The following is a 115,343-nucleotide window of genomic DNA, read 5'->3' on the forward strand; positions in this document are numbered from 1 at the left end:
ACTATAAAGCTGAAGTAGCGTTAGGTGAATCAGCCAATTATGCAATTATCAATTACTTCACTCCCATAAACCTTGAAGGATTCATTACAGAAGAACTTCAATTATGGAAGCCATGGTTTGAAAGTAACATGAAAAACAAAAGTTTTAAGCAGAAAAATTGGGCTGTTGGAACCAAGATATATCCGAGTGGTAATCATTCTGGAAGTTCTGCTATTACAAGAGACGGATTCGATAATTTGTCTGATGCAATGGAAGCCTTAAGCTACCAACCGATGAGCAATAGTATCTACAACTCAATTATACAGAAATCAAAAATGAATGAATATGTTCCCAATGGATTCGATAAAAGGGTAATCTATGAACTCATTAAAAGAGTTGATTAAAAAACTATTAATTAAAAAAAACAGACATAAATGGAAAAAAATATTTCTAAAGTAAGAGCTCATGATGCTATTGTTGGTATACTTTATTTAGTAAGCGTTGGGTTAACATTGTATACTGCTAATATGGAATTTTTATGGATAGCGGTATCTGTTGGTGGGCTTCAGCTCATCAGTCCAATAACAAAGTTCTGCCCAGTTTATTTTGTTTTAAACAAAATTATGCCCAACACAGACCCTATTCAGAATGGTAAGTAAAACTTAATTTACTAAAAGATTTAGTTGTGCTGCATCTTTGAATAATAGGGGAGCAACTTATAATGATAAAACCGTTATACTGTTATAGTGTAGCGGTTTTTTTATTTAAATCGATTGAACTAAGGGATGATACATTTAATTGTTTCCATTAATTCATCTTAATTTTTATTTGGCCCTTAAATAATATTAATTTTGCAGGATAATAGAAAAAGTATAAGTTCAAAATTACTTCACGCCATTAGCAAAACCTTTGATTACTTCCTTATGGTTCAATGAAGGTTATTTTAAGAGGAATCATTTAGAATTATTTATGGAATTAAGATCAAACTGCCCTGTAAATATTTTTTTAGATCTGGTTGGAGATAAATGGTCTTTGTTGATTGTCCGAGACATTTTTATGGGAGCAAATACCTATTCTCAATTTCTGAGATCTCCCGAGAAAATAGCATCAAACTTACTTGTTGATCGACTTAAAAAGCTTCAATCATATGGTATTCTAAATGTTATTGTAGACAAGCAAGATTCTAAAATAAAACACTACTATCTTACTGAAAAGGGTATTGACCTGTACCCTATTTTGGCTGAAATGATGAATTGGACCCAAAAGTATGTCAAGGTTAAATTTCATTCTTTATCTGAGGAAATGCTGAATGAGATAAAGCAGTTGGAGGCCACCAAACATTCAGAAAATTATCGAAAAAAATATCGTGTTAAATTGGAAAAATTACTGACCGAAAATCAATAACTGAGCTATTCTAATCCTTCTCAGATTTAACTTTCTAATTTCCAAAACATATTCTATAAAATTTTGATAGGTCAATTATGGTAAATAGGTTTGCTTTACGCAATTGTATTGCATATTTAAATATTAAATGTTATTTTACCATACATTATATAATAAATCACTTTCATATGAATAATTTACCCTTTTCAAGTATTGGTCCCTACTCCGATTCTTACACCTCTACTACTGTATTATCCCGAATGATTGAAGGTATAGGTTTTAGATTTTACTGGGCAACTGAAGGCCTTCGCCAAATTGATTTGGATTACAGGCCTTGTGAAGATGGGAGATCCTGTTATGAAAACATTGAACATATATCTATGTTAACCGATGCTATTTCAGATGCATTCGCCGGAAGAATTTATGATTTTTCGAATAAGAGGTCAGGGTTTGAAGATTACCGTAAAGGAGCTCTAAATAACCTTTACGCAATTTTAAAAGCACTTGAGAGCAATCCTGATTATTCAAAAATTAGTGTACGCTTAAACTACAATGGCCAGGAAGTACTTACTCCTTTTTGGAATTTAATTAACGGGCCATTCTCGGATATAATTTATCATACCGGGCAAATAGTTGCCTTTCGCAGAATTACTGGTAATCCGATAAATCAAAGTGTAAATGTCTTCGTAGGGCAGGTTATGTCGCAGGATATTTAATAATTACTAACCAAAAATAAAAATATGAGTATTAAAAGAGGAAGTCTTGGTTTTCATGTTTCATTTGTAGTGCCTAACAAAGCTACAGAAAGAATGGATCGTTTTATAGAAACCCATGAACAATTTATGCGGGAGACTCATCACCTATCTGGTGATCAAGAACCTGTTGTTTTATCTTATTCTGTGTTTAAATCTCCCGAATTCAAAAATCCTTTCGATCCAAATAGTGGTGAAACAGGAAACACCCTTTATGGTTTGACTGAAATTTATAATGGGCCTGAAGGTGTTCAGGCCCATATGACTTTAGGTCAACAACGTGAAGCTATGTTTGCTGAATTGGTAAGTCTTACAAATACCTATTGTGTTGCAGGACTTTTAGGGGCGCCAGTTATTGCGGCAATGGAATAATAAAAATTATATTAAAGATGAAGATTCACAATATTTAGAAAGAATACGATTTGAAGTAAACATCTTCGAACTTTTTAATTCTAAATGAATGGCAATGAACTTATTAATAAAAGGAAAATGTACTTCAAGTTATGCTGCAGTGTATAAAGACTTTATGAAACTCTCAGAAACAAGAGCTCAATGTTGTGATGAATCGAAAACTACAATAAGTAAAATAGATGACCACAATTTCATTGTTATAATGTTTGATGTCGACATGATTAAGTTGAAAGAATTATTATCTACTCCTGAAAGAGGTGAAGTAATAAAACTGAATGGGATCTCGAATGAAATGTTTCAATTTTCACCTTTAAGTTAGTTACTAAAGAATTCACTTCAAACCTTAAAAATCCATTTAATTTAAAACCTAACCATATGAAAAATTTCAAACAACTGATTTTATTTTTTACAGGGATGCTTCTTGTGTCATGCGCAGATAATCCCAATTTCGACAAAAATTTAGCAACAGCACAAAAGTTATTTGCCCTTCATGGTGAAGAAAAGCTTGATGAACAACTTACTCTTGTAAGTAAGGACATCCAAATAGAGGTCCCAATGTATGGATCTAATGAGTTTTTAGGATATGATGCCTATGCTTCTATGTTAAAAGCATACCACGATAACTTTGAGGATGTTCAATATAATGCGGAGGTCTGGCTTCCTGGGGTCGACACAGTTTCGCTTAAACCAGATGGAAGTGTAAGAACCTATGGGACTTGGACCGGAAAAAATTCTATTACTGGTAAAGACATCAATCTCAAGGGTTATTGGTATTTCAATTTTAATGCTGAAGGTGAAATTATTGCCCAAGGTGACTTTTTTGACTACGGAGGTATGATGCAAGCTGTTGGTCCAAAAAATCCCGTATTAGTAACTCTCAAGGTTTTACCTGGTAAAAAACAGGCAATGATTGATCTGCTTAATACACCTGATGGCTTACAAACCACAAGAGAGTATGATGGATGTTTATCCCTTGAAGCCTTCTTTAATGATAGCAATAATACATATTACGTCTACGGTAATTGGGCCTCATATGAGCATTATCAAAGATATCTTGATTGGAGATTTAATGAAGATGAGAGTAAAATGGCATTTAAAGTAATGGAGTTGTGTGAAGGTGGTGAAGCCGGATTAATCCCTATTTTCCCTAACACAGATTATTCATCATTCAGTAACTGATAGGGTCTAATTAATTATTGATTGCGCTCTTGAATTACAGAAATGCTAAGTGATAATGATATAACCGTTATACTGTTATAGTGTAGCGGTTTTTTTATTTTTGTCTAATGAGAATATTATTAGTCCTATCATTAACTCTGTTATTCGTTTCATGCGATAATTTCCGTAACTCGCCGTCTATTGAGGTTGTTGGTCAGATGCGTGATGTGATGTGGAAAGGGGATTTGTCAGGTAAAATTTCAACAGATTCTTTGAGCCGTCCCAATGCCTATGGATTAGGGCCGATTGAATATCTAAAAGGTGAGGTTTTATTATTTGAAGGTCAGACATTTATTTCAAAAGTCATCGACAGTGCAGTCCACCGGGTAGCCCCCGTCTCCGCAGTTAAGGCACCATTTTTTGTCTATTCAAAAGAGAGTAATTTAAATTCCATCTCTTTAGCTCCTTCAGAACTTTCGTTGAAATCTATCGAGGAATTAATTGACTCCCTTTATTTTGATTATGACAAGCCATTATTGATTAGGATTGATGGAGTTTTTAAAGATATTTCGGTCCATAGTGTTAATCTACCCGAAGGCAGATCTGTTTCTTCACCCGATCAGGCACATGAGGGCCTAACACAATTCAGCTATAAAAATATAAGTGGTTCAATTGTTGGATTCTTCTCACGAAAACACAAGGCGATTTTTACCCATCATGATAGTTTTTTTCACGCGCACTTCATCTCTGATGACCGTAGCGTAATGGGTCATGTTGATTCCGTTTTATTTAATTCAGACAATACTAATTTCAAGGTTTCGAAATAATCCTTTGTGCTGCAACTTTGAATAATAGGGGGAGCCATATTGGACTTCCCGCCAGAAATGGCGGGATTTTTTATTTCCAAAAATTGAAACCCACTGTGTTTACTTAGGATTGCAGCGATGAGTTCATCCGGGAAAGCGGTTCGATAACTGTTTTCCAAAAAAGTCAGATTTTCAGGAAATATCGAACCGGTTATTTTTCGCTTAATTTCAGCGTTAGAATTTTTATAGAGTTTGTCTACACCGTGAAGGAAGGAAATGCCTAGTTTCAGGTACTCTTCGATATCCTTTTTCATGTTTAGAATTTCCTTGCGCTCTGCTTTAAGTTCGGCAATTTCGGCTTCGATGTTTTGTTTCATTTTGTGGTAGGCGTTGGCGTCTACCTGATCATCTAAAAACTTTGCCTCTAAGGAACTCATTCGTCCGGCTTGGGGCTCTAGTTCTTTTTTGATGCGTTTCACGCGCAATTTGCGGCTTTTAGCCTCTCTACGTAAAGGTGCGGCAGCATTTTTGTGAACGCCGTGGCAAAGTCCAAGTACTGTTCCTCCTTTCTCCAAGCCCCTTTGAGGCTTTAATTTGTGAGGAACTGGATGCAGTTAGTTTTAAACAAGATCCATGTCAACTCAATTGATCAAATTTCAATGGTGAGCCTATCTATTTAAGACTTTTTCTTCCCAAATCCGTAGAGATTCTGCCCTACAAAATCCTGCGGGAACTTATCGTCGCCTTTAAAGCCAATGGTTATGGTTCCGCTGTCTTCTGGGATATAATTGGTTTTAAAGATATAGTCCCAAAGGCTCAAGCTAATACCATAGTTCACACCATTTTTACCTTCCGGAAGTGTATATGCATGGTGGTAAAGGTGCATGACCGGATTATTGAAGATATACTTGAGTGGCCCCCAAGTGATCTTGATGTTGGAGTGGTTAAAGTGACCTATCGCAATGGCGATAAAATGCACAATATATGCCTGCTCTGGTTCAAAGCCACCTAAGATCATTACCCCGAAGGTCTTTAGAGGTTTGTACAGTACATTTTCCATCCAGTGGTAGCGTAAATGCGCGGCAAAGCCCATTTCTTTTACACTGTGGTGTACCTTGTGAAAGTTCCAGAGGAATTTATAGCGATGCAAGAGTACGTGTGTAAACCACTGTACAAAATCCAAGATGATGAAAAAGATTAAAAGTTGCATCCAAGGAGCCCATCCGGAGAAATCAATAAGAGCCAAACTGCTGGCCGTGATATTCACCTCGGCAAATAACAAACTCAATACCTGATAGAACCCGGCGATCACTATAGAGAAAACAAAGAAGTTGAAATACATATAAAAGGCATCCAACCAGAAATCACGTCTAAAGATCTTTTGCTGTTTTCGCCAAGGAAAGGCGATCTCCAATAGCCAAACCACTAAAGAAATAGCGGTAAGTCCCCAAAAGAAATTCGTGTACCAAGGCACTTCAAAAATGATTGATTTCCAAGTCCAATCCGCAGTGCCAACTAAGGCGTTCCAAAAGGCTTCTAAATACTTTTCCATATCAATTTTGCAAAGTTATTAAACTGTCTTGAGTTATCGGTAAATGCGCTGCTGCACTCCAATCGATCCAAGACCCATCGAAATTTTTCACATTGGTATAACCCATAAGCTCTGTGAGCACAAAGGTCATATGCGCTGAGCGAACACCGCTGTGACAATAGACCACTATGGGGCTGTCTTTGTTTGTGTCGATCTGTTGAAACAAAGTTTGCAGCTCCTCCAGAGATTTGAATTTGTGATCTCCATCCAGATTCACGGTGATCACCCAATCCATATTAATGCTTTTTGGGATCCGCCCAGCTCGGGCAGCTCCTTTTTTAAGGCGTTTGCCACTAAATTCATCCGGAGATCTCGCATCTATGACCACGACCTCTTGCTCCAAGAGCTCAAAAAGTGTGTTGTGGTCCAAATACCGCTCTGGTTTTGGGTTTTTATAGGGCAATTTAAAGCTAGATTCTTGCAGATTTACTGCCGTGTTGCTCAAGCCTGCTTGCCAAGACTTCAGGCCACCGTTTAAAAGATATACTTTGTTGTATCCATACTGCTTCATCACCCACCAAAATCGGCTGGCATCGCAGTTGCCGTTATTGTCATAAACCACCAAGAACTTATCATTACCTATTCCAAGTTTAGACAGTCGGTCTTCTAACTGCGCTGCTGTGGCCATCATGCCTGCAGTTTGATGCTCGGAATTTTCTATATCCGAACGCCAAAGGTTAACCGCCCCGGGAATATGACCGCTTAAAAAAGCGTCTTTCTTTCTAAAATCTACAAGCTGAACTTGGCCCATTTCCAATAAGTCTGTAAGCTGCTCTACCTCAATAAGCTTGCGCTCTGGCAGAGAAATTTCTTCCACCAGCTGCTCCGATTTACAAGCGGTAAGCGCCAACAAAAACAACAAATATTTAGTCTTGGTCCAGTTCATACCATTCAATATCGGTTAGTGCCATCCGACGTCCTTTGGCTTTTGGCGGGTAGTTGGTCACCAAGTAATTCACAATGATCTCTTGTTGGTCTCCCAGATCCCAAAGGTTTTGGGTTTCTTGCATCCAGGCAATGGTGGTGTTCCACCGTTCTGCATTCATGCGGTTTTGTATGATGAGTTTGGCAGAATGGCAAGGGGTACAATTACTTATCACTGTATTAAGGCCTTCGGCATCAATTAGTCCGGTGCGTTGGTGGATTCCGTCTACGATGAGGTCCGGATCATCTTCTTCTACGGGAACTGCAACCCAGCCTTCCTCCTTGGATTCAAAGAGCCCCGGATTGTTCACATAGGCCACTACCAAGACCATGAATACTACGAATCCGGCCAAAAGGGCGGTAAGCGCTTTGTAAAGCTGCCCAACCTGTTCTCTAAATTCTTCCGGACTGTTCATCTAGGCTACTTTGATTGCTATTCGGTGGCAAGCATTGTTTAAATATCCCTTCGGATTCCAACCGGGCAAGACCATGGGTTGTGATACCCCTTGACTGTCAGTTGCACGGGCCCATACTTCGTAATATCCAACTTCTGGAAAGTCAATATTTGCGCTAAAATGTTGCCAGGCTAAGCGGTTGGCAGGTCGCTCTAGCGAACAGCTTTTCCAAGTACTCCCAAAGTCTATGGAGTATTCCATTTTGGTCACAGCGAGTTCTCCTGCCCAGGCATGACCTCTAATTTCTAGACTGTGGCCTTTTTGTATCACTGCTCCGGATTTTGGATAGGTAATTAGCGACTTTACAGGCATGGATTCTATGATACACATATCCTCGTCTGCCACTTTGGCTCCGGGAGCTACAGGTTTACAGGGAACCCGATAAGCCGTACCCGTCATCTTAGCGCCGTCGTGTACTTTATTTCTTATGCTGATGCGATTGACCCACTTACCAGAAACTGAGGCTGGCCAACCTCCCGCAACCAAGCGCAGAGGATATCCGTGCGCCAGGGGAATGTCTTCTCCGTTGAGCTTAAAGGCCAATAAGGTTTCGTCTTGCAATGCTTTGGCCATAGGGCAACCTCTAGAAATAGGTTCTTTTTTGGTGTCCCCGCTCAAGTGAATATCCGCAGCGTGATAGCCTATGTATACCGCATCACTAGCAATTCCAGCATCTTCTAGCACATCGCGCAAACGAACCCCCGTCCATTCCGCACAATGAACAGCGCCTACTGTCCATTGGTTTCCTTTTGCCGGCGGATCGAACTCACTGCGACCATTACCACCGCACTCTAAGGTGAGTTGATAGGTGTATTGCTTGAACTTAGATTTCAAGTCTGCTAGGGTATAGGTCTTCTGCGTTTTTACAGCTTCTCCATCTATGGTCAAGATCCAAGTTGAAGCATCGATATTCTGAGGAATTAGCCCGTTATTTCTAATGAACATGCTCGGGTTGGTCGTTACCTTTTCGTCTAAAAGATGGGCACGTGCCTCTATATTCCAAGGCTTGTCGTTGAGTACGACCATGTCCTTGTTCTTATTAAACATTTTAAAAGGGTCCGGGTCCTGTAAACCCAAAGGAGTATAGCCTTTAAGCATATTTGCTCCAAAGACGATCTCTGTTCCCAAGGCGGCTCCAAAGGCGCTCAAGGTTGCTTTTTGTATGAATGCTCTGCGTTTCAAACTCTTGTTTTGAATTACTTTAAGGAAATCAAATTACAACATTTGTGTTGATAGTTAAAGTAACCTAGGTTACTTAAGGCAAAGATGCGGGCCAAAAGTGGTACTATTTTAAATGGATGTATATTTGTTTGATTCGATTTGCGAGACAAATAGGGATGTGGAGCGAGTGGCAAATCGGACGCACTCATCAACAAAACTAAACACATTATGACCCGAGAAGAACTTGTGGCTGCCATTGTTGCCAAGTACGAGGCAGTAGGTCAAAATCCGGATGTACATTTGTCTGGCTTGCTTCATGCCGAATCTATCAATTATTGGGATTATATCCAGCTAGACGCGCTATTGGGTTTACAAATCAAGCGCACTCAGCAACCCGATGAGATGGTCTTTATCATGTATCATCAGATCAACGAATTACTTTTTAAGATGATCCTTTGGGAGGCCGATCAGATCTCCTTTACAGAAAACATAGACCCAGGAAAATTCACTATGCACCTGATGCGCATTAGTCGTTATTTCGATATGCTTTCTAACTCCTTCCATATTATGAGTGAGGGCATGGAATTAGAGCAATACATGAAATTTAGAGACACGCTCACGCCGGCAAGTGGATTTCAATCGGTACAGTATCGAAAAATTGAGATAGCCTCAACAGAGCTCATCAACCTAATTGATCACCGCCACCGCGAGACCATAGATAGAGAAACTCCTTATGAGCACGCCTTTAATCATATGTATTGGCAGGTTGCTGCTAAAGATCACAAGACCGGTAAGCCAACCATGCTGATGAAGAATTTTGAGGCGCGTTACAAGGACGAACTCATCGCTTGGATGCAGCGTTACAATGAAGTAAATCTCTGGACTAAATTCAAAAGCCTACCAGAGTCCCATCAGCAAGATATTGACCTTATAAATGCCATGCGTCATTACGATCACACGGTCAACATCAAATGGGTGATGCATCATTACAACACTGCCGCCCAGTATTTGGATTCTGGTAAAGGTAGCTCAGAAGCCACCGGAGGTAGCGATTGGCACAAGTATATGCACCCAAAATACCAAAGGCGAATCTTCTTCCCAGAGCTGTGGAGTCAAGAAGAGTTAGACCTTTGGGGGGTAACCAATTTGGAGGGTTATACCAGACTGAATTAGGCCTTTCCCGCATCATATCTACATCATTAACACCAATTTTCTTCAAGGTGTAAGAAGCTGTTTGTTAAGTTTTTATATTTAAGAAATTAGCAGGAGCAACTTGCCGTATTGTCAGAAAAATTCGGCGTTTTAAAAGAGGCGGTGCCGTCTGCAACCCCTAAGAGCAGTACCTTGAAGTTTAGAATTGCTCGCGCGCATAGTTTGGGAGGTCCGGCTTACACTGTCAACGCTTCAAGTGGACGCTATTTCAACCGACATTTATTGCGCAATCAATGTATTACCGGAGGAATTGATTTTGACAACGAAATTAGTTCTTTTAGGGTGTATCAAGGTGGGACGGTTGAATTCCACGAAGATCCAGATTACCTAGGCAAGCGCATCCGTGTACAAGCTGTAACTCAAGATGTCTACGTAGCAGATTTGGCCGATCTGAAAAAGAAATCCTTTACCATTTATGACGGAAGTTTTGATCCATTCTATATCTATAATCGTTGGGCGCTTTGTTTATTTGTCTTGCAACAGAGATTTAAATTTCCCTTTCGATTTTCTGATCCGTACGGCGACCACTTTGTATTCCGGGCACATGGCTTCAGAATCGTGCACGTCTCCGGTAATGTTGTTGATCATGATATCTGGAAAGTGAAAGGTGGTACTTAAGATTCCCGGTTTTACCTCGTCGGTAATGCGAGCCTTGACATCTACCCTACCTCTTGGAGATTCTATACAGACAAAATCGCCATCGTTAATCAAATGACTTTCGGCATCCGCAGGATTGATCATTAAATAATCGCTCTTTAATATCTGCTCGTTAGCTGTTCGCCTGGTCATCGCACCACAATTGTAGTGTTCCAATTCACGATTGGTGGTCAAAATATAGGGGAAGTCTTTCCCGTGCTGGGTGATCTCTTGGGTTTCTTCCCACGGATGGAATTCAAAATAGCCCAATCCGCGTTTAAACTCCTGTTCGTGTAAGATCTTGGTGTCCGTGCCATCTGGAGCAACAGGCCACTGCAGGCCGTTCTGACCCAAGCGTTCCCATTTGATCCCGGCAAAGAAAGGCACGATCTGCGAGATCTCTTCCAGCATGCCATCTGGCGTGTAATCGGGTTGGCTATATCCCATGCGGTTCATAATATCTACTATGATCTGCCCGTCTGGTTTGGTGCCCTCAATGGGTTTTACCACTTGACGCACCGCTTGCACACGACGTTCTCCGTTGGTAAAGGTTCCGCTCTTTTCTAAGAAAGAGGAGCCCGGCAAGATCACATCTGCTTGTTTGGCTGTTTCGGTCATAAAGAGTTCTTGCACAATGACAAGATCTGTTGCATTCAGCGCTTTGATCACCTTCTGTGTATTCGGATCGGTCTGTACCACATCTTCTCCAATGATCCAAATAGCTTTGAGTTTGCCTTCTATAGCAGCATCGAACATCTCTGGTATCTTATACCCAATATGTAGCGGCAGTTCTGAGCCGTAAAATTCGTTGTAGCGTTTGTTGATCTCCGGATTGGTCACGTCCAAATAACCGGCACCTTGGTGGGGTTGTACGCCCATGTCCGCACTTCCCTGTACGTTGTTTTGCCCGCGGAGCGGATTAACACCTACGCCTCGACGCCCGATATTTCCGGTAAGCATGGCCAGATCGGCAATTTGCATCACCGTAAAAGTCCCTTGCGAATGTTCGGTAACTCCTAGGCCGTGAAAAGACATGGCGTTGGGCGCAGTCGCATATGCAATTGCAGCCGCTTTTACCTGCTCTCTTGGCACCCCAGAAACGGCTTCTAGTTTGTCAATATCGATAGCCATAAGCTCTTTGATAAAGTCTTCATAGCCTTCGGTTCGGTTCTTAATAAAGCTTTCATCGACCAAGCCTTCATCAATGATATAGTACATCATCATATTAAGCACGGCTACGTTGGTTCCTGGCCTCAGCGCCAAGTGGTGGTCGGCATAACGCGCTATCTCTGTTCTACGCGGATCTATCACTATGGTCACATTATCTTGCTTCATGGCAAACTGCTTGAGCTTGGCTCCAGTTACCGGGTGGGCATCTGTCGGGTTGGCCCCAATAACCATAATGCAATTGGTGTATTTCAGATCTTCAATGGAATTGGTGGCAGCTCCGGTTCCAAAGGTGCGTTGCATTCCCAAAGCGGTAGGCGAGTGGCACACGCGGGCACAACCGTCAATATTGTTAGTTTGCAGCACTGCTCTAAAGAACTTCTGCATCAAGTAATTCTCCTCGTTGGTACAACGAGAAGAAGAAATCCCGGCCATACTGTCTGGCCCATAAGTGTTTTTATAGTGATTGAACTTATCGGTAATATAGGTGTAGGCTTCGTCCCAGCTTACTTTTTCAAATTCCCCATTGCGCTTGATCATCGGGGAGTCTAATCGCTCCGGATGGTCATAGAACTTAAAGGCAAATCGCCCTTTTAGACAGGTGTGTCCTTGATTTACCTCCGCATCATAAGGCGCAGTAATGCTTAAGATCTCTCCAGAGTTGGTAGCCACATCTAAATTACATCCCACCCCGCAATAGGTACAAACGGTACGGGTGGTTTCTGTGGCTTGTATTGCTTTAGATTGGAACACGTCCGAGATCGCTGAAGTAGGGCAGGCCTGCGAACAAGCACCGCAACTCACACAATCAGAATCCATAAAACTCTGATCTAAACCTTTAATGATATGAGCATCAAAACCACGCCCTGCCATGCTTAAAACAAACTCTCCCTGAACCTCGTCGCAGGCACGAACACAGCGGTAGCAGTTGATACACTTGCTAAAATCCGAAGTCATATACGGATGACTCAGATCCTTGGTCTTATGCAGATGATTGTCTCCAGCCGGATAACGCACATCGCGTATTCCAACTTGGGCAGCCACAGTTTGCAGCTCGCAATTCCCGTTAACCTCACAGGTCAAACAGTCCAAAGGATGATCGGTCAATACCAACTCAATGATATTCTTTCTCAGTTTCTGGACACTTGGGGTTGAGGTGTAAATGTATTGCCCTTCACTTACTGGGGTATGACAAGACGCCATGGTCTTTACCGGGCCACCTTCTTCTAAAGCGACCTCTACCGAGCAAACACGGCAGGCACCAAAAGGATCTAAATTCGGCGCATCGCAAAGTGTGGGGACCAGGTTATCGTCCTTATGCCTACGTACAAATGAAAGCATAGTTTCTCCAGGCTCAAAAGTGTAGGCGATATCGTTTATATAGGCTGTCTTCATAGCTTAACTGAAGTAATTTTTTAGTTCGTCATCAAAGTAGTGCACAATGTTGCGGATGGGCAGCGGGATACCACCCCCATGGGCACAAAGCGACCCTTGTTCCAAAGTGGTCAATAGGTCTTGAAAAAGTTCGCGGTCTATGGTCTCTCTGCCTTGAATGGCTTTGGAGGCTAATTCGTGGCCGCGTTTGGTACCCAAACGGCAAGGGAAGCACTTCCCGCAACTCTCGTAAGAGGCAAAATCGAAAAGATGCTCAATGTATTTGATCATGGGGTAGTCTTCTGGTATACTCACCACAGAAGCATGCCCCAATAGGAAACCATTTTCTTTAAAAGATTCGAAATCTAGGGTGAGCTCGCTGAGTTTTTCCACCGGAACAACACCACCCAAAGGCCCACCGATCTGCACAGCTTTCACTGCTTCTTTAAAACCGCCGCCTAAGTCTTCTATTACAGTTTTCATGGGTGTTCCCATAACAACCTCGTACATGCCAGGTTTGTTGAAGTAACTGTCTAGGCAAACCAGTTTGGTACCGGAAGAGTTTTCGGTTCCAATGGCTTTCCAAGCTTCGCCACCTTCAGAAATGATGTAGTGTAACGCCGCTAAGGTCTCCACATTGTTCACCACTGTTGGGCGGTTAAATAATCCGCGTTGGGCAGGATAGGGTGGACGCACGCGTACTTCTGGGCGTTGTCCTTCTATAGAATTGATCAGGGCTGTTTCCTCTCCACAGATATAAGAACCCTGCGCCTGAATGATCTTAAATTCAAAGTCGAATCCGGAGTTACCAATATTACTACCCACAAGGCCTCGATCTTTTAGAGCGTCGATGGCTTGTTGAACTATCTCTACAGCTTCCGGATATTCCGCACGGATGTAAAGAATACCGTGATTGGCTCCGGTCACATAACCGCTCACCAACATGCCAAAGAGCACCGAATGCGGCTGCTCTTCTAAAAGGTATCGGTCCGAGTAAGCCCCAGGATCGCCTTCATCTGCGTTGCAGATAATGAACTTTACCGAGCCTTCTGCATTGCGGCAAAACTCTAATTTGAGCCCCATAGGGAATCCGGCTCCACCTCGTCCGCGTACATTTGAGGTCTTTATTTCTTCTAACACATCCGCAGAATCTTGTCCTAAAACCGCTAACCAAGGCTCGTAATAGCTGTCTACATCCGTAAATGCTGCGGTCAATATTGGCTCGTGACTCGCCGCCACATTATAGCGGTCACTGTGATGTTCGTCCTCGCCTTTAATTATCTGTTCCAAGGCATCAATGGCTCCTCCGGAGTAATTATGACCCTTGTAATGAAAGGCAGCATTCTCATGACAACGACCCAAGCAGCACATATGCCCAATTTGGTCGTCGGTAAATTGCTTTTTAAGTTCTTTAATAACTCCAGGCTGAGTTCCCGCGCATTCGCAAGCCGTACCATTACAGACATAGACTTGTTTGCCCTTGTTTTCGGGTTTCAGAAAATCGTAAAAGGTGGCGGTGCCGTAGGTATTGGCTTTACCGATCAGGAATTCGTCGGCCAAAAGGGCCAAGGCCTCTTTGTCTGGAGTTCCGGCAGGCTGCGCCAAATTTCCCAGTTTGTCAAAGAGGTTGTCCTGCAGGCCTTTTCGACCTAAAAGTTCACTTAAATTTTCTGACATGAGTTAACTCGCTTTAATGTTGTTTTGTGGGTTGTTTTTTATACGCTGCGGATGCGAATAACAAGTTGCACGCCCGTCGCGGCAGAATCCCATAAGGGTTATGCCCAGCTCCTTTGCGTAGTCTACCGCCAAAGAAGAGGGTGCCGAAACGGCTGCCAAAAAAGGGATTCCGGCTTTAAATGCTTTTATACTGATCTCGTAAGAGATACGGCCGCTCACCGTCATGGCCTTGGCCGCTTTGAGCTGGCCTAGCTGCAATAAGTGTCCAACGACCTTATCTACGGCATTGTGCCGCCCGATATCCTCCGCAGCAACCAAAAGGTCCCCAGAAGCATCAAAGGCTGCGGCAGCATGGGTACCTCCGGATTGTTTAAAGTCAAACTGCTGCTGATTCATTTTAGAGAACATAGCGCTAAAGGCAGGGCCATCAAAAGTGATGGGTTCATCTAAGGTCTTGCCCAAAAAGCCTTGTTCTGAAAGCTCGGTCTTGCCGCAAATACCGCAAGAAGAAACAGACAAGAGCGAACGCGAATTCGAATAGCCGGCGCCCAACTTATCTTCTGGAATTTCCAGATCTACCACCGTTACTATTCCGTCCTCGTTTTCCTTGTGCAAAACGAGCTTTGGGTGAAAACCTGTATCGTTTATCACAGCCTCGCTGTGCAGCATGCCGCGTACAAGAGCTTTGTCATCACCAGGCGTGCGCATAGACAGGGTAAAAGGCTTGCCATTGATGTTGATCTGCAAAGCTTCTTCTACCGTCAATGCATCGACCACGCGCTCGGAGCGCTGGCTGTCAAATTTTTTGCCTTGATAGTTACGGGTTGCCATTTTTAATTATCTACTAAAACACAGTGAATCAAACCTTTACTAAATATACGTGTTTTTCGAAATTTGCTCGGGTGTATTACTTTCAATGGGATGTTAAAACAACCCGCTGATATTGCCTTCGTTGTCTATGTCTATATGCTCTGAGGCCGGATGCGCCGGTAGCCCAGGCATACGCATCATGTCTCCGGTAATAGGCACTAAGAATCCAGCGCCAGCGGCGATCTCGATCTCACGAACCGTTAGCGTGAAGCCACTTGGGCGTCCAATTTGTTTCGGATCGTCAGAGAGTGACTTTTGCGTTTTGGCAATACAGACCGGTAAGCCTTCTATGCCTAGATCGGCTATAGTACGCAGGTCCTTTTTGGCCTTGGCGGCGTATTCTACATCCGCAGCACCGTAGATCTTGGTAGCAATGGCTTTGATCTTATCCATAACCGGCATGTCCCAGCTGTACATAGGTGTAAAATTGGCCTCGTTCTCTTCTATGATATCTACCACTTGTTGGGCCAGATCCATAGCACCTTTACCGCCTTTGGCCCAAACTTCCGCCAGAGAAACACGGACATTCTTATTGGCCGCAAATTCTTTGATGCAAGCAATCTCTGCCTCGCTATCGGACACAAAACGGTTTATGGAGATAATGGGTGTAATGCCAAACTGCATTACGTTCTCCAAGTGTTTTTCTAGGTTGGGCAGCCCGTTTTTAAGGGCGTCAACGTTCTCTTCGGTCAGGTTTTTCAGATCGGCTCCGCCGTGATACTTCAGCGCGCGAATAGTCGTAGTAATTACCACAGCCTTAGGCGAAATTCCTGCGCTTTGACATTTGATGTCCAAGAACTTTTCCGCACCCAGATCGGCACCAAACCCAGCTTCTGTCACCGTATAATCTGCCAATGACATTCCCATTTTAGTGGCCAGTACCGAATTGGTTCCTTGTGCGATATTGGCAAAAGGTCCGCCGTGAATAATTGCCGGATTCCCTTCTATGGTTTGCACCAAATTAGGTTTTACTGCTTCTTTGAGCAGGGCCGCCATGGCACCTTGCACTTTTAAATCGCGAGCGTAGATGGGCTCCTTGGCAAAAGTGTAGCCCACAAAGATATTTCCCAAACGACGCTTGAGGTCTTCCATATCGTTGGCCAAACACAAGATCGCCATGATCTCTGATGCCGCTGTAATATCAAAACCGGTCTCGCGCGGAACACCAGAGGTAGGTCCGCCTAAACCGATCACTATGTTGCGCAGGGAACGGTCGTTCATGTCCATAACTCGCTTCCAAACCACAGTTCGGGCATCGATACCCAAAGAGTTGGTCTTGCTTTGAATATTGTTGTCTATCACCGCTGCCAAAAGGTTGTGCGCCTTTTCTATGGCGGCAAAATCGCCCGTAAAATGCAGGTTGATGTCTTCCATAGGGAGCACTTGCGAATATCCACCTCCGGTGGCTCCACCTTTGATCCCAAATACAGGGCCTAAACTCGGTTCGCGCAGCACTACTATGGCTTTTTTGCCAATTTGGTGCAGGCCTTCTGAAAGTCCAATAGACATGGTGGTCTTACCTTCTCCTGCTGGCGTAGGCGAGATAGCGGTCACCAAGATCAGCTTGCTTTGCGCTGCTTTGTCGGGGTTTATAATGCTGTGTGGCAGTTTGGCTTTGTGCTTGCCGTAGAGTTCAATGTCGTCGGGACTCAGGCCCAACTTTCCAGCAATGTCGCTAATGTGTTGTAGCGTACATTGCTTGGCAATGTCAAGATCGGTCATGTGCTGTTTAGTTAGTTCAGATACTACAAGTTTGGGGAACGATTCCACCCTTGTAGATTATGAAGATAGCAAATTTTTATATGCAAATACCTCAACTTCCGCTAGGAGTAAAGCTTCAGTAGTGCTTGGTAGTCTTCTGGGGTATTGATATTGAGGAGTTTTTTAGCCTGCGGCGGATGGAATTCTACCTGTTTGGGCTTGCAGTTTTGCACGGCAGGTTGCAGCTTTAAATGTCCGCTATCTATGGCTTTTTTAAAACTTTCTGCACAGTCTTTGTGGTAACAACCTATCAATGGATGGGCGTCTTTTTCGGTTATGGCATGCACCACTTTTTGCTGTGGATCTAAGGCTTCAATAAGCGTTTCAATAATAGCTGCATCTACCAACGGAGCATCACAACTTAGCACCAGATTCCAGTTGGTGCTGGTATGAATCAGCCCAGAATACAAGCCCCCTAAAGCTCCAGAATCTGGAACAATATCGGCAATTACGTCTAGGCCAAGTTCGGTATAGGCCGGTTTGCTTCCGCAGAGAAAAATCTTATCGCAAAAAGGCGACATGCTTTGGGCCAAATGCTCAATAAAGCTGTGCTCTCCGAGTTTAAGCAGGCCCTTGTCTGCCCCCATGCGTTTGCTGTGTCCGCCACAGAGTATTATGCCATTCAGGTTTTTCATTTAGTGCTGCGGAAGTTTGGTGGCGAGCTTCTCAAAGAGTGCCTCGCATTGGCTGCGGATCTCGTTAAAGGCTGTTATCATTTGCTGGCCAGCGTCTGTAAGCTGAGCGCCCCCACCGTCTTTTCCACCTACGGCGGTTATGACCAATGGCGTGCTTGCTGCGGAGTTCATCTCGTCCAATAAACGCCAGGCCTTTTTATAAGACATGGAGATGCTTTTAGCTGCCGCAGAAAGCGACCCTTTTTCTGCTATAGCGGTTAAGAGTTGCACTCGGCCTTGCCCCAAAAGGGTTTGCCCGTCTTTTTCTATCCAAATGCGGGATTTAATTTCTAAGCTCATGTTTTAAAGGTCGGGAATTCTGCTCATTTGGAGTAAAGATTTGTAAAAAGTATAATACGGACATCGAGTGATGACATATAATTGGCTTGCTGCTTCGCAGGTGCTTCACTCAAACATCCACTGGATGTTTGGTTTCTTTGAAACATCGTTCTGCAAAGTATCGAGATGTCATTTAAGAGATTGCCTTCCGCTTACGCGGCTGCTTCGTTCAAAAGCCCACTGGGCTTTTGGTTTTTTCAAAACATCACTTCGCAATTTGTCAAGCAAAAAGTGGCAAGAAAAAGGGCAATGGTAAAAAGGACATATAAAAAGGCAAGAAAAAGGACAATGCTAAAAAGGACATATAGAAAAAGTCAAGAAAAAAGTATCAAGAAAAAAAGAAATAAAGAAAAGGTCAAAGGTCCATACCGTGAAAACCGAATACACTTTGTGAGCAGACCAAATGTGGTTTATATCTTTACCTGGCGTAATCAAACTAAGCATCAAAGAATAATGAGAAAATTATTTTCAGAATTCAAAGAATTCGCTGTAAAAGGCAATATGATAGACATCGCCATAGGGGTGATCATAGGAACAGCCTTTAACAAAGTAGTAGACGTATTGGTTAAAGAAGTCTTTCTACCGCCACTTTCTTTTTTAACCGACGGAGTCAACTGGACCAACAAAAAATGGGTGATCCGCGAGGCGGTCACCGCAGACGGCGTGACCTATCCAGAGGAGATCGCTATTGGCTACGGCAAATTCATAGAAGCTTCGGTAGATTTCCTGATCATAGGCTTTACAGTCTTTTTGGTGGTGAAGGTGATGAACCGCATCCGCAATAAATCCGAAGACCCAAAGGATCAAACAGAAGTGACGCCAAAAGACATTCAGCTCTTAGATGCCATGGTTCAGAAAATGGACAAGCAGATCAGCCTGCTAGAAAAGATGGCCAAAAAAGATTAAGCCTTATTGGGCTTAAGCAGTTTGGTGCTCAGCAGCGCTACTGTCAAAGCCACTACAAAGGTCATGATGCGTGAAGAGATCACTGCATCCAAGCCGGAACCTATCCAAAACAAGGTGAAAAATAGGCCAGCAATCATAGTAGCCAAGGCAGCTTTGCCGTGATAGGATTTGTAGAACAGGGTGAGTAGGATCACCACCGAAAAGGTAGACCCAATTCCCGCCCAAACATAGCCGACTATACTGTAAATAAGGTCGCTGGGTGTCACAAAAGCGATCAATAAAGCAATTACAGAAAGCGCTGCGGTAATGGCTCTGGATTGCAGTAGCGATTTTGCTTCGGATTTATTTTTAGAAAGCGGTTTGATGAGGTTCTCTGAGAGTTCTGTGGCAGAGAGGATCAACAGCGAGTTGGCCGTGGAGATGATAGCTGCTAAGACACCAGTAATGAGAATTCCCGATACCACTGGCGGGAATATGGTAGTTAACACCCGAGGCATAACCGTCTCTTGATCTGCCAAACCTTCGGGGCCAAAAATGGCAATGCCCAACCAACCGATATAAAGGGCTCCTGTGTAAGCGATAACCGTCCAAATAACGCCTATGTTGCGGGCAATTTTAGCTTCTTTTTCAGAACGGATCGCCATAAAACGCATGCTCAGTTGCGGTTGTCCGCCCAAGTAGCCAAAGAACCAGCTAAAGGCCACAGCGATCATAATACCGCTGCCTAAACCGGCTACCATGTCTGGGGCGTTGGGGAACCAATCCATTAAGACCTTGCCCAAAGCACTATCTGGATTCGCCACGGCGCCGCCCATCATGGTGCTGTATTCGGCGCCGGCTTTTTCTAAAGCCTCGCCTACGGAATGTGCATAGTTCACATCCGCAGTAAAACCCTTTAAATACAAATAACCAGCTATTGGGGTTATGATCAGGGTCACGATCATGAGTACAGATTGGATCACATCGGTATAGGTCACCGAACGGAATCCGCCGTAAATAGTATAAGGAACTACCAGCAAGACCACCAAAAGCATGGCCCAACTGCGGTCTATTTCAAAAAGGGTATTGAGCGTTTTTCCACCGCCTAAGAACTGCGCGCCTACGTAGAAAAAGAAAAAGAAAACTATGGTCGCACTTCCCACCAAACGGATCCATTTGGCGGCATCGCCATGGCGTTTAGCAATGTAACCCGTAAAGGTGTCTGCCTGGTATTTATCTGCCTCTTTTTGCAAGCGTTTGGCAATGACCACCCAGGCCACTATGATCCCAACCACACAACCAATGGCCGTCCATACTTCCATAAGTCCAGTGGCATAAGCAGCTCCTGGCAAGCCCAATAGTGCCCAAGAGGATTCTCCCGTAGCTCTTTCTGACAAGGCAGCCACCCAACCCGGTAGTTTTCTGCCCGCAATTGCAAAGTCACTGGCCGTTTTAACCTTTCGACCTTGATACAAGCCCCAGCCAATTAGCAGGAGCATATACACGATCATGACTACAAGAATAATGGTGGTGTTTTCCATAAGGGTGGTTTGCTCTGGATGAAGTTAGACAATTTAAAATTACTTGTAAAGCGCTCATAATTAAGGAAAATCTTACTTGATCATTCGATTTTAAGAAGTCCCCTCCCTTTTTTAAGCATTGAAGCGATTAGAAAGATACCCCAAGTAAAAGAAGCTTTCTTTTTCGCTACCTTTAGGTAAATCAACAATATTTAAAAAAGATCAATGAAAAAATTCTACCTATCGCTGTTTGCGGTGCTTGTAGCCTGTGCTACTGTATTGGCAACAGATTCGTCAGCCCCAATTGATGAGAACTGTGCTCCAGATGAGATTAATCTGGGAGGTACGGTCATTTCAGCACACAGTTTATATGCGGTTGCCGCTTTCGACGGTACAGACAATGTAGCTCGTTTCAGCTATTTCCCAGAGACAGATATGCTGAATTACGATGCTTCTACGCTCGTTACAACAGGATTTGGAACCAACTATGGTTTAGACTACAATCCGGCGGATGGCTTGGTGTATTACTTTGCAAACGATGCAGGAAATCGCAACATGTATTCCTTAGACGTAGGTTCAGGTGCAACCAGTTTTATCGCTACGGTAACTTCTTCAACAGGAGCTACAAACGCAAATGCAATGGCTTTCGATTCTGATGGAACACTTTATGTGGCTTTTGGATCTGGTGAGATCAATACTGTAGATCTTGGCAGTGGAGTTGGGACCGCTCTAGGAACATTACCCGGTGGTGGCGGTGCTGGTATGACCTATGATTTTGATAACGATCGATTAATTTATGCCAACGGTACTGGCCCGATCGATGTATACGAAATAGACAAGAATACCGGAGTAAGTACTTTGCTTTTTCAGTTTGCTGGTGTTCCGGGAGCATCAGGTAGCTGTACTGCTCAAGCCATAGAGTATGTAGGTAATGGCAAATGTATTTCATCTTCAACCTTTGGATGTGGGATTATTTACACCATTGACCTAAACACAGAGGCCGTAGAAAGTCTTGCCGACCCTAACCCATTCAATACTTCTATAAAAGACTTGATGTATGTGAATGTGTCTACCGCTTCAGGTCCTGAATGTAATGACGCTACCGTTGAGGTGCAATCAGATCTTTCTATTCCTTTCAATGGCGGTACTGTGACCAACGCGATAAACAATCTTTACGCCATCGATCTGAACGCCACTGGCGGGATAAATGACGTACACCTATACAACTACGATCCGCTTACGGACGATATCAGTGTTAAGACCCCAGTGGTTACTAGTACAGGTACAGACCAATTCTTTGCCATGGATTATCATCCGATAGAGAATCAGGTCTATATTTTACAGAACAACGCAGGCGCTCGCTCGCTCTTCACCTTTGATCTGGACACCGGCGCTACAACATTAATTGACGCTATGGTTTCGCCACTTGGAGATGTTCAGGCGCAAGACATGACCTTTGGAAGTGATGGGGCGCTTTATGTGACTTTCCAATCTGGAGAGATCGGCTTGTACGACTTAAGCACAGGAACTATGAATGCCTTTGCCGATGTGGGTACAGCTGGAACTGCCGGAGGTGTTGGTTTAACCTACGATTTTGAGAACAGCAGGCTACTGCACGCTAGCGGAACAGCCAATATAGACGTAAATGCCATTTCTCTGGCCGATGGATCTGTGAGTTTTGTGGTTTCCTTTACAGTACCAGATGGTGGCTGTGGCGGAACTTCTCAAGGGATCGAATATGTAGGAGATAATAAAGTAGTTAGCTCCACTACTTTTGGCTGTGATACGGTCTATACTGTAGACTTAGACACGGGTGTTGCTGTAGCAATTCGAAACCCTGCTGCAGACGATGGTTTCGACGTTCGTATCAAAGACCTTATGTACATTGGAATGGATGTGAGTTTATCTCCGGCTGCCTTTGTTTGCGATGATATTGGAGTGAACACTGTAGATGTTACCATCACCGATTACGCCGGTAATGTTTACAACTGTACTGCTACAGTGACCATTGAAGATCCTAACAATTTCTGCGGACTTTCTGTAGACGAGTTCGATTCTGCTCAGGTAGTAATGTATCCAAACCCGGCAGGAGACCAGCTGCAGATCCAATGGAATGCAAATGAGCCTCTAGAAGCTATAACCATCTTTGATATTACAGGAAAACAAGTCCTTAACCTTGAGCTAAGCCAACAAACTGGTTTAAGTGTGGACGTTTCTGAACTGGCTACTGGTCTTTACTTGGTGAAATTCCAAAGCAGTGCAGGTACTGCTGTACAGCGTTTGATAAAGCAATAGATTCAATAGCCATAGATACAGATAAGGCTCCATTATTTGGAGCCTTTTTTTATTCTTCGGAATCTAAATATTCGTAGATAAATTCTCCGCGCAGGTATTGCACATTACGTATACTGTCTGTGCGGTAACTCATGCGTTTGGCGTTTAAAGATAGGCCGGTCTTTTCTTCGTAAACATCATTGCGGATGTAGCTATAACTGCCATTATGTAAAACCAAAGCAGCTTCTAAACGATAGTTGTCTTGGTTAAAGTAGTATTTCCACTTGGTCCCCTCGGAGCCATCTTCTTCTGTATAGGACAACCCTATCACATAAACCGCCTGACCGTCTTCTAAAACCTCGTCCGGATGCCTTTTAAGCAGCTCAGCGTCTGCCAAAAGCTTATATGGCTGGCAGAGGGTATAGGGAGCAGTGCGTAAACTCTCCTTATAACGGATACTATCTGCAGCAGTAAGGTCAAAGTTGGCTTTGATACCTCCGGTGGAATCCAACTTAAAGGCTTTTAATTGGGCGCCATCTAACCAGCGCATACTGGCTGGCAAGTCCTTGTATAAAGGATGGGTGTAAACAATATTCGATTCAGATTCCAGATTGCCATCTGCTCCGTAAAGTCTAGTAGTTTTAAGATAGCTTAGTTTATCTGTGGCTTCCCAGGCCGCTATGCCGCCGTGGTATTCCATACTCTTTAAGACTATGTTTTCTGCGGATTCATCAGCGCAGGAGATGCAGCCTACTAGTAAAACCAAAATCCATCCAAAAACCTTCATGAGTATTATTTAGCGTAGACCGGCCCCAGTTCGCGCAGCATGATCTCTGTGATTTCTTCTATCCCGAATTTGTGTTCCCAGCCCCAATCGTTGCGCGCATCTGAATCGTCTATGGAGTTTGGCCAAGAATCGGCGATCTCTTGTCTAAAATCGGGATCGTAAGAGATCTGGAAATCTGGGCGGTGTTTTTTTATCTCGGCTGCTAATTGCTCCGGAGTAAAACTAAGCGCAGCTAAATTATAAGAACTGTGAACTTTGATCTGTGACCTCGGCACATTCATAATGGCAATTGTTGCACGAATGGCATCTTCTATATACATCATAGGTAGTTCGGACTGTGCATTCAAGAACGAAACATAGCAGTCGTGTTTGAGCGCCTTGTGAAATATGTCTACCGCATAATCGGTGGTTCCGCCTCCGGGAGCCGTTTTATAACTAATAAGCCCCGGATAACGGATACTGCGTACATCAACTCCGAATTTGCGGTGGTAATACTCGCACCATCGCTCGCCGGCAAGCTTGCTAATTCCATAGACCGTGCTGGGTTCCATCACAGTTTGTTGCGGGGTGTTGTCTTTGGGTGTTGATTCCCCAAAAACCGCAATACTAGAAGGCCAAAACACTTTTTCGATCTTACCGTCTTTGGCCAGATCCAAAACATTGAATAGGGAGGTCATGTTGAGTTGCCAGGCCTTTTCTGGGAACTTTTCGCCAGTGGCAGATAGCATGGCTGCCAAAAGATAGATCTCGGTGATCTCGTATTGGATCACTACGTCTTCTATCTGGCTGTAATCGGTAGCGTCTATTACCTCAAAAGGCCCTTGGGCCATCATCTCATCGTCCGCTTCTTTAATATCGCTAACTATGACTTTTTTTGCGCCGTATTGCGCGCGTAGATGGGCAACGAGTTCGGTTCCCAATTGTCCGCAGCCACCCAGGACAAGGATACGTGATTTTAACATACTCGGTTTAAACTAAGGAAGTATTTATTTGGTTGTACAACCCCAAATAAGGAAGCTGCAAAGCAAATATAAGCAGAATAATACTCTCCCATCGTTGAGAGGCATTTATGTTTTTTTCAACATATTTGGGCGGACTAATTGGTTATATTTGCGGGGAATATGCAGCGCAATCTCTACATTTTGGTCGGTTTGATGGGTTTTACCCTGCTCTGGGCGTGCGATTCTCAAAAAGGACAACAACAAGAAGAAGACACGACCAAACAAGACAGTACTTACTTTTATGGCACGGCTAGTGTGAAATTGCCGCGGATCAACTCCGCAGCAATTGCGATTGTAAACGACTGGTCTATTTTCGATGACTTTGAAAACGAACTTGTGGCCATGAACACACTTTCTTTATCGGAGATCAGATCGCGTTCCGAGCGTTTGGTGAGTTTTTCTGATTCGCTGGCCAATACGGTACCCGATACCTTGTCTGAGCAGAGTGTGATCTCTCGGATCAACGTTTTGCAAACGCGTGTAAAACTGCTGGATCAAGCAATCAATAGCGAAAGGCCAAAATCCGAAGCAATTAGTACCTGCTTTGACGAACTCAATACCTCATTGGCCAATTTGAAAGTGCGTATTAACGAGAAACTGCTAAAAGATCGCATTGATCTAGACAGAAAGGAAAGTGAAGAAGAGGAGCGCAAAAAACAAAAAGCGATCCTTGATTCTATCATTGCGGCCGAAAACCAGTGATAAACGTTAAAGCGTGTAACGTTTTGCGCTGAAAACGGTCTTATATCCACAAACTAAGAACAAATCAATAAATCAACTTCTATGAAGCGTATGTATTTGCTAGCCACTGTAGGTGCTTTTGCGAGCATTCTCTTGGTTAGTTCGTGTAAAAACGAAAACGATATGGCTCAAAAGGATGATGGCCCACACGGGATCATTCTGGCCAATATGGACACCACGGTGTCTCCTAAAAATGACTTTTACAATTATGTGAATGGAACTTGGCTCAAAGAGACCGAGATTCCAGGAGACCGCTCTACTTGGGGCGGATTCAGCGTATTGCGTAAATCTACTGATGCCGATGTATTGGAACTTATTGCAGCGGCAAAAGAAAGTGGAAAATACAGCCCAGAGACCGATCAGGCAAAAGCGATCTTTCTCTTTGAATCCAAGCTGGACACTGTAGCTCGTGACGCTGCCGGGATAACTCCGCTGCAACCTGCCTTAGACGAGATAAGCAGCATTACCAACTTAGACGAATTACAAACTGTATTGGCAACTAATCCTGCAGTAAGTGCTCCTTTCTTGGCCATGCAGGCCTTTGGAGATTTCAACGATTCTTCTATGAACACTTTCTACGTGAGTCCAGCAGGAACAGGATTGCCAGACCGCGATTACTACCTTTTACAAGATGAGAAATCTAAAGAGATCCGAGAAGAGTACAAGAAGTTCATCACTAAAATGCTCCAGTATGTAGGAGATGATGAAGCTACTGCTGCAGCCGCTGCAGAGAAGATCTTGGCCATGGAGACTCAATTGGAGGAGCCTCGTTTAGACAAAGTAGAAAGCCGCGATGTTCGCAAGTTGAACAACCCGCGCACTTTTGCCGAGCTACAAGCCATGTTGCCGTCTGTAAATATGGACAAGCTTATGGCAGACATGGAAGTGCCTGTTAAGATCGAAGAACTAATTGTTCTAGATCTTGATTATATGACTGCTTTAGAAGATTTCATGAAGAACACACCAATTGAAGACATCAAGACTTTAGTTAAGTGGACTACCTTGAACAACGCAGCCAATATGCTTACTACCCAGATCGAATACACCAACTGGGAGTTCTATTCCAAGTATTTGAGAGATACCAAAAAACAGCGCGATCCTAAAGAACGTGCTTTGGCTACCGTAAACAACAATGTTGGAGAGGCGCTGGGTAAACTTTATGTAGACGCTAAGTTCCCGCCAGAGGCTAAAGCTAAGGCAGAAGAGATGATCGCCAATGTGATCGCTGCTTACAAGCAACGTGTGAACAATCTGGAATGGATGAGCGACAGCACTAAGATCAAAGCGATAGAAAAACTAGATAAGTTTACCGTGAAGATCGGTTACCCAGACGAGTGGGAAGACTATTCTGAATTGGAGATCAAAGAAGACAACGGATATTTTGCCAATATGCTCGCTGTTAGCGACTGGGCGGCTAAAAAGAACCTGGCCGATATTTACCAACCGGTAGATCGCAGTGAGTGGGGGATGGCGCCGCAGATCGTGAACGCTTATTTTAATCCGCTGAACAACGAGATCGTATTCCCGGCTGCAATTTTGCAACCGCCTTTCTACGACTATTTGGCCGATGATGCCGTAAACTACGGAGGTATCGGAGCGGTTATCGGACATGAGATATCTCACGCCTTTGACGATTCTGGAGCGCGTTTTGACGGAGACGGTAACGCAGTCAACTGGTGGACCGAAGCCGACTTGGAACAATTTACTGCTCGCGGAAAGGCCTTGGCAGATCAGTACAGCAAGATCGAGGTGGTAGATTCCGTATATATCAACGGAGCCTTCACACTTGGAGAAAACATCGGTGACCTTGGCGGTGTACTTGGCGCTTATGACGGCCTGCAAATGTATTTTGAGAAGAACGGACGTCCGGAGAACATCGATGGATTCACTCCGGAACAACGCTTCTTTATGTCATGGGCTACTGTATGGCGCACTTTGGCAAAGGACGAAGCTTTGCGTACTCAGGTGCTAACAGACCCACATTCTCCTGGGCGTTACAGAGCTACTCAACCACTATTGAATATTGATGCTTTCTATGAGGCTTTTGATATCAAAGAAGGTGACGGCATGTGGCTTGCACCAGAAGATCGCGTGCGCATCTGGTAATTGCCAAACGACTTAAAACAAGAAGGCCTTCCGTTTTGGGAAGGCCTTTTTTTTACTGCGGAGCTATACTGTCTTGTACACTAGGAAGCATCTCTGCTGTATTAAAGCGGTCTTTGGTAACAACCGCATCCTTTACTACAAAGGGCGAGGGGATCATAGCTGCACTGCGCTCTGGGATTTCAAATTCAGGCCGATCTAGCAGATCATAAGAATAAGATAAGAACTGAAATTCTGGCATTTGGGCGTCTGCTAATTCAAAATCTATGGTCAGTGGGTCGCCGTCGGTTATCAGATATACGCCCATAAAATTAGAGCGTCGTTTGGGCCAAATTAGACCGCTACTGTCGGCGGCAATGGTTTGGCCATTGTAAGCTAAAGCTTTGAAGTGATAACTGGTATCTGCATAAATGCTAATGCGCTGTAAGTCTCGCTTTGGCTCTAGGGTAAGTGTAAAACGGTTGGCATTGAGAGTGTCTGCTGTTAACCTGCCCTCTAGGCTTGCTATGTTTGCGCTTGTAACGAGCTTGCCGTAAGAGTATCCGGTATTGTATTTGCTCCCTGCCACAGAGCTAACCAGAGAATCTGCAGCCACGGGTTCATCACCTAGAACAGCCCTAGTCCACTCATCAAGAATGCCGTCGTAAGTGAGCATATAAGCTTCTTGCTCTGGATTATCCTGATAATAGACCAATGAGTTTGGTTTGGGCCGCTCTTCTGACCAACTGCTCTGGGTATGAGCGGTGATCAAAAAGATCAGCAGGAAAAACAAGCTGACCTTCCAGAGGTATTTATTAAACGGAAAGGCTCCGGTCACAGCAGCGATAAGGCCGAACAACAGTGCGGTGAACACAACACTGGCTACCAACATCTCTAGCCCTAAACCCACTGGGAAAAACTGAACCAAGGGGCTAAAGATAAGCACCGCAGGTGCCGAAAGTAAGGTGATAAGTAGCGGATTGGCTTCCGGATATTTTATTAGATATGCCAGTATAAAGAATCCGAAGAAAACAGGAATGATAAAATAGGCGGCCCCTGGCAGATAGATTGCTATGGCCGTATTGATGATCATCCACAATACTAGTGGAACGATCATGAGATTCGCTCTTGAGATTCCCTGACAAAAACGACTGTAAAGCCCAAAGCAAACGGCCAAGGTAAGCATGACAAAGGCCACAATATAATAATGCCCATTGTAGGTAAAACCGTGTTGAATTTCGCCGTATTGCGGATAAACTTTATACAAGAGCCATAGGAGCCCTTGTGTCAAAAGTCCGGCAACGATCAAGGTGAGCAAAAACACCCCGCCAGCCTTGGCCCAAGCCTTGCCTTGGAGCGCTCTTTTTTTGGTACCCCAAAGCAACAGGCCTAATAGAATGAACCACCCCAATAATACCATGGGTAGTATCCAAGAGAAGGGATAATTTATAAATTTCACCAGGGGCAGATTCACATAGACATGATCTTCTTCCGCTTTGAGACCTCCCAGATCCGCATCGGCAAAATAGCTTAGAAGGGGCATCAAATATGATCCTTGATGTTCTAAAGAATTTCTGTCCAGATTCTCGTAGTTGTCGTTAACGGTATGGTAATCGTAATGATCGTCTATAAAGGCAAAAAAGAAGCTGTCAATGTCACCATCTTCTCTAAAAACAGTACTATCTGTATCATTAGGCAACATTTTGTAAATGCTATACATGAGTGAACTGGCCACCGGATAATCTGGATTGGCTTCTGCAAAGGCTTGGATGAGGTTTTTGTTGCCGCCATTGGTCTCCACAATCATATTAGACGGGCCTCCGCTTCCGCGAGCTTCGAAGTTTAAAACTAAGCCCACATCTTTGGCCCAAGGGTGTTGATTCACGAAGGTGGAAGCTCCATTTAGACCCAATTCTTCAGAATCTGTGATACAAATGATAATATCGTTTTTGGGAGTTGTTCCGCTGGCCAAAAATGCGCGTACGCTTTCTAATATGGTCACTACCCCAGAACCGGCATCGCTGGCACCGTGGCTGTAACTTTGAGCGCTGTCGTAGTGAGAAAGCAGTACAAGTGATTTACCATCTCCGCTACCTGCAATGCGGGCCAATATGTTCTTTGGTTTAACCAGTTGCCCCCAATTCTGATTCAGATCGTAGGCTTCTTGTACACTGGCCTCTAAGCCTAACGCCTCGAGTTGAGAGACGATATAGTCTCGGACTTTTGCGTGTGCGGGAGAACCTAAATAATGCGGCTCCGCAGCGATCTCCTCTAAATGAACTAAGGCTCTAGCGGTCGAGAATTCGGTTTCGGCTGCAGATTCATCAGAGATTTTTGTGGGCATTAAGCTGTAAAAACTGTACCAAACCAAGCCAATGAGCAGTAGTAAGGACAGCAGGTGGGAAGTGCGTTTCATCCAATGTGTTTAAGTGGTCATACTGCGGAATCTAACCGCATTGCTTAAAATTAAGATAAATAATTGGTTTCCTCCCTTTGCTGCTTTCCCGTAACCGACTTTAGCTAAATAATTGTATATTAGGATAAAACAGTAAGATCATGGCCATTAAAAGTTACATTGCAAGACGCTCCAAACCTGTCAAAGGGTCGGCCGAAAACATTCGTGTTTCGGACTATATGACTCGCAACTTGATCACTTTTCGGCCCGATCAACCGGTGCTAGAGGTAATGAACACCCTTATCAAACACAAGATCTCTGGAGGTCCTGTTGTCAATGATAAAGGAGAGCTTGTGGGGATCATCTCGGAGGGCGATTGTATGAAACAGATCAGTGAGAGTCGCTACTACAATCAACCTATGGATAATATCACGGTAGAAAAGCATATGGCTACGGACGTAGAAACCATAGACGGCGATTTGAATGTATTCGATGCCGCTCAGCGTTTCATCAATTCTAAACGCCGCCGATTTCCTATCGTCGAAGATGGAAAATTGGTAGGGCAGATCAGTCAGAAAGATGTGCTTAAGGCAGCCTTACAGCTCAAAGGGCGAAGTTGGTAGGCTTATCGCTTCGGTAATACTTTTAAAGCTTTAGGCAGATCTGTGACAATAAGACGCTGCCTAAAGTTTCCACTAAGCTCTAGCAATCGGGAATAATTATAACCGGCTATGGGTTGTTCTAGCCGTTTCCAACGTCCAATACCCTTTACCACAACTTGTTCTCCAGGTTCCAGAACGGCTTCCTTGTAGCGCAAAGTCTTGTTGGTATTAAAAAGCCAGGTCTTACCATCGTATCCTTTAGATTTTAAATAGGAGGTCATGGCCGCGCTTGGTTCTGTGGACCAACCACTGCGTTTGTTGTGGTCCACAACCAAATGAAACATTAATGCGCGCTTGTCGTGAGCTCTGATACGGGCTTTTTCTCCACCTGATGCCAGATAGAAGTCGCTGTATTTTAGGTCGTTTATTACCGTATGCCAGCTTTTATCTCCTTTGCGTTCTACAATGATGTGATAGTATACGCATGGTCTTTTGCTCAAAGGGGCGATTATACACTCATCCACGGGTTCCACTACGCCATGTAGCCTGACATATTCTTTCTCTTTTACGGTATTTATGGGTTTGGATGGACTTTTTTTGAGCTCGCGTAAAATCTTGTTCTTCTTGCTATAAATGTACCCTAAGCCTACACTGGTCAGCACGATTGCTAAGAATATCAAAGGGATAGCTAAATCTTCGTTCATGAGTGGACTATTGGCGTTTTACCAATGCAAAATAATCGTTTTCTAACGGTAAATAGCCTTGGTCGTAGACAAAATAGTAAACGCGCCCTGCCTTGGTGGTATAGATTCTGGTGTAGAGGTTGAAATTGAATCCCAACTCTTGCAATTTAGATCTAGAGGTTTTGCTTTTTTGCTTCGGATTGAGACTATTCAGTATGCGCCAATTGCGCATCAAGGAATTATTAGTGTTGCGAATGGTCTTGGTATTCGCCCTATTGATCCGATTATTGTGGTTATTTCTACAACCGTCATCACAGAATTTCTTGTCTGAGCGGCCAACCAAGACAGCTCCACATTCCAGACATTCTCTTTCCATTATTATAATTATTAATGGGGGAGCTATGTGAAAAATAAGGAATTATGAATTCGCTCACAGCTTGTTTTCTGGCAGACTTGCGTCAATTTATAAATGCACACCATTAGCCGACAACAAATAATTAGAAACAACAACAATTAAGTGTAAACGAAAGTCAACCGACTTGGTGCTTTTTGGGGCTCTATGTTTGCCCTGTCGGATCATGGTGGTTCGATAGACTTAACTGTTAACCTTTAAATTAAATTATTATGAATGCACTTAGAAACAAAGTACAGTTGATCGGAAGACTTGGGCAAGAACCAGAAGTTTTAACCTTTGACGACGGCGGTAAGATTGCCAAGTTCTCAATGGCTACAGACGACAGCTACAAAGACAAACAAGGCCAAAAAGTGGAGCGTACCCAATGGCATAACGTCATTGTTCGCGGAAGCTTGGTCAATATAGTAGAGAACTACGTGACCAAGGGGCAGGAGATCGCTATAGAAGGAAAGCTCACTAGCCGTTCTTGGGACGACAAAGATGGGAACAAACGATATGTCACCGAAGTCATGGTGAACGAACTACTGCTTTTGGGCAAAGCCTAAATCGGCTCCCCAAGCGCTGAGGGGCGGTCTTCGGACTGCCCTACATTTTAAAGCGTTCTCTCATTTCGCGCTCCAAAGCTTCTCGATGTGAAGGGTGAGCAATAGAGATCAATGCGCTTGCGCGTTGTTTTAAGCTTTTACCGAATAAGTTCACCACGCCATACTCGGTTGCCACATAATGAACATGGGCACGAGTTGTGGTGATTCCGGCACCGGGCATTAATTGTGCTGTTATTTTTGAATCGCCTTTCTTGGTGGTAGAGGGCATGGCAAAAATGGGTTTGCCTCCTTCTGATAGAGCGGCTGCACGAATAAAGTCCATTTGACCTCCCACGCCAGAATATTGGTAGGTTCCTATAGTATCGGCACATACTTGACCAGTAAGGTCTATCTCTATAGCGCTGTTTATCGCGGTAACTTTTGGATTCATCATTATTAAAGCGTTGTTGTTGGTGTAAGCAGCTTCTTTAAAATGAACAGCCGGGTTGTCGTCAACATAATCATAAAGCGCTTCAGAACCCACAGCAAAAGTGGTTACTATCTTACCGCGTTTGAGTTTTTTGTGTTTGCCATTAATCACGCCATTTTCAATCAATGGTAAGATTCCGTCGGAGAACATCTCTGTATGAATTCCAAGATCTTTATGCCCTTGTAGATTGTGCAAAACTGCGTTTGGAATACTTCCAATGCCCATTTGAAGGGTAGCGCCATCTTCTATCAAGGCGGCGACATGCTCACCTATCTTTTGCTCTACCACGGTAAATGCAGGAGCCTGCGCAGTGTGAATTGGACGATCTACAGCTACGGCAACATCAATTTGGCTAACATGAATAATTCCATCGCCATGTGTTCTTGGTACCTGCGGATTAACTTGGGCGACTACTTTTTTGGCGTACTGTATAGCTGGGTAGGCAACATCAACCGAAACCCCAAGAGAACAATAACCGTGTCTATCTGGAGGTGAAACTTGGATAAAGGCTACATCCAAAGGCAGTAAACCTCTTCTAAAAAGTAAGTGAATCTCGCTCAAGAAAATAGGTATGTAGTCACCTTTGTTGGAATTCACACCTTTGCGAACATTAGCGCCCACAAAACAGCTAAATAAATTAAAGGCTTCATTACACGGCGCCTCCATATAGCGAGCAGGGCCATCGGTATGTATTTGAACAATATCGACATCTCGAAGTTGTGCATGTCTTGCACAAAGGGCATCGATAAGTTCATTTGGGGTCATGGCTGCACCTTGAAAAAATATACGGTCGCCAGAATTAACAACAGAAACTGCTTGGTGAAGGTCAACAAACTTTAGAGAAGATCTCATCGGCTGTATTTTTAATTACAGCTGCAAAGTTGCAGGCTTTTGAGGCATTGAGTTATGATAAGTGTCATATCTGTGCAATCCATTTATAAAAAAAACCCCGACCAGAGAGCCGGGGTTTTCCATCAACTAACTAAACACACCTACTTTACAGTTAGGGTATACTGTGGTGTTTTGTTAAGCGGGCAAAAGTACACGTACTCGCCAGCTTCTAAATGCACAACATTGGACTTTTCGGTAGCTCCTTCTGCCACTACTTGCGTTACATAAGCCGCTTTGATGTGGTTGTCAGGGTTTGAGGCATCGGCACCTTTTGGAACTAGTACAAAGCCAACATCCACTCCGGCCTTGTTATTGCTAATGGCAAAAACATAATCTCCGGCTTTTAGTTCCACTTGCTGTTGGGTGAATTGCCCTTTTGTTTGCTCTAGGGCAACAATTTGTGTCTTGTCGTTCATGGTTTTCTTCATGCTGTCTTGCGCTTGGGCAGTAAGTCCAGCACCAAATACAAAGGCTATTGCAATTAATAAAGTTCTCATAGTTTCTATTATTTTTTAGGATTGGGTGTTGGCTGGGGTATGGCTATTCCAGACGAGGTAGAAGCTAAAATGTATTTTTATCTAAGTTGCTACAAAGACGGGCAATCCTTTTTGCCAGAAGATGTTCCGGATTTAAACCAAGGCCACTGGCATAGAGACGGTTTTACAGGAGGTGTTTTGGCCGTAGCAGATGCCCAGACCGACGGCTTTTCCTTTTTTAAGGAAGCCTTTGAGTTAATTAGAGGCAACTAACTCTTCTGGAGAAAGTTTCACAAAACCTTGACAGTTATTGCTCCTTATTTCGACTCATATGTTTTAACTTCATAGATTCATTGAAAAACAAGCTATGTTAAATTGGAACGACATTATTAGATTTTCGGTAAAAGGGAATCCTGAGCCCGATAAGCGCGTAGAGAAAACGCAAGCTGAGTGGCGTGATTTATTGAGCCCAGAACAATATCGGATAACAAGAGAACACGGAACAGAGCGACCTTTTTCTGGGGAGCTTTGCAGTGTTTATGAAGCTGGGGAATACAATTGTGTATGTTGCAACACACCGCTGTTTGATTCCACAATAAAATTCGATTCCAGCAGTGGTTGGCCAAGTTTTACCCAACCTATCAAAGAAAATGCGATAAAATATATCAAAGACACTTCTTTCGGGATGGTGCGCGTGGAAATACAATGTAATACGTGCGATGCGCATTTGGGGCATGTGTTTCCAGATGGGCCGGCGCCAAGCGGATTGCGCTATTGTGTGAATTCCCTATCGATCGATTTAAAAAAAGAAGCAGCTCATGAGTAATACGCTATCAGTAGCAACAATAGGTGGAGGCTGTTTTTGGTGTGTAGATGCGGTCTTTAGAGAAGTAAACGGCATACATTCCGCAGTGTCTGGATACAGCGGAGGCCAGGTTCCCGGGCATCCTACTTACAGGGAGGTATGTAGTGGACTAACTGGGCATGCAGAAGTGGTACAATTGGAGTTTGATCCATCAGTGATCTCTTATGCTGATGTGCTACGGATTTTTATGACCACCCACGACCCAACCACCCTGAACAGGCAAGGGGCAGATGTAGGCACTCAATATAGATCTGTGATCTATTATCACGACGAGCAGCAGCGAGAAACAGCTGCTAAGGTATTGGAAGAGATGCAGGCCTATTACGATGAGCCTATAGTAACAGAATTGAGTCCGGCAGTAGCTTTTTATGCAGCCACAGAAGATCATCAGAACTATTATAACAAACAGCCCAATCAAGGCTATTGCAGTTATGTGATTACCCCAAAATTGCAAAAGCTACGCCGTTTACACAGCGAAAAATTGCGAACAACTAAAGCATGAAAACCAAAAATATAGAGATCGCTAACTCCAATGGCAGTCTATTTGCACGTTTGGAAGTCCCTGCCAATGGCAAGGTGAGGCACTACGCAATCTTTGCCCATTGTTTTACCTGCAACAGTAACCTGAGTGTGGTTAGGTATATCAGTAGAACGCTTACCAATCACGGGTTTGGAGTTGTGCGTTTTGACTTTACAGGTCTTGGGCGTAGCAGTGGAGAATTCGCCGATTCGAATTTCTCTGGCAATGTGGAGGATCTGATCACGGTTGCTAATTATTTGGAAAAGGAGTATCAGGCTCCGGCCATGCTCATTGGACATTCATTAGGAGGAGCTGCGGTCTTGGCGGCGGCAGCCCATTTGGATTCTGTAAAGGCCATGGTGACCATTGGAGCTCCGGCAGAGGTAGATCACGTAACACATTTATTTGCAGATGGTCTTGAAGAAATTCAGGAGACAGGTTCTGCGGAAGTCAATATCGGAGGACGCCCTTTCCGAATCAAGAAACAATTTGTAGAAGATCTTCGTTCTAGAAATCTTCTGGAAACCATTAATGGTCTAAAGGTGCCTTACCTAATCATGCATTCTCCACAAGACACCACAGTGGGCATAGAGAATGCGGCTAAATTGTATCATGCTGCTTTTCACCCAAAGAGTTTTATTTCTTTAGATGGAGCAGATCATTTATTGACCAATAAGGTCGACGCCGTTTATGTCGCGGATATGATAGGAACCTGGGCAGGAAAGTACTTCCCGGAATTGGACCAAGAACTTATCTCGACCAAAGGAGAGCAGGTAGTGGTGCATTTGGATCTGGAGAACAATTTCACCTCCGAAGTATTTACGCCGCACCATACCCTTATTGCAGACGAACCCAATGCTGTAGGGGGAGACGATCTTGGCCCTTCGCCATACGAATTGCTCAATGCCGCTTTAGGGGCTTGTACCGTAATGACCTTAAAGATGTATGCCCAGCATAAAGGATGGGATCTACGCGAAGTGTTCTGTTACGTGACCTATTCCAAAAAGCATGCCGACGACTTACCACAAGGTCAAGACTCAGATGCCGTGGGTCGAATTGATCACATTCAAAAGACGCTAGAGTTTGTCGGAGACTTAGACGATAAACAGCGCGAACGCCTAGTACAAATTGCCAGTAAATGCCCTGTTCATAAAACTCTGACCTCTACAACCATCATCGATACTAAACTCCTATAGCATGTTAAGAGATCGTTTTCTCAAAACTCGAAACCGCACTCAAGAGATCTGTAGTCCTTTAAAGACAGAAGATTATTCGGTTCAACCTATGGCCGACGCCTCGCCGCCCAAATGGCATTTGGCCCATACCACTTGGTTCTTTGAACAATTCGTTTTAGTACCACACAAACCCAATTACGCGATCTATCATGCAGACTTCGCCTATTTGTTTAACAGCTACTACAACAATTTAGGAGACAGAGTGTTGCGCCCGAATCGCGGTTTAATGACACGCCCATTAGTTACTGAGGTTATGGATTATCGCAGGCATGTTACTGATAATGTCGCCGAGCTATTAGGCCGTGAGGATTGCCCAGTAGAGGTGTTTGAGCTTGTTGAATTGGGCATCAACCACGAAGAGCAACACCAAGAACTATTGGCTTACGATATCAAGTGTCTTTTCGGGAATCAGCCCACTTTTCCGCTTTACGGACGAGTTTATAATTTGCCCAATGAAACTCATGAGCAAGAATTTATTCCTGTAAAAGAAGGACTTTATGAGGTTGGTTATGATGGCGACGGCTTCCATTTCGATATAGAAAAGGGTAGGCACAAGGTTTACTTAGAGGCTTTTGAAATCTCTAACCGACTGGTGACCAATCAGGAATATATAGAATTTATACAGGCCGGAGGGTACCAGAATTTTAATTTATGGCATGCAGAAGGTTGGGAGTTCATCAATGAGAACGATATCAAAGCGCCTATGTATTGGCACGAGATAGAAGGTGAGTGGTTCCGCTATTGTATGGAAGGGCTAGTTGCCGTGAATCCTGTCGAGCCTGTGATGCATTTAAGTTATTACGAAGCGGCGGCCTTTGCCGAGTGGAAAGATCTAAGACTGCCTACCGAGTTCGAATGGGAAGTTGCCTCCGATAACTTTTCATGGGGGAAACTCTGGGAATGGACTAGCAGCGCTTTTTTACCATACCCGCGTTTTGAAAAGAAGGCCGGAGCAGTTGGCGAATACAATGGCAAGTTTATGGTCAATCAGAAAGTATTGCGTGGAGCATCTGTTTCTACTCCCGAAGGGCACAGTAGACCTACCTATAGAAACTTTTTCCATCCACATATGCGTTGGCAATTTGCCGGCTTAAGACTTGTGCGCTCATGAGTCCAACAGCAGTGAACGAAATATTGCAAGGTCTTTCAGCTCCTGAAAAATACATCTCTTCCAAGTATTTTTATGACGATAAGGGCAGTGCGATCTTTCAACAGATCATGGAAATGCCAGAATACTATCTCACCAATGCTGAGCAGGAGATCTTAGCCCAGCAGGCCGCAGAAATCATAACGGAAACAGGTTTTGACGGACCTTTCAATGTGGTTGAACTCGGCGCCGGCGATGGTAGTAAGACCTTTGAACTACTCAGCTATTTGGACAGCGCTAATCGCGAGGTGACCTATGTGCCAGTAGATATTTCCAAAGCCGCTATTGATGGTTTAGCTGCGGATTTTACTAAGCGCTTACCCAGATTAAAGCTCAATCCAAAAGTCGGTGATTATTTCGAAGTACTAAAAGACCGATTGCAAAGTGAATCCAATCCCAGCTTATTATTGTTTCTAGGCAGTAATATCGGTAATTATATGCCAGCCGATGCCTTGAATTTGTTGCGGCTTTTCCATCAGAATATGGCCGCAGGAGATGCACTTTTATTGGGTGCAGATCTACAAAAGAATCCAGAGGTTATTCGCAAGGCTTACGACGATCCGCATGGAATTACCCGAAATTTTAATTTGAATCTGCTAGACAGATTTAACAGGGAACTCAATGCGAATTTTGATCGCGATCAATTCGAGTTTTATTGTTATTATAACCCTTTAAGTGGAGAAGTACGGAGCTATTTGGTAAGTCTTACAGACCAAATAGTCGATTTAGCCGACGAGCAGATCCGTTTCAAAAAAGACGAACTTATCTGGACAGAACTCTCCAAAAAATACAGTTTTCAGGAGTTAGAAGGTATGGCACAAACTGCAGGATTTGAAGTGAAGAAACACTTTTTAGATACTCGTAGTTATTTCACCAATTCACTCTGGATAAAAAGCTATTAGTTCCAAAATTGGTGAGCGATTCTGTAAGTGTTGGCATGAGCTTCTAAGATGATCTTGATATCTGGTGAATAGCCACCTCCCATACTTATCTGAACCGGGATCTCGCGTTGGTAGCAAGCGTCTAATACCATACGGTCTCGAGTTTTACATCCCTCCATGGTGCAACTCAACTTACCTAATTTGTCTGTTGCAAGGATATCCACCCCACTGAGGTAAAAGATAAAATCAGGTTTCACCTTATCTAATAATCTCGGTAAATGAAAAGCCAGCACTTCTAAGTATTCTTGGTCTTTGGTGCCGTTTGGTAGGCCGATATCTAAGTCAGATTTTTCTTTGCGGAACGGATAATTATGAGCCCCGTGAATGGAAAAGGTAAAAACCGTATCGTCTCCATCAAAGATCTCTGCAGTGCCGTTGCCCTGATGTACATCCAGATCAATGATCAAGATCTGTTTTGCCTTTTGCATGCTGATAAGATTGCGTGCGGCTATTGCCTGATCGTTTAAAAGACAGAAGGCTTCGCCGCTTGCCTTAAAAGCGTGATGTGTTCCCCCGGCAATGTTCAAAGCACAACCGTGTTGCAAGGCGAACTCTGTGGCTTCCAAAGTGCCTTGAGCAATGGTGAATTCGCGCTCGATGAGTTTTTCAGACATTGGAAATCCAACTTTGCGCGCAGCTCTAGTCTCGATGTTTTGATTTAACAGGTCGTGTACATACTGCGGATCGTGTACGGCTTTTATGGCCTTAAGATCGGGTTGGCCAGGCACAAAGAATTGCTCTGGCTCGCAGGTGCCTTCATGTAAAAGTTGGCGGTGCAAAAGTTCGTACTTCTGCATCGGGAACCTATGTCCCAAGGGCAGCGGATGCTTGTAAATGGGATGATAGGCGATTCGGATCATTTAACTAATACTGCTTCCGTTTTTAACGGCTTCTTCTGGAGACATGAACACCAATTTGCCATCTGCGTCTTCTGCCAAGAGGATCATCCCTTGACTCTCTACCCCGCGTAATGGTCTTGGTGCCAGATTGACCAATACGGTAACTTGTTTGCCTGCCAATTCTTCTGCAGAATAATGTTCTGCAATTCCCGATACAATGGTTCGGGTATCAATACCGGTATCGACCTCCATGACCATTAGTTTTTTGGTCTTGGCCATTTTCTCGGCTTTCAAGATGGTTCCTACCCGCATATCGATCTTGGTGAAATCGTCGAATTGTATAATATCTTTTTGAGGTTCGGCTTGAGCGTTTTCCATTTCGTTCGCTTTTTTGGTGGCTTCCAATTTGTCTAGTTGTGTTTGTATTTGGGCGTCTTCTATCTTAGAGAACAACAGTTGGTTTGTCGCTATGTTATGTCCACTTGGCAAATAGGTTGTGGTCTCTTCCAAATTTTGCCAGTTGACTGACTCGCCATCCAGATGCAGCATGGCTTTGAGCTTGTCACTGGTATGTGGTAAGAAGGGCTCCGACAACACGGCGAGCGCCGCAGTGATCTGAGCTGCAACAAACATGACCGTTTGGGTGCGAGTCTCATCGGTCTTAATACTTTTCCATGGTTCCTGACTGGCGAGGTATTCGTTTCCGCTACGGGCCACTTTCATAAGAATGCTTAAGGCTTCGCGGAATCGGTATTGCTCCAAGGAAGATTCTATCTCTGCCTTTAGCTGTTTGATGCCTTCCAAAACCTGAGTATCGGCCTCGGTAAACTCAGCAGGTGCCGGAACCACTCCGCCGTAATACTTATGGGTAAGCACTACAACACGATTCACAAAGTTTCCAAAAATGGCAACCAGTTCGTTATTGTTGCGCGCCTGAAAATCCTTCCAAGTAAAATCGTTGTCTTTACTTTCCGGAGCATTTGCCGTTAAAGTATAACGCAAGACATCTTGCATGTCCGGAAAATCTACAAGGTATTCGTGTAACCAGACCGCCCAATTATTCGAAGTAGAGAGTTTATTGCCTTCTAAGTTCAGGAATTCATTGGCCGGCACATTGTCTGGCATGATATAATCGCCTGCAGCTTTCAGGATACTTGGGAAGATGATACAGTGAAAAACAATATTGTCTTTGCCAATAAAGTGAAGCAATTTGGTATCCTCGTCTTTCCAATAGGGCTCCCAGTTGTTTCCGGTAGCTGCTGCCCATTCTTTGGTAGCAGAGATATAACCAATAGGCGCATCGAACCACACATAAAGTACCTTGCCTTCACCCCCCTCCACTGGGACAGGGATTCCCCAATCCAAGTCGCGGGTCACGGCACGAGGTTTGAGTCCGTCCATGATCCAAGATTTTACTTGTCCGTGGACATTGGGCTTCCAATCTTTTTTATGGCCTTCTACGATCCACTCGTTCAACCAGTCTTGGTATTGGTCGAGCGGCAGGAACCAATGTTTGGTAGATTTCAATGTTGGCGTACTGCCGCTTATGGCCGATTTAGGGTTGATCAGATCGGTGGCATTGTGAGAAGTACCACAGTTTTCACACTGATCTCCATAACTGGATTCATAACCACATTTTGGGCAGGTTCCAATGACAAAACGGTCCGCTAAGAACTGATCGGCTTCGGCATCGTACAATTGCTCCGTAACTTGTTCAACAAATTTACCATCTTGGTGCATTTGTTTAAAGAAGTCACTTGCAGTTTGGTGGTGAATCGGCGCCGATGTGCGCGAATATACGTCGAAGGAGATCCCAAAATCAGCAAAAGAATCTTTAATGATCTTGTGGTAGCGGTCTACTACTTGCTGCGGACTTATGCCTTCTTTTTTAGCCTTAATGGTAATGGCTACACCGTGTTCGTCGCTTCCGCAGACAAATACGACATCACGCCCTTTAAGGCGTTGGTAACGAGCATAAATATCGGCAGGTACATAAACGCCAGCCAAATGTCCGATATGTATTGGACCATTAGTATACGGCAAGGCTGCCGTAATTGTATATCTTTTGGGTTGTGCCATAAGAGTAGAAAACAAAGCACAAAAATAGGCAAAAAAAAGCCGCGACTGGCGCGGCTTAAGGTCTTATCTAATCACAATAGATTTACTAAAGTGCTGATCGCCGATACTGATACGATAAATGTATTGTCCGGTATGTAATCGGGTGTTGGCCGCGTTCTTCACATCGATCTCATGCGCTCCTGCAAACTTCATATCATTGGTCAGAGTTGCAACTTCTTGTCCTACGATATTATACAAGACCACTTTGACATGCGCAGAGAAAGGCATGTTGAAATTGATGAAGGTAGAACTGTCTCTGTAGGTAGCCGTGTGTGCAAAGCGATTCACATCTTCAAAATCATTGACCGAAGCCGTGCTACAGGCAAAGCCAAGATCTACCATTTCGAAATCAGTATTTAGCAAGGCGGAATTGACCGTAGTCTCATCAATACACATCCACTCGATCATAATGCTGGCATAAATGTTCCTAAAGTCTTGATTAAAGATCAGGTTGCCAAAGGGATCTGTTGCAGTAAGGCTCGGGTGAGAGCCTACGAAACCGCTTCCGTTGAGTCCGCTTCCAAAGAGCATCATGGTAGAGGCCGATCCGTGATCGGTTCCAAGACTACCATTCTCAAAGGGGCGTCGACCGAACTCAGAAATGGTCATAGAAAGTACTTTGTCGTCCCAACCAGCAGTGGCTAGATCATCATAAAAGTTCTTTACCGCTAAAGAGAGATCATTCATGATTTCATTGTGGTAGGTCAACTGGTTGGCATGTGTATCGAAACCACCCAGAGTAACCATAAATACTTTAGTGCCTAGACCGCCTTTGATCAGTCTAGCGATAATCGCCAACTGATTGGAGAGTTCACGCGTATCGTATGGAGCGTCGTTAGTGGCTCCTTCATATGCTTCATTGATCACACTGGCATAGGCGAAGGTTGTGTTGGTAGCAGCGCGCAAGAACTGCAACTGATCTCCGTAATAACATTCTGGAATATCGGTCACGTCATGTACCACTCCTGTAGAGGCAATGGAACTCAATTGATCCGGATTGGCCACAGTAAAGGCATAATTACTGTTTAGGCCATCAAAGATCAGGTTACCGATACTTCCAATTTGAATGGCTGGAGGAACAGCCGGTGGATTCACCAGATAGTCTGGATATAACTCTTCAAAATAACGTCCCCACCATCCGGTTTCACCTGGGTCCGACGTATTGGTGTTTGCCCAAATATCAGAGGATTCAAAATGCGAGAAATTCTGATCTGGATAACCCACACCATGTACTACTTTCATGCTGCCATTACCCCAAACGGACTGCAAGGGACTCATAAATTCCGGTAAGCCAAAGTCAGCGTCTAAGGCGTAGAGCGAACTTTCTGCTAGTCGTATATTAGGACGCAATCCGGCGTAGGTGTCATAATCGTAAACGGGAACTATGGTGTTCAGACCGTCGTTACCACCTTTCAGACGAATGATCACTAAAATATTGTCATTTTCTGATTCTGTCAGGGCCATGGCTAAGGGCGAAGGTCGTGAAACAGTCAAATTGGTTCCACCCAACATGACAGTACCGCCACCCATAAGCCCTAAAGCTTGAATGAACGATCGTCGGCTCCAATGGCTGTGCTCCTTGTCGTGGTTAATATCGTGCAGCTTCTTATAGTTCGAGGAAGGAAAATGGTTGTTACACATAGCAATTCTATTTAAGTTGGAACTCTGGGGCCTTGGCCAAGTGAATCAATAATCCGGCAACTTGCGCGGGAGCAGTGTCCCAGTACAAATTCCAAGTGCCGTCGTCGTAGTAACCTTGCGGGACATCGCCTTTAAATACATCTATCGCCACCTCGTAATCAGACAAGGTGTGGAAAGGTTTACCCAAGAGTCTATCGGCAATCACAGTAGTGATAAACTCCGGGTCATTACTGTCTCCGGAAAGGTTAAGGGCTAAATTCCTGAGATCTTCTGGGAAGTTTCCTAAAATATAAAACGCATAGAGTTCAATAACCTGCCAGCGCCCGGTCAAAGTACTGGAACTTATCCAATCGTGGTCACGTTGCCAACCGGCCACATCTACAGGTTCATACATTTCTTGCCCCAATACAGCAGCGTAATAGTTCAGGCCGTTAACTACAGCATCATTGTAGGTCAGTTCTGCCTCCGTAGTAAAATTGAACAAGAAATCGAACGGACTTTTTACTACAACTCCTTGTGCCAAGTTGTCGAAGAAATGTTCGCTTTTAAAGAGCTGACGCAGTACGGGCGCCAATTCAAATCCGCTTGTGATAAATGTGTTTGCCAAGGGTGCAATGATCTCCGCCTGAGCAAAATCAGACACCTCATGACTCACAAAGAACTTGTACAGTTTGGTGCAAATAAAAGTAGCGATCTCCGTAGGGCGTTGTTCGAAAAGGATATTGATCACATCCTCGTATTTCCAAAGACCGGCTTGTCCAAAGATGTTCTTTACACTCGGGTCCCAAGTAGAATCCTCAAAATAGATCTCACCGCCAACTTCGTCCCAGTGATTCCAACCCGTAAGGGCTTTTGCCGTGAACTGAATGTCAACTTCTGTATAGTTGTTGTCCAAGCCCAAAGTAAAGAGCTCAAACAGCTCTCTTGCGTAATTCTCATTGGGTTCGAATCGCGTGTTTTGAAAGCCGTTCAAATAAAACAGCATGGCGCCAGACTTTCCTATGTCGGAAACAAAGTCTTTGAAATTACCAATAGCATGGGTCTGATTGATGTTGTAATACTGGAACATATAGGGCGAGTAGAAATAGGTCTCTAGCTCGGTCACAAAATGATTCATCCAGAAAAACGTAAGCCTATCGCGCAAGCGATTCTGCAAAAGGTCGTAAGCGGTCTGTCGCCTCCAGCTTTCAATATATTCATTGTTCTCCGTGTCGTAATCGGTAAAGTTGGTCAGGTTCCAATAACCCCAAGGTGGAGTTGGTGTTGGTTCCATAGCCACGGCTTCATCGACCAATAGATCAATATAAGCATCGGGAGACATAGTCAAGGCATTGTCTAGCTCTGCTTGCGAAGCCCCAAAGGCCAAGCGGCGGCTAATGTGGATCGCCTTATTTAAATCCCAAGGATTGTCTCCGGTGGGAACATAGGGTGTAATAGGCGAAGTATTGCACAGGGTAGTAGCTTCCATAGGCAATTCGGATTAATAGATTTTTTGTTTCAATGTACTGAAAATCTGACAAATGAGAGGATTATCAGGCCATATTTTGTCTATTGTTTTCAATTCTGCATCTTTGACGTAATACAATTACGGATGGTTACACCGGATTTTTTGACTCCTGGAGATAAGATTGGTTTAATTGCCCCGGCACGTTTTATTACCGCGGAGCAACTTCAGCCGGCTTTGAAACTCTTAGAAAGTTGGAATTTAGTTCCAGTTTTAGCTCCGAATATTCTTCAGCCGCACCACCAGTTTGCAGGACCTGATTCGGTTCGCGCCCAGGGGATGCAGCAACTTTTAGATGATCCTGAGATCAAAGCCTTGTGGAGTGTCCGTGGAGGTTATGGCAGCATTCGACTATTAGAGCATTTAGATTTCTCTTCACTGAAAAGGAATCCAAAATGGCTTCTAGGCTACAGCGATGTAACGGTATTTCATAATGTCCTGCAAAATCTAGGGATAGCCAGTATTCACGCTACCATGCCCATAGACCTGGCGGAGCTACCTACAGCCTTGGGCAATCACCAGAATGCTTTAGAAGCTTTGAGACAGCTATTGTTCGGCAGTACAACTGAATTGGAGTTTGCAACTACTGCTTCCAATCGTCACGGTAGTGGTCGAGCTGAGCTTACCGGCGGAAACCTCTCTATGCTTTATAGTATGTGCGGGAGTCCGTATCAGGTTCCAACTAGTGGCAAGGTATTGGTTATAGAAGATCTGGACGAATATTTGTATCACATCGATCGCATGCTCAGAAATCTTAAGAATAATGGACTGCTTTCGGACCTTTGCGGACTTATAGTCGGTGGATTCACCAAAATTCACGACAACAGCATCCCTTTTGGAAAGACGGTAAAAGAAATTATCTTAGACTTGGTCAAACCCTATGACTATCCGGTGGCTTTTGACGCGCCCATCGGTCATATTCACAACAATTATCCGCTGATTTTTGGTCAGCAGGCAAATTTCGAAGTTACTCCCCGAGCAGTAAGTTTGAAATATTTATGAGTTATCACAACGCTCTGGGCCAACGTGGCGAAGCTATCGCAATCCAGTATTTAAAGCGGGAAGGTTATGAGATCCTTGCCCGAAATTTCCGTTACAAAAGAGCCGAAATAGACCTTATTGCCTTTCAGGACGATCTTGTTATCATTGTGGAGGTCAAAACACGAAACTCCGACTATTTTGGCGATCCACAGCGTTTTGTTTCTCCCAAAAAGATCCGACTAATGGTCAAAGCGGCAGACGCCTTTGTGCGTCAAAAAGACTGGGAGTATCCAATTCGATTCGATATAGTGGCTGTGCTTTTAAACAGCAAGCAGCAGCAGATCACCCATATCAAGGATGCCTTTTATCACTTTTGAGTTGCTTGATGCAGCGGATTCAACACAGCTAGCGCTTGTGGTACAGATTTAATGGTTCCAAATCGCAACAAGAGTTTGAGTCCTGTTCGCGTTTGCTTTTCGCTCATGCTAACCTTATCGGGATGCTGCTGCACATAGCTCAATACCCTACCAAAACTGTTACTTTGATAGTAACCTGACTGTTGATCACTGATAAAGTAGCCTACCATTTTGTTCTTTTTCATAAGGACGCGTTCTAGGCCTAGATCTAAGGCCATCCATTTAATGCGCACGCTGTCTAGTAGGTCTTGTGCTTCTTCGGGCAGTGGACCAAAGCGGTCTTCCAATTCATTCTGAAAAGCTTGTAATTCGGTTTCGTCTTTTAATTCGCCGAGCTTGTGATACAGATTTAAGCGTTCGCTAATGTTGTTTACATATTCCGACGGGAACAAGAGCTCAAAGTCAGTATCGATAACTGTCTCTTTAATCCACTTTTTGTCCTTTTCTTCTTGACCCTGGTAGAGTGATTTAAACTCTTTCTCTTTAAGTTCTTCTATAGCTTCTGCCAAGATCTTTTGATAGGTTTCAAAGCCGATCTCGTTTATGAAGCCACTTTGTTCTCCTCCAAGAATATCTCCAGCACCTCGAATCTCGAGGTCTTTCATAGCGATCTTGAAACCACCCCCAAGTTCTGTGTATTGTTCCAAGGCCTGTATGCGTTTGCGCGCATCTGTGGTCATGGCAGAATAGGGTGGTGTAATGAAATAACAGAAGGCTTTTTTATTACTTCGTCCAACGCGGCCCCGCATTTGGTGTAGGTCAGAAAGGCCAAAGTTGTTGGCATTATTTATAAATATGGTGTTGGCATTAGGAACGTCCAAACCGTTTTCTATGATGGTAGTAGAGACCAAAATATCAAAAGCGCCGTCCATAAAGGCAAGCATGAGCTTTTCGAGTTTTTTACCATCCATTTGACCATGACCCACGCCAATTTTGGCATCAGGCAAAAGGCGTTGCAACATTCCGGCTACCTCTTGAATATTTTCAATACGGTTATGGACAAAAAAGGCTTGCCCACCTCTAGAGATCTCGTAGCGCAAGGCGTCACGGATCGCCTCCTCAGAAAAACGGATAACCCGCGTTTCAATAGGGTAGCGGTTTGCCGGAGGTGTATTGATAACTGATAGATCTCTGGCTGCCATTAAACTGAACTGTAAGGTACGTGGAATCGGTGTTGCCGTGAGCGTAAGTGTATCTACATTTTCTTTAATGGTCTTAAGCTTGTCCTTAACGGCTACCCCAAATTTCTGTTCCTCGTCTATAATCAGTAAACCGAGGTCTTTAAACTTAATGCCTTTATTTACCAATTGATGGGTCCCGATAACAATATCTAATTTGCCACTAGCCAGATCTTCCAATACCTTATTGCGCTCTTTGGTGGTTCTAAAGCGATTCAGATAATCAATATTGACGGGTAAGCGCTTCATACGTTTAGAGAAACTCTTGTGGTGTTGGAACGCAAGTATGGTAGTTGGCACTAAAACCGCGACTTGTTTTCCGTTGTCTACGGCTTTAAAAGCTGCGCGTATGGCGACCTCTGTTTTACCAAATCCAACATCTCCACAGACCAAGCGATCCATAGGGCGCTCGCTTTCCATATCGCGTTTAATGTCTTCTGTGGCTTTGGTTTGGTCTGGCGTGTCTTCGTATATGAATGATGATTCCAGTTCGTGCTGCAAATACGAATCCGGAGCGTATTGAAAGCCTTTTTGCAAACGACGCTTGGCGTATAATTCAATAAGATTAAAGGCAATTTCTTTGACCTTTTTCTTGGTCTTTTGCTTGAGTTTTTTCCAGGCGTTGGATCCTAATTTATAGATCTTCGGAGCGGTACCGTCCTTGCCGTTGTACTTCGCAATTTTGTGCAAAGAATGTATGCTGAGGTACAATATGTCTCTGTCGCCGTAAATGAGTTTAATGGCCTCTTGAAATTTGCCCTCGACCTCTATCTTTTGCAAACCACCAAATTTCCCGATCCCATGGTCGATGTGGGTCACATAATCTCCAACTTCTAAATTGGTGAGTTCCTTTAAGGTGATGGCTTGCTTTTTAGCGTAGCCATTTTTAAGGTGGAAGCGGTGATAACGCTCAAAGATCTGATGGTCGGTATAACAAGCTGTTTTAGATTCCGCATCGACAAAGCCCGAATATAGTGAGAACACCGCAGTTTGATATTGAACATCGTCTTGGGCGTCCTCTAGAATATCTTTAAATCTCTTGGCTTGTTCAACGGTATCGCAAAATATGTAATTCGTATAGCCCTTGGCATGCTTTTGCTGCAGATCCTTGATCAGTACCGGGAACTGTTTTTTAAATGGGGGTTGCGGTTGGGTTTTAAAAGCGATCTCTCCATCAGAAGGCACCTCCGCTACGTGAGTAAAGGATTCCAGCAGCGCAGAAAAAGTATTACCGTTAATAAATAATTCCTCTGGTTTGAGTTGTTTAACCGTCTGATCCAGTTCGGCGAAGGCTTCCTCTGCTTTTTGGTAAAAATCATCGAGTTTTTCTTCGACCAAGCGTTGATTAGCGGTAAAGACCACAGTCTTTCTGGCAATGTATTCCAAAAAGGAAGCCCTCTGTTCTTCCAGTAATTTGTTGGCCACATTCGGAATGATCCCAATGCGTTTTACCTGCTCTGTGGAAAGCTGGGTTTCTACATCGAAACAGCGAATACTGTCTACCTCATTGCCAAAGAATTCCAAGCGATAGGGTTCGTCGTGTGAAAAGGAGAACACATCCAGTATTCCTCCACGAACAGAGAATTCTCCTGGCTCAGTAACAAAATCAACGCGTTTAAACTGATAAGAGAACAATACTTCGTTCACAAAATCCAAAGAGAGTTCGTCTCCCACTTTTACGCTGAGGGTATTGCGCTCCAATTCTTTTCTGGTGACTACCTTTTCGAAAAGTGCTTCCGGGTAGGTCACTATAAGCGCCGGCTTTTTTCGCGAGTTGATGCGGTTCAACACTTCGGACCGTAGCAGTACGTTGGCATTGTTGGTTTCCTCTATTTGATAAGGGCGGCGGTAACTGCCAGGAAAGAAAAGCACATCCTGTTCACCAACCAATTGTTCCAAGTCGTTGAGGTGATAAGCGGCTTCTTCTTTGTCGTTAAAAACACAAAGAAATGGCCGGTCTGTTTCTTTGAAGAGCTGAGCTACAACAATTGAAAAGGCAGAGCCGTGTAGGCCCGATAGTGTTGTCCTCGCTTGATTTTTGGATATAGCTTCCCCTAGTTTTCTTAAAGAAGAAGACTCTCTGAACACCGATTGTACCAGCGTTTTACTCATGGGATGGCAAAGATAATATCTTCCTTTGTGTTTTTAAAGCAACTCCTAAATCAAATAAGAATTATTTAACGCTTCCCGTAGTATTCCAGCAGTTTAAACAGCGGATTGTACTTCCAATTCCTAATTGCGTGCAAAGTGCTGCTGCCTATTAGAATTCCCATGACTAGCATGGCGGTGTTAGCAATGGCTTCTTCCGTATGCCAATTCGCCACGGCAATAGCGCCTAGAGCCCAAGCACCCACTAAGGCAAATTCTCGCATGTTGCGCTTCCAGGTAACGACCAAGTTCACGGCTCCGGCAACAAGTATTACAATGATGGTCCAAGTGACCTCGGACAAGCCGAGGCCGTCCCAATTGGTTTTATGTAAATAGGCGGAGATATTGGCAATGCTCGCCACAGTTATCCATCCGCTGTAGATCACAAAGGGCCACCAAACAAAAGCAATGGTAGGAATGGCAGCATCATAGAGTTCCATTTCGTTCTTCACAACAATGACCAGCAAGGCAATTAAGATCACAAACATGCAAACCACAGACCATCCCGTCCACTCATAGAGCCAACAGAAGATCCACGCCATATTGGCTCCGCAGGAAAGTAAAAACCAAGCTGCTGTCTTTTCTAAAAAGGAATCGTCACGCACCTTGCCAAATGCAGCCACAAGTCCGTATATCACAAAACCAATAAGCAGTAAATAGATCAATCCCCAAATGGCAAAGGCATAACCAGCAGGCGTGAAAAGGGTATTCAGATCATCAGAAACACCACCAATTGTTTTCCCGGCAATGGCTCCTGTGTTGGACAGGTAATTCACATAAATAGTTGCCAACAGAGCAAGCGCATTGAGAATTGCGTATAATTTTTTCATCAGTCTAAGATACGCAAATTAGAGCGTCTCGTGTAGGGCAATAAGTTCACCTTCTGCTATGGCATAAATACGGTCTTCACTACTTGGGCGCAATATGTGTTTGCCCGTAAAACTCCCAAAAGCGGGCAAGATCATTTGTTTCCCACTGATGAAATAACAAGGTAAACTGATGGATTGTCGCCCAACGCCACGCAGTCGAACTCCGGGATGAATATGTCCGCTAATAGTGAACTTTTCTGGGCTTTCTTCTGGAATGTGGGTGAGTTGTAGATCACCCAGATTCCCAGTTCCACAAGTGGCAATTCCCAAAGCGTCGTAGCGGCTTAAAGGGATGATGTCATGATTGCCCAGCACTAAAGTAGACTTGGGTTTTCGTTCTTCTATCCAACGGGAAAAATAATCCCATTCTTTGTTGGTATGGCTGTGAAACAGATCTCCTAAAAAATAGATACGATCTGTTTTAAAATCCTTCATCGCAATATCCAACCGATCAAAATTAGATTGAATTGCCGCGGTAGGAACTGCAGCTCCGTGTTTTCTAAAATGACTCACCTTGCCCAGATGCACATCGGCGATCAACAGGCAATCGTAGGCTGGGACGTACAATGCACCGCTAGCGTGCGCAACACAATCCAACCCACCGAAATTGAAAGCTAAGGTTTTGGTCATATTAGGCTTCATATTGCACGCGCATGCGTTTTATTCTATCACTTAGTTTTTCTGAACTCATCTTTTCGCGTAAACGATCGGTTATGATCGGGAAACTGAACGGCGTTGGTTTTTCGCAGGGGCGCCACACCCAATCCTGCTTGCAAATTCGTTCTAAAGCGATGCGCAATCTGCCTTCTTCCAATTCGTGTTCAAAGGTTTCTCTATAGGCTTGCTGCAAAAGTAAATTATCGGGTTCAAAATCCTTAAAGACCTTAAATAGTAAGCGTGAATTGCTTTGCAAATGTTTTGTCTTAACTGTTTTGTTGGGATAACCCTGAAACACTAAACCACTGATCACGGCTATGTCTCTAAACTTTCGACTCGCCATTTCTGTGGCGTTGATACTTTTCTCCAGGTCTTGCAGTAGATACTCCGGAGTGAATAGGTCATTGTCAAATATGAGTTGTACATCCCAAACCTGATCAGACAGCAATTCAAAACCGTAGTCGTTATAAGCCAACGAGAAGCTGATAGGAATGAGTAGACTTAGTCTATAGGCCAAAATATGACTCAAGGCCTCGTGTACAAAGCGCCCCTCAAAAGGGTAGAACACCACATGGAAACCTTCTCGGGTTTCAAAGGATTCTATAAGGAACTCATAAGATGCAGGCACTATGGATTCTTGTAATTGCCGTTCAAAAATATGACTTAGTGCGCGTAACTCACGCGTCTGTGATTTGTATGCGCTGCTGCTTTGTAATTCTTCTCTGAGTAGCTGACTCATTTGGGAGGAAAGCGGCAAACGGCCGCCCATAAAACTCACCACATTACTGCTGCGCTTTTTAGATTTTCTGACCTGAGCGGTCATGTTCCTCAAGCGGACCAATTCTAGGGTTCGTCCGGCAAAAACAAAGGTATCTCCAGGTTTCATTTTACCCAAGAACCATTCTTCTACAGTTCCAATAAAACCACCACTCACGTATTTGACCAGCAGCATAGCATCACTAACAATAGTGCCTATAGAAAGCCGATGCATCATGGCTATTCGTCTATCGGTAACCTTGAAAAGCCCATCTTCTTGGACAATCACCTTGCGGTATTCGTTATAGGATTCTAAACTTTGACTGCCTTTGGTAATAAAATTCAAACACCATTGCCATTGCTCTTCGGTTAAGCCTTGAAAACAAAAGGTGCGCTGTATTTCTGGGAAGATCTCCTCGGGTTTAAAACCGTCACTTACGGCTAAGGTCACTAAATATTGGATCAGCACATCAAAGCAGAGTAAAAAGGGTGTGCGGTCTTCCATTACGGATTCTGTTACGGCCCGTTTTAAAGCAGAAGCTTCCACTAATTCTAATGCGTGTGTAGGTAAAAAATAGATCAGACTCGGTTCTCCCGGACGGTGATTAGAACGTCCTGCACGTTGCAGGAATTTTGCAACGCCTTTGGGGCCACCAATTTGAATAATGGTCTCTACTGGAGCAAAATCGACCCCGAGGTCTAAACTCGAAGTTGCCACCACAGCCTTGAGCGATTCGTTGCGAATGGCTTGTTCTACCCACAGCCGTGTTTCTTTATTGATACTCCCGTGATGCATGGCGAGTTCGCCGGCCAGTTCCGGGTGCTTTTCTAAGATCTTCTGAAACCAGATCTCACATTGTCCGCGCGTATTTGTAAAAATGATGGTTGTCTTGCTGGATTCAATAATGGGAATGATCTCCTCTAACAAGTGCAACCCCAAATGTCCACGCCAAGGGAAGGTCTCCATTTTCTTTGGAATGATGGATTTTACTTTAACCTTGGGTTTGCGTTTGGCTTTAATTAGCACTCGGGGTTTTTCTTGCTCGGTGGAATCGCTCATTAAAACATCCATAGCTTGGTCCAAGTTACCAATGGTTGCAGAGATGCCCCAAATGCGCAGCTTTGGACAAATCGTCTTGAGTCGAGATAAAGCTAACTCCATTTGCACGCCGCGTTTAGAACCAAGGAGTTCGTGCCATTCGTCAACCACTACAGCCTCTAGGGTTTTAAAGAGTTTGGGATAGTCCTTACTGGCTAAGAGTAGCATTAAGCTTTCTGGAGTTGTGATAAGCAGGTCTGGCATTGAACGCTTTTGTTTGGCGCGTTCTGCTTGGGTGGTGTCTCCTGTTCTAATACCAACGGTTAGTCCCGTTTCTAGCTCGTCTGCCATGCGCTGTGCGGCCTGTTGTATCTCTACGGATAGAGCGCGAAGCGGAGTGATCCAAAGGGCTTTGATCCCTTTTTTATGTTTGGTTTTATACTGCGGATTTGATTTGATATACGACAAGACGATAGGTGTCCAAAGTGCGTAGGTCTTACCGCTGCCCGTAGGGGCATTTAGCAAGCCGTGCTTCCCCTGCAAGTAAGCATTCCAAGTTTGTTTTTGAAAGGGGAACGGACTCCAACTGCGGCTCTCAAACCAGCCTTGGGCGATATTTAAAAGCTCTTCGCGTTTCATTTTGGGATGAGTGCTTTTAGATCTTCTAAACTGTTGGCCTGATCGGCGTTTTTGTCCTTACGCCAGCGGTGTATTCTAGGAAAGCGCGTGGAAATACCACTTTTATGGCGCTTGCTTGTAGCTATGCCTTCAAAAGCAATTTCAAAGACATGCTCTGGCTTTACAGAGCGAACAGGCCCAAAACGTTCTAGTGTATTCTTTTTTATCCAGCTGTCTACCTCTTTAAGTTCTGCATCTGTGAGGCCGCTATAGGCTTTTGCAAATGTTACCAAAGCACCTTCGTGCCAGAGCGCAAACGTGTAATCGGTAAATAGGTTGGCGCGCCTTCCGTGGCCACGCATGGCGTAGGTTAGCACCGCATCTATGGTAAAGGGATCGACCTTCCATTTGAACCATTCTCCACGTTTTCTGCCCACGCCATAATGCGAATCCTTGCGCTTGATCATAAGGCCTTCGCTGCGTTTTTCTCTGGAGCGCTCTCGCTCCGCAGCGGCCTCTTTCCAAGTCGCAAAGGTCATAGTGTTGCTGAGATAAAGTGGAGTGTTCTTGCCTTTGGTTTTGACCAGCTTGTCTAAGAGTTCCCGACGCTTTTCAAAAGGAGTATCTCGTAAGTCCTTGCCATTCCATTCTAAAAGGTCATAAGCAATGAGTATCACCGGATGTGTCTCTAAGAGTTCTTTGCTGATGTTCTTGCGGCCAATTCGAGTTTGTAGCATGTTGAAATCCCCGATCTGCCCGTCGGGAAAACAAACTATCTCACCGTCCAGTACAGTGCCGTTGGGAATCCGTTCTCGCAGCGCATCAAATTCTGGATACTTGTCAGTGACCAGTTCTTCTCCTCTTGACCAGACAAAATGCGTATTGGCCCTAAATATAACTTGCGCCCGAATGCCATCCCATTTGTGTTCAAAGCTGTATTGAGAGATGTCGCCCAGTTCTTCTACTTGGCCCTCTACAGCATGCGCCAAAAAGAAAGGGTAGGGTCTTGAAACTGCTGCGGCCTCAGAAGGAGCTATGATCAATTCATCAAAACTGATGGTCTTGGGGTCCCAATTTCCCATAAGTTTAAAAGCGAGCTCATCGGTATCAATTCCTGTGGCTTGTCCAAGGGCTCGTGTCATTAGTTTTTGACTCACCCCAATTCTGAATCCACCGGTAATGATCTTGTTGTAGACAAAGCGCTCGTAGTAGTTGAACTGATCCCAGCGTTCTAAGATCGTTGCTTTTTTTATTGCTTCGGATTGATTCCCCAGCGCTGCGATCTCGTTGACCACCTCGGTCAAAGACATTACGGTACTGCCATTAGGATGCGGCAGGACTAAAGCAATGGTCTCTGCCAAATCACCTACAATATGATAGCTCTCTTCAAACAACCACAGGGGGATATTGGCCAGTTCAGTGGCCCAAGCTCTAAGTAATGTAGTGTTGACAGGACGTTTGGGGCGTCTATGAGAAAGCAGCGCGATTGTCCAAACCTTGTCACTGTCTTTTGCCTCCTTAAAATAGTTGGCCAAGGCAGCAACCTTTTGGTTGGTCTTATTGGTGCTGTCTAGCTCCTTAATGAGTTGGGCAAAGGCTTTCATACACTTAGGCAGTTTCCTGAGTTTCATCTATGGTCTCTGCTTCGTATGCCGTGGCTTCTGTCTTAGCGTCTAAGCCGAGTTCTTCGCGCAAGTATCTGGAAAAGATGTCTGTATAACCGTGGGTGGCGATCACTTGTTCGCAGCCGGTGGCTTTTACAGCTGTAAGCAATTCTTCCCAATCTGCGTGATCACTCAGCACAAAGCCTTTGTCTAAGGCACGTCTTCTGCGAGCACCTCTAAAGGTCATCCATCCGCTGGCGGCGGCTGTGGTCTGTGGTCCTATCTTTCTTATCCAAGCTGCGTTTTGTACTCCCGGAGGTGCCACAATGAGCGAACCTTTCAATGCTGCCTTATCCATAGCAGTTTCAAGCAATGTAAATTCCGGCAGATCAAAATCCGCAGCCATGGCTTTGTTGAGGTCGTAAATGGTTTTATGTGCGTAGATCTGTCCTATGTCTGGGTTGACATTCTTTAGGAGCCGCTGGGCTTTGCCCAAACTGTATCCGAAGAGCAAAGAGGTCACGCCATTGGCCTTGTTCTGCGCCCACCAATTGTCGATCTCGTTAAACACTTCTTGTTGTGGCTCCCAAGAAAATGCTGGGAGTCCAAAGGTGCATTCACTGATGAAGGTATGGCATTTTATAGGTTCGAAGGGAGTGCTAAGACCGTCATCTTGTAATTTGTAGTCGCCCGTAAATACCCAAACTTCTCCTTGGTATTCTACACGGACTTGAGCAGACCCCGGAATATGACCGGCTGGATGCAAACTGAATTTTACCCCATTGACCAAAAGCGTCTCGTTCCATTCTAATCCTTTGACCTGCAATTTACCAAGTCGGTGTTTGATTATAGGAATGTTGGTCTTGTGCGTAATGTACTGCCCGTGTCCGTAGCGCGCATGGTCTGAATGCCCGTGAGTTACGATACATTTAGGCACCTTTCGCCAAGCGTCGAGATATACATCTGCCTGCGGACAATAAATGCCGTTCTTATTAAATACCAATAGGGACATGGGAGTTTTTTTGCTCCCTATAAAAATACGACAATTCCGAGTGGCTGCTTGCTTGCATTTTTAGCAAAATTGAACTCCATTTGAGTGTAAGAAATGAGAAGATACTGCTATATTTGCAGCAATTAAGTAAAGCTATGTCGTTTAAGAATCTTTTTCAGAGTTACGAGCACTCTAGAAACCTGAGCCATTTCGCGTCTTTAGTAAGAATGGCTGCAGTAGATAATGAGCTCAACGAGCAAGAAATTAGCAGATTGGATCGTTTTGCCAACAAATTGGGAATTGACGAATCCGAAGTGAAAGCTATCCTTAAAGATCCGTCAACTTACACTATAAACCCACCAAACTCTCATGAGGTGCGTTTACAGCTTTTACACGACATGTTCAATATCATCTTTGCAGATCATCAGATCGACGCAGGTGAACACCAACTTCTAGTGCGTTATGCAATTGGTCTAGGCTTTAGTGAGGCCCAAGCCGAGAAGTATATCAAAAGATCTATCCAAATCTACACTGGGGGTCTAGACTTCGAAGATTACCAATACTTGTTAGAGAAGTAAGAGGTTACTTTTCTCTTGATTTAAATGCTTCCTTAATAGCTTTAACGAGCTCTTTAGGCTGATACGGTTTGGTCAATAAAGCCGAAATACCGAGCGCTTCTGCCTCTTGTTGGTATTCTGGTCCGGCCATGGCCGTTAATACAACGACAGGTTGTTTTTTGGTCTTGCGTTCGGCGTAGTTTTTCTCCCAATTTGATCAAGAGATCTCCTAGCTCTTCTTTATTGACCTTAGCTTTATCTACACCATCAGTCTTATCGTTGAGGGCGTCCTCTAGATCCGTGATTCTAATGTTGATGTCCGTGGTCATAGAATCGATAGACTGCATAAGTTCATTGCGGACCTGGTCTATATAGTCCTCCAGTTCCTTCTTGCGGTCTTGGATCTCTTATTTCAGCGTGTGAAATTCGCTGTCGTATTGCTCAATATTCTCACCAAAAATGAGCTGTTTGATCGCCTCTATCTTTGAGCCAGAATCCATAGCCTCGTCTTGAGGTTTTGCGTTCTTTTGTTTAGCCAAATGCTTAGGATGAAAAGTAAAAGTACTAAAATTCGCTATTATTGGGGATCTGCGGCCTTTTTCATACAGTATTCTGCTTTTTCTACCATGGAGGTGCTACCGCAGAAAAAGGGCACGCGTTGGTGTAATTCTGTAGGTTCTATATCGAGGATTCTTCTAAAGCCATCGCTGGCCTTGCCACCAGCCTGCTCTGCTAAAAATGCCATGGGGTTGCATTCGTACAGCAGGCGTAATTTTCCGTCGGGATTCTTTGCTGTGCTAGGGTACATATATATACCGCCTTTGATCATGTTTCTGTGAAAATCAGATACTAAAGAGCCGATGTATCGCGAAGTGTATGGGCGGTCGCCTTCTTCCATCTGGCAATATTTTATATAGTCTTTAACGCCCTGTGGAAAATGCACATAATTCCCCTCGTTAACCGAGTAGATATTCCCCTCTTTTGGGAACTGCATGTTAGGATGCGATAGGTAATAGGTTCCAATGGCCGGATTCAAAGTAAACCCATTCACTCCGTGTCCGGTGGAATATACGATCATAGTAGAGGTTCCGTAAATGATATATCCAGCTGCTACTTGTTTGCTTCCAGCCTGAAGAAAATCTTCTTGGGTCACTGGAGTTCCAACTGGAGTTACACGTCTGTAAATAGAAAAGATAGTACCCACAGAAACATTTACATCGATATTAGAAGATCCGTCCAACGGATCTATAAGCACTACGTATTTGTGTTGGTTGTTTGGATTACCGTCTTTAATGGCGATAAAATCATCTTCTTCTTCGCTAGCAATCCCGCAAACAATCTCTCGATTGGTCAGGGTTTTTATAAAGGCCTCGTTAGCAAACACGTCGAGTTTTTGCTGATCCTCTCCCTGAACATTCATGTCTCCTGCGGCGCCCAAAATGTCTACAAGACCTGCTTTGTTTACCTCGTGATTCACCACTTTAGCGGCCAATCTTATGGAATTGATGAGTCTGGAAAGTTCACCGGAAGAGTATTTGAATTCACTCTGATTTTCAATGATAAATTCGCCCAGTGTTTGGTTTCTGATAGCCATGTAGGTAGTTGATGAGAATTTGAGGCAAATATCGTTAAAATTCACAAATAGCCCCGATATTTGTGGTATTACAAAAAGCTAGACTATGATCCGCGAAGCGCGCAAAGAAGATGCCGGCGCCCTGTTGGCATTGATTAAGGAATTGGCTGTTTTTGAAAAGGAGCCCGATGCCGTTTTGATAGACGAGCAAACCTTGGTAAGGGAAGGCTTTGGCGAGCGACCTTTATTCAAGTGTTTTGTTGCCGAGGTGGATCAGCAAGTAGTGGGCATGGCATTGGTCTATTTTAGATTTTCCACTTGGAATGGTCGTGGATTGTATTTAGAAGATCTGATCGTTACCGAATCCATGCGCGGTAAAGGCTTAGGAAAAGCTTTGTTAGACCGAGTGATCCAGTTCGGGAAACAAGAAGATGTGGGTCGCATTGATTGGGTGGTCCTAGACTGGAATCGATCAGCAATAAAACTATATGAATCTATTGGTGCCAACCTATTGAAAGATTGGTACATAGCGCAAATGGACCGCAAGGCCATTGCAAATTATATTGAGAATCATGCGAATATTTAAATTCGGAGGCGCTTCTGTAAAAGATGCGACCGGAGTACAGAACTTAAAGAGAGTCTTAGAATATACGGGCAGTGAAGAACTAGTTGTCGTGGTTTCTGCTATGGGTAAAACAACCAACGCTTTAGAAGCTGTTGTTACTGCATATTTTAAAAAGGATGGCTCTGTTAAGGAAGCTATTGCCCAATCTAGAAGTTATCACGAGTCTATCCTGCAAGAGTTGTTTCCGAATAAAAACCACCCCATCCACAAACAGATTGGTGATTTCTTTGTTGACATGGACGATTTTTTGAGCCATAACCGATCGGAAACCCATGCTTTTGTGTATGATCAGGTGGTGAGTTTTGGGGAGTTGATATCTACTACTATCGTGGCAGCCTATCTCAATGAAAACGGGCATCCCAATACTTGGTTAGATGTACGCAGTTGTATAAAAACAGACAGTAATTATCGCGATCCACGTGTAGATTGGCAACTCACTCAGGAGTTGATCAAAAAAGCGGTGGACCGCAAAGGGCTAACCATTGCTCAAGGGTTTTTAGGCTCCGAAGTAAACAACAACTTTACCACAACCTTAGGGCGCGAGGGTTCTGACTATACTGCCGCCATCTTTGGATATTGCTTGGATGCAGAAAGCGTTACCATTTGGAAGGATGTGCCTGGGGTACTCAACGCAGATCCGCGCCATTTTACGAAGACGCAATTGTTGAATCACATTTCGTACAGAGAGGCGATAGAACTTGCATTTTACGGAGCTTCGGTAATTCACCCTAAAACATTACAACCCTTACAGCGCAAGGAGATTCCGCTATATGTGCGCTCTTTCATAAAACCCGAAGACCCTGGTACCTGTGTGACCAAGGGACAAGCCTTAGACCCAATGGTGTCTTGTTTTATCTTAAAGCAAGACCAAGTATTGATCTCGTTGTCTTCTCTGGATTTCTCTTTTATGATGGAGGATCATATTGGCGAGGTTTTTAAACTATTGCATCAGTATAAAATGAAGGTGGAGCTAATCCAGAATTCTGCTATCAGTTTCTCTGTGGTTGTTGACAACAAATTCAAAAAACTACCTGATTTGTTGGCCCATTTGCGCCAGCACTTCAGTGTAACACATTACGAAGGTGTGACTCTTTATACTGTCCGCCACGCTAAACCGGAGGAAATCAAGGCTTTAGTTAAAGGTCAAAAGGTGCTCTTAAAGCAAGAAGCGCAGGAAACCGTTCAAGTGGTCATTGGGCAAAGTTAGATTCCCTATATTTGGGGGCAGTACTGCCATGGGATTAGTTAACGCAAAAGAAGTAGCCTCTGCCGTGGGGCTCAAAAAATTCGGTTTTTTAGGAACTTTTATGGGGTGGACCCTAATGAAGATCCTCAAGATCGATACGCTTAACAAGATCTACAACAAGCACAAACATCTCAATGATCTGGAATTCGTAAGCTCTTTATTGGACGAGTTCGAGATCAAATTCGAAATCCCTGAAGAAGACCTCAAGCGAATTCCCAAAAACGGACCTTTCATTACTATTTCTAACCACCCTCTAGGTGGAATTGATGGGATATTACTTCTCAAGCTGCTTTTAGAGATCCGCCCGGATTTTAAGATAATCGCTAACTTTTTGTTGCACCGCATAGAACCACTGAAACCCTATGTGATGCCAGTGAATCCTTTTGAAGACAGGAAGGATGTGAAATCTAGTGTCACCGGATTTAAAAATGCGATCGGGCATTTGCGTGATGGCCATGCTTTGGGAATTTTCCCAGCTGGAGAAGTTTCTACTTATAAGGACGACAAGCTTATGGTTGACAAGCCTTGGGAAGTAGCCGCTATGAAGCTCATCCAAAAAGCAGAGGTGCCCGTGGTGCCAATCTATTTCCACGCCAAGAACAGTAAGCTCTTCTATCGTTTGGCCAAAATGAGCGACACTTTGCGTACGGCTAAACTACCGTCCGAATTGCTGACCCAAAAAGAACGTCTGATCAAAGTGCGTATTGGAAATCCGATCTCAGTAAAAGATCAGCAGGAACACGAAAGTTTGAAGAACTTTACGGAGTTCCTCCGCAGAAAAACATATGTATTGGCAAATCCTTTTCAGAAGAAAACGCTAATAGAAAGTATTCCAAAAACCTTAAAAATTCCAAAGCCACCTAAAAAGATCGCTGGCCCGGCCTCTACAGAAGCTATGGCCAAAGAGGTCGCTCGGCTCACGGCAGACGATAAGCGCTTGTTGCAGAGTAAGAATTATGAGGTGTTTTTAGCGCAGGCGGAGAGTATTCCTAACATTTTACAAGAGATAGGGCGCCTCAGAGAGATCACTTTTAGAGAGATCGGGGAGGGGACCAACAACTCTACGGACTTGGATAAGTTTGACAGCTATTACCACCATATGTTCTTGTGGGACAACGATCAGCAAAAGCTCGTCGGCGCCTATCGGATGGGCTTGGGTTCTAAGATTTTTGCAGAATTCGGGATAGACGGCTTCTACTTGCAAGACCTCTTCCGTTTTGAACCAGAACTCTACTCCATGATGAGCAAATCCATAGAAATGGGGCGAGCTTTCATCATAAAGGAATACCAGCAAAAGCCGATGCCACTGTTTTTGCTGTGGAAAGGGATAGTGCATACCACATTGCGTTTCCCGGAGCATCGTTATTTGATCGGCGGGGTTAGCATTAGCAATAAATTCTCTGATTTCTCTAAGTCGCTCATGATTGAGTTTATGAAATCGAACTATTACGACCCTTATGTGGCTCAGTATATCAATCCTAAAAAGGAATACAAGGTCAAGCTCAAAGATGCTGATAAGGACTTTATCTTCGATGAGACCGAAGCCGATCTGAACAAATTCGACAAGCTCATCGACGAGGTAGAACCTGGAAGTTTGCGATTGCCGGTACTCATTAAAAAGTACATTAAGCAGAACGCCAAAGTGGTTGCCTTTAATGTTGATCCGCTCTTTAATAATGCCGTAGACGGGCTCATGTATATTCGAATCGCCGATCTGCCAGAAAGTACAGTAAAACCTGTTATGGAAGAGTTTCAGGCCGAACTGGAAAAGAAATACGGCCAGCGGTCAGAAGAAGAATAAGCTGCTATAGCGGAAAAACTGCCAGAGGCTCTGCAATGTTATACCCTTTGTTCTTTACAGTTTTAAATGCTTCGGATTCTTTCTGGAGCAGGGGATTGGTATGGTTAAAGTGAATAAAATAGACCTTGGCTCGCGTGGCCTGATCTAAAGCATCAAACAAGGCCATACTTTCCTGTACAGAGGGATGCGGAATCTGGCTCATATCCCGACCACCCAATTCATCACCGCTAAAAAAGGTCGCATCTAAAAAAGCGTAATCTACCCGCTTAATCCAATCGACTATCGATTGTTCCCACAAATGCCATTTGTCTATATCTGGGATGAATAAAGCAGATTTATTGGCCCCCTCAATGAAATAACCAACAGTTTCGGAATACTCATCTCTGTGGGGTACTTGCAGGGCGCTAACCCTAAGCGCCGAAGTCAATACAACTGCCGCGCTGTCAAGAGCCTTAAGTTGGACATTGTTGTTTTCTATCAAAGCACTCCAAGGAGCATTAGTTTTTAAAAAGTCCTGCATACGAGGCATGGTATACAAGGGGACATTTTTGGTGGAGGCAGCTTCTTTTCCTAGGTTGAGTAGACCTGCGTAATGACCCATATGAGCGTGAGTTAAAAATATTCCCTCAGGAGTTGCCGGGCTGCCTGCATTGGCCTTTTGCAACCAGGCCAGCTGTTTGCTTATATCTGGAGTTGCTTCAAATAGGTAGTTAGTTTGTGACTTCGGATCTATTAAACCAAGACTAACCACAGCATCCAAAGGGTTTGGATTAGTTATTTTTTGTGCACAGCAAGATTTTTCACAACCCAATTGCGGCGCGCCGGCGTCTTGCAGGTTACCCAAGATCATGATGGCGGCTTGGTCCACAGGGGGAATCTCTATGCTATCTGTTGGGGCAGTGTTCTCGGCTTGCTTACATCCGTAGAGAAACAAACAAAAAGAAAGGAAATAAAAAAACTTCATGCCTCAAGATAAGGCATAGTTTTAAAAGTGATCTGCAGCAAAGGCCGAGACGTAATCGCGGATCTCATCGCGAGCCTTGTCAAATGCTGCCATGGTGTCTTCTTCTGAGCCTTCAAATTTAGAAGGGTCGTAAAAATTGTGATGCAACCTTTTGGCATTTGGCGCTGCAATAAAAGGGCAATTCTCGTAGGCGTGGTCGCAAACGGTAATGATATAATCCCAGTTGATGCCCTGATATTCGTCAACGTGATTGGAGGTGTGATTGCTGATATCTATTCCTGCGCGCCCCATGGTGGCCACTGCACCAGGGTTGAGCCCATGAGTTTCTATGCCCGCGCTGTAAACCTGTGCCTTATCTGCCAGAGTTGTATTTAAAAAGCCATGAGCCATTTGCGATCTGCAACTATTGCCCGTACATAAAACCAGGATATTTTTCATCTATGTAAATAATTTTTATTATTCAGATAATCAGGCAAATAAAAATTATTTGCACAGATCAACCGCTTCGCTTTCGCACAAAAAATTTAATGGTTAAGCAGTATAATACAAATTAAATTTGTTTGTGCTCATTTCATCTATTTTAGATCGTTTCGGTGTTCTAATAAAATATTGTCGTGCCATTTACCGTCTCGCTGAGCGATTCTTTCTCTCACACCCACTTGACGGAATCCGCATTGTTCATGCAAATATATACTGTGTTTGTTCTGAGCGAAAATACTAGCCTGAAGCGTCCAGAAACCAGCATTCTTACTTGCGATGACCAAGTGCTCCAGCAGTTTTCTACCCACACCTTTACTGCGAGAGTTCGCAGCGATGTAAATGGTACTTTCTGCTACGCCGCGATACACTTCTCGGCTAGAGGCAGGGCTCAAGGCGCACCAGCCAATTACCTCGCCATCTATAATGGCTACAAAGCGACAGGTTTTAAGGAACTTCTTTTTGAATTTCTTCCAATCGGGCACCTTGGTTTCAAAAGTGGCAATACCCGTATCCAGACCGTCTTGGTAGATACGGGCTACTTCTTTGTAGTGTTTTTTCTTAAGTGCGCGAATTTCCATAACCTAACAACATCCACTCCCGGGACTGCAACTAGCTGCAGACACTTCGGCGGGCTCTGGCACGCCACAAACATCTTTGGCTTTGCAATCTGTGGGTGCTACTGCTAATTTAAGAAGGAGTTGATTCTCCTTGATTTCGTAATCGTTAACAAATAGTTGCGCGGTGTGAAAAAGGGAGTTTCCGTATTCAAATCGCACAACAGCTTTGGTGTCGTAAGCTCGCATACTGCCCACTTTCTTAAGAATTCCGAGGGCTTTGTAAGCGCTCATGTATTCTGTTTTCCCCAATTCTTCTGGGCTTTCCCAAAGTTGGATCACAGTCTCGTTCCAGGCGTCGGCGCGCGCGCCGCAATCTACAGCGTCGATGACCACATGCTTAACCTCGGTTATGTGATAGTTGGCGCCAACCAATTGGCCAGGACTGTATTCAAAGAGTAGGGCGGCGTTTTTGTGCTGCTCTAGCAGTGTAAATAATTCTGATGTGTTCATATTTATGTTATTAACAGCATTTGGCTTCCGTAGCTTCAAAGAATTCTTGAAAAAGTTCTTTTAGCAAAGTAAGTCTTGCCTTGTTGATAGTGTAATACTGACTCTTACCCTCGAATCGACTTTTTAGTAAGCCTGATTTTTTGATCACCTGTAAATGTTGCGAGGTGGTGGGTTGAGACAGTCTGATCTTTTCCGCAATGTCTTTACACAAGCAGCCCTCACAGTCTCCAATATAATTAAGGATAGATATTCTTGCCGGATGCGAGATCACTTTGGCAAGGTCCGCTAGATGATTGGTCTTTACAGAATGTATATGTCTTTTAGATGTCCCCATAATGTTATATTGCAATATTACGATAATATATTATAAAAACAATGCCTTTGGTTGAAAAAGGCATTGAGATTAAAATTAGATTAGAACCAAGGGCGCTTGTTCTCCTGATAGGTGTGATAGAATTCTGCGTCGGATTTGGTAAGGTAGATAATACCTTCGACTAAAGTGATTACCCATATGGCCCAAGTCAATTGACCAAATGAAATTACTCCCAGCACTAAGGTTCCTATAAGCAGCATGAGTCCTTCTTTGTTGTATCCGAGTACAAATTTATGCAGCCCTATACCGCCAAATACAAGGGCAAGAATGCCAGCTAAGACACGCTTGTTGCTTTTGGACTCTTGTAATTCGTTCCAACTTTCTTTTATGTTCTTTGCAGCTTCTTCTGCGGCATCGCCTGCTTTAGAGGCAGCCTCCTTTGCCTTTTCTGCGGCATTTTCGAAACCGTCAAAGATGTCATCTGATTTTTTGTTTTCGGATTCGCCCATAATAGTGGTTGCTTTATCTAAAATTAGCAATTTTAAAGAAAAGCACTATCTACAGGTTCCCAAAGTTCAATCTTGTTTCCTTCATTGTCTAAGATCCAGCCAAACTTACCGTAATCGTAAGTTTCCATTTCACCCACTACAGTAACGCCTTCCTCTTTTAGGGTCTTTAAAAGATTTTCCAGATCCGCAACACGGAAATTCATCATAAACTGTTTTTCACTGGGTTTAAAATATTGGGTGTCTTCTTTAAAAGGGCTCCACTGCGTACTGCAGTCGTTACCATCTTTGTCTTTCCACCAAAAGGTACAGCCGTAGTCGTCGGTGTTTAAACCTAGGTGTTCGCGATACCATTGTTTAACAGCTTGTGGATCTTTGGTCTTAAAAAAGAATCCACCAAGGCCAGTTACTCGTTCTTCCATTTTAAGCTTTTCTTTTTAAGATTAATGCAGAGATCAGAGTAATGATCGCGCCTACAAACATGGCAATAAAGAACATCAGAACTCCGAGCATCGGCGTGCTCCATACCTCGGCTTCTACACCTTGGGCTTGCATTTCCTTGGCGTAGTTTGCAGCCCAATCCGGATCAATGATACCGGTATAGATCATATCCGCGACAGCTATTCCTAAAGATCCCATAGCGCTAATTCCCAAGCCTACCAAGACTGCGTTTCCAAAGCTCACACTGCCATCATTGACACGGTCGCGATACGCTTTGATTCCAAAATAGACCATAGATAATGCTATAATGATACCTGCGTATCCTAAAATTTCGCTGTTACCTATTTCGAATTGTAGGGAAAGCAATAAGCTGATTCCAAAAAGGATCAAAGGCAATTAGCGATCTGATTCCGTACTTAATAATTGTTGATTTCATGTTAGTTGATTTAAATTTTTGAACCATAACGCATTTCCGAAGAAAAGCATGATCCAAAACTAGTGAGCCGGCTTCAACTACGGCTCATACTAAAGTACCAAATTCGATTTTGATGGTATTGTAAGACTCCTACTTTGGTAGGATGCATAGCTGCTGAGCCCTTGTGAGTGCTTCTGTTCTGCGTTTTGCATCGAGTTTAACCAGTAAGTTGGAAACATGGGTTTTTACAGTACTTTCTGAGACAAATAGGCGTTGACCAATCTCTTTATTCGACAATCCATCGGACAAAGCTTCCAAAACTTCTAACTCTCTTTTGCTGATTCCCAACTCCTCGATCTTCTCCAGATCTTGCTGCCAAGGTTCCACTTTAGGCTTTGGACTTGAATAACGAGACACCCAAATGCCGACTCCGAGAAAGACCAAAGCGAGCACAGCGAGTATCCATTCTGCTTTATAATCGCTATTCATCCAAAGTAATTTACTGGTTTGAAAGAGCAGCATCAGTAAGATCACTATGGCACCAAAAACAAGGATAATGCGCTTCATCTTAACTTAGACTGGAAATTCGTTCAATATCTTATCGACTATGGTTTGGGCTAATTTTTCTAAACTTTCTACCGTCCAACCTGCTATGTGGGGACTCAAGATCACTTGATTCAATTGCAAGAGTTCTGCCAATGCTGCAGGCATACTATCGGCTTCGAACAAAGATTCAAATGAACTCTTTTCGTATTCCAATACGTCTAAACCAGCGCCGAGAATTCTGCCGTTCTTTAAGGCCTCGACCAGATCTGCTGTCACTACCGACTTACCTCGCGCTGTATTGATCAGAAAAAAGGGTTTGGCAAAAGCGTTGATGAAATCTGAATTGACCATCTTATTGGTTAGCGGTGTCCATGGCGTGTGCAGACTCAGCACATCTACTTCTTGTTGCAAGGTTTTTAGATCCACCTGCTGGGCATTGGCATCGCCCACATTGGGCAGAATATCATAACACAAAACCCGACAGTCGAACCCGCGAAGCTTTCTCGCAAAAGCTTTGCCCATATTGCCATATCCTATAATGCCAACAGTGCGGTAATCCAGTTCTAGCCCGCGATTGGCCTCTCTATTCCATTGCCCTTGTTTTATCTGCTGATGCGCAGCAAAGAGCTTGTTTAAAAGCGCTAACAGCATCCCTAGGGCATGCTCACCTACAGCATTGCGGTTGCCTTCTGGTGCCGAAAAGAGTTTAATACTTCTAGCCTGTGCATAATCAAGATCTATACTCTCCATACCCGCGCCAACACGAGCTACAAACTTTAATTGTTTAGCGGCTTGAAGGAACTCGCGATCTACAGTGATACGACTGCGTAGCACCACGCCATCAAACTGCTCTATAACCGCTAGTGTCTTTTCTCTGTCGTAATTGAAACCTTCGACATTCTTGTGGCCTGCCGCATTTAGCTGGGCTATTAGCAAAGGATGATTCTTGTCTAGATGAAGAATTTTCAAAGCTTAGATCTTAGGGTAAGAGGTTTGAGTCTTTTCGTGAACGACCTCCCCGGTGTGTTTAGTACTTAGTTTTTCAAACAGTAGTAGTTGAACTTCTTGTCCGTCTATGGTCTTGGGGCAGTGTTCTACGCCTTTAGGTACTACAATGATCTCGCCTTCTTGGACAGTTTCTACTCGGTCTCTAAAGTGCATTTGCAGGGTACCTTTTTGCACGTAGAATAATTCGTCTTCGTCTTGGTGCGCATGCCAGACAAATTCTCCACTTATCTTGGCCAAAAGCACTTGCATATCATCTACAATGGTAATTTGATGCGGATGCCAATGATCGCTGAATTTATCGAGCTTTTCTTTTATATTGATAGGCTTACTCATCCACAAACAAATTACAAATTTCCTCTGGAATAGCTGTAGGTTTCTTGCTGTCTGCTCTGAGTAAGCACCACAAGGTTTTCGCTTGCACCAATAATTTTCCGCTCTTCTTGTTATAGATCTCGTACTGTCTTTCTGATCGAACACCAGCATTACTAGAAACCCAAGTCTTTAAACACAATTGATCTCCAAGAACTGCCTGCGCTTTATACTGGATCTCGTGTTTGAGGACGAACCAAACGTATTGATTCAGCAATTGGTTAGTGGCATTGCGCGACCAGTGCTTTTCTGCAGCCTCTAAACACCATTCGAGATAAACGAGATTATTCACGTGATTTTGTGCATCTAAATGTTCTGATGCTACAGTTACCGTGAATTCAAAAACCTGGGGTTTCAAAACTGAAGGATAAGCTTGGAGAGATAAAAGAACAAAAAGATACCAAAGATGTCATTACTCGTGGTAATGAAAGGGCCTGTGGCTATTGCAGGGTCAATGCCGCGCTTGTCTAAAATGATCGGCACAAAGGTTCCAATAAGAGCCGCAATGATGATCACCGAAAGCATAGAAACGGCAATGGTTAGACTAAAGGCGGTAGAATAGCCCATAATTGCGCCAAAGACCATAACCAAGGCTCCTAAGGCAATACCGTTGATAAGGCTTAGGCCTACTTCTTTTAAAAGGCGACTCCACAAACTCCCTTTTACAATATCATTAGCCAAACCTTGTACGATGATCGCACTTGATTGTACTCCTACGTTACCGGCCATCGCCGCAATAAGTGGTGTAAAGAAGAACAAGGCTTTCACTTGTGGGTCTGCCATAAGGTCTTCAAAATCCTCTAAGATGAAAACTGAGGCCAATCCACCAAATAAGCCTAACACCAACCAAGGTAAACGGGCTTTGGTGAGTTCTAAAATAGAGTCGTCGGCTTCTACTTCTTGGGTAATACCTGCAGCCAACTGATAGTCTTTTTCAGCTTCCAGTTTTATAAAATCTACAATATCATCAATGGTAATTCTTCCTAGTAATTTGTGATCTTCATCGACCACTGGAATGGCTTCCAGATCGTATTTGTTCATAATACGCGCTACTTCTTCTCCCGTGCGATCTACAAAGACAAAATCTACTCTGGGAATATAAATATCGCTGATCTTGGCTTTTTCTGGAGCCGTCAACAGATCTTTTAAAGAAAGTCGTCCTATGAGTTTTTCGTTCTTGTCCACCACGTAAATGGAATGCACGCGGGTTACATTCTTGGCCTGTCTGCGCATTTCTCTAACACAGCCTGCTATGGTCCAGGTGTCTTTTACACGAACCAATTCCTTAGCCATAAGACCTCCGGCACTGTTCTCGTCATAAGAGAGTAGTTCGCGGATCTCTTGGGCGTGCTTCTCGTCTTTGATCTCGTCGATCACCTCATCTACAATGGCGTCGTCGAGTTCAGCGATTACGTCGGCAGCGTCATCGGTGTCCATCTCCTCAAGCTCCTCGGCGATCTCCTTTGGCGAGAGTTTGTCTAGTAAGTCTTCACGTAGATCCTCGTCCAACTCCATAAGGGCGTCAGAAGTAGTTTCTGAATCTAAGAGTCGCAGTAGGTAAGTAGCGTCTTCTAGATCTAAGGCGTCCAGAACCTCAGCGATATCCGCATAGTGGAAATCACTCATCAATTCAAGGAGTTGAGAATCTTGGGTTGCGGCTATGTACTCATGAACCTGGTCGATTAACTCATCAGAGATCTGAAAGGCCATCTTGCGCTATTTTTTGAGTGAGTTCGACAAATTCCAAAACTGACAGGCGTTCCGGACGAAGCTCAAAGATAGCATCTTCTTTCAATTTATCGGACAAATCAAAGGATTTTAAGCTGTTGCGAAGGGTTTTACGACGCTGGTTAAAGGCTGTTTTCACCACTTTGAAAAACAAGGTTTCGTCGCAGGCCAATTTGTAATCAGGTTTACGTCGCATGCGCAATACGCCGCTGTCTACCTTAGGTGGCGGATTGAATACGCCCGGTGGCACCGTAAAAAGATACTCGGTTTCGTAAAAAGCCTGAGCGAGCACGGAGAGAATACCGTAAGTCTTGTTCCCCGGGCCTTGACAAATTCTTTGGGCTACTTCTTTTTGGAACATACCCGAAAATTCGAGCACCTGATCGCGGTGCTCTAAGGCTTTAAATACGATCTGAGAAGAGATATTATATGGGAAGTTTCCAATAATGCCAATTTGGGCATCTCCAAAATAAGAAGCGAGTTCTGCCTTTAAAAAATCGGCCTCAACCACTTTGAGATTGCCTTGTAAGAAAGTGGCATTCAAGTATTCAATAGACTCCTTATCTACGTCCATCGCTGTGATGGGTTTTCCAGTCGCTACCAAGAACTCGGTCAGTACTCCTGTTCCAGGACCTATCTCTAAAGCCAGATCAAATCCATCGAAAGAGAGGGTCTCACTGATCTTTCTAGCAATGTTCTTGTCTACCAAGAAATGCTGGCCAAGATGCTTCTTAGGTCTAACTGGACCACTCATCAGTGTTCGCTTACTATTTCCAATTCAGTTCTAAAGGCCACAAATTTACCTTCAAAAGGTTTGCTTTGCGCCCGCATACGCTCCGCATCTTCTGAATAGTAACGCTTAAGAGTTTCCGCACTGTCTGTGGTGTATTGCACCGAGTAAGTGAAACCGCCCATTTCTTCTTCTACCAAAACGCGGGTCATAAGGGCTTTGGTGAATTTTCCAGTGGCGAGCATTTCCGGAATATGCTCTTCACGCATCCAGTGGAGCCATTGCTGCTGAATGGATTCGTCTATATTGATGGTAACGTTGTAGATGATCATAGGGTAGACGCCTTAATTTATGGTGTCGCCACGCAAACTGCGGTAGCGCTTTCTTGCGTCCACAAAGTAAATACTATCTGAGAAATTAAAGACGATCTGCTCGTAAAATTCCTTGGCCTTTTCGGGTAGTGCCAATTGTTTTTCGTAGAGTTGCCCAAGCAGAAAATAGGCATCGTCTGCTAAAATATCTTCTTTGAATAATTCAATGATGGTCTTGTAATCGGCTACTGCCTTTTCATAGACTCCAAGCGCTGTATAAAGCTTGGCGCGTCTTAGTAAGGCCTCGTCCTCTATAACCTCTCCTTTGTGGTTTTCTAAAATCTCGCTTAGTAAACGCACCGCCTCGTTGTTTTTATTCTGAAGGCTCAAAAGGTCGGCCTTGGCAAATTTGCGCAAAGCGGTCTGTGTGCTATCTTCTACAGAATTGTCGCTAATAAGCAAACTGAGTTCCATGGCATCATTGGCTATAAGTTGCGAAGTAGACTTTTTAAGCACATCTAATTGGATCTGTGACCATTTGAAATCGCCTTTGAAGTAACTTGTTCGCGCGACCTTAAAACGAGCCTCTTGAGCTAGGATATTCCCTTGAACCTGCTTTTGTATTTGCGAATAATAGATTAACGCCTGATTGAATTTTTGCGTGTAAACCAGTATGTCTGCGAGCTTCATGCGCACTCGAGCCTTTTCAAAACGGTTGAGGTCTGTGTCTGCCAAAACCTTTAGGTTTAAAATCGCGGTTTCAGGTTGCTGTTGTTTAAAAGCGATAAAGTCGTTGTAGGCTATCTGGAGCGCATAAGTACGCGTGCTTATACCATATTGCTCAAAGACCTTATCGAATTCTTGATTTACCTTTTTTAAGTCGGATTCTGTTTTGACAATTACCCCTAAGCGTTTTTCTTCTGCATCGAGTTGTTCTTCTAAAATAGCGCTATTGGCAATAATATATTCCAAGATCTCCAAGGAGATATCGAACTCTCCTTCTTCTTCTGTAATACCTGCCAATAGTGAAAGATGCTCTAAAGTTTCCCCTTTGCGCTTGTATATTGCTTTTTCTTGATTAAAGGATTTGCGAAACTCTTTTTGTTGTACATAGAGCCAACTCAAGAGTTCGTTGTACATCAAGTTCGGGTCTTGTTGAATCCGTTTTATCAGGGTTTTTCTAAAGACCACATTGGCCTGGTTGGCAGGGTCCTCTGTGATGAACTGGGTGAGACTTCTTTTGGTGTAGGAGCCGTAACCCGGTTTGGATTCCATAAGGTTCAAATAGGCATCGAACATCTTCTCGTAGTTCTGCAATTCGCCGTAAATGCGAGAAAGCTGCAGGTAAAAATCTGCATTCGGGTTTAGTTCCATGCCTTTTTCGTAAGACTTAACAGCCCATTCTAAGAGTCCGTAGCGATCAAAAGTATCGCCAATGAATCGGGCGTAATTAGGCTGTAGGGCAAGTTCGTCTACTGCCAACTGATAAAAGGCCTTAGCCTCCTCAGGTCGGTTTTGTAATTCAAAATTGTATCCAATGTCTACCGATAGCTGCGGATAAGGTCCATAAGCCTCAGCACGTCCGGCGAGCAAAGTTCCGGCTGTCTCATAATTTTCCAACTGCTGATGAGTAGCAACAAGCGCCTTAAAAATATCGAGTCTTCTAGGGTTCTTGTCGTACAAAGTCTGATAGATCCTCAGGGCCTTGTCGTATTTACCTTCGTCAAAATAAGTTTTGGCCAAGGCGTCGTTCTGCCCAAAACTAGCAAGGGGCAGTACAAACAGCAGTATGAACAAGTAATTGCGCACTTTTGTAAAGATATCAATTGAGTTCTTAAAGCCGCGTTAAGGACGCCAATTAAATTAATAGCAGCCCAGAGTGAGATCGGCTCTAAACCCATCCACCTACTTCAAAAAGCAAGGCATAATGATTATTGGATAGTATCGAATCCGCAGTAAGGAACTAAGACCTCAGGGATCTTTATCCCATCTGCAGTCTGATAATTCTCAAGAATACTGGCTAAAATACGCGGTAAGGCTAAGGCACTACCGTTTAGCGTGTGTGCCAATTCGTTCTTGCCTTCGGCATTTTTAAAACGCAATTTCATGCGGTTGCTCTGAAAGGTCTCGAAATTAGAGACAGAAGACACCTCTAGCCAACGATCTTGAGCGGTAGAGAATACCTCGAAATCATAAGTTAAGGCACTAGCAAAGGTCAGATCGCCTCCGCAGAGTCTCAGAATGCGATACGGGAGGCCAAGTTCTTCTAGGAGCACCTTTACATGGGCAAGCATTTCTTCTAAAGCTTCGTAAGAACGATCGGGATGTTCTATGCGAACAATCTCCACTTTGTCAAACTGATGCAGGCGATTCAAACCTCTAACATGGGCGCCGTAAGATCCGGCTTCGCGTCTAAAGCAAGGAGTATAACCTGTACAGGCTATGGGCAGGTCCTTGGCGTTGAGCAGGTCACCTCTAAACAAGTTGGTCACAGGCACTTCTGCCGTAGGTATCAAATACAGATTGTCTCCTGTAACGTGATACATTTGCCCTTCTTTATCTGGCAAACTTCCCGTACCAATTCCTGAAGCCTCGTTCACCAAGTGAGGCACCTGATATTCGGTGTAACCGGCTTCTATATTCTTGTCTAAGAAATAGCTGATAAGCGCACGTTGCAAACGAGCACCCTTGCCAATATAGACCGGAAATCCGGCTCCTGTTACTTTGTTTCCGAGTTCAAAGTCTATCAGATTGTATTTCTTGGCCAACTCCCAGTGAGGAAGCGCTCCCTCGTGTAAGCTAGGAATAGTCCCGTGACGCTCGGTTTCTACATTGTCTTCATCGCTGCTGCCTTCTGGTACCGCTTCGTTGGGAATATTCGGAAGCGTGAACAGCAATTCCTGCAGCTTATCTGCCGCGGCGTTGAGTTGTTCTTGCAGCGTTTTAGACTGCTCCTTGAGTCCGGCGGTTTTCTCTTTTAACAGGTTGGCTTTTTGTACTTCGCCACTTTTGAACAACTGCCCGATCTCTTTAGAAAAGGTGTTGGACTGGGCCAGGGTTTCATCGAGCTCAGCCTGCGTGTTTCTGCGGAGCTCATCGGCTTTAAGCACTTCTTCTATAATCGGCATAGCGTCCAAACCGCGTTTGGCCAAGGCTTTGGCAAAGCGGTCTTTGTGTTCGCGAATTTCACTAACCTGTAACATGAGTTCTGTTTGAATTAGGCCCCAAATTTAAACATTACGGCCTAGTTATCACAGCGGAAACGCTAAATAATACGGGCTATTTACTGGTCTTGTAGCAAGGACTTTATTGCTCGCTTGAAGTGGGTCTGGGCTGGGTAAAATTCTCTGGTGCGGGCAAGATCCAAGGATTGTGTTTAATGTGATCCCAAGATACTGCCGCCAGGTTAACATTTTCATCTATCAATAAATGATAACTGCCTGCATTGACTTTGACTCGTACCGTGGCATAGACCTCTACATCTTTGCCTTTATCTTTTTCGATCTGATGGATGCGTTGCGCAAGTTGCCAAATAAAATCGGGCTTGGTCCTGAAAGAACGGTATTGTTTTTTGCTCAGGAGGTCCTTGTAGTTGTAAGCGATCTTCCTCTTGTTCGGATCGGCCTTATCGACAATATAGTAGATTACCCGCCCGGATTTGGTCCGCAGCATCATCCGCCAAGAGAGTCGGTGACCTTCTTCTGACCACAATACAGGTTCAGCAATAAACCAATGTCTTAAAGGCAGTGCAAATTGGACTATCAGATAGACTGCTATGGCAGTTGTGGTGAAGGCGGCAGTTTTTGGAAGTCTTACCTCATTGCCTTGGTAAATGTCTTCTTTGGGCATGAACCGTTTTATTAGCGTTTCGCTAGAGAAAAAGAAGAGGGCAAAAGCGATAGACATATACGGGAAGATCCCAATGTGAAATACTGCGGAGTTGAACAGGTGAAAGAACAGCGATAAGCCAAAGGCCAACCAACGGGTCTTGCGCCAGAGGTACATCGGAATCACCAAAAGGTCAAAAAGAATTCCAAAATAAGCCATGCCTAAATGAACCCAAGGCAGTTGTAGAAAATCGCCAATGAGCCAATAATGCGCCTTGCCTCGCATAAAGATACGAGTCACTGTTCCGTCTAACCAGTCGGGATAAATTTTTGCGACAGCTGCGTAGGTGAATACAATTAAGAGCTGGCCAACAACTAAGACAGATACCCAACGTGGCATACTTATACTTTTGCGCTTCGGATTCAACTTGGTGTCTAAAGACATTCTACCTGCAGCGGGTAACAAGACCATTATCCAGGTAAGCAGCAACATTAAATAATAATGATTGTTATAGGAAGATTTTTGCATCAGGTAGACACAGGTCCACATCAAGGCGTAGCCTGCCATGCTCCAGCGGTATTTGTAGCCGAGCATAACCAGAATTCCAAAGATACCCATCACCGCAAAGTAGATATACATACCGTTTCCGGGCAGGGGTTGTAAGAATTCGAATCCGATAAAATTGAAAGTGAACTCAGGTTCTACCAAAGTTCTTTCAACCCAGCCAGTAGCAATAGCACCGTAGGCTTCCACAGTAAGTAAGAATCCGAAGGCAATGCGAAACAAGACCAGTCCGGCATTGTCTACACGTGTAAAAAGGTAATTATTGACGCGATCTAACATAGGCCTTTGCAATTTTCTGATCTTCCGCTATGGCTGCTGTAAGTTCGGCAGTAGATCCGAAACGTTGCTCGTCGCGTATGCGCGAGAGCAATTCGATCTGCAGTTTACGCCCATAAAGGTCGCCGTCAAAGTCCATAAAATAGGTCTCTATGCTCGTAGTTTCGCCACCAACAGTAGGGTTGGTTCCTATGTTCATAAGTCCGTAAACGGAAGTGTCGTCTATTTCGCTCTTCACAATATAAACCCCGTTTTTAGGAATGAGTTTGTAGTTTTCTTCCACTGCCAAATTGGCCGTAGGGTAACCCAAGGTACGCCCCAGACCACGGCCTTTAGTGATAGTTCCTGTCAGCGTAAAGGGATCGACCAAATAGGTGTTTGCCGTGTCCAGATCGCCGTCTAAAAGTGCTTTTCTGATCTTGGTAGAACTCACGGTTATCTCGTCAACCTCTTGAGCACTTACCTCTTCTACTTCGAAGCCGAACTCTTGACCAAATCTTCTGAGGTCTTTTACATCGGCGCGTCTATTGCGTCCAAAGCGATGATCATAGCCTATAATCACTTTTTTAGCCTGAAGTTGATTGACCAAGATCTGTTGTACAAAGTCTTCTGCGCTTATACGCGAAAAAGACTTTGTAAAAGGCTCTATGACCAAATGGTCAATGCCAACGCTTTCTAGTAATTGTTGCCGTTCTGTTATGGTTTGAATAAGCTTTATGTCTACATCTGGTTGTAAGACCATTCGCGGATGCGGAAACATAGTAAAGATCACAGACTCGCAACCCATAGCTCTTGCGCCGTCGGTGAGTCTTTTGAGCAATACTCTGTGCCCGGCATGTACTCCGTCAAAGGTCCCAATGGTAACTACCGTTTGGGTCTGTCCTTCAAAATCGCTTGCCGAGGCGTAGGTTTGCATCTTATTTACCGTTAAAGTTGTTCATGGTGTGATCCATCCCGGCTAGGGCAAAGGATTCTATCGCATCAGCGCTAATGGGTAAGCGCTCTTTAAGTGCGATTTGTTCGTCTTCGTTCCACTCACTGAGTACATAATCCACTTGTCTACCCTTAGAAAATTTATCACTGATCCCAAATCGGAATCGGTTGTAAGAGGTGGTATTTAGTGTGGCTTGAATGTCTTTAAGACCATTGTGACCTCCGTCTGAGCCTTTTTTCTTTAATCGGATGCTACCAAAAGGAAGGTTTAGATCATCAGTTATTACCAATAGGTTTTCTAGCGGAATCTTTTCTTGTTTGAGCCAATAGCTCACCGCCTTGCCACTCAAATTCATATAAGTGCTCGGTTTAAGCAAGATCAGTTGACGGCCCTTGATGCGGAACTTGGCAATATCACCTAATTTCTTAGACTCGAAAGTAGCCTCATGTCTGAGTGCGAGGGAATCTGCAACCGCAAAGCCAATATTGTGTCTGGTGTTGTCGTATTTGGGTCCAATATTACCCAAACCCACAATTAGAAATTTCTTCATGGGATCTTGCTCGGGCTCGCTAGGAGCGTCTAATCCAAAAAGTCGCTTTAAAAATGCGAGCATCTTTTTTTTGTAAAAATAAAAAGAGTCCGCTTAAATTGATAATTAAGCGGACTCTTTTATAGGTTCGTGAACTAGAAGATCTATTCTTCTGCAGGAGCTTCTGCGGGAGCATCAGCTGCTGCTTCTGCACCTTCTTCTGCGTCTTCATCTTCGTCTTCTGTCTCGGCAACAGCGTTACGAGAAGTTCTCACCTGTACAACAACAGTGTTGTCTGGGTGCATGATGGTGTAAGCATCGTCTGTCAATGCTGTAACATAAAGTTTGTTACCAATACGCAACTCAGTGATGTCTGCCTCGATATAATCTGGCAAGTTAGCTGGAATAGCTTTCACACGAAGTTTACGGTTTACAAAACGAAGTACCCCTCCGTTACGTACACCACGAGAGTTACCTACTAGACGTACAGGAATATTCATAGTGATTTCCTTGTCGTCGAAGATCTGGTAAAAATCGATGTGCAGGATACGATCAGTTACCGGGTGGAACTGAATGTCTTGCAATACAGCATTGATGTTTGTGCCGTCTTCTAGCGCAATCACAACTGTGTGTACGTCTGGAGTGTACACCAAGTCTTTGAACGCTAATTCTGGCGCTGAAAAGTGAATCGGTGTTTCTCCTCCGTATACTACGCAGGGAACCTTTCCAGCATTACGTAAGGCTTTGGTAGCTACCTTGCCCACGCTTTCTCTTTGAGATCCGTTAATTGTAATTGACTTCATAATAAGTTTTTAGCTCGCTTATTCGTTAAGCGGCTGCAAATATCCCAAATTTTTTTGGTAGCTGAAAGTAAATCCGACTTTTTTTACAATGCCTTAAAGGCTTATTCTCTGCGGATTACATCAGGAATTTAGAACTGATAGAACTGTTGGTGTTCACACTTTGCATTACAGAGGCAAAAAGCGGCGCACAACTCAATACGCGAAGCTTTGGAGATTGCTGTCTTAGTGGAATAGTGTCGGTTACGATAAGTTCTTCCAATTGAGAGTTCTCTAAACGCTCATAGGCCTGTCCGGAAAGGATTGGGTGGGTACAGATAGCTCTTACGCTTTTGGCTCCGCGTTCCATCATAAGGTCGGCAGCTTTGGTGAGGGTTCCCGCAGTGTCTACCATATCGTCTACCAAGACCACATTCTTGCCTTCCACATTACCAATGAGCTCCATGTGAGAGATCACATTGGCCTTGGCGCGTTGCTTGTAGCAGATCACCACATCGCTTTCTAAGGCTTTCGAATAAGCGTAGGCTCTTTTGGAACCTCCCATGTCTGGAGAAGCAATGGTAAGTTCGTCTAAGTTGAGCTGTTTTAAATAGGGTAAAAAGATGGTCGAGGCAAAAAGGTGATCTACCGGCTTTTCAAAAAATCCTTGGATCTGGTCTGCGTGAAGGTCCATGGTAATGATACGGGTTGCTCCAGCAGCCTCTAACATTTTTGCCACCATTTTAGCTGCGATAGGAACTCTAGGCTTGTCTTTTCTGTCTTGACGTGCCCAGCCAAAGTAAGGAAGTACGGCTGTGATATGTCTTGCAGAGGCGCGTTTTGCAGCGTCACACATGAGCAACATTTCCATCAGGTGGTCCGAAGGCGGAAAAGTAGAACCGATAATAAATACGCGAGCTCCGCGAACCGATTCCTCAAAAGAGGGTTGAAACTCCCCATCCGAATAGGTGGAAGTGATCACATTCCCTAATGGTTCTCCATATTTCTCGGCAATTTTTTCAGCGAGTTCTTGACTTTGTTTACAGGCAAAAATCTTGGGTTGAGGAACAGCTCCAGGCATATTTTTGTGGGTGTATTAGTTGGTGGTCACAAAGGTAAAAAAATCACAAAATCATCCCGAATATTTTTAGCCCTAATATTTGGCAATTAATTGAACATTTTATGTATTTTTGCCGTCCCGATAAGCCTTGGTGGCGGAATTGGTAGACGCGCTGGATTCAAAATCCAGTTCTTTCGGGAGTGTGGGTTCGATTCCCACCCAAGGTACAATGAACCACGAAAGAGTGGAAATGCGAGCGAGCTTCAAAAAAGAAGCTCGCTTCTTTTTTGAAGTAATGTGAAGTGTTTCCTTTTGTGGTTCTCAACAGCGCCGTGAAGGGAAGTTTTGCGAAGCAAAACAATCCCGCAACAAGCTGTTGTTTTAAGTTGTGTTTTCCGCTTCCGCGGCTACCTCACTCAAACATCCACTGGATGTTTGGTTTTTTCAAAACATCATTCGGTAATTTTTGAAGTAAAGCGATGTGAATCTTTTTGTGATTTTCACGCGGAGCGTGAAGGGAACTTCAGCGGAGCTGAAGAATCCCACTGTCACAAAAAGGGGGCTTTTTTTATTCAAATTAGGCCTTCCACTTCGCGGCTGCTTCCTTTAGATGTCTACAAGACATCTAGTTTTGTGTACAAAACTTCAGTCAGCAATGTGCTCTTCAAAACGAGCGCAGTGAGAACATTCGCGGAGCGAATGAATCCCACAAAGCGCGTGTTGATGCTTTGCAAAACAATCCCACAAAGTGAGTGTTGAATAGACTACGGGAAGACCAGAGTATTTTTAAAGTCTAATTTCAATTGAGTCAATCCGCAAAGCGGAACAAACTTTTGCTAAATCTTAATGGTGCCAGATAGAATCTGGCGCCAATGGGTAATTAAAAAGGAATCAGAATTTCTTATTGGACTATTGAAAAGGAATTGTATTCAATCGGATTTTGTGAGAGTCGCGTCCTTATTTTTGTAAAAAATTGTTTGATGTATAACTTACAACAGATTCTTGAGACAATTCATCCGTTGCGCGAAAAACTGCAAAATCATTCCCTTTACGACGAACTTGTTGATCTTGAAGATATAAAAATCTTCATGGAAATTCATGTTTTTGCTGTTTGGGATTTCATGTCACTTTTGAAGAGTTTGCAGCAACATTTGACTAATGTGCAAACCCCTTGGACACCTCCAAAGCATCCGGAGCTTGCACGTTTTATTAATGAAATTGTTTTTGGAGAAGAAAGTGATATCAATGAATTAGGTATTGCTAAAAGCCATTTTGAAATGTATCGGGAATCCATGCAGCAAGTAGGTGCTTCTACGATTGAAATAGACTCATTTTTGCAAAAAGTAGGTCAAGGTGTATCTGTAAATGTGGCTCTAGATTCTGTCAATTTAGATCAGGGGGTCAAGGAGTTCGTGAACTACACATTTGAAATTATTCAAACGCAAGAGGTACATAAAATTGCTGCGGCCTTTACTTTTGGTAGGGAAGACTTGATTCCGGATATGTTTATTGGCATTTTAAATGAAATTGACGGTAAAAATGAGCAATACACCAAGCTGCGATATTATTTGGAGCGACATATTGAGCTAGACGGAGATGAGCATGGACCACTTTCTTTACAAATGGTTTCTCATCTTTGCGGAACTGATTCTCAAAAATGGAAAGAAGCGCTCATTGTAACTGAGGAGGCATTGACTAAACGTATTGACCTTTGGGACACGATTCACAAAGCTATTAGAGTTAAAAAAGGCGAGTTTCGCCAGTTGGTATAGTTGCCTTAAGCTAAGCAACAATTCAAGCGATGTCTTAAAAAGCCCAAAAACCCTCCAACGCTGCGGCCAATATAGCATGTGCGAAGTTGGCAAGCGAGTCAAGAGTTGTAACCAATAGCGCGGTCGTGCAGCGACCATGGTCTGCTACACTGGGCGTCCAAATAATTAAAAAATTTGAAACTCGACCTTAAAGCTTCTCTATGATCTGATTTATCAGATCTGTCGAGGCGCTGTAATCCACGCCCGTTTGTTTGCCGATCTCTATCGCGTCTTTAGCGCGCTTTAAGGCTTCGGTGTACTTTCCTGTTTTAAAGAGTAGCGCCGCATGGGTGTCTACGTTGTAGTAATTCTCATCTAAGGCTATAGATCTATTCACCCAGCCAATGGCTTCTTGTAATTTGGCCTGATCATTTACGTTCTCATAATAACTCCACGCCAGACTGTTTAGATCGCTTGAATTATTCCAAATAAAGCCAATGTCATTTATGCGCCCAGATTCAACCAATTTGTAGGGCGTGATCTGAAAGCTGACTAAAGCATCGCTAATGTAGCCGTTCATCATATAAATGACTAGCGGAGCAGAGGAGACATTAAAGATGTTGTCGAGTCCTCGGGAGCTGCCACCAAGATTGGCGTGAAAGTTTAGAGATTTGGACCAATTGCGGTGGTAACCCTTGTTGAGCACACCGTCACGACGGTCTTTTGCGTCGACGTTTATGGTAATGAGATTGAGCATAGACAAATCGCAGCTGTGGTAGCGGTTTATCAGATCAATACAGGCAGCGCACCATTCTCCACTCCAAGTGATTATGAGGGTAGGTACGTTTCTATCTAAGTCGTATTCTGAATACAGATCGCTGATGGCTACGGTCTTGTTAGTCTTTAGGTCGGTAATGTTTGCGTCTATTTGCGCAATAGTACTTGAGGTAAGTGCAATAAAAAGAACGAGGAGTAATTGTTTGATTTTCATAGGGATGGTTATGTGTTAGTCTTTTGTTTGGTTTTAAGATCCTTTATGGGAGCTTTTTACCAATAAACTCAACCGTAAAGAATCAGCGCTGAAAATATAAATAATTTCAGTGTTCTCAACAAATGATTTACAGCCTGTTAGGCTGTCCGAGCAAATTGTTATCTTGTAGCGATGTCGATCTATCAGCAGCATTTAGAGCACTACAAGGCTACCAAGTTTGCCAATTCCGGACAGTTGGAAACCATAATGGGCGTAAAGCACCATATCGATGCGCACTATCAAGAGGAGCTGAATTTAGATGTGCTGTCTACAGAAGGTTTTGTGTCCAAATACCATATGTTGCGACTGTTTAAAAAGTATCACGGACAAACTCCGAGTCAATATTTAACGGACAAACGCTTGGAAAAAGCAAAAGAACTACTCAAAAGTGGAGCTTCGGTAACCGAGACTTGTTATGCAGTTGGCTTTAAATCGTTGGGGTCTTTCAGCGCACTTTTTAAACGAAGAAACAGTATCAGTCCGAAGGAATTTCAAAAAAGAGCAATTTTAAAGAAGTAATTGTTTTGTCGATTCTAGAATTTGCAGTCCAACTAAAAAATTCACCTTATGAAAGTAACCGTAATAAGTATTCCAGTAAGAGATCAGCAAAAGGCCTTAGAATTCTATACCGAGAAGCTGGGGTTCATTAAAAAACTCGACATTCCACTCAACGAAACAGACAGGTGGTTGACCTTGGTTTCTCCAGAAGATCAGGACGGTGTTCAGCTGGTGTTGGAACCAGGCCCGGTTCATTTTGAGCCTTGTCGTATATATCAAGAGGCCCTGATGGATGCAGGTTATCCTTACACCCAGTTCGACGTTGAGAACGTACAAGAAGAGTATGATCGCTTGTTGGGCTTAGATGTTGAATTCAGTGTGGCGCCTACCGAGATGGGCACGGTGAAGATTGCGGTGTTTAACGATACCTGCGGTAATAATATTCAGTTGGTGGAATACTTGTGATATTCTTTGCTGCCGGGATTGGTTGACTATTGCTATCTTTAGATTCGCAAAAATCCTGTGACCAAGCCGCAATGAACAAAAACTACTTTAGAAAGCTCTGGTATTCCCTCTCAGCCAAACAACGCTTTTGGGTTCGTTATCTGTATTATCTCCCAGCCGATCTTTGGGATAGAATAAAAGGCAAACGCAATAAATATGTACCGCCCAGAGGAGCGATCTATACCGGATCTGCAGCTGGAGCCGAAAAGTTCTTGGCCAGCAGTAAGCATCAATTGGAATTATTGAAGAGCGAGCTTTCCCTTGACCCAAACGATCATGTACTAGATATTGGTAGTGGAATTGGTCGCACTGCGATCTCATTGGTAGAATACCTTTCTGCCCAAGCGCGTTACGAAGGTTTTGACGTTGTAAAAAGTGGTGTAGACTGGTGCAATAAAAAAATTGGCCGCGACTTCCGGAATTTCAATTTTACCTATGTGCCCTTGTTCAACGATTTATACAACAATTCTAAGGCCAAGGCCACAGATTTCGAGTTTCCATACAAGGCTGCGGAGTTTGATAAAGTATTTTCCTTCTCTGTGTTCACACATATGATGGTAGATGAGATTGAGCATTATTTAAAAGAGATCCAACGGGTTATGAAAGACGACGGTTCGGCGCTTTCTACGTTTTTTCTTTACGATGAGACCGATGAGGATCAGATAGCGACTCAAGGTTTCGGATTCCCGGTTAAAGGCGATGGGTTTAGACTGATGAACAGCAAAGTGACCAGTGGAAATATCGCTATCCACAAAGAAAAATTAAACCAAATGATGGCCGCAGCAGGCTTGGAGGTTACACGAATAGCCGACGGTTTTTGGAAAGGAGCCGAAGAGGCTAAAGAATATCAAGACATAGTGGTCTTTAAAAAGAAGTAGCATGAAATCAAAAGAACTGGCAGATCGATTGCGGGAGGTGATTTTAAATGGCACTTGGGTTGCCAATACCAACTTTAAAGATCAAATTCAGGACATGGATTTTCAAAATGCGAATCGCAGCTTGGCCGGGCGCAATTCCATAGGTCTGCTCTCTCAGCATATCCATTATTATATAGCCGGAGTACTCAAGGCCTTTCAAACCGGACAGTTGACCATACGCGACAAATTCAGTTTTGATTTCCCTCTTTTCGAGTCCCAAAAGCAATGGACCGACTTTCAAGAGACTTTTTGGAAGGATACGGAAGCTTTGGCCCAAATAGTGGAAGCCATTCCGGATGTAGAGCTGGGGGCAGCTTTTATCGATCCGAAATACGGGCATATGCAACGTAATATAGACGGACTTATAGAGCACAGTTATTATCACTTAGGACAGGTAGCCCTCTTAAAGAAGATGATCGCCCAACAGAACGGAGTAGATTAAGACTTATGGCAACCATTGCTCATTTTATCAGTCAAATACAAGAGATCCAAGCCGGCAAGCCATGGATAGGCAGTAGTTATGAGCGTAAGTTGGCCGAGGTGGACCCGTCTTTGGTCTATGTACGTCCAACTCCCAAACTAAAAAGTATAGCTGCTTTGATATCACATCTTACCCTATGGCGAGAAGAAGCGGTGCTCAAAATTAAGACTGGCCAAGGAAGTAAAACAGATGCTTGTATAGAGAATTGGTTGCCAGACAAGGAGCTCCAAGCCCAAGGCTGGAATTCTATATGGGCAGCCTATCAGCAGAGTTTTACTGATCTGATAAGCTCCCTTAAGGGCAAGGAAGATTCCTTTTTGCAACAGACCTATTACGACACGGATTTTAAGGGCGAATATACTTACCAATGGTTGTTGGACGGTATCTTACAACACGATGTGTACCATTTGGGGCAGCTCGGACTGATCATCAAACATTTAAAAGAATAAAACTATGAGATTGCGCTTATTTTCTACTTTGTTTTTGGCCTTAATTGGAATGCTCACGGCTTGTCAAGATGAGGCTAAGAAAGACTCGGAGCCATCCGCAGAAATTTCAAAATCTGAATTGCTAGCCATGGTCATGATAGACGGAAAATACGGTTATATAGATACCTTGGGCGGTTTTGTAATTGAGCCGAAATATCCGCTGGCCCGTTCCTTCTCCAATGGCTTTGCCTGTGTAAATGTTGACGGAATACGTGCCGACTTGATAAACGGAGCGGTTGGAGGAGAATATATTTTTATAGATCCCGCCGGAACTGTACAGTTTGGCGAAAAGACCTTTAGTCAACCAACTTCTTTTTACGAAGGTTATGCACCCGTTCGTATGCCCGATGACAAAGTTGGGTTTATAGACACCTCTGGAACCCTTGTGGCGGAAGGTTTTGACGCTATGATGCCTTTTAGCGAAGGTTTGGCAGCCGCTCTGGATCTGGAAAATGAAACCATAGGTTATGTCGATACCAAAGGAGATTGGAAGATCAAATTACACGTAGACTACACCTTGGGCGATTTTCACCAAGGAAGGACCTTTTTTATGAAAGATCAGAAATACGGTTTTATAAATAGTAGTGGTCAAGAAGTGGTGCCCGCAACCTACGAAGGTACCTATGATTATAACGAGGGTTTGGCTGCTTATTTACAAGACGATATGTTCGGGTTTTTAGACCTTGAGGGCGCTGTAGCTATTCCTAATATTTACGAGGATGTAGCCGATTTTTCAGAAGGACTGTGCGCTGTACAAAAAGACGGAAAGTGGGGATTTATAAATAAGCAAAATGAGGTGGTGATTCCTTTTCAATATCCCGCTGTACGTAGTTTTAATGAGGGTGTTGCTGCCGTTCAACTAGATGGTAAGGTAGGATTTATCACTGCGGATGGAAACTGGCTGGTAGAACCCAAATACGGCAATGCGCTAGACTTTAAAAATGGTTTCGCTATAGTGCAGAGCGATTTAAAGCTTGGTTATATCAATCGTGAAGGGGTAGAGGTAATTAGTCCGCGTTTTGAACGCGCTGATAATTTTGTCAATCCGCAGGAATCAAATCCCATCTTAAAGGTCAATTGATCTTGAATATAGCTTTCGGCTACTTGCGAAGACTTGGTCAATTAGGGTTTCGTGGTCATTGAAATCCCACAAATTCTGGTTTTCATCGAGGCGCTAAAAACAGTAACTTAGGGCGTCTGTAGAATTTTATAAACTGGTTTCAAAATATGAGCTCTAAGATTTACGATTTCAAGAATTTTAAAGGAGATTTCACTGGCGGATTGGTTGCTGGAGTAGTTGCACTTCCATTGGCTTTGGCTTTTGGTGTGCAATCTGGTATGGGTGCTACCGCAGGTTTATATGGCGCCATAGCCGTGGGGATTTTTGCGGCCCTTTTTGGAGGAACCCAAACCCAAGCTAGTGGCCCAACAGGTCCTATGACGGTAGTTTCCGCAGCATTAGTGGCAGCAGCTATCCAACTCAATGGAAGTTTGGAAGCCGCTATGCCTATCATACTCTTGGCTTTTATAGTTGGAGGTTTGTTGCAAGTCGTTTTTGGCTTTTTGAATATCGCCAGTTATGTAAAATATTTTCCCTATCCCGTGGTTTCTGGCTTTATGAGCGGGGTGGGCCTCATTATCATTATACTCCAAATATTCCCCTTTGCCGGGCTGGGATCTTCTAAGTCGACCTTAGCGGTGATTCAGGATTTGCCAAGATTGTTTTCCGAAGCCAACCTACAAGCATTAATGCTCGGAGGTATAACAATAGCGGTTTATTACTTATTTCCTAAGATCACTAAGGCCATACCTAGTGCCTTAGTGGCGCTTATAGTCGCAACCTTAATCGCTCATTTTGGGCAAATGGATGTTCCGGTAATTGGTGAGATCCCTTCTGGCTTGCCGTCTATCAAAATTGCAGGAATTCTGGAAGTAGATGCTTCAGCCTACGGACTTATTATGGAGTACGCGGTAGTACTGGCAGTATTGGGAAGTATAGATTCCCTGCTTACCTCTGTTATTGCAGACAATATGACCAAGACCAAGCACAATTCTAACAGAGAGCTCATTGGACAGGGAATTGGAAATATGATAGCGGGAGTTATTGGAGGTATTCCTGGAGCGGGAGCTACAAAAGGAACAGTAGTCAATATCAACGCCGGAGGAAAGACTCGCTTGTCCGGTACGCTTCACGGTTTATTCTTGTTAGCCGTCTTGCTCGGACTTGGAAAATTGGCGGCCCATATTCCACTTTGTGTTTTGGCGGGATTACTGATCCCAATTGGCTTTAAAATTGTAGACTTAAAAGGGCTCAAACATCTTAGAAAAGTACCCAGAGCAGATGCAGTGGTACTGATCTTAGTGCTGTTGATCACTACTTTTGGTAGCCTTATTTACGCTGTAGGCGCCGGGGTGGCTTTGGCTTGTTTGTTATTTATGAAAAAGTCTGGAGACCTATCCGAACAGGGTATGGAAGTTGGCAATATAGCAGATATTGACGGCTCTAAACCTTGGCAAGATGAGGTAGAGTTTTACGAAAAGTTCAAAGACAGAGTGATCATTAAACACCTCTATGGTCCGCTGTTCTTTGGCTTCACTTCTTATTTCAAAGATCAGATAAAAGGTTTGCCCGGGGAGATCGATGCAGTGATCTTTAGAATGGATAGAGTTCCTTATGTGGATCAGTCGGGCTTATACGCTTTAGAAGATATCATCTTTGATCTGAGAGAACAAGGTATCGAGGTCATATTGATAGGGCTGCAGGAACAACCCTGTGATATGCTCAAAGCGGTCGATATTATTCCGGATCTTGTTCCAGAAGAAGACCTCTTTGCCGATATAGACGATAGCTTCGATTATTTACGAACCAAGCTTAAAAACAAATAAGGCCTTTGCCTGAGTAAGAGAAGCATCTGCTGTAAGAGAATAGTGTTGCGCAATTAGCTCAATACATTAATGTATTTATAAATTCAAGCTGCTAAACAACATCCTATGATCATATACGGAAGCAAAGCTGTGCATTTAAACAGTGCCAAACCTGCAACAGGAAACTGTCCAAATTGCGATGCGACAGGCAGTATTACTTTAAACGTTTACCGAAGACACGCCCATATATTCTGGATACCGCTTTTCCCCATGGGAAAGTTGGGTAGAGGCCATTGTGAAAACTGCAATACCGAGTTCAAACCTAAAAAACTCAACGAGTCTCACAAGCAGGCTTATACCAGGCTCAAGAGTGACAGCAGAGGGCCACTTTGGCAATGGGCAGGTTTAGCCATTTTTGTGGCCTTTGTCATTGCTGCGGTCTTTGCCAGTCAGGCAAACGACAAACGAGAACTGGAATACTTGGCATCGCCTCAGGTTGGTGATATTTATGAATATAAGGTTGGATATGGCAGCTACACCACTTTTAAAGTAGTGGAGGTGACAGCAGACAGTCTGTTTATAATGGATAATCTCTACGAGGTAAATAAGTCCTCTGGTATCTATAAGATCGATAAAGAAGAGAACTATACCGAGCCCGTTTATGGAGTGGGTAGACAAGACATAACGGACATGCACACGGCCGGAGATGTCCTTGGAATAAATCGCTAATGCCTTAGACAAAAAACTCATGGAAGCATGGCATAAGCATATAGACTCAGATTCCGATGAATAACATAAACACCACTTTCCTGCTGTTGGCCTTATTGGCCGAGATCATCGGGACAGTCGGTGGCTTTGGTTCTTCGGTATTTTTTGTGCCGATAGGTAATTTTTACTTTGACTTTTATTCGGTTCTTGGCCTTACTGCTTTGTTTCATCTCTCTAGCAATCTGAGTAAGATATTCTTGTTCAAAAAAGGCCTGGATAAACGCTTGCTACTCTATATAGGCCTGCCGTCTGTGCTTTTTGTGATCTTGGGTGGGGTATTGTCCAAATATTTCGAGTCTGCTTATCTGGAGGTGGTTTTGGGCGTGTTTTTGATCTTGTTGAGTGTGTTTTTTTTGCTGCGGAGCGGCTTTGCGGTAAAAGACAGCAATAAAAACGCTGTGATCGGAGGTTCGCTCTCTGGATTTTCTGCGGGTCTGTTAGGTACGGGAGGCGCTATACGCGGCTTGACCATGGCGGCCTTTAACTTAGAAAAAAGTGTTTTTGTAGCCACCTCTGCCTTTATCGATTTTATGATCGATTTTTCCCGAACCTTTGTTTATTACAACAACGGCTATATTCACAAACACGACTTAAAATACGTTCCTTTCCTACTGGTAATAGGCTTGGTAGGTTCTTATATTGGGAAAAGGATACTGGATAAAATACCGCAAGGAAAGTTCAGAAAACTTTCCTTGCTGTTTATTTTAATCATTGGTCTTGCGACCTTGTTGAATTTGCTCTTAGATTCCGGCGCGCAAAACTAGATCTACACCCATAAATGGAGCAGCGTCGAATTCTCTGTTGAGTCTGTTTCTGTCGTCTCCGCCAACCTGAAAGGTTAGAATTTGAGCTCCTACAGTATCTCCTTGCAGATATACGCCGTAGTCTGTGGTATCGTATCCGATCTTGGCTCTGGCCAATAGCGTTCCGTTGAACAGACTCACTCCTGCATACAAGTTGAAGCGGATAGACTCTTCTTGTACATAGAACCCATCGGCATTACCAGAAAGGTCGTAAGCTTTTACAGAGGTCAATAAGTTGGCTCCTACGCTAAAGATATCAGAGATCGCATAGTTAGCCTCAGAACGAATCGGGAAAACCGCATTTACATAGAACTTGCGGTTTGGGGATTTGTACCACATACCCACAAGCGGAGTAATAATGGTCCCGAAGTTTTCAGAAGACACATAACTACCGAATTTCCAACCTTTACGTCCAGAGATCTTTTTTTCGAATAGGGCAAGTCCCCCAAACTGGAAGGCATCGCCACCCAGATCGTCAAAATCCGAAGCGTATTTAGGAAGCAAAACATAGGTTCCGCTCCATCCGTTACCGTGATCTAGCTTAACTCCGAGGTTAAGACGGGTCATCACTAAATTGGTACGAAAATCATCGTCGTGATCTAAACCTAAACGGGTGTTCTCATACGTAAAACCAGCGATAAAGATCGTTTTAGGTGTAGCAGGGATCACAAAATAGGTTTCTAAATTGGCGTTACCAACCTCAGTTTCATCATCATTGTCAATATTTCCTAGCGTGGCTCGGTTGTACTGAAACTTTACAATATCCGTGTAATCCTGTGCATAAGAAAGGGTGGCAAACCCAATAAAAAAGGCCAAAAGAACTAATTTCTTCATATTGTGGTGGTCTGTATTAAGTTAGATTTATAGTGTATAGATAAAGCGGAAGGTAATAAATCTTGGCTGAATAAACGTCTCTGAACTAAAAACAGACACATTATTTGCACTATTTCGCACCTGTGAATCTATGTTTAAAATATTCGTGGCGCGGATTTTATATTCCCATTTCGAGTCGCGATTCTTTCTGTATGAGAGCGTTGCGTTCCAATTTTGAAAAGATTGAGTGTCACCGTTGTCCAGTTCTTGAACTGTATAGGCATAATCTGTTCTAAAGGTCACCGATTTCCAAATATAAGCGTCGAACTCAAAGGTAGGGGCATTGGTAATGAAAGTCGTCTCGCGGTCTCCCTGGTTGTTGTTGGTCACACTGTAGCGATAGCTCAACGAGATATTAGGCGCTATCTTAAAATTAGTGCGTAGGCCAGGCGTGTAGGTTTGTGTAAAGCCTTCATTTATAGAGCGCTGTCCTTGAATGAACTGATTGATCTTGCTGTAATTGTAGCGCACATTCACGCTGGCCCTCACTTTACCAAAAGTTCGCTGTACCCGACCAAAGAGGCTGGCAGTTTCATCGGCAAAGGCGGAATTGAAAAAGCTGCTGGTACGGATCACATTGTCAAAGTTGGTCAGACTGCGAATCTGATCGATGTTCTTGGTGTAAGCTGCTCTTGCAAATACATTGGTGTAATTGAACAAGTTAAAACTACTGTAGAACAAGCTCACATTATGCGCCAAGGCATTTTGCAATTCTGGCTCTCCGAAAGAAATATTGTTGATGCTATTGAATACCAATCCTTGAGCCAATCGCGTAACATCTGTAAACTGATTCCGCATTTCGTAACGGAAGGTGAGTTGCTCGCTCTTCTTGAACTGTATACGCGTTTCAAAGTCTGGCAATAGTCTAAAGAAGTTGTCTTTGAATTCTTCTCCAGATTGCGTGTTATTGTTGCCGTAGGCATGCAATGAAAATCCAGGAGTAACCGTAAACTTACCCCATTTAGCGCGGTAATGCACCCCCAAGTAGATATCGCTAAAATTGTATTCGGTGTCGTTGGTGTCTTGCCCGTCGTTTATTGTTGGGGTAGGGTCAAAGCGGCTGCCGTCTTCTAAGAATTGAAAGATGTCCGAATTGAACTGTTGGTTGCTCAAAATAGTTCCCAAAGTAAAATTCAGATTACTGCGTTGGTTGATAATAAAATAATGATCCAACTTAGCGTCCAGTTGGTTGGACTTGATGCGTCGGTTTTGCCCCAGATTGTAAAAGTCCAGGCTTGTATTTAGCCCTAGCGCCTCCGCAGTATTATCAAAAGCATCGGGACCGTCAGGATCATTGACCAAAACAGCATTGTAGAACGGATCTTCATTGCGCAACAAATGCGTAGCCTCAAAGGCAAAGATGTTGCGTTCGTTCAGCGTGTAGTAGTAGTTTAAATTCTGATTGATGCTATAGGGAGTCACTTCATCTAACTGCTCGGTATTGCCAATTACAGAGGAGAATTGATTCTGATCTTGACTGTCTCTAGAGATCCTTCCCAAAACATCATAATCCATTTGATTGTTGAGGTTGGGTTGGTATTTAAGGCTGAGTTTCACTAGTCCTTGATCTGAACGCTCTCTGCTGCGTTGCTCTGTGGCTTCGTCAGGAATACCAAGTTCCGGATCTGTATATTGAACAAAACTGGTTTCTCTAGATAAGATTCTACTTGAATTAAAGATCGCAAAACCACTCAGATCTAAAGTGGACTTTGGCGAATAACTAAAATTCATAGAGCCCAATTGGCTTTCAATTTCCAAGGCATTGGCTTGACTGGTCAAAAAATTCAGGCTGTTATCTCCCAAATTAATGTCGGTTCCGCTGCTGCGGCTCGGCGCTTGAAAACCTCCGCCAAAACCACGAATATCACGACGGGTCAAAGCAACCTCGCCTGTGTTGTTCAGGTCTCCAATGAAGTTAAGACTGTATTTCGGGCTGTAGTAGAACAGTTTGGGTTGTAAAAGATAGAGTTCATCTTCTGGAGAAGAACCACCACCAGCGGTAACTGTACCAAACCAGAAGTTTTCTTTCCCTTCTTTTAGTTTGATGTTAATGGCTACGTTGTCTTGGTTGTTACGCACGCCACTGAGTTGGCCGACTTCTGCGTAATTTCTAAGCACCTGAACCTTAGATACGGCATTGGAGGGAATGTTTTCTGTTGCCAACTTGGTGTCGCCGTCAAAGAAATCTTTCCCGTTGACCATGAGCTTATTCACCACTTTGCCTTCTACCTCGATCTGCCCATCTTCATTGATCTCTACACCCGGAAGGTTTTCCAACACATCGCCCAGCTTGCGTTCTGTGCCGGTATTGAAAGAATCTGCATTGTAAACCAAGGTATCGCCTTTAACAGTTACTGGCATCTCATAGACGAGTTCCACTGCATCTAAGGCGTTGTCTGGTGCAAGTTTAAAATCTTTGCTCAGATCGGTGTCGGTAGTGGTAAGTAGCTCCTCGTAGGTCTTAAATCCGATATAACTCACCTGTAATTTGTATCGGGTATTGCTGTCTAGTTCGAGCTTGTATTTGCCCTCTTGATTGGTAATGCCGTAAGACTCTAAAGCATTGGTAGAATCGTTAATAGCGACAACATTGGCTAGTTCTAGCGGCACATCCAAGCTGTCTTTGACCACACCTTGCATTTGTACTTGAGCATTCAGGCTGGCCGTGGCCAGTAGGGCCAAAAAGAGTATTTTTTTCATCGGATGCTAATAACTGATGGCGTCTTAGTTTCTTCTGCGACCTCTGTTGTCTCGCATTTCCATCATTTTCTTGCGGATGGTTTGTTGATAATCACTCTTGGTGATCTCCTTGCCCTTGTCTGGTGCTTCAATAGTGACAGTTTCCGCAGGATTCAAAACCACTTTAGAACACAACATGGTCGTATTACCAGCACTTACTTCTAAAATCAACCCCGGCAAGCCCCAGTACTCTGCAGGTCCATGACTAACAGGGATCTGCAGGGTGTACCAAGCCTCTATGTCGGTTGTGGGCACAACGGGGTTTCCGGCCTCGTCGGTTTGTTGTTCTGCTCTAAGATCACTCCACTCGAAATTATACCAAGTGAGTTCTTTGGTAGGCACAGTAGCTGTGGCTTTAAAGCACATATATTGACCGATCATCTTGGAGTCGCCTTCCATCTTCCAATTGATCTCTGCTAGCTTATCTTTTACCAAAAACTTTTTGCCGTAGAATTCTTGTTCCTGGATGAGTTGGTTCTGTTTAACGTTCTTGTATTGCGCTCCTCTGGCAAAATTGCTGCCCCAAGTGTCTGTGGCTCCAGACATGGCGTCGATCTGATCTTCTTCGTTAAAGACAGACTCCTCCTTATTAAAGTCTAGGATATATGTTTTTTCCAATCGATTCTTTAAACGGGCATATACTTGTTTCTTTTCTGCTTCACTTAAACGAGCTCCCCATTGGCCTAGATCCATAGTGGATTTAGAAAAATAAAAGGCTTGTCCTTGAAAATCTTGGGTTGCCGGTTTAAAGGAAACTAGGATCGCAAAAACAAGTGAAAGCAGTGTGAACTTGATCGTTTTCATGAGTATGTTGGTTGTTATTGGTCTAATTACGTTTAACGAAAATAGGTAAACATTAAACAAAATAAAGGATTTTGTAAAAACATTAACATCAAAACCGGATCTGACCTCTGGCTAAAGCCATTTATAAGCGCACCGAGTTCGGAAATTCTCATTAACTTGAACCAACTCTAACTTTATGCGCCACAAGATTAGTTTAATGCTGTTGGGATTAATGTTCTCTCAGCCAATCACAGCTCAGAATCCCTTGCGATTCCAGGGCTCGATAGATGTGTTTAAGAATATGGAAGTTCCTTCGGGGGATGTCACCGTGATAACCGGGAGTTCCAGTGTACGGTTTTGGACTAATGTCGCTGAGGATTGCGCAGATGAGCGTATTGTAAACACGGGCTTTGGAGGTTCTGAAGCAAGTGATCTTCTCTACCATCTGGATGCCGCCGTTTTGCGTTTTAGGCCTAAAAAGGTCTTTATTTACGAAGGCGATAACGATATTAATTCTGGTAAGACTCCGGAGTCAACCTTAAAGACAATGAGTCAGATCGTCGGGAAAATTTTAACCAGCCTACCAGGGGTCGAAATCTTTATTATTGGGGCAAAACCGAGCCCGTCGCGTTGGCAACATCAGCTGGCCTATTTAGAACTCAACCGATTATTAAAATCCTATTGTGCAGCTATGGAACAGGTGAATTATATTGACGTTTGGTTCCCGATGCTCAATCAAAACGGTAAACCCAAACCTGAGATCTTTGTTGCAGACAGTCTGCATATGAATTCCAAAGGATATGCCATTTGGACGGAGGCTGTTTGTCCAAGTATGCAATAATACTAAAACATGAACCGCAAAGAATTTATCCAATTAACTGCTACAGCAAGTGCAGCCGCTATGCTCCCCTGGAGTTGTGCAGGATTAGGCGCAGATACAAAGTACAAATTAGGCTACCAAGTCTATTCTATTCGCGATAGAATGGTCAAAGACCCTGTCGGAACTTTGAAGGAACTCAAGGCCATGGGTTATGAAGACTTTGAAACCTACGGTTTCGATGCAGATACCAACAAGATATACGGCTATACACCTCAAGATTTCAAGGCGATCCTCAATGAGATGGAACTCACGGTAAGTAGCGGGCACTATGGCCTTTCCGCTTTTATGGATGCTTCGGATGATGAACTACGTCGCTATGTAGATGCCTGCATCAGCGCCGCTTCGGTTATGGACAACAAATACATCACTTGGCCTTTTATAGAAGAACCTTATCGAAACCTAGATGGTTACAGCTTGCTTGCTAAAAAATTGAAAATCATCGGGCAGCAGATCAGCGAGACCGATCTGGGATTTGCCTTCCACAACCACGGCTACGAGTTTGCCGATCTGGGCAATGGGCTAACTGGTTACGATATAATCGCAGACCGTACCGATCCGCAGCAAGTAAAATTCCAAATGGATATGTACTGGGTAATGCATCAAGGCAAGACCACTCCCAAGGAATTAGTGGCAAAGTATCCAGGGCGTTATGTGATGTGGCATATCAAAGACATGCATAAGGTGAGTAGAGATTATACCGAGTTAGGGAATGGTTCTATCAACTATCATGAGATCTTGCCAGACCCGGTGTCCTCTGGTTTGGAGTATTTCTACATTGAACAGGGCGGCAATTTCACAGAGAATTCAACAGCGAGTGCTGCCGCGAGCGCCGCTTATTTTAAAAAGGAGCTACAACAGTATTTTTAGTTATTTTTTTACTCACCTATTATCAAATTCTTAAAGAAGGATTAAACTCCAAGAGCAACTCTGCGATTTGTAGTAACTTTACCCAAAACCCCAGTTATGTCAGATTTTTGGCTCTATCTTCAATTGGGTTTCAATCATGTTTTAGATTGGAACGGCTATGATCATTTGCTCTTTTTAGTGGTCTTGGTATCGGTATACGAATTCACCGATTGGAAAAAGGTTGTAGGTCTGGTCACCACCTTTACTCTAGGCCATATGATCTCGCTAGTAGCAGCAACTTTTGGTTGGGTGACGGTTTCACCTACTGCGGTTGAGTTTCTCATCCCTGTAACTATTTTAGCCACTGCCATATACCATTTGCTCAAGACCAGAAAGACAGGTGCTGAACTGTCCATTTATGGAACGTATTTTATGACACTTTTCTTCGGATTGATACACGGCCTTGGTTTTGCAAGTTTCTTCAGAAGTTTGGACGAAAGCGCTGCTTTGCCACTTTTTGAATTCGCACTTGGAATAGAACTGGCGCAACTTTTGATCGTACTTATTGCCCTTGTTGTGGGATTTGTTGCCAAGAACATTTTAAAGACCAACTCGAGAGATTGGACCATAGCCATTTGCTGCATAACCATTGGAATGTTGGTCACTATGTTGGCAGAAACTTGGCCATTCTAAGCCTGAATTGGCAGTTTTTTGACAAACTTTGTAATAAGATTAACAGCCGGCAGTTTAATAGAGGAGCGGAGTTCAATTATCTTCGTTTTGAATTGGCTATCTTGCTTTGACTATGAGTAAATCTGCAAAACAACACAAATACGATGTCGCTTACTTGCGCATGGCCTACGAATGGGCCAAGCTCTCTTATTGTAAGCGCAAACAGGTCGGAGCTTTAATAGTCAAGGATAAAATGATCATCTCTGACGGTTACAACGGAACTCCAACAGGCTTTGAGAATTTTTGCGAAGACGAAGAAGGTTACACCAAATGGTACGTGCTCCACGCAGAGGCCAATGCCATTTCTAAGGTGGCCGGCAGCACTCAAAGTTGTAAAGGAGCAACGCTTTATATCACCTTATCGCCTTGTAAGGAATGCAGCAAGTTGATCCATCAGGCAGGAATAACTCGGCTAGTCTATAATATTGCATATAAGGATACCAGCGGCCTGGATTTCTTAGAACGCGCCGGTGTGGAAATTACTCAGGTGATCAGTCTAGACGACTTATAATGAACAAGACAAAGATCTATATTCCGCTTATTGTTGGCAGCTGCTTGGCTGTGGGTACTTTTATTGGCGCAAAATTGAACTTCCAGGATGGTGGCGAGCAGATCTTTGCCAAGAACTCCAAGAAAGACAAACTCAACAGACTCATAGACTATATCGACTACGAATACGTAGATCAGGTTAATACAGATAGTATAGTAGACGTGACGGTAAACGGCATTCTAGAGAATCTAGACCCGCATTCTGTTTATATCCCAGTGGATGCTTATGAAGACGCTGCCAATGATATGCGCGGTAATTTCGTGGGAATTGGGGTCAACTTTTACGTTTACAACGATACCATTGCCATTATCAATCCTATAGAAGGCGGACCTGCCTATGAGGCTGGTATTCGTGGTGGTGATCGTATAGTTGCTGCGGATGATGTAGTGTTAGACGGTGCAGCGATCTCCAGAGATAGCATAGTGTCCTTTTTAAAAGGCAACCGCAACTCCAAGGTAAAGCTCAGCGTTTACCGACGCGGAGAACCAGAACTATTAGACTTTACGGTGCGTCGTAAAGAGGTGCCGCTAGTTAGTGTGGAGGCCTCTTATCTTATCGATGAGACCACAGGCTATATCAAAGTGAATCGCTTTGCCGAAACCACTTACGAAGAGTTCAAAGAAGCTTTAGACGATCTTAAGGACGAGGGTATGGAAACTTTGATCTTGGACCTCAGAAACAACCCTGGAGGATACATAAACGCTGCCAACAAGATCTTAGATGAGTTTTTGGAAGATGATAAACTTATGCTCATCACCAAAAATAAAAAGGGAGACGAAGACCTTACTTTCGCCACTGGGCGAGGAGATTTTGAAGACGGCAAGATCTACGTGCTTATCAATGAGAACTCCGCGTCAGCTTCAGAGATCGTGGCAGGAGCTTTACAAGACAATGATCACGGGACTATAGTAGGTCGCCGGTCTTATGGTAAGGGCTTGGTGCAGCGTGAGATGTCTTTGGGAGATGGCAGTGCCGTTCGCCTGACCATAGCCCGTTATTACACGCCCACAGGTAGGTCTATTCAGCGCTCCTACGCCAACGGTCTGGACGATTATTTTAGTGAATACCAGAACCGATACGAGAACGGAGAATTGCGTTCTGTAGATAGTATCAAGGTGTCAGACTCCTTAAAATTCGTCACCCCGCAAGGTCGGGTGGTCTATGGTGGTGGAGGAATTACTCCGGATGTGTTTGTGCCAAAAGACACTAGTATTGCCAACGAGACCTTAGAGTATGTAATGTCTACCGGCTATATGAACTATTTTGTTTTCGAGCAGTTGGAGAACTCTAGAGCTCAGTTTGACGGAATGGACTTTGGTACTTTTATGAATGAGTACGAGGTGTCCGACGATTTGGCCAATGCCTTTATCAACTATAACGAGCGTTTCAAGTCGCCCAGTTTGGACCTGGTCTCGCATTTCGACACGCTAAAACTGGCCATCAAACAAACCTTGGCAGATCAGCTATATGGCACCAATCAGGCCCAACAGGTGGCCAATGCCCAAGACGCAATGATACAACGTGTATTAGAACTGGAACGCGCCAAGCTCAACCCGGTTCGCGACTAGGATCCGCGTTTTTTCTCTTCGATCTTTTTAGAGAGCAATAAGATCAGCAATAGAATAATGGCACTCAGGCCCGCTAAAATAAGCGATAAAGCTGTTTTACTATTACCTTCAAATAAGGCGTCAAAATTGAGTTGAGTAGCGTTGTATATCATAAGGGCAAAGGCCCCTACCATTAAAATATAGATGAAAATTTTCATTCGTTTTCCCTTTTGTTAAGCAAACAGTTCCTGTATGTTGGAGGTGAAAAGCTTTACAGCGATCGCTAGCAAAATTACACCAAAAACCTTTCTAATAATCCCGATTCCGTTCTTCCCCAAGAAACGTTGCAAACGCGCTGAGGTCTTCAGTACTGCATAGATCACAATCACGTTGATCACGATAGCTATTATGATATTTTCAATGTGGTACTCAGCACGCAAGGATAACAAAGTAGTCAAACTACCTGGGCCAGCTAGCATAGGAAAGGCTAATGGAAATATGGAAGCCAATTCTGGAGCGCTGCCGTCGTCTTTAAAAAGGGTAACGCCCAAGATCATCTCTAAAGCGATGAAGAATAGAATAAAAGCCCCAGCAACGGCGAATTCATTGACATTGATCCCGATGAGTTTTAAGATGCTCTCTCCCAAAAACAAAAAGAAGACCATCACTGCAGCGGCAATGATCGATGCTTTTTCGGAGTGTATATGTCCGGCTCGCTCCCGTAGGGAAATAACAATAGGAATGTTCCCGATAATATCAATTACCGCAAATAAAACCATGGTGGCGGTGAAGATCTCTTTGGTATTGAACTCCATAACTGCTTGATTTTGGGGGCAAAATTAGGTAATCTTAATAGCACTACCTGCTAATTCTCTGTTTTATTTGTGGGCGATTTGACTCAAAGCAAATATCTTTGCCCTGTGATTCAACTCGGTAAAACCATAGTATCTACAGATCTCATTGAAAAAGAGTTCGTCTGTAATTTAGGCGCTTGTAAGGGCGAGTGTTGTATAGCCGGAGAGGCCGGAGCACCCTTATCTAAAGAGGAAACCGAGATCTTAGAATCGATCTACCCTAAAGTAGCTCCCCATTTGCGCAAAGAAGGCAAGGTGGCTATTGAGGCGCAGGGCACTTGGATAGAATCTGCAGCCGGTGACTTGGAGACCCCATTGGTTGGTGGGGCGGAGTGTGCCTATGTCACCTTTAAAGAAGGGGGCATTGCCAGTTGCGGAATAGAAGATGCCTACAATGCTGGCGATGTAGCTTTTAAAAAGCCTATCAGTTGTCATTTATACCCAGTCCGAGTTACGGACTACAGTGAATTTGCTGCTGTGAATTATCATCGCTGGCCAATTTGCGATACCGCTTGCACTTTAGGGGAACAATTAAAGGTGCCGGTTTACCAGTTTGTAAAAGAGGCTTTGGTTAGAAAATTTGGGCAAGATTGGTTCGACGGACTGGACGCAGTTGCCCAAAAGAACCAATCGTGACCCACACGATTTTTTCGCGAGCGATATTCTTTTGCAAAATCTTACTTTTTTTGATCGTTTTTTTGTTCAGAGAGACCTCCAATTGACGTTACAGCACAAAAAATTTGTTTAAGCCCGCTGTTAAAAATCATGTTACCGAATCCTTAGCAAAATGTTATCACAACCCCTAAAACACTTGGGATTCACAAGGGTTTTAAGAGCTATTAACGACTGATTTTCTGTTTGTTAATAACTTCAACAGTATTTTCATATTTACCTGATAAAGAGTTACTTAACAATATTTGTTAACAAAACAATGTGAACACTTTGAATTTTTTGATGTTAAAAACTTTGTTGAAAACCAAGAGGTTAATTCGCCAGATTTCGTTTTAAAATTTTTCATATTTGTTAGTCCCGAGTAGCGAGAAATTTATCGAATTTTAAAAAAAACAACGGACAATGAGCGCAGTAGAACCGATCTTAGCAGAGAACAAAGACCGATTTGTAATATTCCCAATTCAACACCACGATATTTGGGATTGGTACAAGAAATCTGAGGCCAGTTTTTGGACGGCAGAAGAGATTGACTTGCACCAAGATCTTACAGATTGGGCAACCAAATTGAATGACGATGAGCGTTACTTCATCAAACACATTTTGGCCTTCTTTGCCGCTTCTGATGGAATCGTGAATGAGAACCTCGCAGAGAACTTCGTAAATGAAGTTCAGTATTCAGAGGCAAAGTTCTTCTACGGTTTCCAGATCATGATGGAAAACATCCACTCGGAAACTTATTCTTTGCTTATTGACACTTACGTTAAGGACGAGAAGGAAAAAGACAAGCTTTTCAAGGCTATCGAGAACTTCCCGGCAATTAAAAAGAAAGCCGACTGGGCATTGAAGTGGATAGAAAGTCCAAGTTTTGCCGAGCGTCTTATCGCTTTTGCCGCTGTAGAAGGAATCTTCTTTTCAGGAGCGTTTTGTTCGATTTTCTGGCTTAAAAAACGTGGCTTGATGCCCGGGCTGACCTTTTCCAACGAACTAATCTCTAGAGATGAAGGTGTTCACTGTGACTTCGCAGTTCACTTGCACAATCACCATCTAGTAAACAAGGTTCCTAAGGAAAGAATTCGTGAGATCATAGTGGATGCACTTACTATTGAGCGTGAATTTATCACCGAGTCTCTGCCGGTAAGTTTGATTGGAATGAACGCCAAACTGATGACCCAGTATTTGGAATTCGTGACCGATCGCCTTTTGGTAGAGTTGGGTTGTGAGAAAGAGTACAATACCAGCAATCCTTTTGATTTTATGGATATGATCTCCCTTCAAGGAAAAACAAACTTCTTCGAGAAGCGAGTTTCTGAGTATCAGAAGGCGGGAGTTACCAACAAAGACAAAGAATCTAATAAGATTAGTTTCGACGCAGATTTCTAAGATTGCTCCAGGGGCTGCCCCAGGCCCGGAGCGTTTTTAACTATCTGATAATACGCAGGTTACACCTCGCGTACCAACCTACATTATGCTAAAAATTAGGCACTAATTAACTAAAGAACAGTTGTAGATGAATGTAATTAAAAGAGATGGCCGTAAGGAACCCATCATGTTTGACAAGATCACGGCACGCGTAAGAAAGCTTTGCTATGGTCTAAATGAATTAGTAGACCCTGTAAAGGTTGCCATGCGCGTAATTGAAGGTTTGTACGACGGAGTTACCACAAGTGAACTAGACACTTTGGCCGCCGAGATCGCTGCGACCATGACCACTACCCACCCAGATTACGCGAGATTAGCAGCGCGTATTTCGGTTTCCAACCTGCACAAGAACACCAAGAAGACCTTTTCTGAGGTGATGACCGACTTGTATACCTATGTGAACCCACGTACGGGTAAAAAGGCGCCGCTTTTGAGCGACGAGGTTTACGACATAATCATGAAGAACGCCGAAGAGTTAGATTCTACTATCATCTACAACCGTGACTTTGGTTACGACTACTTCGGATTCAAAACCTTAGAGCGTTCTTATCTGTTAAAGCTCAATGGACAGATCGCTGAGCGTCCGCAGCACATGCTTATGCGTGTTTCTGTGGGGATCCATATGGACGACATGGCAGCCGTTAAGGAAACTTACGAGCTAATGAGTAAGAAGTACTTTACCCACGCCACACCTACACTCTTTAATTCCGGTACGCCTAAGCCACAAATGTCATCTTGTTTCCTTCTTGCCATGAAGGACGACAGTATAGACGGTATCTACGATACTTTAAAGCAGACTGCTAAAATCTCGCAATCTGCAGGAGGGATCGGTCTTTCTATCCACAACATTCGCGCTACGGGTTCTTATATTTCAGGAACTAACGGTACTTCTAATGGTATTGTTCCTATGCTTCGCGTGTTTAACGACACCGCGCGTTATGTAGACCAAGGTGGTGGAAAGCGTAAAGGTTCATTTGCGATCTACGTAGAGCCATGGCATGCAGATATCTTCGATTTCTTAGACCTTAAGAAGAATCATGGTAAAGAAGAGATGCGTGCGCGCGACTTGTTCTACGCCATGTGGATCCCAGACTTGTTCATGAAGCGTGTACAAGAAGATGCAGAGTGGACTTTAATGTGTCCTAACGAGTGTCCTGGACTCTTCGATTCACACAGTGAGGAATTTGAAAAACTATACTTACAATACGAAGCAGAAGATCGCGGACGTAAGACTATCAAGGCTCGTGAACTTTGGGAAAAGATCTTGGAATCTCAGATCGAGACGGGTACACCTTATATGTTGTACAAGGATGCGGCCAACCGCAAGTCCAACCAAAAGAATTTGGGTACCATCCGTTCTTCTAACCTTTGTACGGAGATCTTGGAATACACTTCTGCAGACGAAGTTGCTGTATGTAATTTAGCATCCATTGCCTTGCCGATGTTTGTTAAGAACGGGGCCTTCGATCATAAAGAGCTCTTTAGAATCACCAAGCGTGTGACCAAGAACTTGAACCGCGTAATTGACAGAAACTACTATCCGGTGCCAGAGGCGCGCAACAGTAATTTCCGCCACCGTCCGGTAGGTTTGGGTGTTCAAGGTTTGGCAGATACCTTTATCAAATTGCGTTTGCCATTTACCAGTGAAGAGGCTAAAACGCTTAACCAAGAGATCTTTGAAACCCTCTATTTCGCAGCAGTAACTGCTTCGATGGAAGAGGCTAAGAATGATGGGCCGTATGAAACTTACAAAGGTTCTCCGATCTCAGAAGGTCTGTTCCAGCACAACCTTTGGAACATCAAAGACGAAGAGCTTAGCGGGCGTTGGGATTGGGCCAAGTTGCGCAAGGACGTTAAAAAGCACGGAGTTAGAAACTCCCTACTTGTAGCGCCTATGCCAACAGCTTCAACCTCTCAGATCTTAGGAAACAATGAGGCCTTTGAGCCTTACACCTCTAATATCTACACCCGCCGTGTATTATCTGGAGAGTTTATTGTAGTGAACAAGCACCTCTTAGAGGATCTTGTAGCGCTTAACCTTTGGAATGACGATCTTAAAGAAGAGATCATGCGTGCTAACGGATCTATCCAGCACATTGATGTGATCCCTCAGGATCTTAAAGAACTGTATAAGACCGTTTGGGAGCTCAGTATGAAAGACATTATAGATATGTCTCGACACAGAGGGTACTTTATCGATCAGTCGCAGTCGCTCAACCTGTTTATGGAGAATGCCAATATGGCGAAGCTTACTTCTATGCACTTCTATGCTTGGAAGAGCGGCCTAAAAACAGGAATGTACTACCTACGTACTAAGAGTGCTGTTGATGCTATCAAATTTACCCTTAAGAACACCCAAAAGGAGTCAGTACCCCAACCTCAGGAGGCAGCGGTTGAAACCGTTACTGCCGCGGCTACTGACAAGCCATTGACACCGCAGGAGTTGCGTGAAATGTTGGCCAAGAGTAGAGACGCCGACCAGGACGACGACTGCCTGATGTGTGGTTCTTAAGATTTGTTTTAAGTGTTGATTGAAAAAAAGACTCCTTCGGGGGTCTTTTTTTTGCTTTAGTTAGTTTTAAAACCGGCTATAAACAAGAAATCAGTACCGAGGTATTTATCGCCCTTATTGTAGTACCAGGCGCGATCTTTGGGCATTTTAATGCCAGAGATCTCAACTTCATCAGAAAGCAAGATATACTCTCCGGTGTCTTTGCCCTTGTCTTCTGGATCACCTTTGTAGAATTGGTAGACCTCCATAGCGTAGGTGCTTGGGTCAAAATAAAAGAACCAAATGTCTGTACCTACAGTTTCCTCATAAGTGACTTTTAGACGCAAATAGGTCTTGCCTTTAAAAGCTACCTCGGTGACCGTTGGATCAACATAAGTTCCTGGGTCTTTAAGCTTCATCGGAAGGCCGTAAAGGTAGGTGTAGTAATTCTTATATAATGAAGCTCTTTCGCAACTTAAATTGTTTTCCTCTAAGTCTGATGGGCTTAAGTCTGTCTTGCCGTTAAGGGCAATGGTGCATTCCCCACTGTCTATCTGATAACGCGTGGTCTTATCGCCCTGAGTGGCTTCTATTTGAAAGTATTCTTGTGGCAGGTTTATCTGGATCTTACTGTCGCGTTTTGGAGCATTGGGAGTTTCCATGCTCACGTAAAGTGTTCCATTAAAGGTCTCCCAATTGCCTTGCGGATCGTGATATGCAATGGCGTGTTCTAAGAGTTGTTCGCCAGTCAAATTCTGGGCAAAGCAGCAGATCGGCAGTAATAAAAAAAATAAAAATCGCACTAGAGGATCTCTGGTTTCTTAGTGGTTTCCCACTCCTTATAATACTGCTCTAATACTGTGGCTGTGGTTTCTACAAGGTCTTTACATTCTAGCAGCAAGCTAAAGTAAAGGGTTGTGTTTCTAGCGCTGCTGTCGGGCTGTTTAGTGCGTTGGATCTGCTTTTCGATATCGCTAGAGATGTAAGCGTCGAATTCTTGCTTTTCTGCGATAAGATTTGGCAGATTGTCTAAACTCAAGTTGTCGAAGTTCGTTTTCACCTTAGCAAAAAGGTCTAATAGGCGATCTTCGATTTGTTTCAGATCACGAATCTGATTAAAGGTCAATCCTTGGTGATTGTTCTTCACATGCTTGTGACTGGTCTTAGCGATAAAACCAATGGACTGAACAAAATCTTCTAAAGAATCCTGAACCATAAGATAAAAGCGCGTGGCACCGGCAGAATTGCCATCAAGGCCTTTGATGTAAAAGAAGATATGGTTCTTTAGATCGTCCATCTCGTCGGAGAGGCTCTCGGCATCGTTGCGCGCCTTTTTAAGGTCTTTTAAATTCTGTCTGGCTAATCCGTCTAGGGCTTTGGTCAATATCTTGGAACCGCGTTTCATTACGGTGGAGACATTGTTAGAACTCTCTTCAATTACACCTTTAACAGAGCTGCTCTCTGCCATTTTGAATTCTAATTCCTCGCGGATCTCTTTGGTATTGCGGCTGGTTCGCATATACGATCTGGCAATGAGTATCAGCGCTAGAATTAGTAAAGTAACTAAAGCTGCCCATTCGAAATAGAAGATCAAAGCAGCCATGATTGCAGCAGCGAAGAAGGCAGTAATTGCTGTCATGAACCAACCGGCGATCACGTTTATCACTCCGGCAACGCGGTAAACAGCAGAGTCGCTTCCCCAAGCACGGTCGGCCAAGGAGGTTCCCATGGCTACCATAAAGGTCACGTAAGTGGTAGATAAGGGAAGTTTGTATCCTGTGGCGATAGAGATCAAGACAGAGGCAACTACCAAGTTAATAGCAGCGCGAACCATGTCAAAAGCTGGTGCGTCTTTATCTAAGATCTTACTCTTTACTGTAGGAGCAAATCTTTTGCTGATAGATTCTTTGGCCGCTGTTGGCAGCGCCATGGTAAATCCGCGGTTAAGGCCAATGGCCAAGCGGACTAAATTCTGAGAAAGCCAGTTTGGCTGGAAGCGTTCTTTAACTTCATCCTGACGAGAAAGGTCTACCGAGGTCTTAACCACGCGCCGGGCCTTTTCGCTAAACCATAAGGTCAATACCATGATGATCCCTGCAAGTAAAAGTAGTAGCGGTTCTGTGCGCACCGCTTTAGATAGGCTTTTCATGGCAAAGGCGTCTGGTGCTATACCAGAATTCACCCAACTCAAATAGGATTCATAAGCAGCCATAGGCACACCGATAAAGTTCACCAGATCATTCCCCGCAAATGCCATGGCCAAGGCGAAGGTTCCCAAAACAATGATGAATTTATAGATATTAACTCTAAAGAATCTGGTAATTATAAAAGAGGCCAACGTCCAAAATACCGCATTGGCTCCAATGAATTGGTAAAGGTTGGTCTGTGCCCAAGCATTGAAAGACTCAGGTAATAAGTCAGCACCTTTTAATCCTTTTACAATAATGAAATAGGCAATAGAAGTTGTAGCCAAGCCGCCAAAAATTGCCGCAGCCCAAGTGGGTCGTTTCTCAAAGTTGAAAGAGAGTAGAAAACGAGTCACAAATTGAACCAAGGCACCTATAGTAAAGGCAATGGCTACCGAAAGCAGTATGCCTAAAATAATGGTCGTGGCTTTGTCAGAAGCTATATAATTGCTTAGCGAAGAGAGGTCCTCTCCAGATCTACTGATCTTAATTAGCGACATACATACCGCAGCTCCTAAAAGTTCAAAAACAATAGATACTGTGGTCGAGGTAGGTAGGCCGAGGGTGTTGAAAAAGTCCAACAAGAGTATGTCCGTGATCATCACCGCCATAAAAATGACCATGATCTCGTTAAAGTAAAACTCTCCGGGGACAAAAATACCCTTTCGCGCAACCTCCATCATCCCGCTAGAAGACAATGCCCCAAAGGCAATACCTACACTGGCAACGATCATGATGGTCTTGAAGGAAATGGCCTTAGATCCTATGGCAGAATTAAGAAAGTTTACGGCATCGTTACTAACACCTACTACCAGATCTGCGATGGCTAGCACAGCCAAAGCGATCAGCATGAATAAATAAATATCGCCCATAAGGTCTATCGCTAATAGAAAACAAAAATGAAATTTATTTTAGAATCAAATGTTACGCAAATGTTATGAGTGTGATCTGTTGCAGCTAATGCGCATTTATTTAAGCCCGCTAATGGTGGGGAGGCTTGTAGAAGTGATCCAATGTTATCAAAAATAAAATATTATAAAAAACTGAAAAACAGTTAAATATAGTTCTAATGTTAACTAAATGTTATGTAAATGTTGCTGGTAAGTAAAAAAAGTGTTATGTTTGTAAGGAATTTATTAATCATTAAAGCCCTAAGATATGAAGAAGATTGCCCTCATGTTAGTTTTAGTGTTCCTTGGGACAAACGTTTTTGCTCAAGCAACTACCAAAAATATTTACAAAGAAAAGAACGGTCTTATCGAGGCTACCTTGTTTCACGATAATGGCGAGATCGCTCAAACCGGCTTCTACACCAAAGACGGAAAACTTCACGGGGAGTGGATCAGCTTTGATGCAGATGGAAACAAAACGGCTATCGCACAATACAATAAAGGACAACGTGTCGGAACTTGGATGTTCTATCAAGGCGACACCCTAAAAGAAGTGACCTATTCGAACAATGCTATCGCACAAGTTAACACTTGGACCATGCAAGACACTCGTGTAGTGACCACCAATTAAGTTCGATCTTAAAACAGTTAATAAAAAAGGCTCCCATTGGGAGCCTTTTTTACTTTATCATTGAATTTGCATCGGATTACTCACGAGTCCAACCTGCACCCCAAGTGGCGAAGTCAGTTCCGGTTCCGTTACCGTCTCCAGTTAGGAAATCAGCATCGGTCCAAGCAAAGCCCGTATCGTTTTTGATCTTAAGACCTACGTTGTTGAAAGTAACATCTACAGCAGCTAGGGTACCGTCTAGTACTCCTTGTCCTGTTGGGTTGTCAGTGTCGTCACCGTCTAGATCAAAACCTTCGTCAAAGTCATTGATCACCCAGTTGGTGAAGATACCTTGTGTACCTGCACGTAGACGAACAGCCTCTCCAAGAGTTCCAGCGTCACCGTCAATAGTTACGTTAGTTACATCAGGAGCAGAGAAGTATCCACCTTCGTTAGAGAAGTCAGTGTTGTATCCGTCACATTCGAATGCTTTGTCGTGGTCAGCAAGGTGCTTTACGTAAACATCAGTCAAAGTACCAGTGAATCCTTCAGTCCAGTCGATAGAGTCATCTTCAGAACCTACAACGGCCAAGTGGCTTGCGTTTACAGTTCCTCCGAAGAATTCGAAACCATCATCAGACCCAATGTATACTTGTACAAAGTCAACAGTAGTACCAGAACCTACAGCGTAAAGAGAAACACCGTTTAATTCAGAGTTACCGTCGATAGCTCCACCTGCGTACTCAACGCGTACATAACGCAATACACCAGAGTTGTCACCTGGAGTGTTTCCTCCATAAGATAGACCACCTACTTCAGTAGTAGAAGTATCTTCAGATCCGTCAGGAGTTGAGTTGATAGGAGCGCGTCCACAGATTACTAGACCTCCCCAGTCACCAGAACCAGGAGTGTCAGCAGCAGAAGTGAATACGATAGGCGCATCGGCAGTACCGTCAGCCATGATCATACCTCCTTGTAGAATAGCGATGTAAGCGTTAACACCTACAGGAGCTACTTCGATAGTTGTTCCAGCACAGATAGTGAAAGTTACACCGTCAGCAATAAGAACAGGACCAGTTACACGGTATTGAGTATCACAGTCTAGAGTAAGATCTTCTGTGTATACACCAGATAGGTTAACTACAGCTCCAGTGTCTCCGTCGTCAGTTGGATCTGTTGTGCCGTTGTTGTTGTTTGTCACGCTGTTGTCAACGCGGTTGTCTTCGATGATAATATCAGCGGTGTCGTCGCTCTCACAAGAAGCGAAAGCTAAACCTAGCAAACCGATTATTAAGAAGAATTTGGTTTTCATCATTTTCAAGTTTTAAAGTAAAAAGATTGTTATAGTTTATATTTAAGAGATAGTCCAAAGTTTACACCGCGTTTCCATTCAAAAAGCGTCACGTCTCCGTTGGCATTTACAAGGTCAAACGGTGTTAAAAGTGGGTTATTAGTTCCTGCTCCTTCACGGATCAGGGTTACGTTCGGGTTAAGGATGTTTCCAACGCTCAGATTAGCCTCAAAATGATCTCCGAAAGAGTTTCTCCATACGAAGTTCAGTTGTGGAACAGCTTTTTCTACAATGTTCCCAAGGTCACCACTACCTAATGCGAAGATGCGGTCTGAGAAGTAAGAAAAGGTCAACGTTCCTTTAGGCTTGTATGTTCCAAAGGTTGGTGAGTAGTTAACATCAGCATTCACAATGAATTCAGATGCACCTTGTAATTCAGATTCTGTGCGGTTGCCAAAAGAAGTACCAAAAGTAAATCCATCTGAGGTCTGAACCGCTTTTAAGTCCTGATTAGTATTGTTGTAGGCGAAGTTTCCACCAACACTAAAGAGTGGGTTATCGTCTTCGTCTAATGCTATGTTTTTTCTAAATTCGATTTCTGCTCCGAATACGGTAGCCTCGTCTCCAGTTCTAAAGAAACGCTGGTTACCAGTAGCGTCTGTGGCCACAACGCGGTTTACCGGGTCTTGAATAGACTTGTAAAACACTCCAAAGGCAATCAGTTCGCTACGAGTTGGGAACCATTCGTATTTGAAATCTGCATTGAAGATCTCAGAATAAGAAGCCCCAGTTCCATCAGTTTTACCCAAAAGGTCAGGGTTACCACCTACACGCTGGGTTACTCCTTCGTATACAAAGTTGGCCACCTCTTTGAATTCTGGGAAAGAAGCTGTTTGACTTGCTGCCAAACGTAGGTTCATATCTTCGTTTACTGCGTACTTCAAGTTCAAACTTGGGAACAAAAGGTTCTCTTTTGCAGAACGCTCACCCGTGTCGGTAGGTACAGGGTTAATTACATCGTATACGATAGATTGTTCCCAGTTTTCAATGCGAAGCCCAGGTACGATTAATAGGTCTCCTAATTGGATGTCTGCAGTTAGCAATCCTGCGTGTATGTCCAAATTACCTTTATAAGTGTTCTCGTATGGCTGCGGACGGTTAACCAATCCTAAAATATCATCTAATCCCTGAGGCTGACGCGCCACGTTTAAATTCCATTGTCCGCGTCCTTCAGGAATATCAATATTCACAGCACTGAAAAACGGATCAAAATTGTTTACGTCAGTAACCGGATTGTTCAATTTGTCTAAGATCTCGTATCCGTATCGCCAGTTGTTAAAACGACGCTCTTTGGTACGGCCGTTATAACCCATGGTGATGTTGATGTTGTCATTCACCTTGTAGTTCAGGTTGAAGTAGCTGTTCAGCTCGTCGTCTTCGATACTCTGAAAATAACGCTGATTGTCAAAGGCAATGTTGTCGTAGAAGATCGGGTTGGTATTTGGATCACCATCCAATGTAAACTGATAGTCTTCTAGCGTAATACGCTTTCTGTCTGGTTCATCAGAGAATACTTTGTTAAACCCAAGACCCCAGTCTAATAACCATTTCTTTTCACCGTTCTCGTCAACCGTGTCTCCGAATTTGTGGGTACCGTTAATTTGATTCACAAAGATCATCTCTTGGTTGAACTGAACGTTCATCTGATAGAAACCTCCGTCTCCGTTGTTGGAGAAACCGTCACGGTTAAAACCGTTTCCGCCAATTCCGTAGTAACTTACTTCATCAGAAGAGGTGTTCGAGTAAAGCGAGGTGAATTTAAGTTTGTGTCCTTCTTTATTGTTATAGATAATAGAACCCATTATCGCTGTGTTAGTATCATAATCGTACCACTCAGCTTGAGGGAATCGCACTTTAACGTCGTTTGTGAAATCAATTGCTGGACCTGTCAAATATTCGTAGCTGTTACTAAACACTGCAGTTCCGAAGAAACTTAAACGCTGATTGTCATCGATATTAAAGGAGTAACCACCTTCAATTGACCCTGCGAAAGGAACATTGGTCTCAGCGTCTTGAGGATCAACCCCATGAGACAATACCACTGCAAAAGGGTCGTTGTCGTAGCGGTTGTAGAATCCGAAGTAACTCGGGCCTTCTGAGCGAACAAAATCCTCGCCTATGGCCTGAGAGTTAAATCCGGAGTTGATAGAAACATTAAAGAATCCAGGACCACTGTATTCTTTAGAAACAATGTTTACGTTACCCGCACTAAAGTCTCCAAAGAAATAACTGTTATAAGCTTTAGAAACACCAACACTTTCAATGATTTCCGAAGGAAAAAGATCAAGGTTGATGTTCTTTTTGTTTACATCATTGGACGGCAGTGAAAGTCCGTTCATGGTGGTGTTCTGGTAACGGTCACCTAAACCACGAACAAAGACATCACTACTTCCTTGTTGCTGTGAAATACCCGAGATCTGAGCTACAGCTTCTGCAGCATTGTCTACCCCTTTTCTGGCTAATTCTTGGGCGCCAATACTTTGAATAATAGTAGTTGCTTTCTTTTGTTCGATCAAAAGGGCAACTTCGCTTTCTCTTTTTCTAGTGGTTGTAATTACAACTTGTTCAAGTGCAGCTGCACTAGCTCCCATAGGCACATTCAGCGTTGTGACGCGTCCAGCTTCAACATTTACGTCGAATTCTAGTGTTTCGTATCCAACGTAACTAAACTGAATGGTGTAAGCCCCCGGCTCCAAGTCTGCAAGCTCATAAAGCCCGTCAATATCAGAGGTAGTTCCTTTAGAGGTTCCTTTAATGATAACGTTGGCAAATGGAAGCGGTTCGTTGTTAAAATCTTTATCAGTTAGCTTTCCTACTACTGATCCGGACTGTGCTATTGTGATGGAGGTAATTAGCAGCAGTATTATGGTGGTAATTTGTTTCATTACACTAGTAAAATTTCTTGCGACAAAGAAACCGCTACTTTGTAAAGGTGGTGTTAACCACCTTTTAAATAAGTGCTACAAAAGCGTTAGCCAAATGTTATCCGATTCATCAAAATCGAACTTCTTGTTTACGATAAATTAACCTTGCATTTTGTGTATCTTTCGGAGGTCAAATTTTACCAATGAACTGGGAACAATTACTGTCATTAAAACGTTACGGAGACACCAACAAACGCCTCAGAATTGAGCAAGATCCAACCCGTTTGGGCTTTGAAGTAGATTACGACCGCATCATTTTTTCTGCACCTTTTAGAAGTTTGCAAGACAAGACTCAGGTAATTCCCATGTCCAAGACCGATTTTGTCCACACCCGCTTGACCCATTCGCTTGAAGTTTCTGTGGTTGGGCGTTCCCTTGGGCGTTTGGCCGGAAAGGCGCTTTTAGAGAAATATCCCGCCTTAGAAAAGGTACACGGTTATACATTTAATGACTTCGGAGCCATTGTAGCTGCGGCGGCCTTGGCACACGATATCGGAAATCCGCCTTTTGGGCATTCCGGAGAGAAGGCCATAGGCGAGTTCTTCTCCGTTGGAGATGGGCTTAAGTATAAAAAGGAGCTCACTCCCAAACAGTACCAAGACCTGATCGATTTTGAAGGTAATGCCAACGGCTTTAGAATCATAACCGAAGATTTTCCGGGCCAGGAGGGAGGTCTTAGACTTTCCTATGCCACCTTAGGTGCTTTTATGAAATATCCTAAAGAGTCGCTCCCTAAAAAACCGACCAAACAGATCAGCGATAAAAAGTATGGCGTGTTCCAATCCGATCTTGAGGTCTTTAAAGACGTCGCCCAAACTTTAGGGTTGATCGCGAAAGAGGGCACCGATCTTAGATTTCATCGTCATCCATTGGCCTTTTTGGTAGAAGCTGCCGATGATATCTGTTATACCATTATCGATTTTGAAGACGGTATCAATCTGGGCCTTATCGAAGAAGAAATGGCTTTGGAGCTGCTCATCAATTTGGTAAAAGACAATATTCAGACCACTAAATACGCTGCACTACAGTCTACTTCGCGTCGCTTGGCTTATTTGCGGGCCTTGGCCATAAACACTTTGATCAGCGAAGCTGTTGGGGTGTTCTTGGCCAATGAAGAGGCCATCATGAAAGGCCAATTCCACCACGGGCTCTTAGACAAAAGTCAGTACGAGGCTCAGATTGCAGACATTATCGACATCAGCATTAAAAAAGTGTACCGCAGCGATGAGGTTGTAGGCAAAGAGATCATGGGCTATTCCATTCTCAACACCTTGTTGCAAAAATATACGGCAGCTTTGGTTCGCGATATGAAAGGACAAGGCACCAATTATGACAAACTTTTGCTGAAAGGCCTTAAGGCAGAGCACGACTACGCCAATATGGATCTTTACGAAAGACTGCTCCTGGCGTGTTCTTACGTTGCATCCCTCACAGACGGAAACGCCCACAATCAGTTTAAAAAAATGACCGGAAACGGTTCATTCTAAACTGTTTGACATATGGGCTTCTAATTCTTATCTTTATAAACTGTTTCTGTCAAGAAACAACTGAAAAGCTAAAATCTAAAAAAATGAGAAAGAAACTACTTGTGGTAGGAGCAATAGCCGTAGCCGGTTTGGCTTGGTATGCTACTACAAATGGCTCGTCAGATGGTCAAGAGATCTCACAAGAAATTCAAGAGTTGCGTAAGCAGCATCAAGATTTTCTGTTGAATCACCCGTTTAACGAGACCATGAACCTGGAAAAGCAGGAGCGTCGCGCTCTTGGTTTACCGCCAAACGCTTACAACGAACAAGACTTCCTATACACTATGGATCCGGCTCTTGGATATCCGGTTCCAGAGCGTATGTTCCGCACTTACGATCAATTGGTAGATCAGTTTGGAGCCGATCGTTCTCCTGGTAGCGCCTCAGACAACGCTTGGGAAGAACGCGGACCGTTCAACATCTCTGGACGTGTGCGTATGATCCTTTGGGATCCAAATGACTCAGAAGCTAAGCGTGCCTTTGCTGGTGGAGTTAGCGGAGGTCTTTATGTGAATCAAGATGTTACCAACGGTGCCAGCGACTGGGAACTGGTTTCTGGGGTACCTGGTAATATCGCCGTGTCCTCTATGACCGTAGATCCTACCAACCCTCAGGTAATGTATATCGGTACCGGAGAGCAATACACCCAAGGTGCTGCCAACGGAAACGGTATTTATAAATCAACAGACGGAGGGCAGAACTGGGTACGACTCAATGTACCTCTTGCCGGAGGTGGAGACACTACAGCTGGCGGGAATGATCTGCGTTCCGGACTCTTTTATGTAAATGATATTGTCGCTTGGGAAGACCCAGATGGCGATGTACATATTTATGCAGGCGTAGGTTCTGCCGGATATGTCGGATCCGGAGGTGGAGGTTCGTCCAGCCCGGTGAATATCTTAGGGCTTCAGAATGCCGGACTTTATGAGTCTACCGACAACGGTGCGACTTGGTCTCGTGTTGAGCAATCTGTTTTCGAGTACTCTTATTTTGGAAATACATTTTACGGTATTCCCAATGATTTCGAGGTTGCTGCGGATGGTAAACTATACTTCGGAGGAATTCGTTCTGGCTTTACCAATGCCGGTTTGGGCGGACGTATCTTCGCTACCGCAGATGGCGACACTTGGAGCTTAGAGACTATTCTAACGGCTTCTAACAGAACACAAATTGCAGTTTCTGGTACAGATCCAAATAAAATGTATGCTGTGGCGCAAGGGCTTACAGGGACTACTCCAGTTCGTATCTTCCAAACTACAGATGCCTGGGCTACTTTTACAACCACCAATTTGCCTAACGATGCAGACCTTGGCATTCCAGCCAACGACTACACACGTGGTCAATCGTTCTATGATCTGATGCTAGCTGTTGACCCAACCGACGACGATATCATTTACGTCGGAGGAATCGATATGCATCGTTCTACAGACGGAGGTAACTCTTGGGAGCAGATATCTAAATGGTCTAACAACCCCAACTTGAATACCTTATCTGTACCGTTCGTACATGCCGATATTCACGAAATGGAATTCCGTCCTGGATTCCCTAACGAGTCTTTGACCGGAACCGATGGTGGCACCTATTATGCCAATTCATTGAGCACCGCAGCTGGGAATACCGGAGCTATTTTACCGCGTTTGCGCAACCTGAACGTAACCCAGTTCTACTACGGAACCATCAGTTCAGACGACTCTACAGGTGACGATCTTGCTGGAGGTACCCAAGACAACGGGACTTTGTTTAGAGACAATGCTGCTGCGGGAACAGGAAGCTTTATCGATCGCTTAGGAGGAGACGGAGGATATACCGAGTACGACGATGTGCCAGAATATATCATCACCACTTTCCCAGGAAACTCGCATATCTATATTCGTATTCCGTTTACAGGAGCGGGTTATCAGATCGATAGTGGAGAAGGTGTTTTTATTAATCAAGCGGGACTTGATACGAATCTCGATATCCTTTATTCGAACGGGCAAACCGGAGGAAATGAGCTTATAAAGCGTTATGTGTTGAGTACGACCAGTGCGGTTACCACAAACCTAGATAATGCGCTAATAGACAACTCACCTCCAACTGCTTTTAAGGTTTCTCCATTTACGACAACCTCAACTACTTTGTTCGTGGGAACTGCCACTGGTAAAGTATTGCGTTTGGACGATGCAGATACGACCCCAGTTTGGAATGAGATCACTGGTCCAGGATTTGTAGGTAGTGTTTCAGATATCGAGTTTGGACAGTCAGAAGACGAACTCTTTGTGACCTTCCACAACTACGGCGTGAACAGTGTTTGGTATTCTCCGGATGCGGGAGCTACTTGGGAGAACAAAGAAGGTAATTTACCAGATATTCCTGTGAAGTGTATTCTTCAAAATCCACTGGCGCCTCAAGAGGTGATCATTGGAACAGAATTGGGAATCTGGTCTACAGACGATATCACGGCTGCCAGCCCGGATTGGTTCCCATCAGACAATGGAATGATGGACATTCGCGTATTAGACCTTGACCTTAGAGCATCAGACAATATGATATTGGCCTCTACGCATGGTCGC

The 115,343-nt window shown here is 43.8% G+C and carries 111 protein-coding genes and 1 tRNA gene (2 of these 112 cut by a window edge); 48 read left to right on the forward strand and 64 right to left on the reverse strand.

Annotated features, from left to right (window positions below; genetic code table 11):
- From AC0J2F_RS08445 to AC0J2F_RS08475, 7 genes are all read left to right on the forward strand, one after another.
- Positions 1-383, forward strand: the 3' portion of a protein-coding gene (locus AC0J2F_RS08445) for a hypothetical protein (RefSeq protein WP_374957620.1). The gene continues 352 nt to the left of window position 1, outside the view; the window shows 383 of its 735 coding nt (coding positions 353-735); its start codon lies off the left edge, out of view; its stop codon occupies positions 381-383.
- A 30-nt stretch (positions 384-413) separates the two neighbouring features.
- A complete protein-coding gene (locus tag AC0J2F_RS08450) occupies positions 414-638 on the forward strand; it encodes a DUF2892 domain-containing protein (RefSeq protein ID WP_374957621.1) in 225 nt (74 codons plus the stop codon).
- 310 nt (positions 639-948) lie between these two features.
- Positions 949-1,383, forward strand: coding sequence for a winged helix-turn-helix transcriptional regulator (locus tag AC0J2F_RS08455; protein WP_473007269.1), 435 nt, complete (start codon positions 949-951; stop codon positions 1,381-1,383).
- Between the two features lie 167 nt (positions 1,384-1,550).
- Positions 1,551-2,078 (forward strand): hypothetical protein, encoded by a 528-nt coding sequence (locus AC0J2F_RS08460; RefSeq protein ID WP_473007270.1) that lies wholly within the window; start codon positions 1,551-1,553, stop codon positions 2,076-2,078.
- Between the two features lie 24 nt (positions 2,079-2,102).
- Entirely contained in the window at positions 2,103-2,486 is a 384-nt protein-coding gene (locus tag AC0J2F_RS08465) for a hypothetical protein (protein WP_374957624.1), read from the forward strand.
- A 414-nt stretch (positions 2,487-2,900) separates the two neighbouring features.
- Positions 2,901-3,704: a putative quinol monooxygenase gene (locus AC0J2F_RS08470; protein ID WP_374957626.1), complete on the forward strand. Its 804-nt coding sequence runs from the start codon at positions 2,901-2,903 to the stop codon at positions 3,702-3,704.
- A gap of 107 nt (positions 3,705-3,811) precedes the next feature.
- Positions 3,812-4,510: an acetolactate decarboxylase gene (locus tag AC0J2F_RS08475; RefSeq protein WP_374957627.1), complete on the forward strand. Its 699-nt coding sequence runs from the start codon at positions 3,812-3,814 to the stop codon at positions 4,508-4,510.
- Here AC0J2F_RS08475 and AC0J2F_RS08480 read toward each other — a convergent pair.
- The 5 genes from AC0J2F_RS08480 to AC0J2F_RS08500 form a co-directional block, all read right to left on the reverse strand.
- Positions 4,453-5,064, reverse strand: coding sequence for a hypothetical protein (locus AC0J2F_RS08480; protein ID WP_374957628.1), 612 nt, complete (start codon positions 5,062-5,064; stop codon positions 4,453-4,455). The genes AC0J2F_RS08475 and AC0J2F_RS08480 overlap by 58 nt on opposite strands.
- 101 nt (positions 5,065-5,165) lie before the next feature.
- Positions 5,166-6,041 (reverse strand): sterol desaturase family protein, encoded by an 876-nt coding sequence (locus tag AC0J2F_RS08485; RefSeq protein WP_087523721.1) that lies wholly within the window; start codon positions 6,039-6,041, stop codon positions 5,166-5,168.
- Between the two features lies 1 nt (position 6,042).
- Positions 6,043-6,897, reverse strand: a complete 855-nt coding sequence (locus tag AC0J2F_RS08490; protein ID WP_473007271.1) for a sulfurtransferase — start codon at positions 6,895-6,897, stop codon at positions 6,043-6,045.
- Positions 6,898-6,946: 49 nt separating this feature from the next.
- Positions 6,947-7,420, reverse strand: coding sequence for a monoheme cytochrome C (locus AC0J2F_RS08495; RefSeq protein ID WP_473007272.1), 474 nt, complete (start codon positions 7,418-7,420; stop codon positions 6,947-6,949).
- Complete coding sequence (locus tag AC0J2F_RS08500) at positions 7,421-8,641, reverse strand: sulfite oxidase (protein WP_473007273.1); 1,221 nt, start codon at positions 8,639-8,641, stop codon at positions 7,421-7,423.
- 207 nt (positions 8,642-8,848) lie between these two features.
- Between AC0J2F_RS08500 and AC0J2F_RS08505 the strand changes: the two genes are divergently transcribed.
- On the forward strand, positions 8,849-9,793 hold the full coding sequence (locus AC0J2F_RS08505) for a tryptophan 2,3-dioxygenase family protein (RefSeq protein WP_473007275.1): 945 nt from the start codon (positions 8,849-8,851) through the stop codon (positions 9,791-9,793).
- A gap of 504 nt (positions 9,794-10,297) precedes the next feature.
- On the opposite strand, the gene fdhF is transcribed toward AC0J2F_RS08505, so the two are convergent.
- The 6 genes from fdhF to AC0J2F_RS08535 all read right to left on the reverse strand — a co-directional run bounded on the left by fdhF (position 10,298) and on the right by AC0J2F_RS08535 (position 18,291).
- On the reverse strand, positions 10,298-13,030 hold the full coding sequence (gene fdhF / locus AC0J2F_RS08510) for a formate dehydrogenase subunit alpha (protein ID WP_473007276.1): 2,733 nt from the start codon (positions 13,028-13,030) through the stop codon (positions 10,298-10,300).
- A gap of 3 nt (positions 13,031-13,033) precedes the next feature.
- On the reverse strand, positions 13,034-14,686 hold the full coding sequence (locus tag AC0J2F_RS08515) for an NADH-ubiquinone oxidoreductase-F iron-sulfur binding region domain-containing protein (protein ID WP_473007277.1): 1,653 nt from the start codon (positions 14,684-14,686) through the stop codon (positions 13,034-13,036).
- 3 nt (positions 14,687-14,689) lie between these two features.
- Positions 14,690-15,517, reverse strand: coding sequence for a formate dehydrogenase accessory sulfurtransferase FdhD (fdhD, locus tag AC0J2F_RS08520; RefSeq protein WP_473007278.1), 828 nt, complete (start codon positions 15,515-15,517; stop codon positions 14,690-14,692).
- Between the two features lie 93 nt (positions 15,518-15,610).
- A complete protein-coding gene (locus AC0J2F_RS08525) occupies positions 15,611-17,278 on the reverse strand; it encodes a formate--tetrahydrofolate ligase (protein WP_473007279.1) in 1,668 nt (555 codons plus the stop codon).
- Positions 17,279-17,379: 101 nt separating this feature from the next.
- A complete protein-coding gene (gene mobA, locus AC0J2F_RS08530; protein ID WP_473007280.1) occupies positions 17,380-17,952 on the reverse strand; it encodes a molybdenum cofactor guanylyltransferase in 573 nt (190 codons plus the stop codon).
- Entirely contained in the window at positions 17,953-18,291 is a 339-nt protein-coding gene (locus AC0J2F_RS08535) for a winged helix-turn-helix domain-containing protein (protein ID WP_473007281.1), read from the reverse strand.
- 492 nt (positions 18,292-18,783) lie between these two features.
- Between AC0J2F_RS08535 and mscL the strand changes: the two genes are divergently transcribed.
- Positions 18,784-19,236: a large conductance mechanosensitive channel protein MscL gene (mscL, locus tag AC0J2F_RS08540; RefSeq protein ID WP_374959374.1), complete on the forward strand. Its 453-nt coding sequence runs from the start codon at positions 18,784-18,786 to the stop codon at positions 19,234-19,236.
- Here the strand turns inward: mscL and AC0J2F_RS08545 are convergent.
- Positions 19,233-20,756: a sodium/proline symporter gene (locus AC0J2F_RS08545; RefSeq protein ID WP_473007282.1), complete on the reverse strand. Its 1,524-nt coding sequence runs from the start codon at positions 20,754-20,756 to the stop codon at positions 19,233-19,235. The genes mscL and AC0J2F_RS08545 overlap by 4 nt on opposite strands.
- 204 nt (positions 20,757-20,960) lie before the next feature.
- On the opposite strand from AC0J2F_RS08545, the gene AC0J2F_RS08550 reads away from it, so the two are divergent.
- Positions 20,961-23,030, forward strand: a complete 2,070-nt coding sequence (locus tag AC0J2F_RS08550; protein WP_473007283.1) for a T9SS type A sorting domain-containing protein — start codon at positions 20,961-20,963, stop codon at positions 23,028-23,030.
- 49 nt (positions 23,031-23,079) lie between these two features.
- Here AC0J2F_RS08550 and AC0J2F_RS08555 read toward each other — a convergent pair whose 3' ends face one another.
- Together AC0J2F_RS08555 and AC0J2F_RS08560 are read right to left on the reverse strand one after the other, a co-directional pair.
- Positions 23,080-23,796, reverse strand: a complete 717-nt coding sequence (locus AC0J2F_RS08555) for a hypothetical protein (RefSeq protein WP_473007284.1) — start codon at positions 23,794-23,796, stop codon at positions 23,080-23,082.
- 5 nt (positions 23,797-23,801) lie between these two features.
- Positions 23,802-24,758, reverse strand: a complete 957-nt coding sequence (locus AC0J2F_RS08560; RefSeq protein ID WP_473007285.1) for an NAD-dependent epimerase/dehydratase family protein — start codon at positions 24,756-24,758, stop codon at positions 23,802-23,804.
- A 159-nt stretch (positions 24,759-24,917) separates the two neighbouring features.
- Here AC0J2F_RS08560 and AC0J2F_RS08565 point away from each other — a divergent pair, with 159 nt between their 5' ends.
- Together AC0J2F_RS08565 and AC0J2F_RS08570 are read left to right on the forward strand one after the other, a co-directional pair.
- Positions 24,918-25,499, forward strand: a complete 582-nt coding sequence (locus tag AC0J2F_RS08565) for a hypothetical protein (protein ID WP_473007286.1) — start codon at positions 24,918-24,920, stop codon at positions 25,497-25,499.
- A gap of 81 nt (positions 25,500-25,580) precedes the next feature.
- Positions 25,581-27,644 carry a M13 family metallopeptidase gene (locus tag AC0J2F_RS08570; RefSeq protein WP_473007287.1) on the forward strand — a complete coding sequence of 688 codons (2,064 nt, stop codon included), beginning with the start codon at positions 25,581-25,583 and terminating at the stop codon, positions 27,642-27,644.
- Between the two features lie 52 nt (positions 27,645-27,696).
- On the opposite strand, the gene AC0J2F_RS08575 is transcribed toward AC0J2F_RS08570, so the two are convergent.
- Positions 27,697-30,036: a M28 family peptidase gene (locus tag AC0J2F_RS08575; protein ID WP_473007288.1), complete on the reverse strand. Its 2,340-nt coding sequence runs from the start codon at positions 30,034-30,036 to the stop codon at positions 27,697-27,699.
- Positions 30,037-30,176: 140 nt separating this feature from the next.
- Between AC0J2F_RS08575 and AC0J2F_RS08580 the strand changes: the two genes are divergently transcribed.
- On the forward strand, positions 30,177-30,638 hold the full coding sequence (locus AC0J2F_RS08580; protein WP_087523695.1) for a CBS domain-containing protein: 462 nt from the start codon (positions 30,177-30,179) through the stop codon (positions 30,636-30,638).
- Between the two features lie 2 nt (positions 30,639-30,640).
- Here AC0J2F_RS08580 and AC0J2F_RS08585 read toward each other — a convergent pair whose 3' ends face one another.
- Complete coding sequence (locus AC0J2F_RS08585; protein WP_473007289.1) at positions 30,641-31,321, reverse strand: hypothetical protein; 681 nt, start codon at positions 31,319-31,321, stop codon at positions 30,641-30,643.
- A 7-nt stretch (positions 31,322-31,328) separates the two neighbouring features.
- The gene (locus tag AC0J2F_RS08590; protein WP_473007290.1) at positions 31,329-31,676 is read right to left on the reverse strand and encodes a hypothetical protein; all 348 of its coding nucleotides are present in this window, start codon (positions 31,674-31,676) and stop codon (positions 31,329-31,331) included.
- A 248-nt stretch (positions 31,677-31,924) separates the two neighbouring features.
- Here AC0J2F_RS08590 and AC0J2F_RS08595 point away from each other — a divergent pair, with 248 nt between their 5' ends.
- Positions 31,925-32,260: a single-stranded DNA-binding protein gene (locus AC0J2F_RS08595; RefSeq protein WP_473007291.1), complete on the forward strand. Its 336-nt coding sequence runs from the start codon at positions 31,925-31,927 to the stop codon at positions 32,258-32,260.
- A 40-nt stretch (positions 32,261-32,300) separates the two neighbouring features.
- On the opposite strand, the gene AC0J2F_RS08600 is transcribed toward AC0J2F_RS08595, so the two are convergent.
- On the reverse strand, positions 32,301-33,581 hold the full coding sequence (locus AC0J2F_RS08600; protein ID WP_473007292.1) for an acetyl-CoA hydrolase/transferase family protein: 1,281 nt from the start codon (positions 33,579-33,581) through the stop codon (positions 32,301-32,303).
- 140 nt (positions 33,582-33,721) lie between these two features.
- A complete protein-coding gene (locus AC0J2F_RS08605) occupies positions 33,722-34,117 on the reverse strand; it encodes a cupredoxin domain-containing protein (protein WP_473007293.1) in 396 nt (131 codons plus the stop codon).
- Positions 34,118-34,138: 21 nt separating this feature from the next.
- Here AC0J2F_RS08605 and AC0J2F_RS08610 point away from each other — a divergent pair, with 21 nt between their 5' ends.
- The 6 genes from AC0J2F_RS08610 (at position 34,139) to egtD (ending at position 38,765) form a co-directional block, all read left to right on the forward strand.
- Entirely contained in the window at positions 34,139-34,369 is a 231-nt protein-coding gene (locus AC0J2F_RS08610) for a hypothetical protein (protein ID WP_473007294.1), read from the forward strand.
- Positions 34,370-34,463: 94 nt separating this feature from the next.
- On the forward strand, positions 34,464-34,922 hold the full coding sequence (gene msrB, locus AC0J2F_RS08615) for a peptide-methionine (R)-S-oxide reductase MsrB (RefSeq protein WP_374959388.1): 459 nt from the start codon (positions 34,464-34,466) through the stop codon (positions 34,920-34,922).
- Positions 34,915-35,463, forward strand: coding sequence for a peptide-methionine (S)-S-oxide reductase MsrA (msrA, locus tag AC0J2F_RS08620; protein ID WP_087523678.1), 549 nt, complete (start codon positions 34,915-34,917; stop codon positions 35,461-35,463). Before msrB ends, msrA begins: the two co-directional genes overlap by 8 nt.
- On the forward strand, positions 35,460-36,677 hold the full coding sequence (locus AC0J2F_RS08625) for a bifunctional alpha/beta hydrolase/OsmC family protein (RefSeq protein ID WP_473007295.1): 1,218 nt from the start codon (positions 35,460-35,462) through the stop codon (positions 36,675-36,677). Before msrA ends, AC0J2F_RS08625 begins: the two co-directional genes overlap by 4 nt.
- A gap of 1 nt (position 36,678) precedes the next feature.
- Positions 36,679-37,827, forward strand: coding sequence for an ergothioneine biosynthesis protein EgtB (gene egtB / locus AC0J2F_RS08630; protein ID WP_473007296.1), 1,149 nt, complete (start codon positions 36,679-36,681; stop codon positions 37,825-37,827).
- Complete coding sequence (gene egtD, locus AC0J2F_RS08635; RefSeq protein ID WP_473007297.1) at positions 37,824-38,765, forward strand: L-histidine N(alpha)-methyltransferase; 942 nt, start codon at positions 37,824-37,826, stop codon at positions 38,763-38,765. Before egtB ends, egtD begins: the two co-directional genes overlap by 4 nt.
- On the opposite strand, the gene AC0J2F_RS08640 is transcribed toward egtD, so the two are convergent.
- The 4 genes from AC0J2F_RS08640 to AC0J2F_RS08655 all read right to left on the reverse strand — a co-directional run bounded on the left by AC0J2F_RS08640 (position 38,762) and on the right by AC0J2F_RS08655 (position 44,870).
- Positions 38,762-39,664, reverse strand: coding sequence for a histone deacetylase family protein (locus AC0J2F_RS08640; protein WP_473007298.1), 903 nt, complete (start codon positions 39,662-39,664; stop codon positions 38,762-38,764). The genes egtD and AC0J2F_RS08640 overlap by 4 nt on opposite strands.
- Complete coding sequence (gene metG, locus AC0J2F_RS08645) at positions 39,665-41,722, reverse strand: methionine--tRNA ligase (RefSeq protein ID WP_473007299.1); 2,058 nt, start codon at positions 41,720-41,722, stop codon at positions 39,665-39,667. It abuts the gene before it with no gap.
- 63 nt (positions 41,723-41,785) lie between these two features.
- On the reverse strand, positions 41,786-43,402 hold the full coding sequence (locus AC0J2F_RS08650; RefSeq protein WP_473007301.1) for a DUF1501 domain-containing protein: 1,617 nt from the start codon (positions 43,400-43,402) through the stop codon (positions 41,786-41,788).
- 7 nt (positions 43,403-43,409) lie between these two features.
- Positions 43,410-44,870 (reverse strand): DUF1800 domain-containing protein, encoded by a 1,461-nt coding sequence (locus AC0J2F_RS08655; RefSeq protein WP_473007302.1) that lies wholly within the window; start codon positions 44,868-44,870, stop codon positions 43,410-43,412.
- Between the two features lie 123 nt (positions 44,871-44,993).
- Here AC0J2F_RS08655 and AC0J2F_RS08660 point away from each other — a divergent pair, with 123 nt between their 5' ends.
- Positions 44,994-45,908, forward strand: coding sequence for a S66 peptidase family protein (locus AC0J2F_RS08660; RefSeq protein ID WP_473007303.1), 915 nt, complete (start codon positions 44,994-44,996; stop codon positions 45,906-45,908).
- Positions 45,905-46,264, forward strand: coding sequence for a YraN family protein (locus AC0J2F_RS08665; RefSeq protein WP_473007304.1), 360 nt, complete (start codon positions 45,905-45,907; stop codon positions 46,262-46,264). Before AC0J2F_RS08660 ends, AC0J2F_RS08665 begins: the two co-directional genes overlap by 4 nt.
- On the opposite strand, the gene mfd is transcribed toward AC0J2F_RS08665, so the two are convergent.
- The 6 genes from mfd to AC0J2F_RS08695 form a co-directional block, all read right to left on the reverse strand.
- Positions 46,255-49,593 carry a transcription-repair coupling factor gene (gene mfd, locus AC0J2F_RS08670; protein ID WP_473007305.1) on the reverse strand — a complete coding sequence of 1,113 codons (3,339 nt, stop codon included), beginning with the start codon at positions 49,591-49,593 and terminating at the stop codon, positions 46,255-46,257. The two genes, AC0J2F_RS08665 and mfd, sit on opposite strands and share 10 nt — an antisense overlap.
- Before the next feature lie 65 nt (positions 49,594-49,658).
- On the reverse strand, positions 49,659-50,459 hold the full coding sequence (locus AC0J2F_RS08675; RefSeq protein ID WP_473007306.1) for a tryptophan-rich sensory protein: 801 nt from the start codon (positions 50,457-50,459) through the stop codon (positions 49,659-49,661).
- A gap of 18 nt (positions 50,460-50,477) precedes the next feature.
- Complete coding sequence (gene pdeM, locus AC0J2F_RS08680; protein WP_374959982.1) at positions 50,478-51,128, reverse strand: ligase-associated DNA damage response endonuclease PdeM; 651 nt, start codon at positions 51,126-51,128, stop codon at positions 50,478-50,480.
- A gap of 1 nt (position 51,129) precedes the next feature.
- Complete coding sequence (locus AC0J2F_RS08685) at positions 51,130-53,589, reverse strand: ligase-associated DNA damage response DEXH box helicase (protein WP_473007307.1); 2,460 nt, start codon at positions 53,587-53,589, stop codon at positions 51,130-51,132.
- A complete protein-coding gene (locus AC0J2F_RS08690) occupies positions 53,586-55,172 on the reverse strand; it encodes an ATP-dependent DNA ligase (RefSeq protein ID WP_473007308.1) in 1,587 nt (528 codons plus the stop codon). Before AC0J2F_RS08690 ends, AC0J2F_RS08685 begins: the two co-directional genes overlap by 4 nt.
- Before the next feature lie 4 nt (positions 55,173-55,176).
- A complete protein-coding gene (locus AC0J2F_RS08695) occupies positions 55,177-56,184 on the reverse strand; it encodes a ligase-associated DNA damage response exonuclease (protein ID WP_473007309.1) in 1,008 nt (335 codons plus the stop codon).
- A gap of 80 nt (positions 56,185-56,264) precedes the next feature.
- Here AC0J2F_RS08695 and AC0J2F_RS08700 point away from each other — a divergent pair, with 80 nt between their 5' ends.
- Complete coding sequence (locus AC0J2F_RS08700; protein WP_473007310.1) at positions 56,265-56,741, forward strand: TerB family tellurite resistance protein; 477 nt, start codon at positions 56,265-56,267, stop codon at positions 56,739-56,741.
- Positions 56,742-56,794: 53 nt separating this feature from the next.
- Here AC0J2F_RS08700 and AC0J2F_RS08705 read toward each other — a convergent pair whose 3' ends face one another.
- The 3 genes from AC0J2F_RS08705 to fbp are packed head-to-tail and all read right to left on the reverse strand — an operon-like array spanning position 56,795 to position 58,314.
- On the reverse strand, positions 56,795-57,067 hold the full coding sequence (locus AC0J2F_RS08705; protein ID WP_473007311.1) for a hypothetical protein: 273 nt from the start codon (positions 57,065-57,067) through the stop codon (positions 56,795-56,797).
- Positions 57,068-57,127: 60 nt separating this feature from the next.
- On the reverse strand, positions 57,128-57,259 hold the full coding sequence (locus tag AC0J2F_RS08710) for a hypothetical protein (RefSeq protein WP_473007312.1): 132 nt from the start codon (positions 57,257-57,259) through the stop codon (positions 57,128-57,130).
- A gap of 38 nt (positions 57,260-57,297) precedes the next feature.
- Positions 57,298-58,314, reverse strand: a complete 1,017-nt coding sequence (fbp, locus tag AC0J2F_RS08715; protein ID WP_374958637.1) for a class 1 fructose-bisphosphatase — start codon at positions 58,312-58,314, stop codon at positions 57,298-57,300.
- An 85-nt stretch (positions 58,315-58,399) separates the two neighbouring features.
- Between fbp and AC0J2F_RS08720 the strand changes: the two genes are divergently transcribed.
- The 3 genes from AC0J2F_RS08720 to AC0J2F_RS08730 are packed head-to-tail and all read left to right on the forward strand — an operon-like array spanning position 58,400 to position 61,965.
- Complete coding sequence (locus tag AC0J2F_RS08720) at positions 58,400-58,879, forward strand: GNAT family N-acetyltransferase (protein ID WP_374958636.1); 480 nt, start codon at positions 58,400-58,402, stop codon at positions 58,877-58,879.
- Complete coding sequence (locus AC0J2F_RS08725; protein ID WP_473007313.1) at positions 58,866-60,125, forward strand: aspartate kinase; 1,260 nt, start codon at positions 58,866-58,868, stop codon at positions 60,123-60,125. Before AC0J2F_RS08720 ends, AC0J2F_RS08725 begins: the two co-directional genes overlap by 14 nt.
- A 28-nt stretch (positions 60,126-60,153) precedes the next feature.
- On the forward strand, positions 60,154-61,965 hold the full coding sequence (locus tag AC0J2F_RS08730) for a GNAT family N-acyltransferase (RefSeq protein WP_473007314.1): 1,812 nt from the start codon (positions 60,154-60,156) through the stop codon (positions 61,963-61,965).
- A gap of 4 nt (positions 61,966-61,969) precedes the next feature.
- Here AC0J2F_RS08730 and AC0J2F_RS08735 read toward each other — a convergent pair whose 3' ends face one another.
- From AC0J2F_RS08735 to AC0J2F_RS08840, 22 genes are all read right to left on the reverse strand, one after another.
- Entirely contained in the window at positions 61,970-62,929 is a 960-nt protein-coding gene (locus AC0J2F_RS08735) for an MBL fold metallo-hydrolase (RefSeq protein ID WP_473007315.1), read from the reverse strand.
- Between the two features lie 21 nt (positions 62,930-62,950).
- Positions 62,951-63,367: an arsenate reductase ArsC gene (locus AC0J2F_RS08740; protein WP_473007316.1), complete on the reverse strand. Its 417-nt coding sequence runs from the start codon at positions 63,365-63,367 to the stop codon at positions 62,951-62,953.
- A gap of 137 nt (positions 63,368-63,504) precedes the next feature.
- Positions 63,505-63,987 carry a GNAT family N-acetyltransferase gene (locus AC0J2F_RS08745; protein ID WP_374958370.1) on the reverse strand — a complete coding sequence of 161 codons (483 nt, stop codon included), beginning with the start codon at positions 63,985-63,987 and terminating at the stop codon, positions 63,505-63,507.
- A gap of 3 nt (positions 63,988-63,990) precedes the next feature.
- On the reverse strand, positions 63,991-64,476 hold the full coding sequence (locus tag AC0J2F_RS08750; protein WP_374960003.1) for a DUF6428 family protein: 486 nt from the start codon (positions 64,474-64,476) through the stop codon (positions 63,991-63,993).
- 10 nt (positions 64,477-64,486) lie between these two features.
- Complete coding sequence (locus AC0J2F_RS08755; protein ID WP_473007317.1) at positions 64,487-64,810, reverse strand: ArsR/SmtB family transcription factor; 324 nt, start codon at positions 64,808-64,810, stop codon at positions 64,487-64,489.
- A gap of 80 nt (positions 64,811-64,890) precedes the next feature.
- Positions 64,891-65,298 (reverse strand): TM2 domain-containing protein, encoded by a 408-nt coding sequence (locus AC0J2F_RS08760; protein WP_473007318.1) that lies wholly within the window; start codon positions 65,296-65,298, stop codon positions 64,891-64,893.
- Between the two features lie 32 nt (positions 65,299-65,330).
- Positions 65,331-65,717 (reverse strand): VOC family protein, encoded by a 387-nt coding sequence (locus AC0J2F_RS08765; RefSeq protein ID WP_473007319.1) that lies wholly within the window; start codon positions 65,715-65,717, stop codon positions 65,331-65,333.
- 1 nt (position 65,718) lies between these two features.
- Positions 65,719-66,126, reverse strand: a complete 408-nt coding sequence (locus AC0J2F_RS08770; RefSeq protein WP_473007320.1) for a DUF4199 domain-containing protein — start codon at positions 66,124-66,126, stop codon at positions 65,719-65,721.
- A gap of 175 nt (positions 66,127-66,301) precedes the next feature.
- Positions 66,302-66,718, reverse strand: a complete 417-nt coding sequence (locus AC0J2F_RS08775; protein WP_473007321.1) for a response regulator transcription factor — start codon at positions 66,716-66,718, stop codon at positions 66,302-66,304.
- Between the two features lie 6 nt (positions 66,719-66,724).
- Positions 66,725-67,666 carry a 2-hydroxyacid dehydrogenase gene (locus tag AC0J2F_RS08780; protein ID WP_473007322.1) on the reverse strand — a complete coding sequence of 314 codons (942 nt, stop codon included), beginning with the start codon at positions 67,664-67,666 and terminating at the stop codon, positions 66,725-66,727.
- Positions 67,667-67,669: 3 nt separating this feature from the next.
- Positions 67,670-68,038, reverse strand: coding sequence for a cupin domain-containing protein (locus AC0J2F_RS08785; protein ID WP_473007323.1), 369 nt, complete (start codon positions 68,036-68,038; stop codon positions 67,670-67,672).
- Positions 68,031-68,432, reverse strand: coding sequence for an acyl-CoA thioesterase (locus AC0J2F_RS08790; RefSeq protein WP_473007324.1), 402 nt, complete (start codon positions 68,430-68,432; stop codon positions 68,031-68,033). Before AC0J2F_RS08790 ends, AC0J2F_RS08785 begins: the two co-directional genes overlap by 8 nt.
- On the reverse strand, positions 68,429-69,784 hold the full coding sequence (gene mgtE, locus AC0J2F_RS08795) for a magnesium transporter (RefSeq protein ID WP_473007325.1): 1,356 nt from the start codon (positions 69,782-69,784) through the stop codon (positions 68,429-68,431). Before mgtE ends, AC0J2F_RS08790 begins: the two co-directional genes overlap by 4 nt.
- Complete coding sequence (gene rsmA / locus AC0J2F_RS08800) at positions 69,765-70,556, reverse strand: 16S rRNA (adenine(1518)-N(6)/adenine(1519)-N(6))-dimethyltransferase RsmA (RefSeq protein ID WP_473007326.1); 792 nt, start codon at positions 70,554-70,556, stop codon at positions 69,765-69,767. The genes mgtE and rsmA overlap by 20 nt, the downstream gene beginning before the upstream one ends.
- Positions 70,556-70,864, reverse strand: coding sequence for a DUF4286 family protein (locus AC0J2F_RS08805; protein ID WP_473007327.1), 309 nt, complete (start codon positions 70,862-70,864; stop codon positions 70,556-70,558). Before AC0J2F_RS08805 ends, rsmA begins: the two co-directional genes overlap by 1 nt.
- Positions 70,865-70,876: 12 nt before the next feature.
- Positions 70,877-72,652: a tetratricopeptide repeat protein gene (locus AC0J2F_RS08810; RefSeq protein ID WP_473007328.1), complete on the reverse strand. Its 1,776-nt coding sequence runs from the start codon at positions 72,650-72,652 to the stop codon at positions 70,877-70,879.
- A gap of 122 nt (positions 72,653-72,774) precedes the next feature.
- Positions 72,775-74,046, reverse strand: coding sequence for a serine--tRNA ligase (gene serS / locus AC0J2F_RS08815; RefSeq protein ID WP_473007329.1), 1,272 nt, complete (start codon positions 74,044-74,046; stop codon positions 72,775-72,777).
- Positions 74,047-74,149: 103 nt separating this feature from the next.
- A complete protein-coding gene (locus AC0J2F_RS08820) occupies positions 74,150-75,514 on the reverse strand; it encodes an HTTM domain-containing protein (RefSeq protein ID WP_473007330.1) in 1,365 nt (454 codons plus the stop codon).
- Positions 75,495-76,427, reverse strand: a complete 933-nt coding sequence (locus AC0J2F_RS08825) for a bifunctional riboflavin kinase/FAD synthetase (protein WP_473007331.1) — start codon at positions 76,425-76,427, stop codon at positions 75,495-75,497. The genes AC0J2F_RS08820 and AC0J2F_RS08825 overlap by 20 nt, the downstream gene beginning before the upstream one ends.
- A 1-nt stretch (position 76,428) precedes the next feature.
- Positions 76,429-77,058, reverse strand: a complete 630-nt coding sequence (gene pth, locus AC0J2F_RS08830) for an aminoacyl-tRNA hydrolase (RefSeq protein ID WP_374958361.1) — start codon at positions 77,056-77,058, stop codon at positions 76,429-76,431.
- Between the two features lie 80 nt (positions 77,059-77,138).
- Positions 77,139-77,777: a 50S ribosomal protein L25/general stress protein Ctc gene (locus AC0J2F_RS08835; protein WP_420378658.1), complete on the reverse strand. Its 639-nt coding sequence runs from the start codon at positions 77,775-77,777 to the stop codon at positions 77,139-77,141.
- A 115-nt stretch (positions 77,778-77,892) separates the two neighbouring features.
- Entirely contained in the window at positions 77,893-78,834 is a 942-nt protein-coding gene (locus AC0J2F_RS08840; RefSeq protein WP_420378659.1) for a ribose-phosphate pyrophosphokinase, read from the reverse strand.
- Positions 78,835-78,958: 124 nt separating this feature from the next.
- Between AC0J2F_RS08840 and AC0J2F_RS08845 the strand changes: the two genes are divergently transcribed.
- Both AC0J2F_RS08845 and AC0J2F_RS08850 read left to right on the forward strand, forming a co-directional pair.
- A tRNA-Leu gene (locus tag AC0J2F_RS08845) sits at positions 78,959-79,040 on the forward strand.
- A gap of 753 nt (positions 79,041-79,793) precedes the next feature.
- Positions 79,794-80,585, forward strand: a complete 792-nt coding sequence (locus AC0J2F_RS08850) for a DUF3050 domain-containing protein (RefSeq protein WP_473007333.1) — start codon at positions 79,794-79,796, stop codon at positions 80,583-80,585.
- Positions 80,586-80,772: 187 nt separating this feature from the next.
- Here AC0J2F_RS08850 and AC0J2F_RS08855 read toward each other — a convergent pair whose 3' ends face one another.
- Positions 80,773-81,555 (reverse strand): hypothetical protein, encoded by a 783-nt coding sequence (locus AC0J2F_RS08855; protein WP_473007334.1) that lies wholly within the window; start codon positions 81,553-81,555, stop codon positions 80,773-80,775.
- 171 nt (positions 81,556-81,726) lie between these two features.
- On the opposite strand from AC0J2F_RS08855, the gene AC0J2F_RS08860 reads away from it, so the two are divergent.
- From AC0J2F_RS08860 to AC0J2F_RS08900, 9 genes are all read left to right on the forward strand, one after another.
- Positions 81,727-82,113: a helix-turn-helix domain-containing protein gene (locus AC0J2F_RS08860; RefSeq protein WP_473007335.1), complete on the forward strand. Its 387-nt coding sequence runs from the start codon at positions 81,727-81,729 to the stop codon at positions 82,111-82,113.
- A 48-nt stretch (positions 82,114-82,161) separates the two neighbouring features.
- Positions 82,162-82,557, forward strand: a complete 396-nt coding sequence (locus tag AC0J2F_RS08865; protein WP_473007336.1) for a VOC family protein — start codon at positions 82,162-82,164, stop codon at positions 82,555-82,557.
- A 71-nt stretch (positions 82,558-82,628) separates the two neighbouring features.
- Positions 82,629-83,474, forward strand: a complete 846-nt coding sequence (locus AC0J2F_RS08870; protein WP_473007337.1) for a class I SAM-dependent methyltransferase — start codon at positions 82,629-82,631, stop codon at positions 83,472-83,474.
- A gap of 1 nt (position 83,475) precedes the next feature.
- Positions 83,476-83,955: a DUF1572 domain-containing protein gene (locus AC0J2F_RS08875; RefSeq protein WP_473007338.1), complete on the forward strand. Its 480-nt coding sequence runs from the start codon at positions 83,476-83,478 to the stop codon at positions 83,953-83,955.
- A gap of 5 nt (positions 83,956-83,960) precedes the next feature.
- On the forward strand, positions 83,961-84,443 hold the full coding sequence (locus AC0J2F_RS08880) for a DinB family protein (protein ID WP_374958356.1): 483 nt from the start codon (positions 83,961-83,963) through the stop codon (positions 84,441-84,443).
- Between the two features lie 4 nt (positions 84,444-84,447).
- Positions 84,448-85,563 (forward strand): WG repeat-containing protein, encoded by a 1,116-nt coding sequence (locus tag AC0J2F_RS08885; RefSeq protein WP_473007339.1) that lies wholly within the window; start codon positions 84,448-84,450, stop codon positions 85,561-85,563.
- A gap of 146 nt (positions 85,564-85,709) precedes the next feature.
- A complete protein-coding gene (locus tag AC0J2F_RS08890) occupies positions 85,710-87,368 on the forward strand; it encodes a SulP family inorganic anion transporter (protein ID WP_473007340.1) in 1,659 nt (552 codons plus the stop codon).
- A gap of 105 nt (positions 87,369-87,473) precedes the next feature.
- Positions 87,474-88,076 (forward strand): zinc ribbon domain-containing protein, encoded by a 603-nt coding sequence (locus AC0J2F_RS08895; RefSeq protein ID WP_473007341.1) that lies wholly within the window; start codon positions 87,474-87,476, stop codon positions 88,074-88,076.
- A gap of 56 nt (positions 88,077-88,132) precedes the next feature.
- Positions 88,133-88,879, forward strand: coding sequence for a sulfite exporter TauE/SafE family protein (locus AC0J2F_RS08900; RefSeq protein WP_087523612.1), 747 nt, complete (start codon positions 88,133-88,135; stop codon positions 88,877-88,879).
- On the opposite strand, the gene AC0J2F_RS08905 is transcribed toward AC0J2F_RS08900, so the two are convergent.
- Genes AC0J2F_RS08905 through AC0J2F_RS08915 form a run of 3 tightly spaced genes read right to left on the reverse strand, consistent with a single transcriptional unit; the run spans position 88,856 to position 93,334 of the window.
- Complete coding sequence (locus tag AC0J2F_RS08905) at positions 88,856-89,752, reverse strand: DUF6268 family outer membrane beta-barrel protein (RefSeq protein WP_473007343.1); 897 nt, start codon at positions 89,750-89,752, stop codon at positions 88,856-88,858. The genes AC0J2F_RS08900 and AC0J2F_RS08905 overlap by 24 nt on opposite strands.
- Positions 89,753-89,779: 27 nt before the next feature.
- Positions 89,780-92,491 carry a carboxypeptidase regulatory-like domain-containing protein gene (locus AC0J2F_RS08910; protein ID WP_473007344.1) on the reverse strand — a complete coding sequence of 904 codons (2,712 nt, stop codon included), beginning with the start codon at positions 92,489-92,491 and terminating at the stop codon, positions 89,780-89,782.
- A 24-nt stretch (positions 92,492-92,515) separates the two neighbouring features.
- Positions 92,516-93,334, reverse strand: coding sequence for a GLPGLI family protein (locus AC0J2F_RS08915; protein WP_374959439.1), 819 nt, complete (start codon positions 93,332-93,334; stop codon positions 92,516-92,518).
- A 175-nt stretch (positions 93,335-93,509) separates the two neighbouring features.
- Here AC0J2F_RS08915 and AC0J2F_RS08920 point away from each other — a divergent pair, with 175 nt between their 5' ends.
- The 5 genes from AC0J2F_RS08920 (at position 93,510) to AC0J2F_RS08940 (ending at position 97,889) form a co-directional block, all read left to right on the forward strand.
- A complete protein-coding gene (locus AC0J2F_RS08920) occupies positions 93,510-94,154 on the forward strand; it encodes a GDSL-type esterase/lipase family protein (RefSeq protein WP_473007345.1) in 645 nt (214 codons plus the stop codon).
- Positions 94,155-94,163: 9 nt separating this feature from the next.
- Positions 94,164-95,060 (forward strand): sugar phosphate isomerase/epimerase family protein, encoded by an 897-nt coding sequence (locus tag AC0J2F_RS08925; RefSeq protein ID WP_473007346.1) that lies wholly within the window; start codon positions 94,164-94,166, stop codon positions 95,058-95,060.
- Positions 95,061-95,156: 96 nt separating this feature from the next.
- Positions 95,157-95,732, forward strand: coding sequence for a HupE/UreJ family protein (locus AC0J2F_RS08930; protein ID WP_473007348.1), 576 nt, complete (start codon positions 95,157-95,159; stop codon positions 95,730-95,732).
- Positions 95,733-95,844: 112 nt separating this feature from the next.
- Positions 95,845-96,282: a deoxycytidylate deaminase gene (locus AC0J2F_RS08935; RefSeq protein ID WP_473007349.1), complete on the forward strand. Its 438-nt coding sequence runs from the start codon at positions 95,845-95,847 to the stop codon at positions 96,280-96,282.
- A complete protein-coding gene (locus tag AC0J2F_RS08940; protein WP_473007350.1) occupies positions 96,282-97,889 on the forward strand; it encodes a S41 family peptidase in 1,608 nt (535 codons plus the stop codon). Before AC0J2F_RS08935 ends, AC0J2F_RS08940 begins: the two co-directional genes overlap by 1 nt.
- Here AC0J2F_RS08940 and AC0J2F_RS08945 read toward each other — a convergent pair.
- Positions 97,886-98,086 (reverse strand): hypothetical protein, encoded by a 201-nt coding sequence (locus AC0J2F_RS08945; RefSeq protein WP_087523592.1) that lies wholly within the window; start codon positions 98,084-98,086, stop codon positions 97,886-97,888. The two genes, AC0J2F_RS08940 and AC0J2F_RS08945, sit on opposite strands and share 4 nt — an antisense overlap.
- A gap of 15 nt (positions 98,087-98,101) precedes the next feature.
- Positions 98,102-98,683 carry a MarC family protein gene (locus AC0J2F_RS08950; RefSeq protein WP_473007352.1) on the reverse strand — a complete coding sequence of 194 codons (582 nt, stop codon included), beginning with the start codon at positions 98,681-98,683 and terminating at the stop codon, positions 98,102-98,104.
- Positions 98,684-98,788: 105 nt separating this feature from the next.
- Between AC0J2F_RS08950 and AC0J2F_RS08955 the strand changes: the two genes are divergently transcribed.
- The 3 genes from AC0J2F_RS08955 (at position 98,789) to AC0J2F_RS08965 (ending at position 103,325) form a co-directional block, all read left to right on the forward strand.
- A complete protein-coding gene (locus tag AC0J2F_RS08955; protein WP_473007353.1) occupies positions 98,789-99,358 on the forward strand; it encodes a DUF3109 family protein in 570 nt (189 codons plus the stop codon).
- A gap of 438 nt (positions 99,359-99,796) precedes the next feature.
- On the forward strand, positions 99,797-100,774 hold the full coding sequence (locus AC0J2F_RS08960; RefSeq protein WP_087523586.1) for a ribonucleotide-diphosphate reductase subunit beta: 978 nt from the start codon (positions 99,797-99,799) through the stop codon (positions 100,772-100,774).
- Positions 100,775-100,901: 127 nt separating this feature from the next.
- Positions 100,902-103,325, forward strand: a complete 2,424-nt coding sequence (locus AC0J2F_RS08965; protein ID WP_473007354.1) for a ribonucleoside-diphosphate reductase subunit alpha — start codon at positions 100,902-100,904, stop codon at positions 103,323-103,325.
- Between the two features lie 56 nt (positions 103,326-103,381).
- Here the strand turns inward: AC0J2F_RS08965 and AC0J2F_RS08970 are convergent, their stop codons facing one another.
- Positions 103,382-104,107 (reverse strand): DUF6503 family protein, encoded by a 726-nt coding sequence (locus tag AC0J2F_RS08970; protein WP_473007356.1) that lies wholly within the window; start codon positions 104,105-104,107, stop codon positions 103,382-103,384.
- A complete protein-coding gene (locus AC0J2F_RS08975; protein WP_473007357.1) occupies positions 104,107-106,362 on the reverse strand; it encodes an anion permease in 2,256 nt (751 codons plus the stop codon). Before AC0J2F_RS08975 ends, AC0J2F_RS08970 begins: the two co-directional genes overlap by 1 nt.
- A gap of 286 nt (positions 106,363-106,648) precedes the next feature.
- Here AC0J2F_RS08975 and AC0J2F_RS08980 point away from each other — a divergent pair, with 286 nt between their 5' ends.
- A complete protein-coding gene (locus AC0J2F_RS08980) occupies positions 106,649-107,011 on the forward strand; it encodes a toxin-antitoxin system YwqK family antitoxin (RefSeq protein ID WP_473007358.1) in 363 nt (120 codons plus the stop codon).
- A gap of 76 nt (positions 107,012-107,087) precedes the next feature.
- On the opposite strand, the gene AC0J2F_RS08985 is transcribed toward AC0J2F_RS08980, so the two are convergent.
- On the reverse strand, positions 107,088-108,305 hold the full coding sequence (locus tag AC0J2F_RS08985) for a multidrug transporter (RefSeq protein WP_473007359.1): 1,218 nt from the start codon (positions 108,303-108,305) through the stop codon (positions 107,088-107,090).
- A gap of 26 nt (positions 108,306-108,331) precedes the next feature.
- Positions 108,332-111,226: a TonB-dependent receptor gene (locus AC0J2F_RS08990; protein WP_473007361.1), complete on the reverse strand. Its 2,895-nt coding sequence runs from the start codon at positions 111,224-111,226 to the stop codon at positions 108,332-108,334.
- 182 nt (positions 111,227-111,408) lie between these two features.
- Here AC0J2F_RS08990 and AC0J2F_RS08995 point away from each other — a divergent pair, with 182 nt between their 5' ends.
- Both AC0J2F_RS08995 and AC0J2F_RS09000 read left to right on the forward strand, forming a co-directional pair.
- The gene (locus AC0J2F_RS08995) at positions 111,409-112,752 is read left to right on the forward strand and encodes a deoxyguanosinetriphosphate triphosphohydrolase (RefSeq protein WP_473007362.1); all 1,344 of its coding nucleotides are present in this window, start codon (positions 111,409-111,411) and stop codon (positions 112,750-112,752) included.
- 83 nt (positions 112,753-112,835) lie between these two features.
- Positions 112,836-115,343, forward strand: partial view of a T9SS type A sorting domain-containing protein gene (locus tag AC0J2F_RS09000; RefSeq protein WP_473007363.1) — the 5' portion only. Its footprint extends 300 nt past the window's final position; the window shows 2,508 of its 2,808 coding nt (coding positions 1-2,508); its start codon is at positions 112,836-112,838; the stop codon falls past the right edge of the window.

This window comes from Gilvibacter sp. CC01 (assembly GCF_055755295.1).

Excerpts from the sequence above, each read along its gene's own strand:
- AC0J2F_RS08450 (WP_374957621.1), top strand. The coding sequence starts at position 414 with ATGGAAAAAAATATTTCTAAAGTAAGAGCTCATGATGCTATTGTTGGT.
- AC0J2F_RS08455 (WP_473007269.1), top strand. The coding sequence starts at position 949 with ATGGAATTAAGATCAAACTGCCCTGTAAATATTTTTTTAGATCTGGTT.
- AC0J2F_RS08460 (WP_473007270.1), top strand. The coding sequence starts at position 1,551 with ATGAATAATTTACCCTTTTCAAGTATTGGTCCCTACTCCGATTCTTAC.
- AC0J2F_RS08465 (WP_374957624.1), top strand. The coding sequence starts at position 2,103 with ATGAGTATTAAAAGAGGAAGTCTTGGTTTTCATGTTTCATTTGTAGTG.
- AC0J2F_RS08470 (WP_374957626.1), top strand. The coding sequence starts at position 2,901 with ATGAAAAATTTCAAACAACTGATTTTATTTTTTACAGGGATGCTTCTT.
- AC0J2F_RS08475 (WP_374957627.1), top strand. The coding sequence starts at position 3,812 with ATGAGAATATTATTAGTCCTATCATTAACTCTGTTATTCGTTTCATGC.
- AC0J2F_RS08485 (WP_087523721.1), bottom strand. The coding sequence starts at position 6,041 with ATGGAAAAGTATTTAGAAGCCTTTTGGAACGCCTTAGTTGGCACTGCG.
- AC0J2F_RS08495 (WP_473007272.1), bottom strand. The coding sequence starts at position 7,420 with ATGAACAGTCCGGAAGAATTTAGAGAACAGGTTGGGCAGCTTTACAAA.
- AC0J2F_RS08505 (WP_473007275.1), top strand. The coding sequence starts at position 8,849 with ATGACCCGAGAAGAACTTGTGGCTGCCATTGTTGCCAAGTACGAGGCA.
- fdhF (WP_473007276.1), bottom strand. The coding sequence starts at position 13,030 with ATGAAGACAGCCTATATAAACGATATCGCCTACACTTTTGAGCCTGGA.
- AC0J2F_RS08515 (WP_473007277.1), bottom strand. The coding sequence starts at position 14,686 with ATGTCAGAAAATTTAAGTGAACTTTTAGGTCGAAAAGGCCTGCAGGAC.
- fdhD (WP_473007278.1), bottom strand. The coding sequence starts at position 15,517 with ATGGCAACCCGTAACTATCAAGGCAAAAAATTTGACAGCCAGCGCTCC.
- AC0J2F_RS08525 (WP_473007279.1), bottom strand. The coding sequence starts at position 17,278 with ATGACCGATCTTGACATTGCCAAGCAATGTACGCTACAACACATTAGC.
- mobA (WP_473007280.1), bottom strand. The coding sequence starts at position 17,952 with ATGAAAAACCTGAATGGCATAATACTCTGTGGCGGACACAGCAAACGC.
- AC0J2F_RS08535 (WP_473007281.1), bottom strand. The coding sequence starts at position 18,291 with ATGAGCTTAGAAATTAAATCCCGCATTTGGATAGAAAAAGACGGGCAA.
- mscL (WP_374959374.1), top strand. The coding sequence starts at position 18,784 with ATGAGAAAATTATTTTCAGAATTCAAAGAATTCGCTGTAAAAGGCAAT.
- AC0J2F_RS08545 (WP_473007282.1), bottom strand. The coding sequence starts at position 20,756 with ATGGAAAACACCACCATTATTCTTGTAGTCATGATCGTGTATATGCTC.
- AC0J2F_RS08550 (WP_473007283.1), top strand. The coding sequence starts at position 20,961 with ATGAAAAAATTCTACCTATCGCTGTTTGCGGTGCTTGTAGCCTGTGCT.
- AC0J2F_RS08555 (WP_473007284.1), bottom strand. The coding sequence starts at position 23,796 with ATGAAGGTTTTTGGATGGATTTTGGTTTTACTAGTAGGCTGCATCTCC.
- AC0J2F_RS08560 (WP_473007285.1), bottom strand. The coding sequence starts at position 24,758 with ATGTTAAAATCACGTATCCTTGTCCTGGGTGGCTGCGGACAATTGGGA.
- AC0J2F_RS08565 (WP_473007286.1), top strand. The coding sequence starts at position 24,918 with ATGCAGCGCAATCTCTACATTTTGGTCGGTTTGATGGGTTTTACCCTG.
- AC0J2F_RS08570 (WP_473007287.1), top strand. The coding sequence starts at position 25,581 with ATGAAGCGTATGTATTTGCTAGCCACTGTAGGTGCTTTTGCGAGCATT.
- AC0J2F_RS08575 (WP_473007288.1), bottom strand. The coding sequence starts at position 30,036 with ATGAAACGCACTTCCCACCTGCTGTCCTTACTACTGCTCATTGGCTTG.
- AC0J2F_RS08580 (WP_087523695.1), top strand. The coding sequence starts at position 30,177 with ATGGCCATTAAAAGTTACATTGCAAGACGCTCCAAACCTGTCAAAGGG.
- AC0J2F_RS08585 (WP_473007289.1), bottom strand. The coding sequence starts at position 31,321 with ATGAACGAAGATTTAGCTATCCCTTTGATATTCTTAGCAATCGTGCTG.
- AC0J2F_RS08590 (WP_473007290.1), bottom strand. The coding sequence starts at position 31,676 with ATGGAAAGAGAATGTCTGGAATGTGGAGCTGTCTTGGTTGGCCGCTCA.
- AC0J2F_RS08595 (WP_473007291.1), top strand. The coding sequence starts at position 31,925 with ATGAATGCACTTAGAAACAAAGTACAGTTGATCGGAAGACTTGGGCAA.
- AC0J2F_RS08600 (WP_473007292.1), bottom strand. The coding sequence starts at position 33,581 with ATGAGATCTTCTCTAAAGTTTGTTGACCTTCACCAAGCAGTTTCTGTT.
- AC0J2F_RS08605 (WP_473007293.1), bottom strand. The coding sequence starts at position 34,117 with ATGAGAACTTTATTAATTGCAATAGCCTTTGTATTTGGTGCTGGACTT.
- msrB (WP_374959388.1), top strand. The coding sequence starts at position 34,464 with ATGTTAAATTGGAACGACATTATTAGATTTTCGGTAAAAGGGAATCCT.
- msrA (WP_087523678.1), top strand. The coding sequence starts at position 34,915 with ATGAGTAATACGCTATCAGTAGCAACAATAGGTGGAGGCTGTTTTTGG.
- AC0J2F_RS08625 (WP_473007295.1), top strand. The coding sequence starts at position 35,460 with ATGAAAACCAAAAATATAGAGATCGCTAACTCCAATGGCAGTCTATTT.
- egtB (WP_473007296.1), top strand. The coding sequence starts at position 36,679 with ATGTTAAGAGATCGTTTTCTCAAAACTCGAAACCGCACTCAAGAGATC.
- egtD (WP_473007297.1), top strand. The coding sequence starts at position 37,824 with ATGAGTCCAACAGCAGTGAACGAAATATTGCAAGGTCTTTCAGCTCCT.
- AC0J2F_RS08640 (WP_473007298.1), bottom strand. The coding sequence starts at position 39,664 with ATGATCCGAATCGCCTATCATCCCATTTACAAGCATCCGCTGCCCTTG.
- metG (WP_473007299.1), bottom strand. The coding sequence starts at position 41,722 with ATGGCACAACCCAAAAGATATACAATTACGGCAGCCTTGCCGTATACT.
- AC0J2F_RS08650 (WP_473007301.1), bottom strand. The coding sequence starts at position 43,402 with ATGTGTAACAACCATTTTCCTTCCTCGAACTATAAGAAGCTGCACGAT.
- AC0J2F_RS08655 (WP_473007302.1), bottom strand. The coding sequence starts at position 44,870 with ATGGAAGCTACTACCCTGTGCAATACTTCGCCTATTACACCCTATGTT.
- AC0J2F_RS08660 (WP_473007303.1), top strand. The coding sequence starts at position 44,994 with ATGGTTACACCGGATTTTTTGACTCCTGGAGATAAGATTGGTTTAATT.
- AC0J2F_RS08665 (WP_473007304.1), top strand. The coding sequence starts at position 45,905 with ATGAGTTATCACAACGCTCTGGGCCAACGTGGCGAAGCTATCGCAATC.
- mfd (WP_473007305.1), bottom strand. The coding sequence starts at position 49,593 with ATGAGTAAAACGCTGGTACAATCGGTGTTCAGAGAGTCTTCTTCTTTA.
- AC0J2F_RS08675 (WP_473007306.1), bottom strand. The coding sequence starts at position 50,459 with ATGAAAAAATTATACGCAATTCTCAATGCGCTTGCTCTGTTGGCAACT.
- pdeM (WP_374959982.1), bottom strand. The coding sequence starts at position 51,128 with ATGACCAAAACCTTAGCTTTCAATTTCGGTGGGTTGGATTGTGTTGCG.
- AC0J2F_RS08685 (WP_473007307.1), bottom strand. The coding sequence starts at position 53,589 with ATGAAACGCGAAGAGCTTTTAAATATCGCCCAAGGCTGGTTTGAGAGC.
- AC0J2F_RS08690 (WP_473007308.1), bottom strand. The coding sequence starts at position 55,172 with ATGAAAGCCTTTGCCCAACTCATTAAGGAGCTAGACAGCACCAATAAG.
- AC0J2F_RS08695 (WP_473007309.1), bottom strand. The coding sequence starts at position 56,184 with ATGTCCCTATTGGTATTTAATAAGAACGGCATTTATTGTCCGCAGGCA.
- AC0J2F_RS08705 (WP_473007311.1), bottom strand. The coding sequence starts at position 57,067 with ATGCAGTCTATCGATTCTATGACCACGGACATCAACATTAGAATCACG.
- fbp (WP_374958637.1), bottom strand. The coding sequence starts at position 58,314 with ATGGCTATCAGAAACCAAACACTGGGCGAATTTATCATTGAAAATCAG.
- AC0J2F_RS08720 (WP_374958636.1), top strand. The coding sequence starts at position 58,400 with ATGATCCGCGAAGCGCGCAAAGAAGATGCCGGCGCCCTGTTGGCATTG.
- AC0J2F_RS08725 (WP_473007313.1), top strand. The coding sequence starts at position 58,866 with ATGCGAATATTTAAATTCGGAGGCGCTTCTGTAAAAGATGCGACCGGA.
- AC0J2F_RS08730 (WP_473007314.1), top strand. The coding sequence starts at position 60,154 with ATGGGATTAGTTAACGCAAAAGAAGTAGCCTCTGCCGTGGGGCTCAAA.
- AC0J2F_RS08735 (WP_473007315.1), bottom strand. The coding sequence starts at position 62,929 with ATGAAGTTTTTTTATTTCCTTTCTTTTTGTTTGTTTCTCTACGGATGT.
- AC0J2F_RS08740 (WP_473007316.1), bottom strand. The coding sequence starts at position 63,367 with ATGAAAAATATCCTGGTTTTATGTACGGGCAATAGTTGCAGATCGCAA.
- AC0J2F_RS08745 (WP_374958370.1), bottom strand. The coding sequence starts at position 63,987 with ATGGAAATTCGCGCACTTAAGAAAAAACACTACAAAGAAGTAGCCCGT.
- AC0J2F_RS08750 (WP_374960003.1), bottom strand. The coding sequence starts at position 64,476 with ATGAACACATCAGAATTATTTACACTGCTAGAGCAGCACAAAAACGCC.
- AC0J2F_RS08755 (WP_473007317.1), bottom strand. The coding sequence starts at position 64,810 with ATGGGGACATCTAAAAGACATATACATTCTGTAAAGACCAATCATCTA.
- AC0J2F_RS08760 (WP_473007318.1), bottom strand. The coding sequence starts at position 65,298 with ATGGGCGAATCCGAAAACAAAAAATCAGATGACATCTTTGACGGTTTC.
- AC0J2F_RS08765 (WP_473007319.1), bottom strand. The coding sequence starts at position 65,717 with ATGGAAGAACGAGTAACTGGCCTTGGTGGATTCTTTTTTAAGACCAAA.
- AC0J2F_RS08775 (WP_473007321.1), bottom strand. The coding sequence starts at position 66,718 with ATGAAGCGCATTATCCTTGTTTTTGGTGCCATAGTGATCTTACTGATG.
- AC0J2F_RS08785 (WP_473007323.1), bottom strand. The coding sequence starts at position 68,038 with ATGAGTAAGCCTATCAATATAAAAGAAAAGCTCGATAAATTCAGCGAT.
- mgtE (WP_473007325.1), bottom strand. The coding sequence starts at position 69,784 with ATGGCCTTTCAGATCTCTGATGAGTTAATCGACCAGGTTCATGAGTAC.
- rsmA (WP_473007326.1), bottom strand. The coding sequence starts at position 70,556 with ATGAGTGGTCCAGTTAGACCTAAGAAGCATCTTGGCCAGCATTTCTTG.
- AC0J2F_RS08805 (WP_473007327.1), bottom strand. The coding sequence starts at position 70,864 with ATGATCATCTACAACGTTACCATCAATATAGACGAATCCATTCAGCAG.
- serS (WP_473007329.1), bottom strand. The coding sequence starts at position 74,046 with ATGTTACAGGTTAGTGAAATTCGCGAACACAAAGACCGCTTTGCCAAA.
- AC0J2F_RS08820 (WP_473007330.1), bottom strand. The coding sequence starts at position 75,514 with ATGTTAGATCGCGTCAATAATTACCTTTTTACACGTGTAGACAATGCC.
- AC0J2F_RS08825 (WP_473007331.1), bottom strand. The coding sequence starts at position 76,427 with ATGCAAACCTACGCCTCGGCAAGCGATTTTGAAGGACAGACCCAAACG.
- pth (WP_374958361.1), bottom strand. The coding sequence starts at position 77,058 with ATGCTCGCATTTTTAAAGCGACTTTTTGGATTAGACGCTCCTAGCGAG.
- AC0J2F_RS08835 (WP_420378658.1), bottom strand. The coding sequence starts at position 77,777 with ATGAAGTCAATTACAATTAACGGATCTCAAAGAGAAAGCGTGGGCAAG.
- AC0J2F_RS08840 (WP_420378659.1), bottom strand. The coding sequence starts at position 78,834 with ATGCCTGGAGCTGTTCCTCAACCCAAGATTTTTGCCTGTAAACAAAGT.
- AC0J2F_RS08850 (WP_473007333.1), top strand. The coding sequence starts at position 79,794 with ATGTATAACTTACAACAGATTCTTGAGACAATTCATCCGTTGCGCGAA.
- AC0J2F_RS08855 (WP_473007334.1), bottom strand. The coding sequence starts at position 81,555 with ATGAAAATCAAACAATTACTCCTCGTTCTTTTTATTGCACTTACCTCA.
- AC0J2F_RS08860 (WP_473007335.1), top strand. The coding sequence starts at position 81,727 with ATGTCGATCTATCAGCAGCATTTAGAGCACTACAAGGCTACCAAGTTT.
- AC0J2F_RS08865 (WP_473007336.1), top strand. The coding sequence starts at position 82,162 with ATGAAAGTAACCGTAATAAGTATTCCAGTAAGAGATCAGCAAAAGGCC.
- AC0J2F_RS08870 (WP_473007337.1), top strand. The coding sequence starts at position 82,629 with ATGAACAAAAACTACTTTAGAAAGCTCTGGTATTCCCTCTCAGCCAAA.
- AC0J2F_RS08875 (WP_473007338.1), top strand. The coding sequence starts at position 83,476 with ATGAAATCAAAAGAACTGGCAGATCGATTGCGGGAGGTGATTTTAAAT.
- AC0J2F_RS08880 (WP_374958356.1), top strand. The coding sequence starts at position 83,961 with ATGGCAACCATTGCTCATTTTATCAGTCAAATACAAGAGATCCAAGCC.
- AC0J2F_RS08885 (WP_473007339.1), top strand. The coding sequence starts at position 84,448 with ATGAGATTGCGCTTATTTTCTACTTTGTTTTTGGCCTTAATTGGAATG.
- AC0J2F_RS08890 (WP_473007340.1), top strand. The coding sequence starts at position 85,710 with ATGAGCTCTAAGATTTACGATTTCAAGAATTTTAAAGGAGATTTCACT.
- AC0J2F_RS08895 (WP_473007341.1), top strand. The coding sequence starts at position 87,474 with ATGATCATATACGGAAGCAAAGCTGTGCATTTAAACAGTGCCAAACCT.
- AC0J2F_RS08900 (WP_087523612.1), top strand. The coding sequence starts at position 88,133 with ATGAATAACATAAACACCACTTTCCTGCTGTTGGCCTTATTGGCCGAG.
- AC0J2F_RS08905 (WP_473007343.1), bottom strand. The coding sequence starts at position 89,752 with ATGAAGAAATTAGTTCTTTTGGCCTTTTTTATTGGGTTTGCCACCCTT.
- AC0J2F_RS08910 (WP_473007344.1), bottom strand. The coding sequence starts at position 92,491 with ATGAAAAAAATACTCTTTTTGGCCCTACTGGCCACGGCCAGCCTGAAT.
- AC0J2F_RS08915 (WP_374959439.1), bottom strand. The coding sequence starts at position 93,334 with ATGAAAACGATCAAGTTCACACTGCTTTCACTTGTTTTTGCGATCCTA.
- AC0J2F_RS08920 (WP_473007345.1), top strand. The coding sequence starts at position 93,510 with ATGCGCCACAAGATTAGTTTAATGCTGTTGGGATTAATGTTCTCTCAG.
- AC0J2F_RS08925 (WP_473007346.1), top strand. The coding sequence starts at position 94,164 with ATGAACCGCAAAGAATTTATCCAATTAACTGCTACAGCAAGTGCAGCC.
- AC0J2F_RS08930 (WP_473007348.1), top strand. The coding sequence starts at position 95,157 with ATGTCAGATTTTTGGCTCTATCTTCAATTGGGTTTCAATCATGTTTTA.
- AC0J2F_RS08935 (WP_473007349.1), top strand. The coding sequence starts at position 95,845 with ATGAGTAAATCTGCAAAACAACACAAATACGATGTCGCTTACTTGCGC.
- AC0J2F_RS08940 (WP_473007350.1), top strand. The coding sequence starts at position 96,282 with ATGAACAAGACAAAGATCTATATTCCGCTTATTGTTGGCAGCTGCTTG.
- AC0J2F_RS08945 (WP_087523592.1), bottom strand. The coding sequence starts at position 98,086 with ATGAAAATTTTCATCTATATTTTAATGGTAGGGGCCTTTGCCCTTATG.
- AC0J2F_RS08950 (WP_473007352.1), bottom strand. The coding sequence starts at position 98,683 with ATGGAGTTCAATACCAAAGAGATCTTCACCGCCACCATGGTTTTATTT.
- AC0J2F_RS08960 (WP_087523586.1), top strand. The coding sequence starts at position 99,797 with ATGAGCGCAGTAGAACCGATCTTAGCAGAGAACAAAGACCGATTTGTA.
- AC0J2F_RS08965 (WP_473007354.1), top strand. The coding sequence starts at position 100,902 with ATGAATGTAATTAAAAGAGATGGCCGTAAGGAACCCATCATGTTTGAC.
- AC0J2F_RS08975 (WP_473007357.1), bottom strand. The coding sequence starts at position 106,362 with ATGGGCGATATTTATTTATTCATGCTGATCGCTTTGGCTGTGCTAGCC.
- AC0J2F_RS08980 (WP_473007358.1), top strand. The coding sequence starts at position 106,649 with ATGAAGAAGATTGCCCTCATGTTAGTTTTAGTGTTCCTTGGGACAAAC.
- AC0J2F_RS08985 (WP_473007359.1), bottom strand. The coding sequence starts at position 108,305 with ATGATGAAAACCAAATTCTTCTTAATAATCGGTTTGCTAGGTTTAGCT.
- AC0J2F_RS08990 (WP_473007361.1), bottom strand. The coding sequence starts at position 111,226 with ATGAAACAAATTACCACCATAATACTGCTGCTAATTACCTCCATCACA.
- AC0J2F_RS08995 (WP_473007362.1), top strand. The coding sequence starts at position 111,409 with ATGAACTGGGAACAATTACTGTCATTAAAACGTTACGGAGACACCAAC.